Origin of the sequence: Acidovorax benzenivorans (assembly GCF_028680575.1) — a bacterium.
GTDB lineage: Bacteria > Pseudomonadota > Gammaproteobacteria > Burkholderiales > Burkholderiaceae_C > Acidovorax > Acidovorax benzenivorans.
The window spans coordinates 1-95,091 of record NZ_JAPCKI010000021.1; the positions used below are offsets into that span (position 1 = coordinate 1).

General features: G+C 65.0%; 86 protein-coding genes, 4 tRNA genes and 2 pseudogenes. 41 read left to right on the top strand and 51 right to left on the bottom strand.

What is annotated here, in order from left to right; translation table 11 throughout:
* Nucleotides 1-219: 219 nt before the first annotated feature.
* Complete coding sequence (locus tag OIN59_RS22815) at nucleotides 220-2,706, bottom strand: Lon protease family protein (RefSeq protein ID WP_274114195.1); 2,487 nt, start codon at nucleotides 2,704-2,706, stop codon at nucleotides 220-222.
* A 125-nt stretch (nucleotides 2,707-2,831) separates the two neighbouring features.
* Nucleotides 2,832-3,944: a ferrochelatase gene (hemH, locus tag OIN59_RS22820; RefSeq protein ID WP_274114197.1), complete on the bottom strand. Its 1,113-nt coding sequence runs from the start codon at nucleotides 3,942-3,944 to the stop codon at nucleotides 2,832-2,834.
* A gap of 149 nt (nucleotides 3,945-4,093) precedes the next feature.
* On the opposite strand from hemH, the gene OIN59_RS22825 reads away from it, so the two are divergent.
* The 12 genes from OIN59_RS22825 to OIN59_RS22880 all read left to right on the top strand — a co-directional run bounded on the left by OIN59_RS22825 (nucleotide 4,094) and on the right by OIN59_RS22880 (nucleotide 14,542).
* Nucleotides 4,094-4,765 (top strand): amino acid ABC transporter permease, encoded by a 672-nt coding sequence (locus tag OIN59_RS22825; protein WP_274114199.1) that lies wholly within the window; start codon nucleotides 4,094-4,096, stop codon nucleotides 4,763-4,765.
* A gap of 15 nt (nucleotides 4,766-4,780) precedes the next feature.
* The gene (locus OIN59_RS22830) at nucleotides 4,781-5,434 is read left to right on the top strand and encodes an amino acid ABC transporter permease (protein ID WP_274114201.1); all 654 of its coding nucleotides are present in this window, start codon (nucleotides 4,781-4,783) and stop codon (nucleotides 5,432-5,434) included.
* A 61-nt stretch (nucleotides 5,435-5,495) separates the two neighbouring features.
* Nucleotides 5,496-6,302, top strand: coding sequence for a transporter substrate-binding domain-containing protein (locus OIN59_RS22835; protein ID WP_274114203.1), 807 nt, complete (start codon nucleotides 5,496-5,498; stop codon nucleotides 6,300-6,302).
* A gap of 27 nt (nucleotides 6,303-6,329) precedes the next feature.
* Nucleotides 6,330-7,109 (top strand): amino acid ABC transporter ATP-binding protein, encoded by a 780-nt coding sequence (locus tag OIN59_RS22840; RefSeq protein ID WP_274114205.1) that lies wholly within the window; start codon nucleotides 6,330-6,332, stop codon nucleotides 7,107-7,109.
* 78 nt (nucleotides 7,110-7,187) lie between these two features.
* Nucleotides 7,188-7,943, top strand: coding sequence for a sugar phosphate isomerase/epimerase family protein (locus OIN59_RS22845; RefSeq protein ID WP_274114207.1), 756 nt, complete (start codon nucleotides 7,188-7,190; stop codon nucleotides 7,941-7,943).
* Nucleotides 7,940-8,890: a sugar kinase gene (locus OIN59_RS22850; RefSeq protein WP_274114209.1), complete on the top strand. Its 951-nt coding sequence runs from the start codon at nucleotides 7,940-7,942 to the stop codon at nucleotides 8,888-8,890. Before OIN59_RS22845 ends, OIN59_RS22850 begins: the two co-directional genes overlap by 4 nt.
* Nucleotides 8,887-9,906 carry a 2-hydroxyacid dehydrogenase gene (locus OIN59_RS22855; protein WP_274114211.1) on the top strand — a complete coding sequence of 340 codons (1,020 nt, stop codon included), beginning with the start codon at nucleotides 8,887-8,889 and terminating at the stop codon, nucleotides 9,904-9,906. The genes OIN59_RS22850 and OIN59_RS22855 overlap by 4 nt, the downstream gene beginning before the upstream one ends.
* Nucleotides 9,903-10,973 (top strand): LacI family DNA-binding transcriptional regulator, encoded by a 1,071-nt coding sequence (locus OIN59_RS22860; RefSeq protein ID WP_274114213.1) that lies wholly within the window; start codon nucleotides 9,903-9,905, stop codon nucleotides 10,971-10,973. Before OIN59_RS22855 ends, OIN59_RS22860 begins: the two co-directional genes overlap by 4 nt.
* Before the next feature lie 98 nt (nucleotides 10,974-11,071).
* Entirely contained in the window at nucleotides 11,072-11,779 is a 708-nt protein-coding gene (locus OIN59_RS22865; RefSeq protein WP_274114214.1) for an HAD-IA family hydrolase, read from the top strand.
* A 251-nt stretch (nucleotides 11,780-12,030) separates the two neighbouring features.
* Nucleotides 12,031-12,894, top strand: a complete 864-nt coding sequence (locus OIN59_RS22870; RefSeq protein WP_274114216.1) for a DUF2189 domain-containing protein — start codon at nucleotides 12,031-12,033, stop codon at nucleotides 12,892-12,894.
* The gene (locus OIN59_RS22875; RefSeq protein WP_110961089.1) at nucleotides 12,891-13,103 is read left to right on the top strand and encodes a DUF2788 domain-containing protein; all 213 of its coding nucleotides are present in this window, start codon (nucleotides 12,891-12,893) and stop codon (nucleotides 13,101-13,103) included. Before OIN59_RS22870 ends, OIN59_RS22875 begins: the two co-directional genes overlap by 4 nt.
* Nucleotides 13,104-13,246: 143 nt before the next feature.
* Nucleotides 13,247-14,542: a type IV pilus assembly protein FimV gene (locus tag OIN59_RS22880; RefSeq protein WP_274114221.1), complete on the top strand. Its 1,296-nt coding sequence runs from the start codon at nucleotides 13,247-13,249 to the stop codon at nucleotides 14,540-14,542.
* A gap of 57 nt (nucleotides 14,543-14,599) precedes the next feature.
* Here OIN59_RS22880 and OIN59_RS22885 read toward each other — a convergent pair whose 3' ends face one another.
* From OIN59_RS22885 to OIN59_RS22895, 3 genes are read right to left on the bottom strand one after another with little or no spacing between them, the layout of a single operon-like run.
* Complete coding sequence (locus OIN59_RS22885; RefSeq protein WP_407655135.1) at nucleotides 14,600-15,649, bottom strand: Bug family tripartite tricarboxylate transporter substrate binding protein; 1,050 nt, start codon at nucleotides 15,647-15,649, stop codon at nucleotides 14,600-14,602.
* A gap of 41 nt (nucleotides 15,650-15,690) precedes the next feature.
* Nucleotides 15,691-17,079, bottom strand: a complete 1,389-nt coding sequence (locus OIN59_RS22890; RefSeq protein ID WP_274114223.1) for a sensor histidine kinase — start codon at nucleotides 17,077-17,079, stop codon at nucleotides 15,691-15,693.
* A gap of 3 nt (nucleotides 17,080-17,082) precedes the next feature.
* Nucleotides 17,083-17,751 carry a response regulator gene (locus OIN59_RS22895; protein WP_274114225.1) on the bottom strand — a complete coding sequence of 223 codons (669 nt, stop codon included), beginning with the start codon at nucleotides 17,749-17,751 and terminating at the stop codon, nucleotides 17,083-17,085.
* A gap of 64 nt (nucleotides 17,752-17,815) precedes the next feature.
* Between OIN59_RS22895 and OIN59_RS22900 the strand changes: the two genes are divergently transcribed.
* Nucleotides 17,816-18,280: a hypothetical protein gene (locus OIN59_RS22900; RefSeq protein WP_274114226.1), complete on the top strand. Its 465-nt coding sequence runs from the start codon at nucleotides 17,816-17,818 to the stop codon at nucleotides 18,278-18,280.
* A gap of 20 nt (nucleotides 18,281-18,300) precedes the next feature.
* Here OIN59_RS22900 and OIN59_RS22905 read toward each other — a convergent pair whose 3' ends face one another.
* From OIN59_RS22905 to hpnC, 5 genes are all read right to left on the bottom strand, one after another.
* Nucleotides 18,301-19,311: a Bug family tripartite tricarboxylate transporter substrate binding protein gene (locus OIN59_RS22905; protein WP_274114227.1), complete on the bottom strand. Its 1,011-nt coding sequence runs from the start codon at nucleotides 19,309-19,311 to the stop codon at nucleotides 18,301-18,303.
* Between the two features lie 167 nt (nucleotides 19,312-19,478).
* Nucleotides 19,479-20,756 (bottom strand): hydroxysqualene dehydroxylase HpnE, encoded by a 1,278-nt coding sequence (hpnE, locus tag OIN59_RS22910; RefSeq protein ID WP_407655137.1) that lies wholly within the window; start codon nucleotides 20,754-20,756, stop codon nucleotides 19,479-19,481.
* 52 nt (nucleotides 20,757-20,808) lie between these two features.
* Nucleotides 20,809-21,648: a presqualene diphosphate synthase HpnD gene (gene hpnD, locus OIN59_RS22915; RefSeq protein ID WP_274114231.1), complete on the bottom strand. Its 840-nt coding sequence runs from the start codon at nucleotides 21,646-21,648 to the stop codon at nucleotides 20,809-20,811.
* A 128-nt stretch (nucleotides 21,649-21,776) separates the two neighbouring features.
* Nucleotides 21,777-23,186 carry an L-serine ammonia-lyase gene (locus OIN59_RS22920; RefSeq protein ID WP_274114233.1) on the bottom strand — a complete coding sequence of 470 codons (1,410 nt, stop codon included), beginning with the start codon at nucleotides 23,184-23,186 and terminating at the stop codon, nucleotides 21,777-21,779.
* Between the two features lie 301 nt (nucleotides 23,187-23,487).
* On the bottom strand, nucleotides 23,488-24,396 hold the full coding sequence (gene hpnC, locus OIN59_RS22925; RefSeq protein ID WP_407655136.1) for a squalene synthase HpnC: 909 nt from the start codon (nucleotides 24,394-24,396) through the stop codon (nucleotides 23,488-23,490).
* 243 nt (nucleotides 24,397-24,639) lie between these two features.
* Here hpnC and OIN59_RS22930 point away from each other — a divergent pair, with 243 nt between their 5' ends.
* From OIN59_RS22930 to OIN59_RS22975, 10 genes are all read left to right on the top strand, one after another.
* Entirely contained in the window at nucleotides 24,640-25,872 is a 1,233-nt protein-coding gene (locus OIN59_RS22930; RefSeq protein ID WP_274114235.1) for an efflux RND transporter periplasmic adaptor subunit, read from the top strand.
* A gap of 8 nt (nucleotides 25,873-25,880) precedes the next feature.
* Nucleotides 25,881-29,063: an efflux RND transporter permease subunit gene (locus OIN59_RS22935; protein ID WP_274114237.1), complete on the top strand. Its 3,183-nt coding sequence runs from the start codon at nucleotides 25,881-25,883 to the stop codon at nucleotides 29,061-29,063.
* 90 nt (nucleotides 29,064-29,153) lie between these two features.
* Nucleotides 29,154-29,240 (top strand) — tRNA-Leu (locus tag OIN59_RS22940).
* A gap of 75 nt (nucleotides 29,241-29,315) precedes the next feature.
* A complete protein-coding gene (gene tig, locus OIN59_RS22945; protein ID WP_274114239.1) occupies nucleotides 29,316-30,629 on the top strand; it encodes a trigger factor in 1,314 nt (437 codons plus the stop codon).
* 132 nt (nucleotides 30,630-30,761) lie between these two features.
* A complete protein-coding gene (gene clpP, locus OIN59_RS22950; protein ID WP_015014885.1) occupies nucleotides 30,762-31,370 on the top strand; it encodes an ATP-dependent Clp endopeptidase proteolytic subunit ClpP in 609 nt (202 codons plus the stop codon).
* Between the two features lie 102 nt (nucleotides 31,371-31,472).
* Nucleotides 31,473-32,738 carry an ATP-dependent Clp protease ATP-binding subunit ClpX gene (clpX, locus tag OIN59_RS22955; RefSeq protein WP_010460566.1) on the top strand — a complete coding sequence of 422 codons (1,266 nt, stop codon included), beginning with the start codon at nucleotides 31,473-31,475 and terminating at the stop codon, nucleotides 32,736-32,738.
* Between the two features lie 126 nt (nucleotides 32,739-32,864).
* The gene (lon, locus tag OIN59_RS22960) at nucleotides 32,865-35,306 is read left to right on the top strand and encodes an endopeptidase La (RefSeq protein ID WP_274114245.1); all 2,442 of its coding nucleotides are present in this window, start codon (nucleotides 32,865-32,867) and stop codon (nucleotides 35,304-35,306) included.
* Between the two features lie 87 nt (nucleotides 35,307-35,393).
* Nucleotides 35,394-35,469, top strand: a tRNA-Gly gene (locus OIN59_RS22965).
* A 59-nt stretch (nucleotides 35,470-35,528) separates the two neighbouring features.
* Nucleotides 35,529-35,602 (top strand) — tRNA-Cys (locus tag OIN59_RS22970).
* 173 nt (nucleotides 35,603-35,775) lie between these two features.
* A tRNA-Gly gene (locus OIN59_RS22975) sits at nucleotides 35,776-35,851 on the top strand.
* A gap of 746 nt (nucleotides 35,852-36,597) precedes the next feature.
* Here the strand turns inward: OIN59_RS22975 and OIN59_RS22980 are convergent.
* The 22 genes and pseudogenes from OIN59_RS22980 to OIN59_RS23085 all read right to left on the bottom strand — a co-directional run bounded on the left by OIN59_RS22980 (nucleotide 36,598) and on the right by OIN59_RS23085 (nucleotide 58,060).
* Entirely contained in the window at nucleotides 36,598-36,885 is a 288-nt protein-coding gene (locus OIN59_RS22980) for a DUF2274 domain-containing protein (protein WP_274114247.1), read from the bottom strand.
* Nucleotides 36,882-38,153, bottom strand: coding sequence for a TrbI/VirB10 family protein (locus OIN59_RS22985; RefSeq protein ID WP_274114249.1), 1,272 nt, complete (start codon nucleotides 38,151-38,153; stop codon nucleotides 36,882-36,884). Before OIN59_RS22985 ends, OIN59_RS22980 begins: the two co-directional genes overlap by 4 nt.
* A gap of 2 nt (nucleotides 38,154-38,155) precedes the next feature.
* On the bottom strand, nucleotides 38,156-39,145 hold the full coding sequence (trbG, locus tag OIN59_RS22990; protein WP_274114251.1) for a P-type conjugative transfer protein TrbG: 990 nt from the start codon (nucleotides 39,143-39,145) through the stop codon (nucleotides 38,156-38,158).
* On the bottom strand, nucleotides 39,142-39,846 hold the full coding sequence (gene trbF, locus OIN59_RS22995; protein WP_274114253.1) for a conjugal transfer protein TrbF: 705 nt from the start codon (nucleotides 39,844-39,846) through the stop codon (nucleotides 39,142-39,144). The genes trbG and trbF overlap by 4 nt, the downstream gene beginning before the upstream one ends.
* 24 nt (nucleotides 39,847-39,870) lie before the next feature.
* Nucleotides 39,871-41,256 (bottom strand): P-type conjugative transfer protein TrbL, encoded by a 1,386-nt coding sequence (gene trbL, locus OIN59_RS23000; RefSeq protein ID WP_274114255.1) that lies wholly within the window; start codon nucleotides 41,254-41,256, stop codon nucleotides 39,871-39,873.
* Complete coding sequence (locus tag OIN59_RS23005) at nucleotides 41,253-41,603, bottom strand: hypothetical protein (protein WP_274114257.1); 351 nt, start codon at nucleotides 41,601-41,603, stop codon at nucleotides 41,253-41,255. The genes trbL and OIN59_RS23005 overlap by 4 nt, the downstream gene beginning before the upstream one ends.
* An 11-nt stretch (nucleotides 41,604-41,614) precedes the next feature.
* Nucleotides 41,615-42,370 (bottom strand): P-type conjugative transfer protein TrbJ, encoded by a 756-nt coding sequence (gene trbJ / locus OIN59_RS23010; RefSeq protein WP_274114259.1) that lies wholly within the window; start codon nucleotides 42,368-42,370, stop codon nucleotides 41,615-41,617.
* Nucleotides 42,367-44,841, bottom strand: coding sequence for a conjugal transfer protein TrbE (trbE, locus tag OIN59_RS23015; protein ID WP_274114261.1), 2,475 nt, complete (start codon nucleotides 44,839-44,841; stop codon nucleotides 42,367-42,369). Before trbE ends, trbJ begins: the two co-directional genes overlap by 4 nt.
* Nucleotides 44,842-44,853: 12 nt before the next feature.
* Nucleotides 44,854-45,126, bottom strand: a complete 273-nt coding sequence (locus OIN59_RS23020) for a VirB3 family type IV secretion system protein (protein WP_063598505.1) — start codon at nucleotides 45,124-45,126, stop codon at nucleotides 44,854-44,856.
* A complete protein-coding gene (locus OIN59_RS23025) occupies nucleotides 45,123-45,500 on the bottom strand; it encodes a TrbC/VirB2 family protein (RefSeq protein WP_274114265.1) in 378 nt (125 codons plus the stop codon). The genes OIN59_RS23020 and OIN59_RS23025 overlap by 4 nt, the downstream gene beginning before the upstream one ends.
* On the bottom strand, nucleotides 45,497-46,561 hold the full coding sequence (gene trbB / locus OIN59_RS23030) for a P-type conjugative transfer ATPase TrbB (RefSeq protein WP_274114267.1): 1,065 nt from the start codon (nucleotides 46,559-46,561) through the stop codon (nucleotides 45,497-45,499). The genes OIN59_RS23025 and trbB overlap by 4 nt, the downstream gene beginning before the upstream one ends.
* Nucleotides 46,558-47,022: a CopG family transcriptional regulator gene (locus OIN59_RS23035; RefSeq protein ID WP_226466819.1), complete on the bottom strand. Its 465-nt coding sequence runs from the start codon at nucleotides 47,020-47,022 to the stop codon at nucleotides 46,558-46,560. The genes trbB and OIN59_RS23035 overlap by 4 nt, the downstream gene beginning before the upstream one ends.
* Entirely contained in the window at nucleotides 47,019-49,022 is a 2,004-nt protein-coding gene (locus OIN59_RS23040) for a conjugal transfer protein TraG (RefSeq protein ID WP_274114271.1), read from the bottom strand. Before OIN59_RS23040 ends, OIN59_RS23035 begins: the two co-directional genes overlap by 4 nt.
* Before the next feature lie 243 nt (nucleotides 49,023-49,265).
* The gene (locus OIN59_RS23045; protein WP_274114273.1) at nucleotides 49,266-49,493 is read right to left on the bottom strand and encodes an EexN family lipoprotein; all 228 of its coding nucleotides are present in this window, start codon (nucleotides 49,491-49,493) and stop codon (nucleotides 49,266-49,268) included.
* 13 nt (nucleotides 49,494-49,506) lie between these two features.
* A complete protein-coding gene (locus OIN59_RS23050; protein ID WP_274114275.1) occupies nucleotides 49,507-50,433 on the bottom strand; it encodes a LysR family transcriptional regulator in 927 nt (308 codons plus the stop codon).
* Nucleotides 50,434-50,627: 194 nt separating this feature from the next.
* Nucleotides 50,628-52,637 carry an esterase/lipase family protein gene (locus tag OIN59_RS23055; RefSeq protein WP_274114277.1) on the bottom strand — a complete coding sequence of 670 codons (2,010 nt, stop codon included), beginning with the start codon at nucleotides 52,635-52,637 and terminating at the stop codon, nucleotides 50,628-50,630.
* A gap of 56 nt (nucleotides 52,638-52,693) precedes the next feature.
* Nucleotides 52,694-53,446 (bottom strand): SDR family NAD(P)-dependent oxidoreductase, encoded by a 753-nt coding sequence (locus OIN59_RS23060; RefSeq protein ID WP_021249559.1) that lies wholly within the window; start codon nucleotides 53,444-53,446, stop codon nucleotides 52,694-52,696.
* Nucleotides 53,447-53,495: 49 nt separating this feature from the next.
* Nucleotides 53,496-54,497: pseudogene (locus OIN59_RS23065) on the bottom strand (bifunctional enoyl-CoA hydratase/phosphate acetyltransferase); the annotation flags it as partial.
* Nucleotides 54,449-54,913, bottom strand: a complete 465-nt coding sequence (locus OIN59_RS23070; protein ID WP_021249557.1) for a universal stress protein — start codon at nucleotides 54,911-54,913, stop codon at nucleotides 54,449-54,451. The pseudogene OIN59_RS23065 and the gene OIN59_RS23070, both read right to left, overlap by 49 nt.
* Before the next feature lie 80 nt (nucleotides 54,914-54,993).
* Nucleotides 54,994-55,740, bottom strand: coding sequence for an acetoacetyl-CoA reductase (phbB, locus tag OIN59_RS23075; RefSeq protein WP_031346930.1), 747 nt, complete (start codon nucleotides 55,738-55,740; stop codon nucleotides 54,994-54,996).
* Between the two features lie 10 nt (nucleotides 55,741-55,750).
* Nucleotides 55,751-56,194, bottom strand: coding sequence for a phasin family protein (locus tag OIN59_RS23080; RefSeq protein WP_021249555.1), 444 nt, complete (start codon nucleotides 56,192-56,194; stop codon nucleotides 55,751-55,753).
* A gap of 108 nt (nucleotides 56,195-56,302) precedes the next feature.
* A complete protein-coding gene (locus OIN59_RS23085) occupies nucleotides 56,303-58,060 on the bottom strand; it encodes a PHA/PHB synthase family protein (protein WP_021249554.1) in 1,758 nt (585 codons plus the stop codon).
* 337 nt (nucleotides 58,061-58,397) lie between these two features.
* Here OIN59_RS23085 and OIN59_RS23090 point away from each other — a divergent pair, with 337 nt between their 5' ends.
* From OIN59_RS23090 to OIN59_RS23155, 14 genes are all read left to right on the top strand, one after another.
* A complete protein-coding gene (locus tag OIN59_RS23090) occupies nucleotides 58,398-59,006 on the top strand; it encodes a TetR/AcrR family transcriptional regulator (protein WP_274114285.1) in 609 nt (202 codons plus the stop codon).
* A gap of 67 nt (nucleotides 59,007-59,073) precedes the next feature.
* The gene (locus tag OIN59_RS23095) at nucleotides 59,074-59,493 is read left to right on the top strand and encodes a hypothetical protein (protein WP_021249552.1); all 420 of its coding nucleotides are present in this window, start codon (nucleotides 59,074-59,076) and stop codon (nucleotides 59,491-59,493) included.
* A 27-nt stretch (nucleotides 59,494-59,520) separates the two neighbouring features.
* Nucleotides 59,521-60,561 carry a secretion protein HlyD gene (hlyD, locus tag OIN59_RS23100; protein ID WP_021249551.1) on the top strand — a complete coding sequence of 347 codons (1,041 nt, stop codon included), beginning with the start codon at nucleotides 59,521-59,523 and terminating at the stop codon, nucleotides 60,559-60,561.
* Nucleotides 60,562-60,580: 19 nt separating this feature from the next.
* On the top strand, nucleotides 60,581-62,338 hold the full coding sequence (locus OIN59_RS23105) for an ATP-binding cassette domain-containing protein (protein ID WP_274114289.1): 1,758 nt from the start codon (nucleotides 60,581-60,583) through the stop codon (nucleotides 62,336-62,338).
* Entirely contained in the window at nucleotides 62,335-63,504 is a 1,170-nt protein-coding gene (locus OIN59_RS23110; protein ID WP_274114291.1) for an ABC transporter permease, read from the top strand. Before OIN59_RS23105 ends, OIN59_RS23110 begins: the two co-directional genes overlap by 4 nt.
* Before the next feature lie 4 nt (nucleotides 63,505-63,508).
* Complete coding sequence (locus tag OIN59_RS23115) at nucleotides 63,509-64,627, top strand: ABC transporter permease (protein WP_028840145.1); 1,119 nt, start codon at nucleotides 63,509-63,511, stop codon at nucleotides 64,625-64,627.
* Nucleotides 64,624-66,162 (top strand): efflux transporter outer membrane subunit, encoded by a 1,539-nt coding sequence (locus tag OIN59_RS23120; protein WP_274114294.1) that lies wholly within the window; start codon nucleotides 64,624-64,626, stop codon nucleotides 66,160-66,162. The genes OIN59_RS23115 and OIN59_RS23120 overlap by 4 nt, the downstream gene beginning before the upstream one ends.
* A 20-nt stretch (nucleotides 66,163-66,182) precedes the next feature.
* Nucleotides 66,183-66,392, top strand: a complete 210-nt coding sequence (locus OIN59_RS23125; RefSeq protein WP_274114296.1) for a YgaP family membrane protein — start codon at nucleotides 66,183-66,185, stop codon at nucleotides 66,390-66,392.
* A gap of 7 nt (nucleotides 66,393-66,399) precedes the next feature.
* A complete protein-coding gene (locus tag OIN59_RS23130; RefSeq protein ID WP_028840143.1) occupies nucleotides 66,400-67,812 on the top strand; it encodes an MBL fold metallo-hydrolase RNA specificity domain-containing protein in 1,413 nt (470 codons plus the stop codon).
* Complete coding sequence (locus tag OIN59_RS23135) at nucleotides 67,809-68,675, top strand: LOG family protein (RefSeq protein WP_274114298.1); 867 nt, start codon at nucleotides 67,809-67,811, stop codon at nucleotides 68,673-68,675. Before OIN59_RS23130 ends, OIN59_RS23135 begins: the two co-directional genes overlap by 4 nt.
* 5 nt (nucleotides 68,676-68,680) lie before the next feature.
* Nucleotides 68,681-69,874, top strand: coding sequence for a lipid A deacylase LpxR family protein (locus tag OIN59_RS23140; RefSeq protein ID WP_226466839.1), 1,194 nt, complete (start codon nucleotides 68,681-68,683; stop codon nucleotides 69,872-69,874).
* 50 nt (nucleotides 69,875-69,924) lie between these two features.
* Entirely contained in the window at nucleotides 69,925-70,398 is a 474-nt protein-coding gene (locus OIN59_RS23145) for a cytochrome c (RefSeq protein ID WP_319005940.1), read from the top strand.
* A 54-nt stretch (nucleotides 70,399-70,452) separates the two neighbouring features.
* Complete coding sequence (locus OIN59_RS23150; RefSeq protein WP_274114303.1) at nucleotides 70,453-71,661, top strand: acetate/propionate family kinase; 1,209 nt, start codon at nucleotides 70,453-70,455, stop codon at nucleotides 71,659-71,661.
* 42 nt (nucleotides 71,662-71,703) lie between these two features.
* Nucleotides 71,704-74,076, top strand: coding sequence for a phosphoketolase family protein (locus OIN59_RS23155; protein ID WP_274114305.1), 2,373 nt, complete (start codon nucleotides 71,704-71,706; stop codon nucleotides 74,074-74,076).
* 100 nt (nucleotides 74,077-74,176) lie between these two features.
* Here the strand turns inward: OIN59_RS23155 and OIN59_RS23160 are convergent, their stop codons facing one another.
* The 9 genes from OIN59_RS23160 to OIN59_RS23200 form a co-directional block, all read right to left on the bottom strand.
* Nucleotides 74,177-76,183: a relaxase/mobilization nuclease domain-containing protein gene (locus OIN59_RS23160; protein ID WP_021249540.1), complete on the bottom strand. Its 2,007-nt coding sequence runs from the start codon at nucleotides 76,181-76,183 to the stop codon at nucleotides 74,177-74,179.
* Between the two features lie 460 nt (nucleotides 76,184-76,643).
* Nucleotides 76,644-77,240: a S26 family signal peptidase gene (locus tag OIN59_RS23165; RefSeq protein ID WP_274114307.1), complete on the bottom strand. Its 597-nt coding sequence runs from the start codon at nucleotides 77,238-77,240 to the stop codon at nucleotides 76,644-76,646.
* Nucleotides 77,237-77,794, bottom strand: coding sequence for a DUF2840 domain-containing protein (locus OIN59_RS23170; RefSeq protein WP_274114309.1), 558 nt, complete (start codon nucleotides 77,792-77,794; stop codon nucleotides 77,237-77,239). The genes OIN59_RS23165 and OIN59_RS23170 overlap by 4 nt, the downstream gene beginning before the upstream one ends.
* Nucleotides 77,791-78,075 carry a chromosome partitioning protein ParB gene (locus tag OIN59_RS23175; protein WP_274114311.1) on the bottom strand — a complete coding sequence of 95 codons (285 nt, stop codon included), beginning with the start codon at nucleotides 78,073-78,075 and terminating at the stop codon, nucleotides 77,791-77,793. The genes OIN59_RS23170 and OIN59_RS23175 overlap by 4 nt, the downstream gene beginning before the upstream one ends.
* The gene (gene parA, locus OIN59_RS23180; protein WP_274114313.1) at nucleotides 78,072-78,710 is read right to left on the bottom strand and encodes a ParA family partition ATPase; all 639 of its coding nucleotides are present in this window, start codon (nucleotides 78,708-78,710) and stop codon (nucleotides 78,072-78,074) included. Before parA ends, OIN59_RS23175 begins: the two co-directional genes overlap by 4 nt.
* A 289-nt stretch (nucleotides 78,711-78,999) precedes the next feature.
* On the bottom strand, nucleotides 79,000-79,857 hold the full coding sequence (locus OIN59_RS23185) for a replication initiator protein A (RefSeq protein ID WP_274114315.1): 858 nt from the start codon (nucleotides 79,855-79,857) through the stop codon (nucleotides 79,000-79,002).
* A gap of 26 nt (nucleotides 79,858-79,883) precedes the next feature.
* On the bottom strand, nucleotides 79,884-80,165 hold the full coding sequence (locus OIN59_RS23190) for a helix-turn-helix transcriptional regulator (RefSeq protein WP_274114318.1): 282 nt from the start codon (nucleotides 80,163-80,165) through the stop codon (nucleotides 79,884-79,886).
* 83 nt (nucleotides 80,166-80,248) lie between these two features.
* Nucleotides 80,249-81,031, bottom strand: coding sequence for a DUF7011 domain-containing protein (locus tag OIN59_RS23195; protein ID WP_274114320.1), 783 nt, complete (start codon nucleotides 81,029-81,031; stop codon nucleotides 80,249-80,251).
* A gap of 332 nt (nucleotides 81,032-81,363) precedes the next feature.
* Complete coding sequence (locus tag OIN59_RS23200) at nucleotides 81,364-81,711, bottom strand: DUF2958 domain-containing protein (protein WP_274114322.1); 348 nt, start codon at nucleotides 81,709-81,711, stop codon at nucleotides 81,364-81,366.
* Between the two features lie 214 nt (nucleotides 81,712-81,925).
* On the opposite strand from OIN59_RS23200, the gene OIN59_RS23205 reads away from it, so the two are divergent.
* Nucleotides 81,926-82,216, top strand: a complete 291-nt coding sequence (locus OIN59_RS23205) for a helix-turn-helix domain-containing protein (protein WP_274114324.1) — start codon at nucleotides 81,926-81,928, stop codon at nucleotides 82,214-82,216.
* A 367-nt stretch (nucleotides 82,217-82,583) separates the two neighbouring features.
* Here the strand turns inward: OIN59_RS23205 and OIN59_RS23210 are convergent, their stop codons facing one another.
* Together OIN59_RS23210 and OIN59_RS23215 are read right to left on the bottom strand one after the other, a co-directional pair.
* A complete protein-coding gene (locus tag OIN59_RS23210; RefSeq protein ID WP_274114326.1) occupies nucleotides 82,584-82,898 on the bottom strand; it encodes a DUF736 domain-containing protein in 315 nt (104 codons plus the stop codon).
* A 924-nt stretch (nucleotides 82,899-83,822) separates the two neighbouring features.
* Nucleotides 83,823-84,311: an Lrp/AsnC family transcriptional regulator gene (locus tag OIN59_RS23215; RefSeq protein ID WP_274114329.1), complete on the bottom strand. Its 489-nt coding sequence runs from the start codon at nucleotides 84,309-84,311 to the stop codon at nucleotides 83,823-83,825.
* A 137-nt stretch (nucleotides 84,312-84,448) separates the two neighbouring features.
* Here OIN59_RS23215 and OIN59_RS23220 point away from each other — a divergent pair, with 137 nt between their 5' ends.
* On the top strand, nucleotides 84,449-85,081 hold the full coding sequence (locus OIN59_RS23220) for a LysE family translocator (protein ID WP_274114331.1): 633 nt from the start codon (nucleotides 84,449-84,451) through the stop codon (nucleotides 85,079-85,081).
* Nucleotides 85,082-85,083: 2 nt separating this feature from the next.
* On the top strand, nucleotides 85,084-85,386 hold the full coding sequence (locus OIN59_RS23225; RefSeq protein ID WP_274114348.1) for a thioredoxin family protein: 303 nt from the start codon (nucleotides 85,084-85,086) through the stop codon (nucleotides 85,384-85,386).
* Between the two features lie 111 nt (nucleotides 85,387-85,497).
* Here the strand turns inward: OIN59_RS23225 and OIN59_RS23230 are convergent.
* From OIN59_RS23230 to OIN59_RS23245, 4 genes and pseudogenes are all read right to left on the bottom strand, one after another.
* A pseudogene (locus OIN59_RS23230) lies at nucleotides 85,498-85,722 on the bottom strand (DUF932 domain-containing protein); the annotation flags it as partial.
* 340 nt (nucleotides 85,723-86,062) lie between these two features.
* Nucleotides 86,063-86,680, bottom strand: coding sequence for a LysE family translocator (locus tag OIN59_RS23235; RefSeq protein WP_274114333.1), 618 nt, complete (start codon nucleotides 86,678-86,680; stop codon nucleotides 86,063-86,065).
* A 15-nt stretch (nucleotides 86,681-86,695) separates the two neighbouring features.
* Nucleotides 86,696-87,061 (bottom strand): antibiotic biosynthesis monooxygenase family protein, encoded by a 366-nt coding sequence (locus OIN59_RS23240; protein WP_274114350.1) that lies wholly within the window; start codon nucleotides 87,059-87,061, stop codon nucleotides 86,696-86,698.
* Between the two features lie 35 nt (nucleotides 87,062-87,096).
* Nucleotides 87,097-87,720, bottom strand: coding sequence for an FMN-binding negative transcriptional regulator (locus tag OIN59_RS23245; protein WP_274114335.1), 624 nt, complete (start codon nucleotides 87,718-87,720; stop codon nucleotides 87,097-87,099).
* Nucleotides 87,721-87,807: 87 nt separating this feature from the next.
* On the opposite strand from OIN59_RS23245, the gene pdxR reads away from it, so the two are divergent.
* Nucleotides 87,808-89,295 (top strand): MocR-like pyridoxine biosynthesis transcription factor PdxR, encoded by a 1,488-nt coding sequence (pdxR, locus tag OIN59_RS23250; protein WP_274114337.1) that lies wholly within the window; start codon nucleotides 87,808-87,810, stop codon nucleotides 89,293-89,295.
* Nucleotides 89,296-89,464: 169 nt separating this feature from the next.
* Here pdxR and OIN59_RS23255 read toward each other — a convergent pair whose 3' ends face one another.
* The 4 genes from OIN59_RS23255 to radC all read right to left on the bottom strand — a co-directional run bounded on the left by OIN59_RS23255 (nucleotide 89,465) and on the right by radC (nucleotide 94,836).
* Entirely contained in the window at nucleotides 89,465-89,674 is a 210-nt protein-coding gene (locus tag OIN59_RS23255; protein ID WP_274114339.1) for a hypothetical protein, read from the bottom strand.
* Between the two features lie 61 nt (nucleotides 89,675-89,735).
* A complete protein-coding gene (locus OIN59_RS23260) occupies nucleotides 89,736-91,814 on the bottom strand; it encodes a ParB/RepB/Spo0J family partition protein (protein ID WP_274114341.1) in 2,079 nt (692 codons plus the stop codon).
* 75 nt (nucleotides 91,815-91,889) lie between these two features.
* Nucleotides 91,890-92,717, bottom strand: coding sequence for a DUF932 domain-containing protein (locus OIN59_RS23265; protein ID WP_274114352.1), 828 nt, complete (start codon nucleotides 92,715-92,717; stop codon nucleotides 91,890-91,892).
* Nucleotides 92,718-94,329: 1,612 nt separating this feature from the next.
* Nucleotides 94,330-94,836: a RadC family protein gene (gene radC / locus OIN59_RS23270; protein ID WP_274114343.1), complete on the bottom strand. Its 507-nt coding sequence runs from the start codon at nucleotides 94,834-94,836 to the stop codon at nucleotides 94,330-94,332.
* Nucleotides 94,837-95,091: the final 255 nt, after the last annotated feature.

Consider the following 95,091-nt stretch of genomic DNA (forward strand, 5'->3'; position numbering starts at 1 on the left):
GTTCTGTACTCGTAGCTATGCGCAGATTCCCTTTAACAGGCCGCTGCATCCGACCGCCTGCGGCGTCGGCTGAGCGGCGGCGTTGAGCGTCCGCTTTCATTTGCGGTGACCGGCTGCTCTTGGCCGACAGTACGCGGTCGGTAGCATCGCTTGGTTTGGCGCAATCGTTACGAAAACGTCAGAACTCTGAGTAGTCGATTTCGCGGTCCACCAACCCGTCTACCGCCCCCGCACCCCTCGCCCCCTCCGCGCACCCCCCGCCACCTGACAAGCCCTCCGATACGCCCGCAGCGTCACTTCCGCACGTTGCATTACCGTGTCTTCCACCGTGGCCGCCCCTCCGGCCAGCTCATCAGCCTGCGCCTGCAGCAACTCCGCCGGGCTCATGCCCGAGGCCTCGCCCGTCAACAGCGCAATCCCCTCGCTCACGTGCCCCATGGTGTAGACGTGGAACAGCCCGCGCTGCACCGCGTCCAGCACGCTGCGGTCCAGCATCAGATGGCGCTGGTTGCGGGCGGGGATCAGCACGCCGTGGGTGCCGTCCAGTCCCGCCGTCGCGCAGGCGCGGAACCAGCCTTCGATCTTTTCATTGATGCCGCCCACGGGCAGCACCTCGCCGTGCTGGTTCAAAGCGCCCGTCACGGCAATGCCCTGGCGCAGGGGCAGGCCTGACAGGCTGGACAGCAGCGCGTACAGCTCGGCGCACGAGGCCGAGTCGCCTTCCACGCCGCTGTATTCCTGCTCGAATACGATGGAGGCGTTGAGTGCCAGCGGCGCCACGTGGCTGAACAGCGCGGTGAGGTAGCTGTGCAGGATGAGCACGCCCTTGTCATGGATGGGGCCGGACATATCGACCTCGCGCTCGATGTTGAGCAGGCCCTCTTGCCCGGCAAAGGTGCGCGCGGTGATGCGCACTGGAAAGCCAAACCGGTAGTCGCCCAGGTCGATCTGCGTCATGGCGTTGATCTGGCCGGTGATGGAGCCCTGCAGCGTGATCAGGCGCTCGCCCTCGGTGATGGACTCGTGCAGTTCTTCTTCGGGCTGGTTGTGGCGCAGGGTGCGGGCAGCCAGGGCGGCTTGCACGTCGGCGGCTTGCACCAGGGTGCCTGCGCGGGCCTGGCTCAGTGCGGCGCTTTCGATGGCGAGTGCTTCGGTGTGGGCAAAGCGCGCGCTTTGGCGGCCTTGGTCGTCGGCCTCGCGGTGTGATTGCTCCAGCAGCAGGGCCACGGCGTCGGCGGCAAAGTGGGGCAGGCCGCGCTTTTTGCAGCAATGCGCCACCAGGATGGCCGAGGACTGGTGGGTGCCGGGGGTGGCGATGAACCGGTCTGAAAAGTCCACCTTCACGCGAAAGCGGCGCGCGGCGTCGGGGTCGGCCTCTTGCAGGGCGTAGTACTCCTCCACCGAACCGATCAGCACGATCTTCACATCCACGTCCACCGGCTCGGGCTGCAGTGCCATGGCCCCGCCGGCCCCATGCGCTGGGCCACCGCCACTGCTGCCGTCTTCGATCTGCAGGCGCCCGCAGCGCAGAAAGCGGCGCAAGCGCGGCCACAGGCCCTCTTCGGCGGCCAGGTCGTGCAGGTGCAGCAGGATGAAGCCGCCATGCGCCTTGAGCAGGCTGCCCGCGTGGATGCTGGCGTGGTCGGCCTGCACGGTGTCTGCGTCGGCACCGTGTTCGATGCTGCCAAACAGGGTGCGTGCCGTGGGGTTGTCTTCGACCACCACGGGCGCACTGTTGCGGCCGTGGTTGTCCACCACCACGTTCACCTGGCAGCGCGCAAGCAGGTCGTCCAGTGCGTCCTTGCGGTCGTCTTCGGCGTCCGGACCTTGTTCGGTGTCGCCGGGCTCAAACAGGTCGATGTGGTCCAGCACGGTGCGCTCCACCTGGTCCAGCCATTGCGTGAGCTTGACGGCGTCCTTGATCTGCTTGCGCAGGCCTTGGCGGATGTCGTGCAGCGCGTGCTCCAGCAGTGGCTTGACGGTCTGGCGACGCAGGGCGGCCAGGGCATCGTCACGCAACCGCTCCAGCGGGCGGGTGGCTTCAAGGAACCGGGCGATTTCGGTGCGCAGTTCTTGCTCGGCTGTGTCGATCTCCGCGCGGCGCTCGCGGGGCAGGGCGCGGGCTTCGGCTTCGGTGAGTGGCTGCCCCTTGGGGCCGGTGAGGGTGAACACCATGTGCCCCGCCTCGCGGCTCAGGCGGAACTGGCGCGCCTCGGCAAATGCGTCCAGCACCGCAAAGGCTTCGCTCTCTTGCGTTTGCCAGGTTTTTTCGATGCGCTCGGCCTCGGCCTTGAAGTCGGGGCTGGCCAAGCGTTTGGGGATGTCGGCTTGCAGGCTGCGCGCCATGTCTGCCATGCCTTGGCGCAGCAGGCGGCCCTGGCCTGCGGGCAGGCGCAGCGCGCGGGGGCGGTCGGGCTGGTCAAAGTGGTGCAGGTAGCACAGGTCGGGCGGCACGGCACGCTGGGCCGCTGCCGCCTGCATGGCCTGGCGCAGCAGCGACGCGCGCCCGCTGCCCACTTCGCCCAGCACAAACAGGTGGTAGTCGGGCTGCTGCAGGCCCAAGCCAAACTGCGCAGCGGCTTGGGCGCGCTCCTGCCCGATCCAGGGCAGGGGCAGGTCTTGCAGCTCGGCTGTGCTGGCAAAGCCCAGCGATTCGGGGGCGATGGTCAGCCGCAGCTGGTGAGGGGCGAGGGCAAAGGCGGGCATCGGTGCAGGTGTTGGAGGAGGGCAGGTCACCACAGTGTGTCTGCTATCTCAAAATATGAGTCAAATTGGCCGCTAGCGCTTGATAGATAAGCGCAAGTAGCTATAAAAATAGTAGTTTCCAGCAGTCAGTGCGCTACGGGGCACACGCCTTTGGGCGCGCCGCCCGCCAGCGCATGGCTGCGTGCATCGGCCAGCGCTGCGGCAGTGGGCGCCTCGGTGGGCCAGCCCGCCAAGTGCTGCTGCGCCACGCGGCTCAGCGCGGTGATCCAGTGGTTGTTGTCGTTCAGGCACGGGATGTAGTGAAACTCCTTGCCGCCTGCGTGCAAGAAGGCCTCACGCACTTCCATGTTGATTTCTTCGAGCGTCTCCAGGCAGTCGCTCGTGAAGCCGGGGCACACCACGTCCACCCGCCGCGTGCCGGCCTTGCCCAGCGCCTCGATGGTGGGCTGGGTGTAGGGCTCCAGCCACTTGGCCTTGCCAAAACGCGACTGGAAGGTGATGCGGTAGCGGTCTTCGCGCAGGCCCAGGCGCTCGGCCAGCAGGCGGCCGGTCTTGCGGGCTTCGCAGTGGTAGGGGTCGCCCAGGTGGAGCGTGCGCTCGGGCACGCCATGAAAGCTCATCACCAGCTGGTCGGGCTGGCCGTGGTGCTTCCAGTGCGTCTCGATGGTGCGGGCCAGTGCGTCGATGTAGCCGGGCGCGTCGTGGTAGTGGTTCACAAACCGCAACTCGGGCACGTTGCGCGTGGCGGCAGCCCAGGTGTAGACGGCGTCAAACACGCTGGCGGTGGTGGTGGCCGAATACTGCGGGTACAGCGGCAGGATGAGGATGCGCGTGGCGCCCTCGGCCTTGAGCGCATCGAGCTGGCTGGCGATGGACGGGTTGCCGTAGCGCATGGCGTGGCGCACCAGCACCGCGTGGCCCGCCTCGCCCAGCCAGCCGCGCAGCAGCGTGGCCTGCTTGGCCGTCCAGTGGGCCAGGGGTGAGCCCTCGGGTGTCCACACGCTCGCGTATTTGGCTGCGGATTTGGCGGGGCGGGTGCGCAGGATGATGCCGTGCAGGATGGGCCACCACACCAGCTTGGGGATCTCCACCACGCGGTGGTCGCCCAGAAACTGCGCCAGATAACGGCGTACGGCCGGGGCCGTGGGTTCATCGGGCGTGCCCAGGTTGCACAGCAGCACGGCGGTGCGCTCGGCCTGGCCGTGGGTGAAAGGGGGTTCGCGGTGGAAGGAAGGCATGCGGCATTTTCTCCCACACGCCCGGCCCCTGCGACACGGGGTCTTTGGAGAGGAGGGAAGCGGTTTTTTGGGGGTATCGGGTATTCCCCGATGTGGTTATGAAACCGGTTTCATAAACTGGCGCCACTTCGGAATAACGACTGTTCACCGTGAATTACCAGTTCCAGTTCGATGCCGTGTTTGCCGCGTGGCCCCTGTTGCTCAAGGGCACCTGGATCACCGTGCAGCTATCGCTCACCGCCACCCTGCTGGGGCTGGTGGTGGCCATCTTTTGCGCCTGGGGCAAGACCGGTGGGCAGGGCTGGCTGCGGTTCCTGATCAATGCGTACATCGAGGTCATCCGCAACACGCCGTTTCTTGTGCAGCTGTTTTTCTTCTTCTTTGCGCTGCCGTCCATCGGACTGCGCTGGTCGCCCTACACAGCGGCGCTCACCGCCATGGTGGTCAACCTGGGGGCGTATGCGGCAGAGATCGTGCGGGCGGGCATCGAGTCCATTCCCAAGGGGCAGATCGAGGCGGGCAAGGCGCTCAACCTCAAGCCTTGGGAGATCTTCCGGTTTGTCATCCTCAAGCCCGCGCTCAAGGCGATCTACCCGGCGCTTACCAGCCAGTTCATCTTGCTGATGCTCAGCTCGGCCGTGGTGTCGGTGATCTCGGCAGACGACCTGACCTCGGTAGCGGCCAACCTGCAGTCGCAGACCTTCCGCAGCTTTGAGATCTACATCGTGGTGACAGCCATTTATTTGGCGCTGGCGCTGTCGTTCTCGGCGCTGTTCAAGCTGATCTATCAGCGCGCCCTGAACTACCCCGACCGCCGCTGAGCCAGGACTGCACCCATGCGTACTTTCGGACTCTCCGAGTTTCTTTTCATCGTGCAGGCCGCGCAGTGGACGCTGGCACTGTCGGCCATCGCCTTTGTAGGCGGTGCACTGCTGGGCCTGGTGGTGGCGCTGTTGCGCACATCCGAGAACGCCATGGCCCGCAATGCGGCGCGCGTGTTCATCCAGGTGTTCCAGGGCACGCCACTGCTGCTGCAGCTGTTCCTCATCTTCTTTGGTGCGCCGGTGCTGGGGTTTGACATCAACCCCTGGGTGGCGGCGGGTGTGGCGCTGGTGCTCAACAGCGCGGCCTTTCTGGCCGAGATCTGGCGCGGCTGCATCGAAGCGGTGCCACGTGGCCAGTGGGAGGCCGCCCAGGCCCTGAACCTCAAGTACGTGGCCCGCATGCGGTTTGTGGTGCTGCCCCAGGCTTTCAAGATTGCACTGCCGCCCACGGTGGGCTACATGGTGCAGATCATCAAGGGCACGTCGCTGGCGGCCATCATCGGCTTCACCGAGATCACGCGGGCAGGGCAGATCATCAACAACGCCACCTTCCAGCCGCTGCATGTGTTCACCACCGTGGCCGCGCTGTACTTCGTGATCTGCTGGCCGCTGTCGCTGCTGGCCGCACGCATGGAGCGCAAGCGCGCCCGTGCACTGGCGCGCTGACCTACGCGCAGCAACCCTCTTTTTTTGTTTCTCGTTCACACCAACCACCAGGAGACATTCGATGACTTTTTCTTTGCAACGCCGCACCGCTACCGCCGCTTTGGCCGCCTTGGGCCTGGGCGCCGCGCTCACGGCCTTTGCGCCGCTGGCCTCGGCCCAGTCCGTTGCCGACATCAAGAAAAAGGGCGAGATCACCATCGGCATGCTGGTGGACTTTCCGCCCTACGGCACTACCAACGCGCAAAACCAGCCCGACGGCTACGACGCCGATGTGGCCAAGCTGCTGGCCAAGGACCTGGGCGTGAAGGCCAACATCGTGCCCGTCACTGGCCCCAACCGCATTCCCTTCCTGCTGACCAACAAGGTCGATGTGCTGGTGGCCTCGCTGGCCATCACGCCCGAGCGTTCCAAGCAGGTGCAGTTCTCGCAGCCGTATGCGGCAGCCACCATCGTGTTGTATGGCAAGACGGGCGCCAACATCAAGAGCGCGGCAGACCTCAAGACCGTGCGCGTGGGCGTGGCCCGTGCTAGCACGCAGGACGTGGCCGTGACCAAGGCTGCCCCTGAAGGCACCGAGATCCGCCGCTTTGACGACGACGCATCGGCCATGCAGGCCCTGATCTCGGGCCAGGTCGATGCCATCGGCTGCTCGGTCACCGTGGCGGCGCAGATCGCCAAGCGCGTGCCCGCCAACACCTTTGAGAACAAGTTCAACCTGCTGCAGCAGGCCATGGGCATTGCCATGCGCCCCGGCCAGGACGAGCTGGTGAAGGCCGTGAACGACTTTGTGGCCCGCAACACCGCCAACGGCGAGCTGAACAAGCTGTACCAGAAGTGGCTGGGCGCCGACCTGCCCAAGCTGCAGTAAGCCTGCCTGAACGATAAGGAGCCATTGATGAGCGACGCAGTCACGACCGCCCCCGGCACCCCGCCGATCATCCGCATGGAGGGGGTCAACAAGTGGTACGACAGCTTCCAGGTGCTCACCGACATCAACCTGTCGGTGCGACCGGGCGAACGCATCGTGATCTGCGGGCCATCGGGCTCGGGCAAGTCCACGCTGATTCGCTGCATCAACCGGCTGGAGACGGTGCAGAAGGGACGCATTGAGGTTGATGGCATCGAGCTAACCGCAGGCGGCAAAAACGTGGACGCCGTGCGTGCCGAAGTGGGCATGGTGTTCCAGCAGTTCAACCTGTTCCCGCACCTGACCATTCTGGAAAACTGCACGTTGGCGCCCATGCGCTCACGCGGCATGACCAAGGCCCAGGCCGAAGAAGTGGCCATGAAGTACCTGACCCGCGTGCGCATCCCCGAGCAGGCGCACAAGCACCCCAGCCAGCTGTCGGGCGGGCAGCAGCAGCGCGTGGCCATTGCCCGCGCACTGTGCATGGCGCCCAAGGTGATGTTGTTTGACGAGCCCACCTCGGCGCTGGACCCCGAGATGGTCAAGGAAGTGCTGGACACCATGATCAGCCTGGCTGAAGACGGCATGACCATGCTGTGCGTGACGCATGAGATGGGCTTTGCCCGCAGCGTGGCCGACCGGGTGATCTTCATGGCCGACGGCAAGATCCTGGAGCAGGCGCCACCGCAGCAGTTCTTTGGCCAGCCCCAGCACGACAAGACGCGGCAGTTCCTGGGCCAGATCCTGAGTTCCCACCACGCACATTGAGACCCACGCACATCGAGACCTGGCAGGTCGTGCGGTTGATGGCCTTCGCCCCTTGGGGGCGCGGCCTGAAAGAAACACATGAAGGTATTGATTTCCCTGTCCTCCTTCGGCGCGGCCGAAACCGGTCGCCACGGCCAGCTGTGGTGCACCGACCTGGCCCAGCAAGCGGGCGCGGACGGTGTGGAGGTGCGTGGCGAGCTGCTGCGCGATGCGGCGACCGAGCTGCCCGCGTTGGCGGGCCGGGCGGCGGTGTACTCCAGCCCTGAAGGCCTGTGGACCGCACAGGGCCAGCTCGATGAAGCAGCCCTTGCGCGCGGCGTGCAGGCTGCCCAGGTGCTGCGCGCGCCGCGCCTGAAGATGTCGATTGGCGGCTTCGGCGCGGTCCTTCTGACATCACAGGCATCGCTGCAACGCCTCAAGGCTCTGCTGCAGGCAGCCCCACAGGTGGAGCTGGTGATCGAGAACGACCAGACCGCCACCGCAGGCACGCTGGCTGCCATGTTGGCCTTTTTTGCGGCCCAGGCGCAGGCGGGGCTCGACCTGGGCATGACCTTTGATATGGGCAACTGGCACTGGCAGGGCGAATGCCCGCTGCAGGCCGCGCAGGCCCTGGCGCAGTATGTGCGCTATGTGCATTGCAAAGGCGTGCAGCGCCTGCCCGCCAAGTGGGTGGCGGTGCCGCTGGCCGATTCGGTGGCGCCCTGGCGTGCCGTGTTGCGCGCGTTGCCTGCGGATGTGCCGCACGCCATCGAATATCCGCTGGTGGGTGATGACCTGGTGGCCGTCACGCGCGAGCAGGTGGCCTTTATCCGCGCTGCGCGGGAGGCAGCATGAGCAACCCGGCTTTCGATGTCGCGCTGTTTGGCGAGGCCATGCTGCTGCTGGTGGCCAATGAGCCCGGCCCGCTGGAGAACGCCACCGGCTTTCACAAGCGCACGGCGGGTGCAGAGACCAACGTGGCCATTGGCTTGGCGCGCCTGGGCCTGAAGGTGGGCTGGGCCAGCCGCCTGGGCACCGATTCGATGGGCCGCGCGCTGCTGGCCGCCATGCAGGGTGAGGGCATTGATTGTTCGCACGTGGTGTGTGATGCCACGCAGCGCACGGGCTTTCAGTTCAAGGAGCGCGTGACCGACGGGCGCGACCCCCAGGTCGAATACCACCGCAAGGGCTCTGCCGCAAGCCAGATGGGGCCTGCCGATGTGGACGAGCCCTGGCTGCGGTCCGCACGCCACTTGCACGCCACGGGCGTGTTTGCCGCCATCTCCGACACCAGCCTGCAGGCCGCCATCCGCACGCTGGAGGTGATGCGCGCCGCGGGCCGCACCATCTCGTTCGACCCCAACCTGCGCCCCACACTCTGGTCGTCGCCCGACACCATGCGCCACTGGATCAACACCCTGGCCACCTATGCCGACTGGGTGCTGCCGGGTATGGAAGAGGGCGTGTTTTTGACTGGCGAAACCACCCCCGAGGGGGTGGCACGCTTTTACCGTGAGCGGGGCGCCAAGCTGGTGGTGGTCAAGCTCGGCCCCGAGGGCGCCTACTACGACAGCGACGTGGCCGGCACGGGCCGCGTGCCCGGCGTGCCCGTGGCCCAGGTGGTGGACACCGTGGGCGCGGGCGACGGCTTTGCGGTGGGCGTGATCAGCGCGCTGCTCGAAGGCCTGCCCGTGCCCGCTGCTGTGCGCCGTGGCGCCTGGATCGGTGCGCGCGCCGTGCAGGTGCTGGGAGATACCGAGGGGCTACCCACCCGCGCACAACTGCAGGAGGCTGGCCTGTGAGCCTGGCACCACCTTCAACAGACGGCAGCGCGGTGCGCAAACAGGTGCTGGTGTTTCGCGAACTGCCGCCGGACCAGTTGGCACGGCTGACCGCCGTGCACGATGTGACGGTGGCCAACCCGCGCAAGCCCGACGAACGCGCGCTGTTTGATGCAGCGCTGGCGCAGGCTCATGGGCTCATTGGCTCCAGCTTCCCCATCGACGCCGCCGTGCTGGCGCGTGCGCCCCGGCTGCAGGTGGTGTCCAGCATTTCGGTGGGCGTGGACAACTACGCGCTGGATGCGCTGCAGGCGCGTGGCATTGTGTTGTGCCACACCCCGGGAGTGCTCGACGAAACGGTGGCAGACTCGGTGTTTGCCCTCCTCATGGCCACCAGCCGCAGGCTGGTGGAGCTGTCGCAGCTGGTGCGCGAGGGCCGGTGGACCCACAACATTGGAGAAGACCTGTTTGGCAGCGATGTGCATGGCAAGACGCTGGGCCTGCTCGGATTCGGCCGCATTGGTCAGGCCGTGGCACGCCGTGCGGCACTGGGGTTTGGCATGCCCGTGATGTACCACGCCCGTCGCCCGGTGGACCTGGCGACCCAGGCCCCTGAATTGCAGGGCAAGGCCATCCATGCGCCGTTGCCTGTGCTGCTGGCGCAGGCAGACTTTGTGGTGGCCATGCTGCCGTTGTCCGACAGCACGCGGGGCATGGTTAATGCCGATCTTTTTGCGGCGATGAAGCCGGGTGCCATCTTCATCAATGGTGGCCGGGGCGCCACCGTGGTGGAGCAAGACCTGCTGCATGCGCTGGACCATGGCCCGCTGCGCGCGGCGGGGCTCGATGTATTTGCGACCGAGCCGCTGCCGCTGGCGTCGCCCCTGCGTACCCACCCGCGCGTGACCCCGTTGCCACACATCGGATCGGCCACACACGACACGCGCCATGCGATGGCCGCGCTGGCCACCACCAACCTGCTGCAGGCGCTGGCGGGCGAGCGCCCGGCAGCGGTGTACCCCCCCGCACACGCATGAGTCCACCGCCTTCGTCCCCCGGTGCGCGTGGCCGCGCCACGATTGCCGATGTGGCGGCCGAGGCCGGTGTGTCCAAGGCCACGGTGTCGCGCTACTTCAACCACCGCGAACGCCTGCTCAGCCCCGACATCGCGGCGCGGGTGGAGGCGGCCATCAGCAAGCTGGCCTATGTGCCCAGCCCCATGGCCCAGGCGCTGAGCCATGGCCGGTCGCGCCTCATCGGCCTGGTGGTGGCTGACATCACCAACCCCTATTCAGTGGCCGTGCTGCGCGGCGCAGAGAAAGCCTGCCAGGACGCGGGCTACCTGGTCATGCTGTTCAACCTGGGCAATGACCGCGAGCGCGAGCGGGCAGCCATCGACGCGCTGGCCAGCTACCAGGTGGATGGCTTCATCCTCAACACCCTGGGGCAGGGCGAGGGGCAGGCCGATGTACACACCTTGCATGGCAAGCCCGCCGTGCTGGTGGACCGACGCCATGCCGGGCTGGCGGCAGACTTTGTCTCGCTCGACAACCGTGGCGCCATGCATGACGCCTGCACCCATCTGCGGCAGCAGGGCTGGCGGCGCTTGCTGTATATCACCCAGCCCCTGCTGGGCGTGAGCTCCCGCGTCGAGCGCACGGAGGCTTTTCGCGCGTTGGCGGCGGCCCAGGGCACCCAGGTGCACGGCGAGGTACTGGAGCTGGCTGCCGAGCAGGGCGACGAGGTGCTGGACCAGGCGCTGGCGGATTTGCTCCGCCAGGCCCCACCCGGCGAACGCTGCGCGGTGGTGGCGGGCAATTCGGTGGTCACGCTGCGTGTGGCGGCATCCGTCTCGCGCATGGGGTGGACGTTTGGGCAAGAGCTGGGTTTTGTGGGCTTTGACGACCCCGAATGGGCGTCGCTGATCCGACCCGGCCTGAGCGCCGTGGCGCAGCCCACCGACGCGATCGGGCAATGCGCGGCGCAGTGCCTGCTGGATCGGATCGGTGGCTTGCAAGGGCCTGCACGCGAGAGTCTGCTGCCCGGCTTGCTGGTAGTGCGCGGTTCTTCCCTCGGGCCGGGCGGGCGAGCGGCGCCCGGCTGAGGCCCCCCGCAGCGACAAGGCCTGCGGTATGCTTTGCGGCCATCACCCCGGTGCTTCGCGGGGCTCTCTCCCACCGCTTTCACATTCAAGTGCGCACTGTGCCAACCCCCTCTCTGGACACCTCTCGCATCCGCGCCATCTCCATCGACCTGGACGACACGCTCTGGCCCATCTGGCCCACCATCACGCGGGCTGAAAACGTGTTGCTGGACTGGCTCACGCACCATGCGCCTGCCACGGCGGCCTTGTTCTCCAGCGCCGAATCCCTGCGCGCCATCCGCAACCAGATGGTGGCGCTGCGGCCCGATCTCATTCATGACCTGAGCGCGTTGCGGCGCGAGTCGATCCGCTTGGCGCTGACGCAGGCCGGTGACGAGCCCGCGCTGGCCGATCCGGCGTTTGACCTGTTTTTTGCCGAGCGCATGCGCGTGGAGCTGTTTGACGACGCGCACGACACGCTCGCCTTTTTGTCGGCGCGTTACCCGGTGGTGGCGGTGTCCAACGGCAATGCTGATGTGCACCGCATCGGCATCGGCCACTACTTTCGCCGCAGCATAAGCGCGTCGGATTTCGGTGTGGCCAAGCCCGATGCGCGGATCTTCCACGCCGCCGCCAGTGCGGCGGATGTGTTGCCCCACGAGGTGCTGCATGTGGGCGACGACGCCACGCTGGATGCACAAGGCGCGCTCAACGCGGGCATGCAGGCCGTGTGGATCAACAGCGCCAACCACCCCTGGCCGCACAACGATGTGCAGCCGCATGCCACGGTCGACAGCCTCACCGCACTGTGTCGGCTGTTGGCCTGAATTGGATACCCCCTGTGTCGCCTTCGGCGCCTTCCCCCGAGGGACGACACCTTCGCTGCGGGGCGGCCCTTGCTCGGCGCCCCTCGCTGGGGCCGCGCCAGCATCAAGGGCGCTTGCAGCAGGCCACCATAGGTTGCGCATTGACAGGCTCCCGAGTTGTTTCTTGCCGCAGGTCAAGGTTTGGGCGCGCGGTGGTTGATGCCGCAGCCCGATGACGTCACACTCACCCGTCGCTGTGCGACCCCCACACCATGCCCCGTAATCCCCCACTGTTACCCGCTATCCGCACCATCGGTCTGATGCAGCCCATGACCTGGCTCGTGCTGGCCTGGCGCGACATGGCGCGGGCGGGCTGGATCAGCTTTGCGCATGGCCTGGCGCTCACGTTGTTTGGTGCCGCCATCTTTGCCGTGGGGCACCACCGCTTCTGGCTGCTGGCGGGGGCGCTGTCGGGTTTTCTGGTGGTGGCGCCGGTGCTGGCCACCAGCCTGTATGCGCTGAGCCGCGCGCTGGAGCGTGGTGAGGCCGCCAACCTGAGCGTGGTGCTCAAGACCTGGTTCAACTGGCAGAACAGCCATGTGAACAAATGGGGTAACGACTATTGGTGCATGGTGCAGTTTGGCTCCCTGCTGGCACTGGCGGCATCAGGCTGGGTCATGACGTCGGCAGCGCTCATCACGCTGCTGGCGCCGGTGCCGATCGAGACGCCGCTCGACTTTCTGCGCCACGTGGTCATGGCCCGCGACGGCTGGTTGTTTGAGATATGGCTGGCCCTGGGCAGCCTGATGGCCGCGCCGATTTTTGCGTCCAGCGTGGTAGCCATGCCGCTGCTGCTGGACCGCCGCGCCACGCTGCTGCAGGCGGTGCTGACGGGCTGGCAGGCGGTCATCACTAACCCGCTGCCAATGGCGTTCTGGGCGGCGATCATCCTGGGCTTCACCCTGCTGGGGCTGGGCTCGCTGCTGCTGGGCCTGATCGCCGTGATGCCCATGTTGGGGCATGCCAGTTGGCACGCCTACCGCGACCTGGTGGACGCATCTGGCCTGCCCGAGCGCGACCTAGGGGCCCCCGCTGTACCGGCTGCCCCTGTGCGTCGGCCTGGAGGGATATCGTGATTTTTGGATTTACCGAGGCGCAGATCTCGGGCTTCTTCCTCACCTACGGGGTGGGGGCGTTCATTGCCTACATGTTGTTCATCATTGGGCAGCTGGCGTGGGAATCCAAGGCCGGGCGCTTTGGCACCTTCGTGATCTTTCTGGGCCTGGGCGTGGGGTTTCTGGGGTTCCTGGCCAAGGTCGTGATCCAGTGGTGGCTGGAGCGATAGTGGGCGGCACTGCCCGTCATCTACCTCGCCACACACCAGCCCACAGCCCGTCTTGGCCTATGCATTGAAGTCTGCGCATTCATTTCTTCCCGTTGTGATTTGTTTCATGTAGAAACCAATTGCAATGGCAGGAGGTGGTTGTGATGCTTCGTAACTCGCTGATCGTCTTCATCCTGGGCCTGGTGGCCGAGGCGTCTGAAGCCCTGTCCCTGGGGGCGCCGCAAGGCAGGGTTTGGCTGGGGCAGCCTATCGACCTGGGCTTTGAAGTCCAGCTGGACCCTGGAATGTCGGTGGATGCCTTGTGCCCGCAAGCGCGGCTGGTGTCCGGCGATATGGCAGTGCCGGCAGGGCATGTCCAGGTGAGCGTGCGGCAGGGCGAGGTGGCGAGCAATCCCGTGTTGCGCGTGCAGTCCTCCCATCTGGCAGACGAGCCGGTGCTGACTGCCCAGGTCTCCGTCCATTGCACGGGCCGGGTAACGCGCGAATACACCTTTCTGGCCGACCTTCCCGCCACTGTTGCGGCTGGGGTCCGGCCGGTCGCGATTCCTTGGAGCGTGCCGATGGCGGAGGTGTCCCCCTCGCGGGCAAGGGGCGTCGCCACTGGCGAGGCGGTATCCGCACCCGAGATGGGGCCCTCGTGGCAGCGCAGGGTTTCGGCCACCGGGCGGGCATCGCGCAAGGTCACGCGACTTGCCGCGAAGCCCACGACAACGCCCGTTGCGCGCAGTCTCTCCAGTGATACGGCGGCCGTTGCACTCGCCGCCAGCGTTGCGCAGCCCAGGCCGCTGGAGCCATCCAGCGCAGCGCCCACCGCGAATGCCGAGGCCGCAGTAGCTTCCGCCGCGCAGGCATCGGCGTCGTCCACGTCCTCCGTGGCACCGGCAGCGGCACCAGCCGCGCCCGCCGCACCAGGCCCGGCCAAGCCCCGGCTGGTGATGGAGCCACTGACGGCGCTGGTCATGCCAGCCTCTGGCGAAGCGGCCCTGCTCGACAGTGCAGGCGCCATGCAGGCCGCACCTTCGGCCTCCGAGGGGCATACGCCAGACGGTGCAGGGTCCCACAGCGAGCGCTTGCAGGCCCTGCAGGCGGAAATCGACCGCATGCGCGCACAGGCCGAGCGGGACCATCAGGCCACGCTGGCACTGCTGGCGCGCATGGAACAGTTGAATGCAGGGCATTTTCCGGCGTCGCTGGTGTATGGGCTCTTGGCGTTGTTGGCCTTGACGGTGGGCGCTGCAGGCTGGGTGCTGATGCGCATGCGACGCGCTACGGACGCGTCGAACGAAGAATGGCGCAACACGTTGACGGCCTATGTGGCGCAGTCGTCTCCACCCGCAGCAGGGGATGGAGAGCCCGAACGCCGCATGGCGGCTTCACCCGCCGAGGGCCGACCCACCGGCTTGGCGGGATTGCATGGCACCGGTGCCATGCCGGCGTAGCGACTGCTGGCGTCGCCCCGAGAGAGCGATTGCAACCGGGCGGCTGCACAGCGGTGTTCAACGCGGCCAGGACCGCAGCCCCAGCCCCTGCGCCAAGCGGCGGTAGTCGGCCAGGCTGCGCTGCACATAGTCATCCAGCGCAGCGCCACTCAGCGCGAAGGGGTACAGGCCATGGCGGGCGCACAGTGCGGCGTAGCCCGGTGCCGCCTGGGCTTCCTCCAGGGCGGTCGTCCAGGCGTGGGCGTCGGCGTCAGGCACGCTGGCGGCCATGTAGAGGCCGCGCACGGTGGTCCACAGCAGGTCAATGCCCTGCTCGCGTGCTGTGGGCAGGGCGGCCAGTGCACCGGGCAGTCGCGTGGGGGCCAGCACCGCCAGGATGCGCACCGGCAGGCCGTCGGCAGCGGCCTTGGTAGCCTCGGCGGCGTCGCCGGTAAAGATGTCGATGTGCCTGCCACCCAGCGCCTTGAGCGCTTCGCCGCCGCCTTCAAGCGACACGAAGCGCATGCGCTTGTGGTCTTGCCCCGCCGCGCGCACCAGCAGGGCGGCCTTGACCCAGTCCTGGCTGCCCAGCGTGCCACCGGCGCCGAACACCACGCGGGCCGAGTCTTTTTGCAGCGCGGCCACCACGTCCTGCAGGCGCTGGTGCGGGGCGTCGCGGTGCACCGCCACCACGCCGTAGTCGTTGCCCAGCGTCGCAATCCAGCGCACCGCGTTCACAGGGTGCGGGCCAAACCGGCCCTGCGCCATGTTGAGCAGTGAGCCGCTGGAGAATGCCACCAGCGTGCCAGGCCCCCCCAGGCGGCCCGTGGCCACCTGGTCGAACGCCACTGCCCCAATGCCACCGGGCAGGTAGCGGGTGCGCAGCGGTGTGCGGCCGGGGCGCACGGCCTGCAAGGCCTGCCCAGCCAGGCCGCAGGTCAGGTCAAACCCGCCGCCGGGCCGTGACGGCGCAATACATTCAGCAGGTTCGCGGGATGCATCTGCCGCTGCCGTGAAGGGCGCCATGCCCGCGCTGACGCTGGCGCCGGCCGCCAGGGCCTGCAGCACCTGGCGGCGGCTGCAATGCGCAGTCAGCAGGCGATCTGTGGCGGGTGTGTGCAGCGGCATGTGACGTGGGCGTGGGGCGTGTCGTGGTTCAGCGGGCTGCGTCAGGCGCGGGGCCACCAGAGTATCGCCAGAAGCCCCGGCCCCTCGGCGCGCGCCTGCAGCCGCAGGCTGCCCCGGTGTCGCTCGGCAATCGACCGCGCAATCGCCAGCCCCAGCCCCGAGCCGCCCGCCGTGGCCTGCGAGCCGCGCCGGTAGCGCTGGCCCAGGGCGTCGCGCTCTTCGGCGGGCAGTCCCGGCCCGTTGTCTTCCACGCTGATGCTCCAGCCCAGGCTGTCACCGGCTGCCGATACGGTGACGGTGCCCTGCGCTGGGGTGTAGGCGATGGCGTTGGCCGCCAGGTTGGTCAGGGCCTCGCGCAGCAGGCCACTGTCGCCCACGGCCTCGATGCCAGCGGCGGGCGTATGGATGCCAAAGTCGATCTGCTTGGCGCGTGCCTGGGGCAGCAGCTCCAGCGCCACCGTGCGCAGCAGTGCGGCCAGGTCAAAGGGCGTCAGCTCTACCGCCGCTGTGTCGCTGCGGCCCAGCGCCAGCAGTTGCTGCGTGCTGCGGGTGGCACGGGCGATTTCGCCCCCAATGGCAGCCAGTGTGTGCTGCACCTGCGTGCTGTCGCCCTCGCGGCGCGCGTAGTCGATCTGCATCTGCAGCGTGGTGAGGTGGGTGCGCAGCTGGTGCGAGGCGTCGTCCAGAAACTGCCGTTGTTGGGCCACCAGGCCCTGCGTGCGCGCCATCTGTTGGTTGACGGCGTCCACCAGCGGGCGGATGTCGGCGGGCAGGTCTGTGGATGCCAGCGGGGTCATGTCGTCACTGCTGCGGGCCTGCACCTCGCGCGCCAGCCGCGCCAGCGGGCGCAGGGCCACGGCCAGCAGCGCTGCTGTGCCCAGCACCATCAGGGCCAGCACCAGCGCGTCGCGCTGCACCGCGCGGCGCACAAAGCGGTCGGTGAAGTCCTGCCGCGACCGCGTACTTTCTGCCACCTGCACCAGCACGGTGGATGCGGGCTCCGCGCGGTCCAGCGCGCGGCGGTAGGCCGCCAGCCGCACCGATTCGCCAAAGTAAGTGGCGTCATAAAAACGCGGCACGCCGGGCTCCAGCGGGCCTGGTGGCAGGGGCAGGTCGGCATTGCCCAGCTCCACCAGTCCGTCCGACGACGCGACGCGAAAGTACACGTTGCCGCTGGCCGTGAGTTCAAAAAATTCGAGCATGCTGTAGGGCAGCTCGGCCGACAGCCCGCCCGATGCGGTGGAGATGTTGGCATCGATGGACTTGAGCGCACCCAGCAGCGACCGGTCGTAGGCCGCGTTGGCGGCCTCCAGCGCATCGTGCCGGGTCATCCACAGCTCCACGCCGGTCACCATCGCCAGCAGCGGCAGCAGCAACACGGCCAGCAGCCGCCACAGGCTGGCACGGCGCAGGCGTGCAGTCAGGCCCATCGTTCAGTCGGCCTCTAGCGCATAGCCCAGGCCGCGCAGCGTGGTGATGCGCACACCGCTGCCATCCAGCCGCTTGCGCAGGCGGTGCACAAATACCTCCACGGCCTCGGGGTGCACATCGTCATCGTCGGTGAACACGCGGTCCAGGATCTGCTGCTTGGAAAACGGCTCGCCGCTGCGTTGCACCAGCACGCGCAGCACGGCGTGCTCGCGTGGCGACAGGGCCAGGGGCTCGCCGCGCAGCGTGAACTGCTTGCGGGCGTTGTCATACACCAGCGCACCACAGGCCTGGCGTTGGTGCTCGTTGCCGCGCGCCCGGCGCACCAGGGCGTGCAGGCGCGCCTCCAGCTCGGCCAGCTCAAAGGGCTTGGCCAGAAAGTCGTCGGCCCCCGCGTTGAGCGAGCGCACGCGCTCGTCCAGCGAGTCGCGCGCGGTCAGGATCAGCGCGGGCAGGCGCTGGTCGCGGTCGCGCAGGCGTTGCAGCACGGCCTGCCCGTCCAGCCCGGGCAGGCCCAGGTCCAGCACCAGTGCGTCGTAGTTGTCGTGCTGCTGCAGCGCGCGGTCGGCCAGGCGGCCATCGTTCACCCATTCGACCTGGATGCCCGCATGCTCCAGCGCTCGGCTGAGCCAGGTGCCCAGGTTGTGGTCGTCTTCGGCCAGGAGGATGCGCATGGGAGGATGCTACTGCGGTGCTTGTTTCGGTTTTTGCTGCGCTTGCTTGTGGCGTGCGACTACGATGCGCAAGACAAAAGAGGGAGAGCGCATGAACAAGCGTGATAAGCAGTCTTTGCGGGGGCTGTCCCGCAGATGGCGTGCTGAAGACAGGGCGCAAGACGCAGACGGCTGGTGGTCGTCCAGCTTGGTTTTCAGAATCTCCTGCGCGCTGTTGGGCGTTGCCACAGGGAGCCTGCTGGCGTTGTTGCTCGGCGTGGCGGGGGCTGCGCTGGGCGGATACTCTGACGCGATGGGGACCTTGCTGGCCGCTGGCGCAATGTCGGGCGCCGCTTGTGGCGCGCTGACGCCCAACATCCTGCTGCATGCCATCACAGGTCTGGCGTATTTCCTTGCAGGACTGCTCTCCGCTTTGGGCGGAGAGGACATCGCTGACACCATCTCCCATGAAGGCTGGTTGAAGGCCTGCGTCATCGTGGGAGCTTTCTATGTGCTGGGGCTGTCCATTGGATGGGGGGTGTTGCGCTGAAACGCAACTACCCCCCTGTCTCAATCTGGTTTCACCTGCGCGCGCTTGATCACCTTTTGCCAGCGCGCCTGCTCTGACGCAATGAACTGGGCAAATTGCGCTGGCGTGCCGCCAATGGCTTCGGCGGCGTCGCCGTTAAGGCGCTTGAGGGCGTCGGGCGCCTTCACGGCCTTGGCGGTTTCGATGGCCAGCTTGTCCAGGTGCTCCTTGGGCAGGGTGGCCGGGGCCAGCATGCCGTACCACTGCGTCATCTCAAAACCTGGGAAGCCCTGCTCGGCTACGGTGGGCACATCGGGCAGCTGCGGCAGGCGCTGGGTGGAGCCGGTAGCGATGCAGCGCACCTTGCCCGCCTTGATGAAGGGCAGCAGGGCTGCGGCGCCCACGGCAGCGGCGTCAAGGCGGCCCGAGAGCAGGTCCGTCATCATGGGGCCGGTGCCACGGTAGGGCACGTGCAGCATGAAGATCTCGGCGGTCATCTTGAGGTATTCAAACGCCAGGTGGCCTGCACTGCCGTTGCCTGCCGAGCCATAGCTGAGCTTGGCCGGGTTCTTCTTGGCATAGGCGATGAACTCCTTGAGGTTCTTGGCGGGCACGTCGGGGTGCACCACGTACAGGCTGGGCACCTTGGCCAGCAGGCTCACGGGCTTGAAGTCCTTGTTGGCGTCGTAGGGCAGCTTGTCGAAGATGAAGGGGTTGACGGCCAGCGTGCCGATGTGGCCCAGGATCAGCGTGTGCTGGTCGTCGGAGCGGGCCACTTCACCCATGGCGATGTTGCCGGCCGCACCAGGCTTGTTGTCCACGTACACGCTCTGGCCCAGCGTCTTGCCCAGCTCGGCGGCGGTGGAGCGGGCCACGATCTCCGAACTGCCGCCCGGTGCAAACGGCACCACAAAACGCACCGACTTGGAGGGCCAGGCGGCCTGGGCGGAGGCACCGGCGGGCAGCAGGCCTCCCAATGCAAGGGCGCCACTGGCTCCCAACAGGTGGCGGCGTGTGGGGGACCAGAGGGCGGGGTGTTCGTGTGAAAGCATGGGGGTGTCTCCGTCAAAACAGAAGGCCAAAAGACCAAAGGGCCAAAAGACCAAAAAGGCGCATGCGGTATGCGTGTGGCGCCATGGTGCCTGGACCGTGCTTTCGGAATGCTGTCAGCGGGGCTGGTAGTTACCCGAGGTAGCCCTCTGGCCCCGCCGGATTGGCCTCAACCCGCTGCCGCGCAGGCCGCTACGGCGGTGCCGCTGAGCACGGCGCCTTCGAGCGTGGCCGGGTAGGGGCCCTCCACATAGTCGCCGCAGGCCGTCAGCCCCGGCAGCACTTGCATGGCAGGCCGCTGCAGGCCGGGGGTGCACGCAAAAGTGGCGCGCTTTTCGACCACGGTTTGCACGGGGCGCAGGCCGGGCATGTCCAGCTGCACGGCAGCTTGCTGCAGCACCTGCTGTTCGATGAGCGCCCGGTCGCCGTCGCTGGCGCTCACCACAAAGGCCAGCAACCCGTGCTGGCCGTCGAGCTGCCCCCGGTCGAACACGAACTGCGCCGGGTGCGCAGCGGTGTTGCGCAGCGCCAGCATGGGCTGGGGCAGGCGCGCGCCGCTGGTGTGGGCATAGACGGTGGTGATGGCCTCAAACCGCAGGGCGCTGGCGGTGGCGCTCCAGCGGGCTGCGCTGGCCAGGCCTGCAGTGCCTGCCAGGCCTTCGACGAGGCGACTGGCCTCCCAGGACGGGCAGGCCAGGGTGATGTGATCAAAGGCTTCGGGTTCGTCCGCACCAAGGGCCGCGCCTGCCAATTGCCAGCGCCCACTGGGCAAGGGCAACAGCCGCTGGATGCGTTGGCCGGTGACGACCTGGCCTCCCTGCTGCAACAACCAGCGCACGGCGGCCTCAGGGAACAACGCGCCCAGGTCCGCACGCGGCAGCAGCAGGTTGGAGCCGCCGCGCCCGCTGAACAGGCTGTCCTGCAGCACCCGCAAAAACACCTGGCCGCTGGCCTCGTGTGCCGGGGTGTTGAGTGCCGACACGCACAGCGGATCGATGAACTCGGCCATGAGCCGGGGCGTGAGCGGTGCGCACAGTTCAGCCACCGAGGTGTGGGGCGCGCAGCGAAAGCCGCGCAACTGCCAGGCGGTGGCCGTGCGCAGCAGGGCCAGCTTGTCTGGCCAGCCCCAGCCTTTGGCACGCACGATGCCCAGCAGCGCATCCAGCGGCGGGGGTAGGTCGGGCAGTTGCAGGCCCTGGCCGTCCGGGAACTGTAGGGTGAGCGGCAGGCGCAGCAGCGCGGTGGCAGGGTCTACGCCCACCAGGCGCATCAGGCGCAGGCTCTCGGCATACGCGCCAATCAGGATGTGCTGGCCGTTGTCCAGCGTGGCCGTGGTGCCGTCGGGCAGCACACCCGCCACGGCGCGGGCGCGGCCGCCCACCGTGCGCGCAGCCTCGAACACGGTGACCTGGCGGCCTGCCTGCGCGTGGGCGATGGCGGCGGCCATGCCGGCCCAGCCCGCACCGATGACGGCAATTTTCTGGGGGGCCACGCTGCGGCTACATCCTGCCCAGGGCTTGCATCTTCCAGGCCAGCCAGAACTTGCGCAGCGGCGTGAGGCGGATGCGCTGGTGCAGCACCTGGAAGTTCTCGTGCTCGATCTCGCGCAGCAAGGTGCGGTAGATGCTGGCCATCATCAGGCCGGGTTTTTGGGCACGGCGGTCGACATCGGGCAACAGGGCAAAGGCCTCGTCGTACAGCTTGTGCGCGCGCTCGGCCTGAAAACGCATCAGCGCGGTGAAGCGGTCTGAATACTGGCGCTTGAGGATTTCGTGCGCCTTCACATCGAACTGCTGCAGCTCGCTGACTGGCAGGTAGATGCGGCCCAGCATGGCGTCTTCGCCCACGTCGCGGATGATGTTGGTGAGCTGGAACGCCAGGCCCAGCCGGTGGGCGTACTCGGTGGTGCGCGGGTCGGTCTGGCCAAAGATGCGCGCCGCCACCTCCCCCACGATGCCGGCCACCAGGTGGCAGTAGCCCTTGAGGCCTGCAAAGTCGAGGTAGCGGGTCTGCTCCAGGTCCATCTGGCAGCCGTCGATCACGGCCTGCAGGTGGCGTTGCTCGATGCCGTAGTCCGCTGCCAGCGGCATCAGCGCCAGCATCACGGGATGTGTGGGCTGGCCTGCGTAGGCCTTGGCCACTTCAGCCTGCCACCACGATAGCTTGGTGCGGGCCACGCCGGGGTCGCTCACTTCATCGACCACATCGTCCACCTCGCGGCAAAACGCATAAAACGCCGTGATGGCCGCGCGACGCGGTGCGGGCAAAAAGAGAAAGGCGTAATAGAAGCTGCTGCCCGAGGCCACGGCTTTTTGCTGTACGTACTGCTGCGGTGTCATGGGGCGGGATTGTCCCATGGCGCACCGAGGCTGGCGGGGTGCACGGATTTGAAGTGTTTTTGGCCTCTAGCGCTTGATGGATAAGCGCTAGTAGCTATGAAATTGGGAGTGAATGTTTGCCAAGCCCTTCAACACTCCACCACATTCACTGCCAGCCCGCCGCGCGACGTCTCTTTGTATTTGCTCTTCATGTCTGCGCCGGTCTGCATCATGGTCTTGATCACCTTGTCGAGGGAGACCACGTGCTGGCCGTCACCGCGCAGTGCCATGCGGGCGGCGTTGATGGCCTTGATGGCGCCCATGGCGTTGCGTTCGATGCAGGGGATCTGCACCAGCCCGCCCACGGGGTCGCAGGTCATGCCCAGGTTGTGCTCCATGCCGATCTCGGCAGCGTTCTCCACCTGCTCGGGCGTGCCGCCCATCACGGCGGCCAGCGCGCCAGCGGCCATGGAGCAGGCCACGCCCACCTCGCCCTGGCAGCCCACCTCGGCCCCGGAGAGCGATGCGTTCTCTTTGTAGATGATGCCGATGGCGCCTGCGGTGAGTAAAAAGGTGGCGATGCCGTCGTCGTTGGCCGGGATGGGGCCCTGCAGAAAGTTGACGTAGTAGTGCAGCACGGCCGGTATCACGCCCGCCGCGCCGTTGGTGGGCGCCGTCACCACGCGGCCGCCTGCGGCGTTTTCTTCGTTCACGGCCATGGCGTACAGGTTGACCCAGTCCAGCATCGACAGCGGGTCGCGCAGCGCGGCCTCGGGCGAGCGGCTCAGGTTTTTGTGCAGCTCGGCTGCGCGGCGGCGCACATGCAGGGGGCCGGGCAGGGTGCCGGTGCTGGCGCAGCCGCGCTGCACGGCGCCCGCCATGGTCTGCCAGATGGCCAGCAGCTGGCGCCGCACTTCGGCCGGGCTGCGCCAGTGTTGCTCGTTGGCGGCCATGAGCTGGGCCACGCTCAGGCCGGTGGCCCGGCACTGCGCCAGCAGCTCGGCCCCGGTGCGAAATGGGTGCGGCAGGCCCTGGCCGTGGCCTGCGGCGTCGGGCCCGGCACTGGCGGCGGTATTGAGCACGCGCTGGCCCGCTGCATCCACCACAAAGCCGCCGCCCACCGAGTAGTAGTCCCGCTGTGCAATGGCCTGACCCTGCGCATTGTGCGCGTGGAACGCCATGCCATTGGGATGCAGCGGCAGGCTTTTGCGGCGAAACAGCAGGTGGTCTTTTTCGACAAACGGCACGGGGTACTCGCCCAGCAGCGTTAGCGTGCCGCTCTGGCGGATTTGCGCGATGGTGGAGTCGATCTGGTCGGGGTCGATGTGGTCTGGCTCGTACCCGGCCAGGCCCAGCAGTACGGCGCGGTCGGTGCCGTGGCCCACGCCGGTGGCCGAGAGAGAGCCGAACAGCTCCACCGTCACCTGGTGCACCGCCGCCAGGCCGACGGTGTCGCGCACATGGCAGGCAAACTGCCGCGCCGCAATCATGGGCCCCACGGTGTGGGAGCTGGACGGCCCGATGCCGATCTTGAAGAGGTCGAAAACGCTGACAGACATGGTGGGTAGCACCCGTTGGTTCTGGAGAGTGCCGCAGCGCTTGTGGCGTGCGGGCACGGGCCGGCAGGGTGGGGCGCTGGCCGCCGCCCTGCCACGGTGGCCGCGAGGCTAACCGGGTGCGGTGGCCGGGGCATGCTCGCTATCCCTGCCCCCACGGACCAAGGGCAAGGGATATAGCAGTATTTTGCTATCAATTAAATAGCTTGTAGCGCAGGTAGGTATTGCGCTACAGGCATTTTTGGCAATATTTTTTCCCTTGCGCGCCAGAGTGCGAGCCCGCCTTGTGGCCCATGAATCTTTCTTACATCACCAGCGCGCGGCCCAGCATCACGCACCAGTCCCACCCACGGAGCTTGGGCCGGGTGTGCAGGCTGCCTCCCTGGAGGGCATCGACCTTGTCGAGGATGCGCAGGCCGCCTTGCACCACCAGTCGCAGCTCCCAGCCCGCCCGGCCGGGCAGGCGGTGCACCAGCGGGGCGCCGCTGCGCATGGTGGCGCGGGCCCAGTGGGCGCAGTCGGCAATCAGGCGGGCGTTTTCGCGGTTGCTTTGCAGGGCCAGCAGCTCGGCCTGGCTGGCACCGTGGGCCATGCAGTCGGCGCGCGGCAGGTAATGGCGGCTCCGGGGGATGTCCACGGACAGGTCCTGCCAGAAGTTGATGAGCTGCAGCGCGGTGCAGATGGCGTCGCTCTGGTGCAGCGCCTCGTTGTCGTGCACGCCATACAGGTGCAGCAGCAGCCGTCCCACGGGGTTGGCCGAGCGGCGGCAGTAGTCCAGCAGCTCGGCGCGGTCGGCATAACCTTCGCCGTCACGGGTTTTTTCGACGTCCTGAGCAAATGCGCTCAGCAGGTCCTCCAGCAACTGCACGGGCAACTGGTGGCTGCGCAACACGCCTTGCAGCGGCAGGAACACGCTGGCCCAGCGGGCCGAGGGGGCACCGCCCTGGGCGATGGCGTGCAGGTCGGTCCGGTAGGCTGCCAGGTCCGCCAGGCGGGCGGCGGCTGGTGCATCGCCCTCGTCGGCAATGTCGTCCGCCGTGCGCGCAAAACCGTAGATGGCGGCAATCGGCTGGCGCAGGTGGGGTGGGCACAGCAGCGACGCGACGGGGAAGTTTTCGTAATGGGTGACAGGGGGGGCCACCGCGTCAGTCGCAGTGGGCTGCGGCGTGGAGGCTGCGCCGGAATGGGGGGAGGGGCTAGGACGGTCGTTCACACCCTGGATTGTCGCTTGACAAGGTCAGGGGCTTCTCATAGATTACTAACCGGTCAGTCAGTAACCGTAAGAACCAATCTAATGGGGGACAAGGCGGCTGGCCCCTGCGTTTGTTCACAAGCTCCCTGCGCGACGGCGGGCAGTTTGTCAGCAGTCGCCTGGTGTACCGTCGCGGCGCAGGCGTTCCGGCCTGCGTTTTGCTTGTTGATCCTTGTGGCCCCCTCTTTATTCACCGGATTTCCCATGCGCACATCCTCCGCCTTGCGGCCCTCTTCACGGCATTCCAGGCTTTTGCTGGTGCTGGCCACCGCTACCGTGCTGGCCGCCTGTTCGCGTCCCGCACCGCCCGAGGAGCCTGTGCGCTCCGTCAAGCTGCTCACGGTGGGCGTGGGTGCCTTGCAGTCCAGCCTGGAGTATTCGGGCGAGGTGCGTGCGCGGGTGGAGTCGCGCCTGGGCTTTCGCGTAGCGGGCAAGATCGTGCAGCGCCAGGCCGAGCTGGGCCAGCGTGTGAAGGCGGGGCAGGTGCTGGCGCAACTGGACCCCAAGGACTACCAACTGGCGGCTGATGCGGCGCGTGCGCAACTGGCATCGGCCACCACGCAGCGTGACCTGGCGGCGGCAGACCTCAAGCGCTACCAGGCGCTCAAGGACCAGAACTTCATCAGCGGCGCCGAACTGGAGCGCCGCGAGGCCACGCTCAAGGCGGCGCAGGCCACGCTGGACCAGGCGCGCGCGCAGCTGTCGTCGCAGGGCAACCAGACGGCCTACACCACGCTGGTGGCCGATGTGTCGGGCGTGGTGACGGGCATTGACGCAGAGCCGGGCCAGGTGGTGTCGGCCGGTGCGCCGGTGGTGCGCATTGCGCAGAACGGCCCGCGTGACGTGGTGTTTGCCGTGCCCGAGGACAAGGTGGCGCAGATCACGACAGGCTCCGAGGTCGCCGTGCGCGGCTGGTCTGGCGGCGCGACCCTGACGGGCCGCGTGCGCGAAGTGGCTGCCAGCGCCGACCCTGCCACCCGCACCTTCCAGGTCAAGGTGGCCATTGACGCTGCCGACGCCCCTGCGCTGGGCGCTACCGTGTACGCTACGCCCAAGGCGTTGAGCCATGCGGGCATTGCCGCCATCAAGCTGCCCACCAGCGCGCTGCGGCAAGAGGGCCAGTCCACGGCCGTGTGGGTGTACGACCCCGCGACCAGCACCGTCAAGTCGCAAGTGGTGCAGATTGCCACGGCCGACGGCAACGACGCGGTGGTGGCTGGGGGCCTGACCCCAGGTATGCAGGTGGTGGCTACCGGCGTGCATGTGTTGTCGCCAGGTCAAAAAGTGGCGGTATACCAGCCAAAAGTGGCGCAAGAGCCCGTGAATAAAGCGCAAACAGCTCCTGAATCTGTAGCGTTGCCTGCGGTGCCATCCGCCCCGGCCGCCCCTGTGGCGCCCGCAGCACCCGCCACCGCCACGGCGTCCGCCGCCAACTGAGGCCCGCCATGACGCAAATCCAACCCAAAGAGGGGTTCAACCTCTCCAAATGGGCGCTCGACCATCCCGCGCTCACCCGCTACCTCATGGTGGTGTTGATGCTGCTGGGCTTTGCGGCCTACTTCCAGCTGGGGCAGGACGAAGACCCGCCGTTCACCTTCCGCGCCATGGTGGTGCGCACCTACTGGCCCGGCGCCACGGCGCAGCAGGTGGCCGAGCAGGTCACCGACAAGATCGAGCGCACGCTGCAAGAGGTGCCGTATGCCGACAAGATCCGCAGCTACTCCAAGCCCGGCGAGTCGCAGATCATTTTCCAGATCAAGGACTCGTCCAAACCCGGCGACGTGGCCAACGTCTGGTACAGCGTGCGCAAGAAGGTGGGCGACATGCGCTATACCTTGCCGCAGGGCATCCAGGGCCCGTTCTTCAACGACGACTTTGGCGATGTGTATGGCGTGATCTACGCGCTGGAGTCCGAGGGCTTCAGTTACGCAGAGCTCAAGCAGTTTGCCGATGACGCGCGCCAGCAGCTGCTGCGCGTGCCTGATGTGGCCAAGGTCGAGCTATTTGGCGTGCAGGACGAAAAACTCTTCATCGAGATCTCGCAAAAGCGGCTGTCGCAACTGGGCTTGGACATGAACCAGGTGCTGGCCCAGCTGGGCCAGCAAAACGCCGTGGAGAGCGCGGGCAGCATTCAGACCCCGCAAGACCAGGTGCAGGTGCGCGTGCAAGGCCAGTTCAACGCCATCGAGGACCTGCGCGCGATGCCGATCCGTGGCCCGTCGGGTGCGCAATTGCGCCTGGGAGATATCGCTGAAGTCAAGCGCGGATATGTGGACCCGGCCACCGTCAAGGTGCGCCACCAGGGGCGCGAGGTGATTGCGCTGGGTGTCTCCATGGCCAAGGGCGGCGACATCATTGCGTTGGGCAAGGCCCTGCACACCACCACCGACCGCATCGCTGGCACGCTGCCAGCGGGCGTGAAGCTGGTCAACGTGCAAGACCAGCCCAAGGCCGTATCCACCTCGGTGAATGAGTTCGTCAAGGTGCTGATCGAGGCCGTGGTGATCGTGCTGGCTGTGAGCTTCATTGCGCTGGGCCTGCACAAACGCCCCGGCAACCAGCCGCTGTGGAAGCGCTGGTACATCGACCCCCGCCCGGGGCTGGTGGTGGGCATCACCATCCCGCTGGTGCTGGCCGTGACCTTCCTGGCCATGTGGTACTGGGGCATCGGGCTGCACAAGATCTCGCTGGGCTCGCTCATCATTGCGCTGGGCCTGCTGGTGGACGACGCCATCATTGCGGTGGAGATGATGGTGCTCAAGCTCGAAGAGGGCTACGACAAGGTGCGCGCCGCCACGTTTGCCTACGAGATCACGGCCATGCCGATGCTCACCGGCACGCTGATCACGGCGGCGGGCTTTTTGCCCATCGGCTTGGCCAAGTCCACCACGGGCGAATACACGTTTGCGATTTTTGCCGTGACGGTGATTGCGCTGGTGCTCAGCTGGTTCGTGTCGGTCTACTTCGTTCCTTACCTCGGCACGCTGCTGCTCAAGGTGCCGCCTCACGTCTTGGCCGCTCAGGCCAACAAGGGCATCACGGACGACCCGCACGAGGTCTTTGACAGCCCGTTCTACCGCAGCTTCCGCCGCCTGGTGGACTGGTGCGTGCAGCACCGTTGGCTGACCATTGGTGCCACGGTGCTGACGTTTGCGCTGGGCATTGTCGGCATGGGCAAGGTGCAGCAGCAGTTCTTCCCGGATTCCAGCCGGCCCGAGATCATGGTGGACATCTGGTTCCCCGAAGGCACATCGTTCGCGGGCAACGAGGCCGTCACCAAGCGCGTGGAGCAGCGCCTGCTGTCCGAGCCAGGCGTGAACACGGTAAGCACGTGGGTGGGCTCTGGCGTGCCACGGTTTTATCTGCCGCTGGACCAGGTGTTCCCGCAGAGCAACGTGTCGCAGTTCATCGTGGTGCCGCAGGACCTGAAGGTGCGCGAATCGCTGCGTGTGAAGCTGCCCGCGCTGCTGGCGCAGGAGTTCCCGGAAGTGCGCGGGCGCGTCAAGCTGTTGCCCAACGGCCCGCCAGTGCCTTACCCCGTGCAGTTCCGCGTGGTGGGCCCCGACCCGCTGGTGCTGCGCGAGCGTGCGGACGAGGTCAAGGCCCAGCTGCGGCAGAACCCCAACATGCGTGGCGTGAACGACAACTGGAACGAGTCCGTGAAGGTGCTGCGCCTGGAAGTGGACCAGGCCAAGGCGCGCGCCCTGGGCGTGACCAGCCAGTCCATCGCGCAGGCGTCCAAAACCATTCTGTCGGGTACGCAGGTGGGGCAGTACCGCGAGGGTGACAAGCTCATCGACATCTTGCTGCGCCAGCCGCTGGATGAGCGCAACGCCATCACCGACATTGCCAACGCCTATCTGCCCACGGCCTCGGGCAAGTCGATCCCGCTCACGCAGATCGCCAAGCCCGTGTTCACCTGGGAGCCGGGCGTGATGTGGCGCGAAAACCGCGACTACGCTATCACCGTGCAGGGCGACGTGACCGAGGGCCTGCAGGGCGCGACCGTGACGGCGGCGCTGCAGCCTGCACTGAAGGAGATCGAGGGCAAATGGCACGCTGCAGGGCAGGGGGCCTATCGCATCGAAGTGGCCGGCGCGGTGGAGGAGAGTTCCAAGGGCACCAGCTCCATCGTGGCGGGGGTTCCCGTCATGCTGTTCCTGGTGTTCACGTTGTTGATGCTGCAATTGCACAGCTTCAGCCGTGCGTTCCTGGTGTACATCACCGGGTTCCTCGGAATTGCGGGGGTGTCGGCCGCACTGCTGCTGCTCAACCGTCCCTTCGGCTTTGTGGCGCTGCTGGGGGTGATTGCGCTCATGGGCATGATCCAGCGCAATTCGGTGATTCTGATCGACCAGATCGAGCAAGACCGCGCTCGGGGCGTGCCTGCCTGGGATGCCATCGTTGAGTCGGCCGTGCGCCGTCTGCGTCCCATTGTGCTCACGGCCGCTGCCGCCGTACTGGCCATGATCCCGCTGTCGCGCAGCGTGTTCTGGGGCCCGATGGCCGTGGCGATCATGGGCGGGCTGGTGGTGGCCACGGTGCTCACATTGCTGGCGCTGCCTGCGATGTACGCTGCCTGGTTCCGCGTCAAACGGCCTGCGCCAGACGTTCCTGGTGTTGCTTGACCGATGGGGCGTCCGCATCAGGTAAAATAGAAGGTTGACCGATTTCACGCAGGCGGCAGCTGAGGTTGCCGCCTGTTTGTTTGTAGAACCGCGCGGGTGGCGAAATTGGTAGACGCACCAGGTTTAGGTCCTGACGCCAGCAATGGTGTGGGGGTTCGAGTCCCCCCCCGCGCACCACCCATGTGAGACTTTGCGGAACACGGCGCTGCTGCGCTGCAGCCAGCACGATCCACATTCATAAGAGGAATAGCCATGGCCGTTACTGTTGAAACCCTTGAGAAGCTCGAGCGCAAGATCACTCTGAGCGTGCCCGTCACCCTGATCCAGTCCGAAGTGGACACGCGCCTCAAGCGCCTGGCCCGTACGGTCAAGATGGACGGTTTCCGTCCCGGCAAGGTGCCCATGAACGTGGTGGCCCAGCGCTATGGTTACTCGGTGCAGTACGAAGTGCTGAACGACAAGGTGGGTGAGGCGTTTGCCGTGGCTGCGAACGAAGCCAACCTGCGTGTAGCTGGCCAGCCCCGTATCACCGAAAAAGAAGGCGCACCCGAAGGTCAGGTGACTTTTGACGCCATCTTTGAAGTGTTCCCCGAAGTCAAGATTGCTGACCTGTCGGACGCCGAAGTCGAAAAACTGTCGTCCGAAGTGACGGACAGCGCCATCGACAAGACCATCGACATCCTGCGCAAGCAGCGCCGCAGCTTCGCCCAGCGCGCCATTGACGCCGCTGCCCAAGACGGCGATCGCGTGACCGTGGACTTCGAAGGCAAGATCGACGGCGAGCCATTTGACGGCGGCAAGGCTGAAGACTTCCAGTTCCTGGTCGGCGAAGGCCAGATGCTCAAGGAGTTCGAAGACGCCGTGCGTGGCATGAAGTCTGGCGAAAGCAAGACCTTCCCCCTGGCATTCCCCGCCGAATACCACGGCAAGGATGTCGCCGGCAAGACGGCCGACTTCCTCGTGACGATCAAGAAGATCGAAGCCGCCCACCTGCCTGAAGTGAACGACGCCCTGGCCAAGTCGCTGGGCATTGCCGACGGTTCCGTTGAAGGCTTGCGCGCCGACATCAAGAAGAACCTGGAGCGTGAAGTCAAGTTCCGCTTGCTGGCCCGCAACAAGGCTGCCGTGATGGACGCCCTGGTGTCAAAGGCTGAGCTGGATCTGCCCAACTCCAGCATCCAGGCCGAGATCGCCCGTCTGCTCGAAGGTGCCCGCGCGGAGCTCAAGCAACGCGGCATCAAAGACGCCGACAAGGCCGAAATCCCTGAAGACGTGTTCCGCCCCCAGGCTGAGCGCCGCGTGCGCCTGGGCCTGGTGCTGGCCGAGCTGGTGCGTGCCAACGAACTGCAGGCCAAGCCTGAGCAGCTCAAGGCCCACATCGACGAATTGGCTGCCAGCTACGAGAAGCCCGAAGACGTGGTGCGCTGGTACTTCGGTGATCGACAGCGCCTGGCCGAAGTCGAAGCCGTTGTCATCGAAAACAACGTGACCGACTTCGTGCTGTCCAAGGCCAAGGTGGTCGAGAAGGCCATCTCCTTCGACGACCTGATGGCGCAACAGGGCTGATAGGCCCTGGCTGGGCGGCTTGCCTTGTGCAATCGCCCAGTTTTGGTTGTCAAGACACACCAGGGGCTTGTGCTTTCGTGCACAAGCCCCAATTCATTTCTGGGTACAGTACCTGCTTGACTGGAGAAATACATGAGCGCATTGGAAACACAAGGCCTGGGCATGGTCCCCATGGTCATCGAGCAGTCGGGCCGTGGCGAACGGTCCTATGACATCTACTCGCGCCTGCTCAAGGAGCGCGTGATTTTTCTGGTGGGTCCGGTCAATGACCAGACCGCCAACCTCGTGGTGGCGCAACTGCTGTTTCTGGAGAGCGAAAACCCTGACAAGGACATTTCGTTCTACATCAATTCCCCGGGCGGTTCGGTGAGCGCAGGCATGGCGATTTTTGACACCATGAACTTCATCAAGCCCGATGTCTCGACCTTGTGCACCGGCATGGCGGCGAGCATGGGCGCGTTCCTGCTGGCAGCTGGGGCCAAGGGCAAGCGTTTTGCGCTGCCCAACTCCAAGGTCATGATCCACCAACCTTTGGGTGGCATGCAAGGCCAGGCGACCGAGATCGAGATCCACGCCCGTGAGATTCTCAAGACCCGCGAGCAGCTCAACAAGATCCTGGCCGAGCGTACCGGCCAGCCTCTGGAGAAGATCCAGCGTGATACCGAGCGTGACTATTTCCTGTCGGCCGACGAGGCCAAGGACTATGGTTTGGTCGATCAGGTGATCAGCCAACGCGCCTGATCGCCCGAGGGCGATGAAGCGGCGTTTTCCCGTGGGGAAGACGCCGTTTTTTATTTGGTTATCATCCCGACAACTTTCCGAAACAAGCAAGGCATTGCCCCCATGGCCGAGAAAAAAGGCTCTTCCAGCGAAAAAACCCTTTACTGCTCTTTCTGCGGCAAAAGCCAGCACGAAGTGAAGAAGCTGATCGCCGGTCCGTCGGTCTTTATCTGCGACGAGTGCATTGACCTGTGCAACGAGATCATCCGCGACGAACTGCCGGCCGGTGATCTGGCCCGCGAAGGTCGCAGCGACCTGCCCACGCCGGTCGAGATCAAGACCAACCTTGACAACTACGTGATTGGCCAGGACGTGGCCAAGCGCACGCTGGCGGTCGCGGTGTACAACCACTACAAGCGCCTGCGCCACAAGGACAAGGCCCACAAGGACGATGTGGAGCTGTCCAAGAGCAACATCCTGCTGATTGGCCCCACGGGCTCTGGCAAGACGTTGCTGGCCCAGACCCTGGCGCGCATGCTGGACGTACCGTTTGTGATGGCCGACGCCACCACGCTGACCGAGGCCGGCTATGTGGGCGAGGATGTGGAAAACATCGTCCAGAAGCTGCTGCAAAGCTGCAACTACGAGGTCGAGCGCGCTCAGCGTGGCATCGTCTACATCGACGAGATCGACAAGATCTCGCGCAAGTCGGATAACCCCAGCATCACGCGTGATGTGTCGGGTGAGGGCGTACAGCAGGCGCTGCTCAAGCTCATCGAAGGCACCATGGCCAGCGTGCCACCACAAGGTGGTCGCAAGCACCCCAACCAGGACTTTCTGCAGATCGACACGACCAACATCCTGTTCATCTGCGGTGGTGCGTTCGCAGGGTTGGAGAAGGTCATCGAGAACCGCACCGAGGCCTCGGGTATCGGGTTCGGCGCTTCGGTCAAGAGCAAGAAGCAGCGTTCGCTGACCGAGGTGTTCACCGAGATCGAGCCCGAAGACCTGATCAAGTTCGGCCTGATTCCTGAGCTGGTGGGACGTATGCCTGTGGTGACGGCCCTGGCTGAGCTGAGCGAAGACGCCTTGGTGCAGATACTGACCGAGCCCAAGAATGCGCTGGTCAAGCAGTACAGCAAACTCCTGGCGATGGAAGGTGTGGACCTCGAAATCCGCCCCGCAGCCCTGAAAGCCATTGCCCGCAAGGCGCTGGCACGCAAGACAGGCGCCCGGGGCCTGCGTTCCATCCTGGAGCAATCGCTGATCGGTACGATGTTCGACCTGCCCAATACGAGCAATGTCGAGAAGGTGGTGGTGGACGAATCCACCATCGAAGAAAACAAGCCGCCGCTGCTCGTATACCGCGAAGCGGCCAAGAAGGCCTGAGAAGACCGGAGCGGGCGCCTTGTTGTCGCCCTTTGAACCATCAACCCTTGCGCCAGTACGGCTGCGTGCAAGGGTTGAAAATCCCCACATGTGGACCCACTTCCACAGAGCACTTTGAGGATTTCCATGTCCGGACATACCCCCCTGCCAGCCACCCCCATCGACCTGCCCCTATTGCCTTTGCGCGATGTGGTGGTGTTCCCCCACATGGTGATCCCGCTTTTTGTGGGTCGCCCCAAGAGCATCAAGGCCCTGGAGATGGCCATGGAGGCCGACCGCCGCATCATGCTGGTGGCCCAAAAAGCCGCCGCCAAAGATGAGCCATCGGTGGAAGACATGTTTGATGTGGGATGTGTCTCCACCATCTTGCAGATGCTCAAGTTGCCCGACGGTACCGTGAAGGTGTTGGTGGAAGGCCAGCAACGTGCCCTCGTAACTTCCATTGAAGATGCCGAGACGCATTTCATGGCCACCGTGACGCCGGTGGAGGCGACACCTGAAGCCAACAAGCCCAGCGAAATCGAAGCCCTGCGCCGCGCGGTGATGCAGCAGTTTGACCAGTACGTCAAACTCAACAAGAAGATCCCGCCCGAGATCCTGACCTCCATCTCCAGCATTGACGACCCCGGCCGGTTGGCCGACACCATCGCCGCGCACCTGCCCCTCAAGCTTGAGAACAAGCAGGTGGTGCTGGACCTGTCGGACGTGAAGGCGCGCCTCGAAAACCTGTTCGAGCAGCTCGATCGCGAGGTGGACATCCTCAACGTGGACAAGAAAATCCGCGGCCGCGTGAAGCGCCAGATGGAGAAGAACCAGCGCGACTTCTACCTGAACGAGCAAGTCAAGGCCATCCAGAAAGAGCTGGGTGAGGGCGACGAAGGCGCCGACATCGAGGAGATCGAGAAAAAGATCAAGCTGGCCAAGATGCCTGCCGAGGCTCGCAAGAAGGCCGAGGCCGAGCTCAAGAAGCTCAAGCTGATGTCGCCCATGTCGGCCGAGGCGACGGTGGTACGCAACTACATCGATGTGCTCACCGCGCTGCCATGGAGCAAGAGGACCAAGATCAAGCACGACCTGGTGAATGCCGAGGGCGTGCTCAACGAAGACCATTTCGGCCTCGACAAGGTCAAGGACCGCATCCTTGAATACCTCGCGGTGCAGCAGCGCGTGGACAAGGTCAAGGCGCCTATCCTGTGCCTGGTGGGACCTCCTGGCGTGGGCAAAACCTCGTTGGGGCAGTCGATCGCCAAGGCCACGGGTCGCAAGTACGTGCGCATGGCGCTGGGTGGCATGCGCGATGAGGCCGAGATCCGTGGGCACCGCCGCACTTACATCGGCGCGCTGCCGGGCAAGGTGCTGCAGAGCCTTTCGAAGGTGGGCACGCGCAATCCGCTGTTCCTGCTGGATGAGATCGACAAACTGGGCACCGACTTCCGGGGCGACCCGTCGAGTGCCCTGCTGGAGGTGCTGGACCCCGAGCAAAACCATACCTTTGGCGATCACTACGTTGAGGTGGACTTCGACCTGAGCGATGTGATGTTCGTTGCCACATCAAACTCAATGAACATTCCGCCTGCGCTGCTCGACCGCATGGAAGTGATCCGCCTGTCGGGGTACACCGAGGATGAGAAGACCAGCATCGCCATGAAGTACCTGCTGCCCAAGCAGCTCAAGAACAACGGCGTAAAGGACGAAGAGCTGCTCATCACCGAGCCTGCGGTGCGCGACATGGTGCGCTACTACACGCGTGAGGCGGGCGTGCGCTCGCTGGAGCGCGAGCTGTCCAAAATTTGCCGCAAGGTGGTCAAGGGCCTGCAACTCAAGAAGCTGGAGCCACAGGTGATCGTCACGGCTGACAACCTGCCTGACTTTTTGGGCGTGCGCAAGTATTCCTACGGCCGTGCCGAGCTGCAAAACCAGATAGGGCAGGTGGTGGGACTGGCTTGGACCGAGGTGGGTGGCGACCTGTTGACCATCGAGGCGGCGATCATGCCTGGCAAGGGGGTGATCACACGCACGGGTTCGCTGGGGGATGTGATGAAGGAATCCGTGGAGGCCGCTCGCACCGTGGTGCGTAGCCGCGCGCGCATGCTGGGTATCAAGGACGAAATGTTCGAAAAGCGCGACATTCACATTCACGTGCCAGATGGTGCCACGCCCAAGGATGGCCCGAGTGCGGGAGCTGCGATGACCACGGCGTTTGTTTCGGCGCTCACAGGCATTCCGGTGCGCGGTGACGTGGCCATGACGGGCGAGATCACGCTGCGTGGCGAGGTCACGGCCATCGGTGGCCTCAAGGAAAAGCTGCTGGCCGCGTTGCGGGGTGGCATCAAGACCGTGCTGATCCCTGAAGAGAACGTGAAAGACCTGACCGAGATTCCGGACAACGTCAAGAGCGGCTTGGAGATCGTGCCCGTGCGGTGGATCGACAAAGTGCTGGAGGTAGCGCTGGAGAGCAAGCCTGTGCCGTTGACGGATGAAGAGGTTGCCGTGGCGGCCGCTGCGGTACCTGTGCCGACGGACAAGGCGACCGTGTCGTCCGCCGCTGCCGATGGATTGAAACATTGACGCAAAATTTTTTGGGGACCCCCAAAAAATGCGCTACAATTCATTCCATCGCAGCAAACGTTGTACAATGTGAGGCTTCGGTAAAATGCGGGAATAGCTCAGTTGGTAGAGCGCAACCTTGCCAAGGTTGAGGTCGAGAGTTCGAGACTCTTTTCCCGCTCCAATTTCCACAAAAAAGGGAAGCAGTTGCTTCCCTTTTTTGTCAAAGGAATGCGAATTCCTGGCGCGGTAGCAAAGCGGTTATGCCCCGGATTGCAAATCCGGTTAGTCCGGTTCGACTCCGGACCGCGCCTCCAGATACGATCTGCAGTGGTAGTGCGATAAAGCCCTCAGGGCTCAACGCAAACAAGGGTCGTATCGTTGGATGGTTAGATTTTTTTGGCTTGCAATCGAATACGGCCAAAAATAGCGATATAATTTGAGGCTTGCTGATAAGCGCTGACGGAAACGCTGGTGAACTCAAGCAAATGCGGGAATAGCTCAGTTGGTAGAGCGCAACCTTGCCAAGGTTGAGGTCGAGAGTTCGAGACTCTTTTCCCGCTCCATATTTGAAAAGGGAAGCTTAGGCTTCCCTTTTTTCTTGGTGGTGCAGGGCGTGCTGTTTTCAAGCAGCAGCCGTGGCCAGAGAGACAACAGGGCATTGCGCGCGTGCGCGGCCCGGGTTACGCTGCGACGCAGGTGTGCGCTCAGCAGCCGGCGCCCCGATGGTGAAATTGGTAGACACTGCGGACTTAAAACCTCCTTTGTCAAGTCTTCTTCTTTGCGAGGGAGTGGCCCGCAAAGCTAGGATTGGCGCGGGTTTCCAGGCATTCAGGTGCGCAGCCTGAGTTGGTCTGTTGGACGGCTAGGAGCCAGCTAGGAGCCAAGCGCGCGGTACAGTTAGAGCAAGCCCGGCGGTAGTCGGGCGAAAATGGATTGAGTAACGAGTCAAACCAGCCCGAGTGGTGAAACTGGTAGACACAAGGGACTTGAAGAAATTTGAGCCCTCCGGAGGAAACTCCGAAGGTGAAGCCCGTCAAATTCGGTGAATGCCCTGGACGCGCAAGCGTTCGAGCCAACGCCGAGCCAAGCCCTGAATCGAAAGGTTCGTGGGAAGGTGTAGAGAGCAGACGGCGGGCACCTACGGCCGCAAGGCTATGGTGAAGGCGTGCTCCAGACCACGAACAGCGCTTGCGCTGGCGGCGAAAGTCGAAGTGGTAAGAAAATCCCTCGACCTCACGGTCATGCCGGTTCGATTCCGGCCTCGGGCACCAATGCGGAAGCCGTTCTCGCATTTGCGGGGACGGCTTTTTTAGTCGGATGAACGATTTGCAATCGATTCTCTTTGGCTGACTCCGGAAGGTTTGTGCCTCGCCGGTTTAACAGCATCGGATCTTCTGAAGCCGCGATCTCGTGCCATGAACGCTTCCAGCATGTGCGGGATTAGCGTTGCCGCATCGACCGTCTCGCCATACGCCTGCGCGTGCAGTGCGGCGTAGCGGTCGAGGTCGCCTTTCAGGCTGGCCGGGCACGAGAAGGTCAGCTTGATGGCTTCATGGCGAGGCAGAGGGCCAAGCCGCAATTTCTTGGTTGTGCTCATCGTGAAGTTTCCTTGTTGAAAAAGAGCGGTTGGTAGGGACGCAATACCAGGTCGCGGTTGATGATGATCCGCACTGGCAGACCCGGCCGCTCGGTCAAGGTCGGCTGGATGTTCATGTTGCGGCGGGTCATCTCTTGACCCACCTGATTGATGCTGTCCTGGGCGCTGTCGCGCCCCGCGATGACGATGCGGTTGCCGTCCTGCCGGTTTTCCGGCGCGGCCAGCTCAGCGCCCACGCCCAGCATCGTCGTCAGCGCCGCGCCGGCGACGATGCGGCCCCAGTGGTAGTCCACGCTGTCTTCCAGGCCGGAATAGCCTGCCGGGTCGGTGCCCACGAGGTTGTCGATGGTCAGTGAAGACGTGTCTGGCAGGATGATCCGGTTCCACACCACCTGCACGCGGCTCTGCCCGTAGCTGACCTGGCTGTTGTATTTGCCCAGGATGCGCGATCCCTGCGGGATCAGCAGGAACTTGCCCGTGGCCGTGTCATAGACCGGCTCCGTCACCGTGGCGATCACGTCGCCTGGAAGATCGGACTTGATGCCCGTCACCAGCGCCCCCGCGATCACTGTCCCGGCCATCACCTGATAGGGCGAAGCCGGCATTTGCAGATTGCCGGAATTACGGGTCTCCGTAGCGCCGCCTTTCAGGAAAGCCTCTTTCTGGTCTTGCCGGTTCTGCGTGGCGATCGGGTCGGCAGGCTGGGCCGCCGTCGAGGCAGGCCCGGCCGCCAACGGATCGAAGCTCGCCAAGGTACTGCCGGGCGCAGCCGCCGCGACTTGGGCTGCGGCAGGCGCCGCGGCCTTGCCCTGCTGGCCCGAGCGAAAGAACACCGCCGAGGCTGCCGCCGCGTCCGCCTCCTTGCGCAAGGCATCCTCGGGGTCATGGCCCGGCGGCGCATAGGTGGGCGTCACGGGCTGCTGCGACTTCACGATGGCCGGCCCAAGATCGCCGGGCAGCGGCGGCCCCAGCTCGGGCACCTTCGGCGGCAGTTTGGAATAGTCCGAAGGCAAGCCGTCCAGCCCTTCGGACTTGGAGACGCGATCGACGTTGTAAAGCTCGGTCTGCTCGCCCGCGCCGCGCCGGTGCGGTTGCAGCGACCAGATCGTGGCCCCGAGCACGGCGACCGACAGGCCGCCCATCAGCATCGCCAGCGTGCGCCGGTTCAACCGCGTGACCGGGCGCGGCTGCGCGCGCAGCGCCACCGCCTCGGGCGCGACCTTGCCCGCTTGCGGCGCGGCACGGACGGGAGTGTCGTCCTGGCTCATGGTCAATTCCTCCGCGTGCCATCCGTGCGTTCGATCCGCACCACGTCGCCCTTGTCGCCGCCCAGGCGCAGTTCGGCAGCGCCGAACAGCCGATCCACGATGTAGTACGGTGGGCGGAAGCGGTAATTCACCAGTTGCCCGTCGCCCTGTGCTCCGATTACGAACAGCGGCGGCAGCTCGTCTTGCGCAATGCCGGCAGGGAACTGGATATAGACCTTCTCGCCGTCATCGAAGGCGCGCAGCGGCTTCCACGGCGGACTGCTGCCGCTGATGGCGTAGCGGAAGCGGATCTTCGCCAGTGACAGGCCGGTATCGACCGGCGCGGCCGTCTGCGCGGCCTGCGCCTGGCGCTGCAAGGCCAGCATCTTGTCCTTCGGGTATTCCCACGAGATGGACGCCATCCATGTCTTTTCGGTCGAGGTCAGCTCCAGCAAGTAGGTGCGCCGACTGGTGGTGATGACGAGATTCGTCTTGAGGCCGGATCGGACCGGCTTGACCATCACGTTGACGCGCAGCGCATCGCCGGCGCCGCTAGATGTGTCCCCCACGATCCAGCGCACCGTGTCGCCGGCGGCCACCGTCACCAGTTCCTCGCCCGGCTGCAGGGCAACCACCGTCACGCGGCTGACGGCCGCATAGACCTGATACAGCGCGCCATCGGTGAAAGGCCAGACCTGAATTGCGTTGACGTAGCCCTCGCGCGTGGGCGCGACACGCGCCTCGGAATTGGCGCGCGAGACGCGCACCTTTTCGTCTGCCGGCTCCGGCACAGGCTTGGCGTCCTCGGCTTCGGGCAACGGCTTCAACTGCGCTGGCAGCGCCAGCGGCTCGGGCACCTTGACCACTTCCACCGGCGCAGGCGGCTCCGGCAGCGGCTGGGCCTGCACCGGCTCATCGAGCGAGATCACGGGCGGCGGCTTGCCCTGCGTGGCGCAGCCCGCCAAGGCAGCGAGCATCAATGGCAAAGCGTAAAGGCGGAAAGACAAGTTCATGGTTTTGCTCCTTCGGAAGAATCCAGTTCGCGGCTCCACGACAGGCCGTTGACGTAGATGCCCAGGGGGTTCTTGCGCAGGCGCTGCTCGGTGCGCGGGGTCTGCTGCACGATGGAAATCACGGCGTTCCAGCGCTCAGTGCTGGCGGCTGCGCCATTGACGAAGCGCTGCTCCGTCCAGCGCACGTTGAATGACGTATCGCTGGCACGGGTCACGCTGCTGATCTGCACCGTCACCGACTCCTTGCCGATGCGCGCAAACGGGTCATTGATCCGCGCGTAGTCGTTAAGCACGACCGCACCCTTGTCGGTCGTGTAGTCGTAGGCGTCCAGCCAGTTCTGGCGGACGACGATCGGATCGATGGACAGCGAGCGCACCAGCGTCACGAAGCGCGCGATGTGGTGTGCCGTCTGCGCGTCGCTGGGCCGGTACGGCGTGGCGGCTTCACCCACGGCGCGCACCTGGCCCGCGTTGTCCACCTCCACGACGTAGGGCGTCACGATGGATTGCGCCGAGCGCCACACCAGGCCGCCCGCCATCAGCAGCGCCAGCGTGAGGCACCCGAAGGCCATGAAGCGCCAGTTCTTCGCCTGCACGCGGGATGAGCCGATGCGCTCGTCCCACACCTGACCGGCAGCTTGGTACGGTGTGGCAGGCTGCGGCGTGTCTGCATAGCGCACCTGCGGTCGTTTGAATCGCATGCTCAGTTCTCCTTGGAAATCGCTTTATTCGTCGGAGCCGCGCAGGCTTGGGCCTTGCCCGGAGCCACCACCGTCGCCACCGCGCAGCGTGTGGGCGGCGGTTGTCGCGGCATGGGTGAGTTGCTGACGGCGGTGCAGCCGCTTGGCCCAAGCGGGCTGTGCGTTGGCTGCGCCGGAAGTGGCTTCGCTTGCGGCGGCATGGCCGGATGCCCCAGCTCCACCGGCTGCCGCGCCTTCGTCAGCGGCTGGGCCGTTCCAGCCAGCGCGGAACGGCGCCGCCATGTGCTGCCCGGCAGCGACAGCGCGGGATGCAGCCGCGCGCCCGGTGGACTGTGCACCGGTTTTGGCGACGTTACCCAGGCCAGCCATCACCCCCTTCGCGCCACCACCTGCGGCGGCGGAACCGGCCTGGAACGCCGACTTGGCGCTGCTGGCCGCCGACGTGGCGGCACGCGCACCGCTGCCGGCCAGCTTGGTGGCGGCCGGCGCCATGCGCGCCCCGGCCATGACGGCACCACCTACGCCCGTCGCCGCAGCGCCGACGGCGACAGCCGTGCCGGCTGCACCGATTGCAGCGCCGGCCATCGCGCCCGCGCCAAGCTGTGGCGCACCTGACACAAGGCCCGTGGCGATGCCGGGACCGAAGATGCCCAGCGCCAGCAAGGTGAGCGAGGCCAGCATGATGACCAGCGCGTGGTCGATGGACGGCTCGGCGGGATGGATTTGGAACTGAGCGAACAGGCCCGATCCGATACCGACGATCACGGCCAGCACCAGCACCTTGATGCCGGCGGACACGACGTTGCCCAGCACCTTCTCGGCCAGGAATGCGGTCTTGTTCCACAGTGCGAATGGCACCAGCACGAAGCCAGCCAATGTCGTCAACTTGAACTCGATCAGCGTGATGAACAGCTGGATCGCCAGCACGAAGAAGCACAGCACCACGACCAGCCAGGCGAGGAACATCACCACGATGGGGTCGAGATTGGCGAACACCTCGGGGAACCCGGCCATGTCACCGATTTGCTTCAAGATCGGTGCTCCGGCGTCGATGCCGGTTTTTGCGAGCCGGCCCGGTTGCAAGAAATTCTCCATCGTGATGGCCGAGCCAGTGGCCATGATGCCGAGCCCGGCGAACGAGCGGAATACGATGCCGGCCAGCCAGTTGAAGTTGCCGATGATGTAGGCGAAGGCACCGACATAGAGCACCTTGCGGATCAGCTTGGCGATCACGTCCTCGCCTTGGCCGGTGGCGTGGCTCATGGCCCAATACAGCCCGGCGATCGTCATGTCGATGACGATCAGCGTGGCGGTCAAGAACGCCACTTCGCCCCGCAGCAGCCCGAAACCCGAGTCGATGTAGGTGGAGAAGGTGTTAAGGAACTGGTCGATGATGGTCACGTCATTCATGGCGAGTCCTCCTGCCCAGGCAGGGCCACGGCCACCATCTCGCTTTCTTTGGCGGGTTCATCGAAGCTGAGCGGAATCGGCGGCAGGTCGGCCAGCGTCCGGTATTCGTCCGGCCCGGCCTCACCGGAAAAGAAGCGCCGCCGGAAGGCTTCGGCGGCGGCGCGGCAAACGTCCTCGCCCGTGGCCTGCATGACTACCTGTGGATTGGCCGCGCATTGCGCGCGCAATGCCTTGAGCCGCACGGGGTCGGCGGCCAGGGCCTCGGCAAGGTTGGTGGCCGGCTGCTCGCCGCAGGCGGCCAGCAGCACGACCAGCAACGGAACAGACAGGGCGAGGACGCATCGCATGGAGCCTCCCGTCAGTCGCGGTAGAAGTTGATGGACTGCGGCGTGTACGGGGTGCCCTCACCCAGAAAGCGGCGCCGCACTTCGCGGGCGCGCTCCGTTGCAGCCGATTGCCGCGCTAGCTCCAGCGAGGCCGCACGGTCTTGCGTGATCTGGAGCCGCTGCGTCTGGATCGACTGCTTGGCCTGCAAGGCCAGCAGTTGGTTCGTGGCCTGGATGGCTTGCAGCGCGCCGACGGCGGATTGGCTCTTGCTCACCAGATTGGCCAGCACGCCTTCATCGTCATGGAGGTTCTGCGATGCCTGGGCCTGCATCTGCATCGTGGTCTGCAGGCCATTGAGCGTGTTCTTCCAACGCTCCTGTGCATCGCGGTACATCTGGTCGCCGCTCACAGTGGCGGCGTACTGCTCGGGATACAGGCGCGCGAACTCCCGATCCAGATTCGTCACGTCGTAGGCCAAGCCGCGAGCTTGGGCGATCAGCCGCTCAGTAGTCGCCAGATTGGCGCGCAACTGGCCCACCACGCTGGACGGCAGGCTGGCCAGGTTGCGCGCCTGGTTGATGAGCATCTGCGCTTCGTTCTGGAGCTGGCGGATCTGGTTGTTGATCTGCTCCAGCGTGCGAACGGCCGTGAGCGTGTTCTGCACCAGATTGGTCGGGTCGAGCACGATGTCGCCGACACCGAACAGCGCGTGGGCGGGCTGCACGGCGCCGAAGGCGAGCGTACAGGCCACGGCCAGCGCGGCGAGCTTGGGGGTATGCAGTTTCATGACAGGTTCTCCTGTGGGTGGTCAGCGGTACGGAGGGAACCCGGTGCGAGGCCGGGGAACGAGGGCAGCAGGTCAGCCGCCCAATCTAGGCCGCGATGGCGCAGCCAGGCGCCCGCGAAGCTGGGCACGCCGGCGTCCCGCAGCACGCGATCCATGTCGCGCTGGTCTTGCGGCGTGGAAGCGCCCGCAAAGGCCAGCGTCGCCGGCCCCAGGTCGAGGTCGAACAGGCGGTTGCCGAGGCGGGATTGGTAGTAGTAGTCGCGCTTCGGAACGGCCGTGGCGACGATCTCGATTTGCCTCCTGTTGAGTCCGAAACCCTCGTAGATCGTGCGAATCTGCGGCTCGGTGGCCTGCGGGTTCGGCAGAAAGAAGCGGCTCGCGCAGCTCTCGATGATCGCGGGCGCGATGCTTGAATCCTTGATGTCCGCGAGAGACTGCGTGGCGAAGATGACGCTGACGTTCTTCTTGCGCAGCGTCTTAAGCCACTGGCGGATGCGCGCGGCGAACACCGGGTCATCGAGGAACAGCCACGCCTCGTCGAGGATCAGCAGCGTGGGCGCACCGTCAAAGCGTTCATCAAAACGCGCAAAGAGGTAATGCAGCACGGCCATGACGGCGGCTCTGCTGTGCATCAACTCCTCCATCTCGAAGCACTGCACGTCGGCTGACCTCGCATCGGCGCTCTCCAGCCGGTCATGGTCGGCGTCCAGCAGCCTGCCGTGGGCACCGCCGAGCACATACGGCGACAGCGCCTGCCGCAGCGCGTTCGATTGCAGCAGCACCGACAGGCCCGTCATCGTGCGCTGCTCAACCGGCGCACCGGCGAGGCTTGCCAGCGCCGACCAAATGGCAGCCTTCTCGTCGGGGCCGACCGCCACGCCTTCGTGCAGCAAGCGGCCCTCGATCCATTCGGCGGCCCAGGTGCGGTAGCCCTCGCGGTCGATGCGTGCCAAGGGCTGGAAGGCGATTTCCCCGTCCATGCCCAGGTCGTAGTGCTCGCCGCCCAGGCCGAGGATCGTGGCGCGCATCGAGCGCCCCATGTCGAAGGCAAAGATGCGCGAGCCAGGGTAGCGGCGGAACTGCATCGCCAGCGTGGCGAGCAAGACCGACTTGCCCATGCCGGTCGGCCCCGCGACCAGCGCGTGGCCCACGTCGCCGATGTGCGTCACCAGGCGGAACGGCGTGGCGCCATCGGTGCGCGTGACGATCAGCGGCGGGCCGTCCAGGTGGTCGTTCTTTTCCGGCCCGGCCCACACCGCGGACACGGGCATCATGTGCGCCAGGTTCAGCGTCGAGACGATGGGCTGTCGGACATTGGCGTAGGCGTTTCCGGGGAGCGAGGAAAGCCACGCATCCACGGCATTCAGGGTCTCGGGAATGGTGACGAAGCCCCGTCCCTGAATGACGCGCTCCGCCATGCGCAGCTTTTCGTCGGCCACGGCCGGGTCGGTATCGAGCACAGTTACCGTGGCGGTGAGGTAGCCGAAGGCGACTTGATCGCTGCCCAGCTCCTGCAGAGCCGCGTCCGCATCGGCCGCCTTGTTGCTGGCGTCGGTATCGACGAGCGGGCTTTCCTGCTGGAAGATCGTCTCGCGCAGCAACGCGATGACGTTCTTGCGCTTGGCGAACCACTGGCGGCGCAGGCGTCCCAACTCCCGTTCCGCTTCGGCTTTGTCGAGGCAGAGAAAGCGTGTGCTCCAGCGGTAAGCAAAACCGAGGCGGTTGAGATCGTCCAGAATCCCCGGCCAGGTCGAGGTCGGGAAGCCCCGCACCGACGCCACGCGCAGGTGCTGGTCGCCCAGCATGGGCGCCAGGCCACCGACCAGCGCGGAGTCTGTCAACAGCGCGTCGATGTGGAAGGGCACCTCAGGCACCGCCAGCGAATAGCGCCGCGTCGAGACGGTGGCGTGCAGGTGGGTCAGCGTCTGGGCGTCATTCAGCCATGAAATCTCGGGCATCACGCCATCGAGCAGGTCAAACACGCGATCCGTCTCCGTGACAAAGGCTTGCAGCCGCTCGCGCCAGTCCACGCCTTCGGTCGGCCGGTTCTCGTACAGCATCCCCGCCGCGCGGGCGCGCGATTCCTCGGGTGGCAGATACACCAGCGTCAGGTGATAGCCGCTCTCGAAGTGATTTCCCGAATCCTCGAAGGTGGCCCGTCGTTCCTCGTCCACCAGCCACGACAGCGGCTCGGGAAACTCCGAGTGCGGATAGTTCGCCGCTGGCCGGCGCTCGGCCTCGATGAACAGCGCCCAACCCGAACCCAGCCGGCGCAGCGCGTTGTTCAAGCGCGCCGACGTGGCGATCAACTCGCCCTGCGTGGCACTGTCGAGGTCAGGCCCCCGAAAGCTCGCCGTGCGCTGGAAACTACCGTCCTTATTCAAGACGACACCCAGCGCGACCAGTCCGGCCCAAGGCAGCCAGTCGGCGAGAAAGGCCGGGCGCTGGCGATATTCGGCGAGGTTCAGCATGGCGGCGTCCCCCTACACGTCCAGCAGCGGGCGGTGCTTGATGTGCCGCGCGAATACGGCCATGAACTGCGGATCGACGCGCGCGCCCCACACCGCCAGCGAATGGCCGACGATCCAGAGCACCACGCCCGGAATCCACAGTTGCAGGCCCAGCCCGACGGCGGCGGCCAGCGTCCCGTTGGCAATCGCCACGGTGCGCGGTGCGCCACCCAGAAGGATTGGCTCGGTCAGCGAGCGATGCAGCGGCACCTCGAAGCCGACCGCGAAGCTATCCGGGGCACTCATACGACGGCCCCGCCGGAGAAGCTGAAGAACGACAGGAAGAAGCTCGAAGCCGCGAACGCGATGGACAGACCGAACACGATTTGGATCAGCTTGCGGAAGCCGCCCGACGTGTCGCCGAAGGCGAGCGCGAGGCCCGTGGCAATGATGATGATGACCGCGACGATGCGCGCCACCGGCCCCTGAATGGATTCGAGGATGGATTGCAGCGGGCCTTCCCAGGGCATCGAGGAGCCGGCGGCCTGTGCGGTTCCGGCCAGAAACAGCAGCAGCGCGGCCAGCAGCAGCCCTTGCCCCGCAGGGCGGGCCAGGCTGCGCAGCCGTGCAAGGCGCAAAGCCGGATTTACGGAAAAACGGAAGGCATAGGCATGCGTCATGGCAGTTCTCCAAGTGAGTCAGGAAACGGGGAAGTCGCCGCAGTGGGTCCGGCATCGGGAAGTGGCAGCAACTCGGGAAACGGCATGTCCTGCGCGTCCGTCTCCCAATCCGCCAATCGGTATCCCAGGCCGTCGAAGCCGACGACGCGGGCGATGCTCTCGATGCGGCGCTTGCGTCCACGCCCGGTGATGTGGATCACCACGTTGACCGCCTCGGCGATCAGCGCACGGGGCGGGTTCACGGCTACTTCGAGAATCAGTTGCTCCAGGCGCAGCAGCGCGCCGAGCGCGGAGCCGGCGTGGATCGTGGCGATGCCGCCGGGGTGGCCCGTGCCCCAGACCTTGATGAGATCCAGCGCCTCGGCGCCGCGCACCTCGCCGACGACGACGCGATCCGGTCGCAGGCGCATGGACGAACGCACCAACTCGGTCATCGACACTACGCCTTGCCGCGTGCGCAGCGGCACGTGGTCGCGGGCCGCGCATTGCAGTTCCACCGTGTCTTCGAGTACGAGCACGCGGTCGCCCGTGGCGGCGATCTCGGCCAGCAACGCATTGGCGAGCGTGGTCTTGCCGCTGCTGGTGGCGCCGGCGATCAAGACGTTCTGGCGTTCGCGCACAGCGTGCACCAGAAAGCCCGCCTGGGCGCTGGTCATCATCCCGTCGATGACGTACCGCTCCAGCGGGATCACGCCGATGGCGCGCTTGCGCAGCGCGAAGGCCGGCCCCGGTGCGGCCGGCGGCAAGATGCCCTCGAAGCGTTCTCCTGTTTCCGGCAACTCGGCCGACAGCAGAGGTTGGCCGCGATGCACCTCCGCACCGACGTGGGCCGCGACAAGGCGAATGATGCGTTCACCATCGGCCTCGGGTAGCTCCACACCCATCGGTGCGCGGCCTGACGAAAGCCGGTCGATCCACAAGGTGCGATCAGGGTTCAGCATCACTTCCACCACGTCCGGGTCTTCCAGCGCGGCAGCGATCAACGGCCCCATGGCCGTGCGCAGCATCTGGATGCGACGGTCGAGCGACGTGGCGCTCATGGACTGCCGAGCGGCGCTCATGACGCACGCTCTTGCGCTTGCGCGGTTGCCGCCGCGTCTTCCATCCGCATTGGGTCGGGATGCAGCTCCTCCACCACGTCGCGCACTAAGCTCCGGCCCCGCAGCAGGTGGCGGCCGAGTTGTTCGATGAACTGCTCGAAGCGCGCTTTGCCCTGGGCGCGAGCCGCGTCTTGGTGCGCCTCGGGAACCGGCGTGCTCACGGTCAGGTAGTAGCGGATGAACAGCGCCAGTGTCTCGATGGCGATGTTCTGGTCGCGCTCCATGCGCTCGGCCTGCCGCGAGAGGCGATCAAGCCGCTTGGCGATGGCCGCCTCGCGCTGGTCGGCCGCATCGGGCGACAGCCACGATGCGAGCGCCGCCGCGACGATGGATGACTTGGACACGCCTTTCTTGGCGGCCAGCTCATCGAGCCGCTTGGCGTGCTCTGGCTGGATGAACAGGTTGAGGCGGTAGTGGCTCATAGCTCGATTCCGTCGTTGGGATTCAGCGATGCCAGCCGGGCCGTGCGCTGCATGGCTGGATCAAGCTGGCGAGGAAGGGGAAGCGGCAGGTCGTCGTCGTCATCGAGTAGCGCGAGGTCGGCCGCGGGAGCGGCCAGCTCGGGGTCGTAGGCGACGGTCTCAGTTAGTTCGGGTTGACGGCGCGGGCCGCCGTCGTCGGCAGATGCGCCGAAGCCTTCGGCGGTATCGATCACAGACGCCGCAGGCACGGCAGGAATCGCCAGCCCGCTCCAGTCGTCCGGGCGAGTCGGCGGCGCATCGGCGTATTGCCCGTCCGCCAGCGCCGGCGGCGGCAGCACGCGCTGCTTGAAATTGGCGTCCGCGTAGTAGCGCAGCTTTTTGGCCTTGATCGGCGCCACGCTGGACACCATCACAACCGCCTCGTCGGGCGGAAGCTGCATCACTTCACCTGGCGTCAGCAGCGGTCGCGCCGTCTCCTGCCGCGACACCATCAGGTGCCCCAGCCATGGCGCCAGCCGGTGGCCCGCGTAGTTGCGCTGTGCGCGCAGCTCAGTCGCGGTGCCGAGTGTTTCGGAGATACGCTTGGCGGTGCGTTCGTCGTTCGTGGCAAACGTCACGCGCACATGGCAGTTGTCCAGGATCGAATGGTTCTGACCGTAGGCTTTGTCGATCTGGTTGAGCGACTGCGCGATGAGGAAGCTGCGGATGCCGTAGCCCGCCATGAAAGCCAGCGCCGTCTCGAAGAAGTCCAGACGCCCCAGTGCCGGAAACTCGTCGAGCATCAGCAGCAGCTTGTGGCGGCGCTCGATGCCGTCGGAGCCATCGAGCGATTCGGTAAGGCGTCGCCCGATTTGGTTGAGGATCAGGCGGATGAGCGGCTTCGTGCGCGAAATGTCCGAAGGCGGCACCACCAGATACAGCGACACCGGATGCTCGGCTGCGATCAGGTCGGCGATACGCCAGTCGCAGCGCGAGGTGACTTCGGCCACCGTGGGATCGCGGTACAGGCCGAGGAACGACATGGCGGTGCTCAACACGCCGGAACGCTCGTTGTCCGACTTGTTGAGCACTTCGCGCGCAGCGGAGGCCACCACCGGATGCGGGCTATCGCCGAGGTGCGGCGTGGTCATCATCCGGTGCAAGGTCATCTCGAAGGGGCTGGCCGGATCGGACAGGAAGTTGGCGACGCCGCGCAGTGTCTTGTCCTCGCCTGCGTAAAGCACATGCAGGATGGCCCCGACCAACAGCGCGTGGCTGGTCTTTTCCCAATGGTTGCGTTTCTCCAGCGCGCCTTCGGGATCGACCAGAATGTCAGCGATGTTCTGCACGTCGCGCACTTCATGCGCGCCGCGCCGGACTTCCAGCAGCGGGTTATAGGCCGCCGATTTCGCATCGGTGGGGTTGAACAGCAAGCAATGCGAGAAGCGCGAACGCCAGCCTGCCGTGATCTGCCAGTTCTCGCCCTTGATGTCGTGGATGACGGCCGAGGCTGACCAGGACAGCAACGTCGGCACCACCAGGCCCACGCCCTTGCCCGAGCGCGTGGGCGCGAAGGTCAGGACGTGTTCCGGGCCTTCATGGCGCAGGTATTGGCGGTCGTGCTGGCCAAGGAACACGCCGGACGGTTGTGTGAGACCCGCCTTGCGAATGTCCTGCGCGTTGGCCCATCGCGCAGAGCCGTAGGTCGTGACTAGGCGCGACTGCCGCGAGCGCCAGACCGACATGCCGATGGCGACCGCCACCGCCAGCAGGCCGCTGCCGCCCGCGATGGCACCGCCGGCATCGAACACGCGCGGCGCGTAAGCGTCGAAAAAGAACCACCACTCAAACAGCTTCCACGGGTGGTAGACCGGCGTCCCAAGAACATCAAACCAAGGCAAGCCAAGGCGTAGTTGATAACCAAGGGTAGCGGCTGTCCATTGTGTGGCGCCCCACACGCCAACGATCACGATGCCGAATACCACGGCGATCTGACCGAACAGCACGTTCGTTCCTTGCATGACCGGGCCTCCGATTTCTCCTGCGCTGCTTCCCCATGGAAAGAGCGGCACAAGGACGTGCCGCAGGCGTCAGGATCGGTGCCGGATCAGTGTCGGTCAAAGGCCGTTATGGCAGGAATTGAGGCTAAAAAAGCAGGAGTTCCTGCTGTAGCGACGGGAAGAAAGGCGTTGCAACCACGAGCGCATTTCAGCGTGGCGAGGTAACGGAAGGATTTTTCCAAAGCGAAGCGACTGCGCGGGTGACTACCTGGGTTTCTGCTCCGGCCGATCACCGTAGAAACGCCGCTTGGCGGCTTCTGCGGCGCGTCGGCAAAGTTCATCATCGACCTTCGCGCGATCTTCCTTGCACAGCCGTTGAATCTCCTTGATGCGTTCGGGATTGGCTGTAAGCGCGTCTACCGTTTCTGAAAGTTGAGAGGGTCCACATGCAGTCAGTGTGGCAGCCAGCATCAGCAGCATCACCTTATTCATGGTTCCAATCCTTTCATCGGGTGGGTCGGGAATTTTTGGCATTGCTCAGATTACCTGCCGAGTCAATGAAGGCCACTCGTTCAATGAACCGGGTCAACATCTCAGGAGTCTCCGCATCACGACGCAGCAGATAGGTTGTCAGCATCGGCGGTTTACCCGCCAAGGGTCGAGCCACAACACCAAGCTCGCGACTGGAGCTGATGTGCGCCGCGCCAGCCAGGCCCAAGGCCAACCCGGCGGAAACCAGAGTCATCATGAGGTCAAAGGTGGAAACGTGCTGGACTATCAGCGGCTCCTGCTCGTGCCTGCGCAGGATGCGCTCGACCTGACGCGCATGGCCTTCGCAGATTGCCGGATCGCCCAACACCAGCGGATAGTGCAGCACTTCCTCCAGCGGAACCTGCCTGAAGGAGAGCACGGGATGGCGAGCAGGTACTGCGACCATCAATTCGTCCTCCCAGGCAGATGTGGCCACGATGCCATCGCCCACATCATCGGCCATCGAAAAGCCGACATCGTATAGGTCATCGTGCAAGCCTTTGATCTGCTGGGCAAGCGGAACCTCGAATAATCGAACCTCGACCTCGGGGTCTTCTTCGCGGCACTGCGCAAGCAGCGCCGGCAAGCGTGATGGCGTGATGCCATCGGACAAGGCAATGCGCAATTGCCCGTGATAGCCATTGGAGGCAGACCTGACGCTATCGCGGGCTTGTTCCAGCGCAGTAAAGATGCGCGGTACGTGTTCCAAGAGCAATCGACCTGCACGGGTCAGTTGCGTGCTGCGGGTAGTGCGAACGAACAGGCGCGCACCAAGTTCTTCCTCCAGTTCCTTGATGGTGCGAGACAGCGGCGATTGGTCGATGTGTAGCCGTTCAGCGGCACGAGCGAAATGAAGCTCCTCCGCGACAGCGATGAAACATCGAAGTTGGCGCAATTCCACTTATGCCCTTCCTAGCGTTTCAGATCGTCCATGTTCTATGGGGTGCGGTCTGATGCTTCATTCATATGAGCACACCAGGGACGCTGTCCTCCGAACCGAAAGTGTCCCGGTTGCGATGCAAGCAGTCCAATCCGAATTGCAAAAGCTAGTGGTATGTTACTCACTAAATTATCAAAAGACAATGACTGAATCGATCAATAGGCGAGGCAAGTCCCCCTCCTTTCGGCGGGAGGGAGGTCTGCGGTTGTCAGCTGATGCCTTGCAATGTCTTCACGCAGGATTCGCGTGATCTCCGCGATTGAAGCAGCGGTCTCCTGCACGCTGTGCCCGGACACGATGATTCTTTCCGAGGCGGCCCCCTCCAAATGGGCACTTCTGTACGGAACCAGGCCGTCGTCGGAGTCCGCAAGAGAACCATCGGTGTTCTGCCTGGCGATAATCGAGTGATATAACACCCGACCCGAGATAGGAAGCTCCGCTGCGGCTTTGACAAAAGGATCCTTTTCGTCGAGTTGATCAATGCTGTTGGGAATGCGCTCCAGGAGCGTTTCCTGGGTTGTTCCCATGGTGTAGGCGCGAGCCGGAATGGCGCCAGCGAGCGCTTCCAGCAGCGTCAGCGGCAAGCGGACCAATCCGGCTACCCAGCGCCCAAACCCTTGGCCGGCAACCACGGTTCCACGGTGGGGCGTGGCGATGAATATCACCCGCTCAACACCTCGAAATGGCTGAAATTGCAGGAGAGGGTCAATTTTGGCGCGGCTCTTGCCAAGACGATTCAGATCGATCCTCGGATCCGATTCGGCCCATTTCAACAATTGCTGATCCGACGTGGAGACCATCAACCGCGCGAGCACTCCGCCCATGCTGTGCCCAACCAACACCAGCCCGTGTGAAGCTGCGGTTTTATCCTCCGGGTCGAAGTGATGCAAAGCGGCCAGCAGAACTTGTCGGATTGCCGCATGATTGGCTGGCAGCGGCATGTTCGTGGGGTAATAGACCTGCCAGACTTGGAAGGCGCACCGCAGTTCTTCGTCGGCCAGAAGTTCATTGGCCAGGTTGACCCAAGCCTCGGGGCTGCTCGCCAGTCCATGCAGCATCACGATGATGCGCCGCTGTGGATCGAATGGCTGCATCAGATACAGGCGCGGCTGATCGATTCCACGGTCACGCCCAAGCAGACCCAACAACGATTGCCGATTGAACTCCGAGCGTGCCAGCCACAGACCATAGCCAGCTGTGAAATTGCCAGCCAGCGGAACGCGTTGCCCATGGAGCGACAAATAGTCTTGCACCAGCGGGTCATATACCGCAACGACGAGTTCGTGCGAGGCCAGCAGCTCCTCCATAGAGCGCACGTCGAAGCGGAGCACTACCGTCACGTTGGGGGTGGGCATTTCGTTCCAGGCGTTGGATTTCGTCGAAAAATCATCTCCGGTGGGTAACCCGTTTTGATTGATCAACGACTGGGCATCGGTTACGGCCACCAGTTCAGCGCCCAGGCCATCCCTACGGTAGATGCCGCGCAGACCTTGGAATCTCAGCGCGCTGGCAGGCAACAACTCGCGCGGCATTGCCGCGCCGTTCGGCAGGCGAGCATTCAGGTCAACTCGCAAAGTCCAATCACCCAAACGCAGCACACCTTTGGCCTTGACAGCCTTCGCATCCGGTTTCCCTTGGCGTACGCCAAACAGCTGTGCGACCGTTTTTTGTACTGCGTAGTTGTACCAGTCGCGCACCTGCGTCTGCCGCTCCTCAAACGCGCGTTCGCCGGGTGCGCGCCTGGTAAAGAAGAGATAGGCATACGCATACCGTGCCGTCTCGATCCAAGCTGAAGTGGAGGAGGATTCGGTGTAAGGAGCCGAAATTGAAATGGACACGGCATGCTGCAACCAAAGCTCAGCCAGAGCCGATGTCCTAGTCTCTTCGTCCATGTCCTTGACCGCGGCTATCGCCGCAATACAAGCAAGTGAGGTGCTCTTTGCGCAGGCCCGTTCATCAATTTCGGCGACGCGGAGGGCCTGCACAGTCAACGCACTTAGTTTTCCCGTGCCGAGGACATCGCCCCGCCGTAGCGCAACGTATTCATCCGGTGCCATTGCGCGTACAGTCACAGAGGGCTTGAACTCGCTGACAATCGCGCAGCCGCCAAGTGCGAACACGGCAACGATCACGATCGACCACCGCAAAGAGAATGCAAAGGCCACCTGTCTCACACCTTGATGCTGCACCGGCGTTGCCGACCTCAGCCGCGACCGTAATTTCAAGCGGCGGTATAGCCGCCATCGACCACCAGCGCGCTGCCGCACATGTAGTTGGCGCCCTCGGAGAGCAGGAAGCAGGCAGCGTGGGCGATCTCTTCGGACTGGCCCAGGCGCCCGATTGCGTGCATGCCCTTGAGCGCCGCCAACGTCGCCTCGTCCAACACTTTGAGCAGCGGCGTATCGATATAGCCCGGGTGGATGGAGTTGATGCGGATGCCCTGCGCCGCGTAGGCCAGCGCCGCTGAACGCGTGAGGCCGGTGACACCGTGCTTGGCGGCGACGTAGGCTGGGGCGGTGGCGCTGCCAACCAGGCCGAGGATGGACGACATGTTGACGATGGCACCACCACCGGCGGCCAGCATGGCCGGAATCTGCGCCCGCAGGGCATATTGAACACCAGAGAGATTGACGTCGATGACGTGCTGCCACTCGTCCGCCGCCAGTTCTCCCGCAGGTTTGAGCGTACCGCTGATACCGGCATTGTTGAATGCCAGATCCAGGGCGCCGAAATGTTCGAGTGCGCACTGCACCGCTGCTTGTGCGTCGTCGGGACGGGCGGTGTTGCCGGCGTGCGCCACGGCGCGGCCGCCGGCGGCGTCGATGGCCTCCACCACGCGCCGTGCGGCCTCAAGGTCGATGTCGGAGACAACAACCTGCACGCCGTTGGCGGCCAGCAGACGGGCCGTCGCCTCGCCGATGCCGGAGCCACCGCCGCTGACGATGGCGCTGTTGCCCTTGAAGCTGTATTTCATGGTGAAGACTCCATTTTGAAATGCGGGTTGAATCGGTGGCGCAAGCGCCTCACGGCGGCGCGGCGCGCCTGCGTTCGGCCAGCATGAGTGCAATGGCGCAGGATGCCAGGCGCGTGGTGCGCGAGTCGGAGCGGCTGGTGAGCACGATGGGCACACGCGCGCCCATGACGATGCCGGCGCTTTCGGCACCGCCCAGGAACTCAAGCTGCTTGGCCAGCATGTTGCCGCTTTCCAGATCAGGCACAACAAGCACGTCAGCCTGCCCTGCCACGGCCGACCGGATGCCCTTGACTTGCGCGGCCTCGGGCGAGACTGCGTTGTCGAAGGCCAGCGGCCCGTCGACTAGGCCGCCTGTGATCTGGCCGCGATCGGCCATCTTGCACAGGGCTGCCGCATCCAGCGTCGAGCGCATGCGAGGGTTCACCGTTTCCACCGCCGCCAGGATGGCGACTTTGGGTTCGGGCACACCGATGACGTGTGCCAGATCGATGGCGTTGCGCACGATATCGGCCTTGTCCTCAAGCGACGGAGCGATGTTGATGGCGGCGTCGGTGAGGATGAAGGGCCGGGGGTAGCTGGCCGTCTGCATGATGTAGCAGTGCGTCAAGCGGCGCTCGGTGCGCAGGCCAGCCTCGGGGGCCAGAATGGCGCCCAGGTACTCGTCGCTGTGCAAGCTGCCTTTCATCAGTGCCTGCACCTCGCCCTTGCCAGCCAGCCGGGCGGCGGTGGCCGCGGCAGCGTGGCTGTGCGGCACATCAACGATCTCACTGTCCCCCAGATCCAGCCCGAAATCGGCTGCAACGGCGCGCAGCTTGGCAAGCGGCGCCACCAGCACTGGCGTGATGATGCCGGCATCGCGTGCGTCCAGTGCACCGCCCAGGCTGAGCGCGTCGCAGGGGTGCACGACGGCAGTGCGCACCGGGGCCACGGCTTTGACATGGGCGATGAGACGCGCGACACCACTGGGAGCAACGGCACTAACGTGTTCAGAAGTTTGTTCGTTCATGTGATTCCTTTGCGGTGCGGTTGGCGTACCAGCATCACGGGAACCGGCGCGATGCGCGCGATCTGCTCCGCGTCGCTGCCGAGCAGCAGCCGATCCACGCCGCGACGCCCGTGGGTGCCCAGGATGACCAGATCACACGCACTTGCCTCGGCCTGCTTGGCGATTTGTTCCGACACGCGCTCGGCACCGCTTTCAAGAAGCACCGTCTCCACGGCAAGTCCGTCCTGACGCAATCCGTTGGCGGCCTCATCCAGCAAGGCCTGTCCAGCCGCCATGAAGCGCGGACGGACATCCTCGATGTAGACCTTCGGACGTTCGAAACCCGTGCTGTGTCGGGTCGGCTCGACGACATGCAGCAGGATCACCGTGCCGCCACTCAGATGGGCCAAAGCGCGGGCATGATCGAGGGCCAGAAGCGATGTGGGACTGCCGTCCAGCGGCACCAGGAGTCGTGAATACATGGCATTCCGTCCGAAGTCGATTGGTCTTGGGGATTGCAGCGTCAGAAATTGATTGCTTGTGGCGCGGATTCCATGGCCGCTCAATACATGTGCTGGCCACCATTCATGGCGACGTTGCTACCAGTCATGAAGGCGGCGGCTTCGCTGGCGATGAAGGCGACAAGCTCCGCAATCTCGGCTGGCTGACCGAGGCGCCCGACCGGAATCGCATCGATGATCTTCTGGCGCACATCCTCACGCACCGCCATCACCATCTCGGTGGCCAGATAACCCGGCGAGACGGTATTGACCGTCACGCCCTTGCGCGCCACTTCCAGCGCCAGCGCCTTGGTAAAGCCATGGACCCCGGCCTTGGCCGCCGAATAGTTGGTCTGCCCGAACTGGCCCTTGCTGCCATTGATCGACGAGACGTTGATGATGCGACCCCAGCCACGCTCGACCATCGGATCGATGAACGGCTTGGTGACGTTGAACATGGAATCCAGGTTGGTACGCAGTACGGCATCCCAGCCGACCTTGTCCATCTTGCGCAAGGTCGCGTCGCGGGTGATACCGGCGTTGTTCACCAGGATGTCAATACGATGTCCATCGACATGAATGCGCCGCGCCAGCTCCTGCGCCGACTCGTAGTCGGACACATCCACCCCGTAGGCCGCAAATCCGTAGCCCTGCGCCGCCTGCGTGTGCTGCCACTGGTCAATCGTGGGGTTGCCTGGCGTATGCGTGACGATCACGCGGTGGCCGGCATCGTGCAGGGAACGGGCGATCGCAGCGCCCAGTCCCCGGTTGCCTCCGGTCACCAAGGCCGTTCGTTGAGGGATGCTCATGGCAACCTCTTCACTTCTTGGCTTTGCCCTGGGGCGCAGTGGATGGCGCGGTCCAGGGCTGGGCCCATTGCTGGCAAAGCTGGGCAAAAGAGGCTGTGTCACCACTGGCGCCGAATGCCTCGGAGACGGATGCCTGCCAGGCCGAGAGCGATTGGCGCAAGCCATCGGCAAAGACTGCCTGGCTTTTCGCGGCGGCCTGGCCGACCGCTTGGGTATCGCCCATGCGGCCCTGGGACAGGCGCCAGAACACCTCGGTCGGCAAGGTTGCAAGCGCCTGCCAGTCGGCCGCCTGTTGGAGGTTCTGGATGCGCGAGGTGGTCTCTAGCATGCTGCCAGCGCTGAGCTGTTGCATGGCTTCCAGCCAGTGATGGCCGCTTTCTTGCAGCAAACGGGTGATCTGAAGCTGCAGTTCGGCATTGGCCTTGTAAAGTTGGATGGGCAGTTCACTGTTCATTTCATTGCTCCACGGTCATGAGATGCCCCAATAGGGCGGGTATGGTCCATCCCGCAGGAGTGTCCCGGTCGAAGTCGGGTGGCTGAATTGAGGCCTCGGGGCGTCATGTCATCGCATTGCCACATAGGTTCCCGGCGCATCACCAAGCGGTGTTTGCGTGCCGCTCATCGCAGGCGGCGTCACACGCCCGGTCGAGCGCCGCGCCAGCCATTGCTGCCAGGCCGGCCACCAGGAGCCCTCGTTCAGTGGGGTTTCGGCGCGCCATGTTTGTGGATCAACGTAGCGGGCGCCGGTGCTGCGAGTCGCCATCTGGTAGCTGCGCCGCGGGTGCCCCGGCTCGCTGACCACGCCGGCGTTGTGCCCGCCACTGGTGAGGACGAAGGTCAGCTCCGCATCACTGAGCAGGTGCATCTTGTAGACGGATGGCCAAGGGGCGACGTGATCGCGCACCGTGCCGACGATGAGCATCGGCGCTTCGATGTCGGCGATCGCCACCGGCCGTCCGCCGACCTGGTAGCGCCCCTCGGCCAGATCGTTGTTCAGATACAGGCGCCGCAGGTACTCGCTGTGCATGCGATATGGCATGCGCGTCACGTCGGCGTTCCAGGCCATCAGGTCATTGAACTGCTGGCGTTCGCCCAGCAGGTACTCGCGCACGCGGCGGGACCAGATCAGGTCGCGCGAGTTGAGCATCTGGAAAGATGCGGCCATCTGCTTGCCGTCGAGATAGCCTTTGTCCCACATCCCGGCTTCTAGCCAAGCCAACTGGCTGTCGTCGATGAACAGTGCGATTTCGCCCGACTCGCGGAAATCGGTCTCCGACGCCAGCAACGTCAAGCTGTGCAGCCGATCATCGCCGTCGCGCGCCATCGCAGCAGCGGCGATCGTCAGCAAGGTGCCGCCCAGGCAATAGCCAACCGCCTGCACCTTGCGCTCGGGCACGATGGCCGTGACCGTGTCCAGCGCATCCATGACCCCCAGCCACCGGTAATCCTCCAGGCCAAGGTCACGATCGACCACGGTCGGGTTCTTCCATGAAATGATGAACACCGTGTGCCCTTGGTCGACCAGGTACTTCACCATCGAGTTGTGTGGCGACAGGTCTAGGATGTAGTACTTCATGATCCACGAGGGCACGATCAGCACCGGCTCGGCATACACATCGGGCGTCGTGGGTGTGTACTGGATCAGCTCGATGAGGTGGTTGCGGAACACCACCTTTCCCGGCGTGACCGCCACGTCCTTGCCAACCTCGAAGCCTTCGACCCCGGCCGGCGCATCCTCAAGCGCGAGACGCTGCGCATCGTCGAAGAAGTTCATGGCGCCGCGCCACAGGTTGGCGCCGCCGCTGGCTCTGATGGCTTCCAGCACTTCCGGATTGGTCCAGACGAAATTCGAAGGCGACCACATGTCCAGCCACTGCCGCCCCGCGAAAGTGACCATGTTCTCGTGATGGCGCGACACGCCACGCACGCCGGTGGTGGCGTTGTGCCACCACTGCTGCTGCAGCAAGAACCCTTGGTGAATGACGTTGAACGGCCACTGCTGCCAGGCCGGAGCCGCGAAGCGCCGATCCTGCTCCAGCGGTTCGATGCACGTTGGGCAGCCCTGAGCGCTTGCAGCGTGCGCGGCGTAGCGCGCCAGGCGTTGCTGCTTGTGCAGCCCTTTTTCGATCAGGCTGCGCTGCTTGCCCGGTGAAAGGCTCAGGTGCAGCGCCCAGTCGTACCAAGCCAGCAAACCCGCAGCCGGCGACAGCCCGCCAGTGGCGCGCGCCCGCCAGGCGTTCGCCAGCGTATCCAGGACATCGGGGTGAAAGATTTCGGATGGTGCCGGCACGGACTTGTCAGACGTGGCAAGGGGGTTCATGTTTGATCATCTCATTTAGCAAGTGACTTATTACTATCTTATCGCTTGCAGGAAAAGATGCAAGCCTTGCTGGCCATGTGGGATGAATTTCCACTGGCGCCCCGGCGAATCAACTTCCCGCACCCTCAACGAACTAGCCGACTTGTCAGTCGAATGCCTCGTCAACCGCTTGAATGGCGCGCTCGCTTCTTGAGATTCATCAAAGTCGGTCGTTGAGCGCACCGGATGGAAAAGAGCTGGCCCTTACCGCCACAGCCTGTCTGCTTTCTGATCTTGCGTCATGGTTAATTTGCGTGTTAGGATAGTAATAGGTCACTTACTTTATGGAGTCTGAGCGATGAGCGAACGTCCTCAATATCTGTCCGCCGAAGAGCGGCGTGCAGCCACGGTGCAAGCCGTGGTCGACTTGGCAGCGGAGCAAAACCCGGCCGATATCACGACCACGGCCATCGCCGATCGAATGGGTTTGACGCAGGGCGCGTTGTTTCGTCACTTCCCTAACAAGGACGCGATCCTGGAGGCAACGTTGACCTGGGTCGGCGAGCGTCTGCTGGTACGCGTGGACAAGGCGGCCGAAGGCGCTAAGTCACCTGCCGCGGCGCTCGAAGCCATGTTCATGGCGCACATCGACTTCGTGGCCAAGCATCCCGGCGTGCCGCGCATGCTGTTCGGAGAGCTGCAGCGCTCCGGCGAGACACTCGCCAAGCGGATGGTGCAGACCTTGATTCGTCAATACGAACAGCGCCTGCGCCGTTTGATGGAAGTCGGCAAGGTGCAGGGCGAGTTGGATGCGGATCTGAATGTGGATGCCGCCGCCGTGTTGTTCATCGGCACGATCCAGGGACTCGTCATGCAGTCGCTGCTGGCCGGCAAGGTCAGTCGCATTCGGCGAGACGCGCCGGGCGTGTTTGCCATCTATCGGCGTGGCATCGAAAGCACCAAATGAAGGATCCGTCTGCTCCGCAAGCGCGACTGCGACCTCCAAACCCTTCGATAAATCGGGAGCAACAAACATGACGGCACACAGCGGACGCGCGATCTGGATGCGTGTGATTTCCTTGATTGCCATCGGATTTGGCCTGCTGACCCTCCAGGAAGGTGGCGCAGTGCTGTTTGTCGACGGTGCGGCGCGCCAGGCAGCCGGCCACTATGTGCCGTTCGTGCTCTGGTTCAATTTTCTGGCCGGTTTCGCCTACATCGTCGCGGGCGTTGGCTTGTGGATGCGCCGGCGCTGGGCTATGTGGTTGGCGGTTGCCATCGCGGTGGCGAGTGCGCTCGTGTTCCTGGCTTTCGGAGTGCATGTGGTTCTGGGTGGCGCCTGGGAGCGGCGGACGGCGGCGGCCATGACGCTGCGCACGCTGGTGTGGGCGGGCATAGCGGCCATGGCTTGGCGCCGGTCAGCGGCGAATGTGCCGACCGCGCGCGAGCACTGAACATATTTATCTAGCGGAAACCCTTCAATGACCACTCCAAACCTCTCCATCAAAAAAATTCGTTGGGCCGTGATCGCTGTCGTCGTGATCGCTCTTGGCGGCGCACTGGCGTTCTGGCTATCGCGCGACCGTAACAAGGAAGATGCGTTGCGCCTCTACGGCAACGTAGACATCCGCGAGGTGCAACTGGCCTTCCGCCAGCCCGGGCGCGTGATGCAGATGGCTTTCGATGAGGGTGATGCCGTCCGCGCCGGCGCGCGCCTGGCCGCGCTCGACGCGCAACCGTATCGGGACGCCCTTGTGGCGGCACAGGCCCAGGTGCAGGTGGCGCAGGCGGAACTGGCCAAGCTGCGCCGTGGCCTGCGGCCGCAGGAGATCACCCAGGCGCGCGAGGCGCTTAAGAAAGCTCAGGCGCTCGTCACCGAGGCCGAGCGCAATCTTCAGCGCCAGAGCGGCCTGCTGGCATCAGGCGCCAGCAGCCAGCGTACGGTCGATGCCGCCCGCACCGCAAGGGATCAGGCCGCCGCGGGCGCCGAAGCAGCCAAGGCCGCCTTGTCGCAAGCAATCGAAGGTTTTCGCAAAGAGGACATCGCCGCGGCAGAGGCTCGTCTGGCGGCCGCGCAGGCAGCAGCAGCGCAAGCCACTACGTCCCTGGCGGACACCGAATTGACGTCGCCCAGCGACGGAACCGTCATCGCGCGGGTGCGCGAACCCGGCAGCATGGTCGCGAGCCAGAGCACGGTCTACAGCCTGAGTCTGGATAAGCCTGTGTATGTGCGCGCCTACGTGGGTGAGCCGGATCTGGGGCGCATCGCGCCCGGCACGGCGGTGCGCGTCAAGAGCGATTCTTCGGAGAAGGTCTATCGCGGCCAGATCGGCTTCATCTCGCCGCGCGCCGAGTTCACGCCCAAGACGGTGGAGACGACGGACTTGCGCACGGATCTGGTCTATCGCCTGCGCATCGTCATCGACGAAGCCGATGCCGACGCCGCCTTGCGCCAGGGCATGCCGGTGACGATAGCGGTCGATGCCAAACCAGTCTCTGGCGCGCGCGTGGGGGAGCGTTGAGATGCAGGCGAACACGGCCATGGCCACCACGCCTACAAGCGCCAGCGCCGATAACGCCGCCGTCGTCATCGAAGGCCTGAACAAGCATTTTGGCGACGTAAAGGCCCTGCGGAGCTTGAGCGCACGCATCCACTATGGGCGGCTGACGGGACTGGTCGGCCCCGATGGCGCCGGTAAGACGACGCTGATGCGGATTCTGACCGGGCTCCTGGTGCCCAATGCTGGCCGTGTCACTCTGGCCGGCTTCGACGTGGTCAAGGACAACGACGCGATCCACGTCGCCAGCGGCTACATGCCGCAGCGCTTCGGCCTGTACGAAGACCTGTCGGTGATGGAGAACATGCGGCTGTATGCGCAGTTGCGCGGCATGGATGCGGATCGCAACGCCGCGCTGTTCGCCGAATTGCTGGATTTCACGCGCCTCGCGCCCTTCACCAAGCGCCTGGCCGGCAAGCTCTCCGGCGGCATGAAACAAAAGCTCGGCCTTGCCTGTGCGCTCATGGCGCGACCCAAGGTGCTGCTGCTGGACGAGCCTGGAGTCGGGGTGGACCCGGTCAGCCGCCAGGATTTGTGGCGCATGGTGCAGGCCCTGACCGATGAGGGCATGGCGGTGGTCTGGTCCACCGCCTATCTGGACGAGGCCGAGCGTTGCGAAAGCGTGCTTCTGCTCAACGAAGGCCAGTTGCTCTTCGACGGCCCACCGCAAGAGCTGACCGCGCAGCTCAAAGGCCGGAGCTTCCGTCTCGAAGATGTCGGCACCGAACGCCGAGCAGTCCTGACGAAAGTCCTGGATTTGCCCAGCGTCAGCGATGGTGTGATTCAGGGCGCTGGTGTCCGCGTGGTGCTGCGCGAGGGCGCGACCGTGCAGGACGTACAACAGCTGGCGGATCAGGCCCAAGTGCGCCTGGCCCAAGTGCCGGCCCGCTTCGAAGACGCCTTCATCGATCTTCTCGGCGGCGGCCCCGGCGGTACATCGCAGCTCGCCGAGCGCCTGTCGCCGGTCGAGCTGGGTTCCGACATTGCGGTGTCTTGCCGCAATCTCACCAAGCGCTTCGGCGAATTCACGGCCACCGACAACGTCAGCTTCGAAGTGCAAAAGGGTGAAATCTTCGGCCTGCTTGGGCCCAATGGCGCCGGCAAATCCACTACCTTCAAGATGCTGTGCGGCCTGCTCAAGCCCACTGCGGGCGAGGCGCAAGTGGTGGGGCACGATCTGCGCCGCGCCACCGGCGCAGCCAAGAGCCGACTCGGCTACATGGCGCAGAAGTTCTCACTCTACGGCCTGCTCTCGGTGCGGCAGAACCTGGAATTTTCGGCCGGCGTCTACGGGCTGGAAGGTGAAACCCGGCGCGAACGCATCGAGGAAATGATCGCCACCTTTGATCTGGGCGGCTGGCTGTCCTCGACACCCGATTCCCTGCCGCTGGGGCACAAGCAACGCTTGGCATTGGCCTGCTCGCTGATGCACAGGCCCCCGGTGCTGTTTCTGGACGAACCCACTTCAGGGGTAGATCCCATCACCCGGCGCGAATTCTGGACCCACATCAACGGCCTGGCGCGAAAGGGCGTGACCATCATGGTCACCACCCACTTCATGGACGAGGCCGAGTATTGCGACCGCGTGGCCATGCTGTCGCGCGCGCGCCTGATTGCGCTGGACACGCCCGACGCACTCAAGCGGATCGCCATCAGTTCGGAACGTCCTGATCCGACCATGGAGGATGCCTTCATTCATCTGGTGGAGTCCGCCGAACGTGAAATGGAGGTCGCCAAATGAGCGTCGCTGCACCTCACAAAAATGCGGATAGCACCGCGCAGGCTGATTTGCGCCGTTTCGACCTGCGGCGCCTCATCGCTCTGGTCACCAAGGAAAGCTACCAGGCGCTGCGCGATCCCTCGACGCTGCTGATTGCGTTCGTGCTGCCTGTGGTGTTGCTGCTGCTGTTCGCGTATGCGGTGTCGCTGGATGCGAAGAATGTCCGTGTCGGCGTGGTGCTGGAGTCGCCCGGCGCTGCGGCGCAAGAGCTTGCGGCGGCCTTTGCCGGTACGCGCTTCCTGGATACCTATTTCGCCCATGACCGGCGCGAAGTGGCCGATCAACTGATCTCCGGCGACCTGCGCGGCTACGTGGTGATCCCGCAGGACTTCGAGCAGCGCCTGGCGCAGCGTGGCAGCGAACCGCTGGTGCAGATCATCACCGACGGCTCCTACCCCAACACCGCGAACTACGTCGAGAACTATGCGCGCGGCGTGGTCCAGACCTGGCGCGCCGGGCTCGATGTCGCGGCGCCGCCGCAGGCCGTAGTGCTGGAGCCGCGCTACTGGTTCAACCCTGAGCTGGAAAGCCGTCAAGCGCTGATTCCCGGAGCCATCGCCATCGTCATGACCATCATCGGCACCATGCTAACGGCGCTGGTGGTGGCGCGCGAATGGGAGCGCGGAACCATGGAGGCGGTGCTGTCCACACCGGCCTCGGTGGCCGAAATCCTGATCGGCAAGCTGCTGCCGTACTTCGTGCTCGGCATGCTGTCCACGCTTGGCGCCGCGGCGCTGGCGGTGTTCGTGTTCGGCGTGCCGATGCGGGGCTCGCTGGCAGCGCTGCTGCTGCTGTCGGCGGTGTTCATGGTGCCGGCGCTGGGCCAGGGTCTGCTGATCTCGTCACTGGCGCGCAACCAGTTCCTGGCGGCGCAGATCGCGCTGTTCTCGGGCTTCCTGCCGGCTTTCATGCTGTCGGGCTTCCTGTACGAGATCGACGCGATGCCCGCACCGATCCGGGCCATCACCCGGGCGGTTCCGGCGCGCTACTTCGTCGATTCGCTCAAGACAGTGTTCCTGGCCGGCGACATCTGGGCCGTCTTCCTGCCCAACCTGGCGGCCATGGCGGCGATCGGTGCGCTGTTCTTCGTGATCGCCAAGCGCGCCACGCGCAAAAACCTGGAGTGAACCGATGTTCTTCGCTGCATTCTCGTTCACCCGCCTGCGCGCCCAGTTCATCAAGGAAGTGCTCAGCGTGCTGCGCGACCCGCGCAGCCGCATGGTGGTGTTCGCGCCGCCCATCCTGCAACTGCTGGTCTTCGCCTTTGCCGCGACGCTGGAGGTGCGCAACGTCGACATTGCCGTCTACAACCAGGACGCCGGGCGTTGGTCACACGAACTGGTGCAGCGCCTCGACAGTGCCCGCTTCATCACCCACGTCCGGCATGTCGACAGCCAGCTGCAGCTGCACGAACTGATCGACCGCGGCGAGGTGATCGCCGCGCTCGCTATTCCCGTCGATTTCTCGCGCGCCATCGCCGCCGGTGACAGCGGCCGCGCGCAGGTGCTGGTCGATGGCCGGCGCAGCAACTCGGGCCAAATCACTGTGGCCTATCTGTCCACCATCGCTGCTGAGGTCGGCGCTGAGGTCGTGCCCGACGCGCAAGCGCCGACGCCGGTCGTCGTGCGCCACTGGTTCAATCCGAACCTGGTCTATCGCTGGTACATCGTGCCCGGCCTCACGGGCATCCTGGCGCTGTTCAGTTCGTTGATGATCACCTCGTTATCGATAGCGCGCGAACGCGAGCTCGGCACCTTCGACCAGTTGCTGGTGTCGCCCACCTCGACGCCGGAAATCATCATTTCCAAGTCCCTGCCGGCGCTGGCCATCGGCACGCTACTGGGCCTGTTCATGATCAGCGCGGGCGTCTTCCTGTTCGGCATCCCGTTCACGGGCTCGTTCGCGCTGCTGCTTGCCAGCCTGGTGCTGTTCATCGCCTCAGTGGTTGGCATCGGCCTGATGATTTCCGCCGTCAGCATGACCCAGCAGCAGGCCATCCTGGGCGCGTTTGCCGTCGGTATTCCGGCGGTGCTGATGTCCGGCTTTGCCACGCCTGTGGAAAACATGCCCGTCGTCCTGCAATGGCTGGCTCAGGCCATTCCGCTGACCCACTTCCTGATCATCGTCGAAGGCAGCTTTCTCAAGGCCATGCCGACCGGTGACATTCTCGCCAGCCTGTGGCCGCTGGCGGTCATCTCCCTCGCCACGTTGACCATGGCCACCGTATTCGTCCGAGGACGCCTGCAATGAAATCCAAGACCCGCACACCCTTTCTTCGCGCAACCGCCACCGGCCTGACCCCTGGGCGCGTACGTCCCCTCGCGCTGGCACTGTCCTGCGTGCTGCTGACTGCCTGCGCAACCGTGGGCCCCGACTACCGCGAGCCACCGCCGGTCGACATCGGCAGCGGCTGGACTCTGCCGTTGGCAAGCGCATCCCAATCCGCAGACTTAAGCCAATGGTGGTCTGCACTGGATGATCCCGTCCTCGATCGCCTGATGGTCACGGCGCTGGCACAGAACCTGGATCTGCGCCAGGCTGCGGCACGCATCGATGAGGCGCGCGCCCTGCGCGATCGTGTGGCCGGCGAAGCATTGCCCACCGCCGCCGCTGGCGCGAGCGTCAACCGGCGCCGTCAAAGCGAGAACGGCCCTTTGCCCGTAGGCTCCATCCCCGGTCTTGACGCCACGCAGACCATCTACGACGCGGGCTTCGACGCGGCCTGGGAGGCCGACTTGTTCGGGGCCAAGCGGCGCGCCCTGGAAGGCGCCAGCGCCCGCCTGCAGGCGACCGAAGCCGAGGCACAGGGCGTACGCATGCGCATCGTGGCCGAGGTCGCGCGCACCTGGTTCAACGCCGTCGGCGCCCGCTATGAGTTGCACGCACAACAGGCCACGCTGGACACGCTGCAGCAGACTTGGGAGTTGGTGCGCCTGCGGCATGCGCTGGGCGACGCGTCGGCCGCCGATGTAGAGACAGCGTACGCCCAATGGACGGCAGTCAACGCGCTCATCCCGGATATCGAGGCGCGCCAGCGCGCCGCGGTGCTCAGCCTGGGCGTGCTGCTGGGCGCACCGCCGGAGCGGGAGTTGGCACTGCTTGATGGCCCCTTGGCGCCGAGCACGCTGCGGGCGCTGCCGGTGGGCGAGCGCGCCGACATGCTGCGCCGACGCCCCGACGTGCTGGCCGCAGAACGACGCCTGGCGGCAAGTTCCGCCGACATCGGCGTGGCCACGGCCGAGCTGTTTCCCAAACTCTCCATCGGTGTGGGTGGCGGGTTCCAAGCGCTCAGTACGGGCGATTGGTTCGATGCCTCCAGTGCGCGCTTCTCCATCCTGCCGCTGATTTCCTGGCGCCTGTTCGACGGCGGCCGCGTGCGAGCCGAAATTCGGGCACGCGAGGCCGCCGAGCGCCAGGCCGCGCTGGCCTATGAGCAGGCCGTGTTAGCGGCGCTGGGCGACGCCGAACGCGCGCTGGTCGACTACCACGGCGGGCTGGATACTTTGGCGCGCCGCGGCATGTCACTGGATGCGGCGCGCACCAGCTACGGCCACGCCAGGACGCGCTACGCGGCAGGCGACATCGCGCTGGTCGAACTGCTGGCCGCCCAGCGCAGCCTGCACGAGGCCGAAACCGCAGCCGCGCGGGCACATACCAACGCCGCCGTGCAATTGGTGGCGCTGCACAAGGCCCTTGGTGGTGGCTGGGACGTATCCACGGCGGCACCGACCGCAACCCATTCGCTTCGTGGCGCTACCGCCCCCCTCGCGTTTTCAAGCCGTTGACTCAACACAAGGAGACCGTCATGCAAATCAACGTTGGAAGTCTCGACCGCATTGTCCGCATCGTCGTCGGACTGGTTCTGCTCAGCCTCCCGCTGTGGCTGGATTCATCCTGGCGTTGGCTGGGACTCATCGGAATCATGCCCCTCATCACCGGCCTGGCTGGCCGCTGTCCGGGCTACCGTCTGCGTGGCCTGAGCACTTGCCCGATACAAAAGAAAAAACCGGAGTGAGCATCCCATGAAACTGCATTTTCTGGGCGCTGCGCGCGAAGTCACCGGGTCGTGTTTCTTGGTGGAAGGGCTCAACGTACGCTTCCTGGTGGATTGCGGCATGGTTCAGGGCGGCCGCACGGCGGCGGCCCGCAACCATGAGCCATTCCCGTTCGACCCGGCGTCGATTGATTTCGTGCTCCTGACCCATGCCCATATCGACCATAGTGGGCTATTGCCAAAACTCACGCGCGCCGGGTTCAAGGGGGCCATCTACGCCACTCCCGCCACGGTTGATCTGCTGGGCGTGATGCTGCCCGACAGTGCCCACATCCAGGAGAGCGATGCAAAACGCAATGCGCAGCGACTCCGCGGAAAGGACGCACTGCCGCCTCTGTATACGCTGCAGGATGCCAGCGACTGCTTGCAGCAGGTGCGAGGCATCGAATACGACCGGGAGTTCGCGCCCCGCGTCGGGGTGCGCGCCCGTTTCCGCGATGCCGGGCACATTCTTGGGTCGGCCATCATCGAGGTCTGGGTCACCGAATATGGCTACCCGACAAAGCTCGTTTTCAGTGGCGACCTCGGCCAACCGGCGCGCCCGATACTGCGCGACCCGACAACCATCGAGGACGCCGACATCCTCGTCATCGAGTCCACCTACGGCAACCGCCAGCACAAGGATTTCTCGGCGACCGAAGAGGAAATGATCGGCATCGTCGAAAAGACATTGTTCGAACGCGGCGGCAATGTCATCGTGCCGGCCTTCGCGGTCGGCCGAACCCAGGAAATCCTTTATCACCTGCACCGACTCACCTGCGAGGGGCGGCTGCGGCAACCGAAGGTATTCGTCGATTCGCCAATGGCCACGCAGGCCACGCGCATCACGCGAGAACATCTCGAATTGTTCGACGAACAGGCGAAACGGTTGGCAGGATGGCACGCGCGCGGCGAGAACCTCCCATACCTGAGTTTCACAGCGAGCGCTGAGGAGTCCATGGCGCTGAACCGGATCCGCTCCGGGGCCATCATCATTTCTGCCAGCGGCATGTGCGATGCGGGGCGTATCCGGCACCACCTGCGCCACAACTTGCCGCGCCGGGAATGCAGCATCTTGTTTCCCGGTTTTCAGGCGCAGGGGACGCTTGGTCGGCGCCTGATCGAGGGTGCCGAACGTGTACGCATCTTCGGTGAGGACATCCCGGTACGTGCGGCGATCCACAGCGTGGACGGCCTCTCCGCGCATGCCGACCAGAAGGCGTTGCTGGATTGGGCTCGGGGTTTTGTTCAACCCCCGGCGCAAACCTTCGTGGTGCATGGGGAACTGTCCGCCGCGCAGGCCTTCGCCGAACTCTTGCAACAGCAACTCGGCTGGCAGGTTACGGTGCCCGAATATGGTCATGTGCTGCGCTGGCCGGATTTTCTGGCGGTCGAGCGATGACCCCGTCGGCAAATCCTGACGAGCGCCTGCGCGCCATCCTCGATTCACCCACTTACCGCCTCGCATACGAGGACATCGACTTGCTTGGCCAGGAAGAACTGCGGCCATTGCGGCTGCAGCTCGAACTGCTCAAGCCCGAACGCATCCTGCACGAACAAGGGATCCATTCGACGGTGGTGGTCTTCGGCAGTGCCCGCGTAAGCGACGCCGAAACCGCGGCTGCGCGCCGCGACACGCTGGAGCGACAGACACGCGCCGCGCCGTCCGATGCCAAGCTGGCGCGGGAACTCGCCCAGGCCCGACGCCGGGTGGATCAAGCGCGCCACTATGAGCAGGCGCGACGCTTCGCAAGCCTGATCTCGGCACGATTTCAGCAGCAGAACTGCCGTGACTTCGTCGTCGTCACTGGCGGCGGGCCGGGCATCATGGAGGCGGCCAACCGTGGTGCCTTCGAGGCTGGCGCACGCTCGATCGGCCTCAACATCACGCTGCCGCACGAACAAGCGCCGAACCCTTATATGTGTCCGGAGCTGGCGTTCCGGTTTCACTATTTCGCGGTGCGCAAGATGCATTTCCTGCTGCACGCAAAAGGTTTGGTGGCCTTCCCCGGCGGCTATGGAACGCTTGATGAGCTGTTCGAGGTGCTGACCTTGATCCAGTCCGGCAAGATGAAGCGGATTCCGGTGATTCTTGCGGGGCGCGCATTCTGGCGCCGCGCCGTCGATTTTGATCTTCTGCTCGACGAAGGCTATGTATCACCATCGGATCTCGACTTGTTCACCTGCGTGGACGAAGCCGAGGAAATCATCGACGCCCTCGAACGTTTTTACGTCGATCGGGCAGTGGATGGCGGGCCAGCGTGATGCGGATGGGCAAGCAGAATGCGCGCCTGCGCGGCACCAAGACGCCGCGGCCGATATGGGCCGCCACCGCGTTGCTGCTTGTCGGCGCGGCGCTCGGTTCCAACGCTGCCCGCAGCGCGGAACTCCCGCTCTCGATTGATCTTTCCCACTGTCCGCCCGAGCAATCCCTGCGCTGGAGGGGCGGGACCTTGCGCCTGGAGAACGATTTGTTCACCGGCACCGACCGCAACTACACCAATGGGGTGGCGTTGACCTTGGTGTCGCGCGATCTGCAAGGTGCGCTCCGCCCGGAGTGCCTGCCCCGGCCGATCGGTTGGTACGCCCGTTTCATCGGTTGGGCTGATCCCGAGTTCTGGCGAGACTCCGGCGCCCAGGCATCGTCGCAAAACCTTGTCGTTCGCTTTGGTCAGTCTATGTACACACCCGAGGACAAGACGCGTACCGATCTGATTGCCGACGATCGGCCGTACGCTGGCCTGCTCTACCTGGGCCTGGCGTGGAATCGCCGAATCCACCCACAGGCTGCCAGCTATGAAATGCTGGACGTACGCGAACTAACCCTGGGCGTGATCGGCCCCTGGTCGCTGGCAGAGAAGTCGCAGGATCTGGTGCATCGGGTGCGTGGCATCGAGCGATTTCGCGGCTGGGACAACCAGTTGCGCAACGAGCCTGCGTTCCAGATGGCCATGGAGCGCAAGTTCAAGTCGTACACGGAGGGTGCCGTCCAGCCAGGATGGGACAGCGACGTGATCGGCAGCTATGCCCTGCGGATCGGAAACATTGAAACCGCGGCCAGCACCGGCTTGGAATGGCGGGCCGGCTGGAACATTCCGAACGACTTCGGCAGCTATCCAATCCGCCCTGGCGCGGAAAACCGGCCACCTTCAGCGGTTGCCGATTTGCGCACGACAACACCGCAATCAGCCTTGGCGCCCAAACCTGGCGCGCATGTCTTCCTGAACCTCGAGGCCAAGGCGGTCGCCTGGGACTTCTCGCTCGACGGAAACCTGTTTCGCCACAGTCACCACGTCAGCCGTCGGCCCTGGGTCGTTCAGGCGGCCATCGGCATCAGCAGCCAATGGATTGTTGCCGGGCACGGCGTGCGGCTTGCAGTCATGCGCGTCTGGAGAACCCGCGAGTTCGACCAGCAGATCGGCCGCCACGCCTTCGGATCGATTGCCCTGAGCATCGAATTTTGAGCATGCCAGCCACCATCAGCCCGTTTGCAAAACATTCATCAACGACCCCCATGGAGAATCCCGTGAGCCACCCCTTGAACACCCGCTCGCTTTTCACAGTCGCCTTGTCCGTGGCCTTGGCCATTACCGCAACAGGACTTGGCGCACAGTCCGTAGAGGCCACGAAACCAATGGCACTGCGCACCGTCATGGAGAAGCTTGGCCGTGACATGCAAGCCGTCACTGGCGCGATTTCCAAGGAAGAATGGGCGCTGGTCGCCGAGTTGGCGCCAAAAATCGCCAAGCACGCCGAACCGCCCCTTTCGGAAAAGATGCGCATCCTCGGCTGGCTTGGCACTGACGCTGGAAAGTTTCGAGACTTCGATGGCCACGTCCACGACGCCGCGACCGCCATGGGGGATGCCGCGAAGCGGGGCGATGGCCAGGCCGTGATTACAGCGTTTTCCAAAACGCAGCAAAACTGCCTGGCCTGCCACCAAAGCTTCCGGCAATCGTTCGTGGAGCAGTTCTATGGGAAACGCTGATAGATATTGGTCCGAGGCCAGTTCGCATATGCCATCACGATCAAAATCATCACGATGAGCACCCCGCAGCCGAGCCTCATCCTGGTTCTCAACTGCGGCTCATCGAGCATCAAGTTCGCCTTGTTCGATGCGCAGGCAGACCCGTTGCCGCGCAAGCCACTGTGGCAGGGCAAAGTGCAAGGAATAGCCGGTCCTGCACCTGAGTACAGCGACAGCGTGACTGCGACGCAGCTCATCAACCTGGATCACGAACATCCTCACACTGCCGCCCTCGCGTTGATTCAAGCACGCGTCGCGGCCCGACTTGACGGCTGCCACATCGTGGCTATTGCACACCGTGTCGTCCATGGTGGCTGCAGGTACTTCGAACCCACCGTGGTGACCGCCGACACCATCGCGAACCTGCGAGCCTTGATCCCTCTGGCGCCGCTGCACCAACCCTTTCCTCTGAAGGCCATGAGCCTGTTGTTCCAGCAGTGGCCTGGAGTTCTTCAAGTGGCGTGCTTTGATACGGCGTTTCACCGGACGATGCCGAAGGTGGAGCAGATCCTGCCGCTACCGTATTCGGCCTGGGAACGTGGTCTGCGCCGCTACGGTTTCCACGGGCTTTCGTACGACTACATGAGCCACACTCTGCCCGAGCGCCATGGTGAGCTGGCACGAGGCCGCACCATTGTTGCGCACCTCGGCAGCGGGGCCAGCTTGTGCGCTATGCAGAACCTGGAAAGCGTCGCCACCACGATGGGCTTTTCCGCGCTCGACGGCCTGATGATGGGCACCCGCACGGGCTCGCTCGATCCCGGCGCTTTGCTCTACTTGATGGAGGTCGAAAGACTTTCGCTGGAAGAAGTGGGCAGCACGCTCTACAACCAGTCCGGCCTGCTCGGTGTTTCCGGGATTTCGGCCGAACCGCGCGTGGTGGTGAAGCACGAGAATGATCCCGGTGAGGCTGGCGAACGCGCCCGCATCGCGCTGGCGCTCTACGTGCGCCGTATCGTGCGCGAGATCGGCGCGCTGACCGCAGTCCTGGGCGGCCTGGATCTGCTCGTGTTCACTGCCGGTGTCGGTGAGCACAACGCCTTCGTGCGCGAGCGCGTCTGCCGCGACCTGGCCTTCCTCGGCATCAAGCTCGATGCCGATGCCAACACCATTAATGCCCCCGTCATCTCCACCACTGGCAGCCGCGTGCGTGTCGCGTTGGAGCCCACCAACGAGGAATGGATCGCAGCACGCTGTACGCAGAAACTCATGATCGCCGGGTGATGTCCCACGCAGGGTTCATCGGCACCAAAGAAGGACAATCGTATGACCACCGGTTCCATCATTCGCCAGCGCTGGTTTGCCGGCCACGGCCCCATCGTCCATCACGAGGAGACCGTCGCACGTGTAGATGCATTGGTAGCCGGTTTGATCGCCGATGGCCGCGTTGCCGATGAGGCGACGGCCTACACCTTCCTTGCTGCCGCCGACCGCTTGGGTTGCGTGGCAATGAACGTGGTCGCGCACATGACCTATGCGAAGCGCATTGACCTGTCCGGCGCGCTGCTGGCTGAGGAGGACTTCAAGCTGACGCCAGAAGGCCACACCGGTGGCTCGCTGAACATGGTGCAGGCCTTCGTCGGCTACCTGCTCGCCAACGCGCTCACCGGCAGCAGGCGCGGCTGGATCATGGGCCAAGGCCACTGCGTCGCCGCCATCGAAGCCGTCAATGCGCTCACCGGCGACATCTCGCCCGCGCAGCGGGGCCGTTACGACCGCAGTGAGGAAGGCCTGTCGCGCCTGTGCGCTGATTTCTATTCCTATGCCATCAATGCGCAGGGCCTCCCGGCTGTGCCGCTGGGCAGCCATGCCGGCCCCAACACTGCCGGCGCCGTGTCCGAAGGCGGCTACCTCGGCTTTGCCGAACTGCAGTACATCCACATGCCGCTGCCTGGCGAATCGCTGGTTGCCTTTCTCAGCGACGGTGCCTTCGAGGAACAGCGCGGCCCGGACTGGGCACCACGCTGGTGGCGCGCGCAGGACAGCGGCTTCGCCGTGCCGGTGATGATTCTCAATGGCCGCCGCATCGAGCAGCGTACTCAGATCATGCAAGAAGGCGGTGCGCAATGGCTGGCTGAAGACGTGCGCCACAATGGCTTTGATCCAGTGATCGTCGATGGTCGCGACCCGTCCGCGATCGCCTGGGCGATCATCAAAGCCGAGGACACGCTGCATGCCTTCGCCGCCGATCCGGATCGGCGCTATCCGGCGCCTCTGCCTTACGTGATCGCCGAGACCGAGAAGGGCTTCGGCTTTCCCGGTGCAGGCAGCAATGCCGCGCACAACCTGCCGCTGGGCGGCAACCCCCACACCGATGCTTCGATGCGTGAACTGTTCAACAAAAGTGCGGCTGCGCTGTTCGTTGCGCCGGCTGAACTCGACGCCGCGCTCGCCGCCTTCGCGACCCACGCCGCCCAGCAGCGTCCACTGGAAAGCGCGCATCCGATGGCACACCGCCATCCCGCTGCGCCCAAGCTGCCCGAACCGTGCTGGGAAACGCCGGGCAGCGAAGGCAGTGCGATGACGGCACTGGACCAGTGGTTCGTCGAATTTTCCAAGGCCAATCCTGAGATGCGGATGCGCATCGGCAACCCTGACGAATTGGCCAGCAACAAGATGGGTGGCACCTTGGCGCTGCTCAAGCACCGCGTCAACGAGCCCGAACCGGGCGTGCCCGAGGATCTGCACGGCGCCGTCATCACCGCGCTCAATGAAGAAGCCGTGGCCGCCGCCGCACTCGGCAACAAGGGCGGACTGAACCTGATCGTCAGCTACGAAGCTTTCGCAGTGAAGATGCTCGGCCTGATGCGGCAGGAAATCATCTTCGCTCGCCACCAGCGCCAGGCCGGCCAGCCCGCCGGTTGGCTGTCGGTGCCGCTCATCGTCACCTCGCACACCTGGGAAAACGCCAAGAACGAACAGTCGCACCAAGACCCGACCATCGGTGAAGCCCTGCTCGGCGAAATGTCAGACACCTCGCGCGTGCTGTTCCCGGTGGATGGCAATACCGCCGTCGCCGCACTGCGTGACGTCTATGCTGGACGCGGCCAGCTTGCTTGCCTGATCGTCTCCAAGCGCGACGTGGAGAATCGCTTCGACGCCGAATCGGCGCAACGTCTGATCAGTGACGGCGCAGCCCATCTGATAGGCAATCCCGCCAATGCCGAGGTGCAACTCATCGCGCTGGGCGCCTACCAGTTGGACGAGGCAATCAAGGCACAGCAGCACCTTGCTGAGCTGGGCAAGTGCGCCTGTGTCACCGTCGTCCTGGAACCCGGCCGCCTGCGTATTCCACGCGATGCCATCGAAGCTGAATTCGTCGATGACGACGTAACCGTTAGCACACTGTTCCCATCGGGCCTGCCGCGCGTGATTGTCACGCACACTCGCCCGGAACCCATGCTTGGCATTCTGCGCCGCATTGACAGTGGCCCCGCCAAGACTCGCGCCCTTGGCTACATCAGCCGCGGCGGTACCTTCGATGTCCCTGGCATGCTGTTCGCCAACCGCTGCACCTGGGCACATGTGGTGGATGCAGCAGCGACCGTGGCCGCTTGGAGTCGCGAGGTGCTGCTCGACCGCGCACAGCGCGCAGCCATTGATGGCACCGGCGATCCAGGTGATTTGCTGAACCCGTGAGTCGGGCGCGCGAACGCTGTACCGGTCACGAAGTGCGCCGACAGCGTTATCCGGCAATATGTCTCCGAGATGTCGCGGTGATCTTTCTCTTGGGGTAGATTCAGCCGATCGACATCCCCCGTCCACGCCGCCCTACATCCCACGACACACCGGCACCCCGGATCGTCGCGGCGATCTGCTGTCCCAGTCGTTGCTCGATCACTGGCTTCCACGGCACCAACCTGAACCCCATGCCGTCATCGAGCATGGCGTAGCGCCCGCTGGCGAGCATGACGGAGCGCCGGTAGATACCGGCCACGCGCTGCCCATCGGCCACCGGGCGATGCTCTAGGCCGGTGTCGGCGGCAATGTCCTTCGCGGCCTGCGCCAGCTCTCGGCTGCGCAGCGTGCCTAACAGGTTGCGTGCAAGGATCACGCGCTGGCCGCGCCGCTCGGCCAGACCCTGTTCGGCCAGGAAGTCGGCCCGCTTTTGCAGCGCATCCTTGACCTCGCTGCCAAAGCCCAGGTCACCCAGGCCCGAGCCGCCGCCGATCAACTGCTGGTCGAGCCAGGTGGCCCCGATCACGTGGGCCTGCCGTTCGATGGGTAGGTGCGATTTCAGCTCCACCGCCACGCCGCCCAGGCGCTGCGCGTCGTAGCGGCGGCCTTGCTCGGGTAGGTCGTCCGGCACCTTCCACAGCCCCTCGGCCACGCGCTCCACGATGCCGGCCCGGCGCAGGGCTTCCAGCCTGCGGACGTGGGCCGCGACGACTTCCCGCGGATCGCGGTCGGGCACGGCCCGACCTTGCTCAATCGCCAGGTGATGGTCGGTGCGGTACAGGCCATCGCTCGCCAGCGCAGCGATGTTGCTGTCGGCCGCGCGCACGTCGGCCGAGCCCTTCACCTCCACCACGGCGCCGGTCGGGTAGTTCGCCAGCTCGTCATGGGCGTTGAGCGCGACGTAGTGGGCCTTGCCGTCCACCCCGTCGATGACCAGATAGCCCCGGTCGCGCAGCTCGTCGGCCAGCCCCTTCGCGGCCACGCGGCCGAGAATGGTGTGGCCGCTTCCGTGGGCATTCGGGCCAGGCTCGAACACCGCCAGCTCGCGCGGCTCGCCGCGCATGGCCCGCTGCATGGTACGGATGATGTCGCCACGCTCGCCCAGGGCGCGCAGGGTTTTTTCCGCATCGGCATGGACAGCCCAGGTACCGGGCTGCATTTCGTCGGCCAGGCCCAGGCGCTGCAAGCGTTGCAGGCGGCCGATCAGCAACAGGCGCTGGCGTTGCAGCCGCGGTTCGTTGAAGCGTTCGATCTGCACTCGGCCGTCCTCGCCGGCCTCGCGTTGCAGGGTGCGATCCAGGCTCGTCCACCGCTCTTGTTCCACCTCGCGCTGCAAGGTCTGCTGGATTTCGAGCTCCGTGCGCGGCCCCAGCCATTCGGTCGCCAGCTCAGCAGCGCGATGGCGGAAGCCATCGGCGATGTAGTCGCCCGCGATGATGAGGTCTTTGCCGGTGTCGTCGCGCCCACGCACGACGATGTGCGTGTGCGGGTTGTCGGTGTTCCAGTGGTTGACGGCTACCCAATCGAGGCCCGTGCCCAGGTCGGCCTCCATGCGACCCATGAGGTGCCGCGTATAGGTGCGCAGGTCTTCCAGCTCCGCGCCATCCTCAGGCGAGAGGACGAAGCGGAAGTGGTGCCGGTCGTCGGCGCAGCCCTCCGTGAAGGCGTCGAGGTCGGCAGCATCGGTCTGTGGCCCGTAGGCTTGGCCAGGCTCGCCATCGCGGCCTACGCCATCGCGCTCGATGTAGCGAAGGTGCTTGGCGAGCGACTGCGGGCTGGCCTGGCGCTGATTGACCAGCAGCGTCTTGATGGTTACGCGCCGCGACATGGGAGTGAGCTTCGCGCCCGCGAAGCGCGCCGCCGTGTGGCCGCGCCCGAGGCGCGAGCCGGGCCGCTGGCCGGAGTGCTGTCCGTTGCCGCCAGTGCGAGGACGGCGCATCGCCGATTTGCCGCCGCTGGCCTTGCCCGCCTGCTTGAGCACCTTCGAGACGAAGCCCTGGCCCCGGTTCTTCGGGGCCTTTGGAGGGTTCGGGCGGATACGGAAATCGTCGTCTCGGCGGTCACTCATGGCTGTGCTCCCTGCAAGCTCTGGCGTGTCCGGTCGTGCAAAGCACGCGGACACACCCGCATTGGCGCGGGCCTCGCGCCACAAGCGGCACGGCGGCGAAGCCGCTGTGTGCCGCGCCACCACCATGTGCAGACTGGCTTTCGACGCGGCCCGGTGCCGCGTCCTTTTGTCTTGCCTTCCGCCGTTGCCCCTCGCTGGCGCTCCGGGCAACGGCGGTCCGGTGGCGCTGCGCTGTTGGCAGCCAGCCCGCCGGCAAACGTGGCCAGGGCTGCAGGCCGGGCGCGTTCGAGGCAAGACGCCTGCACGTGGGACGGCTGCGCCGGAGGCAGCGCGAAGTGCGGTGCCCAATGCGCAGGATTGGCACCCGCACTGCTCGCGCGACGACATGGCGGCGGACAGCAGAACGACACGCCCGATGGCACGATGAGATGCACGCTTGCGTGCAGCGAGTCGGCGGCCATCATGGGCGTGTCTCCAGCCAGACCGGGTGCGCCATACCGATCAGGGCGGATGCACTGACCGGCCCGAAATACCGGCTGTCGAACGACGCCGGATTGGTCGTGCTCAACAGGAACACTTCGCCAGGACGAAGCTGTCGGCACTGCGGCCAGGATGGCAGCGGGCGGCCCAGCCGGTCGGCAGGCAGCAAGGCGGCCACCGGCACGCCATCCATCCAGACCAGCGCATCGAAGATGCAAACGTGTTGCGGCGCAACCGCACCCACACGTTTGAGAAGCGGCACGCGTGTCGGCAGGTAGCCACGCTGCGCGGCCAGCGCGGCGGCGTCTGGCGGCAGCATGGCCAGCACGATGCTGCCCACGGACAACGGACGTGGCAGCGAGCCGGCGCGATGGTCGAGCGGATCAATGCGATACCAACCGGCCGCCACGCTGTCAGACGGGTTGTAGATCAGGCGCGGCAGCGGCTGCACAAAGGACGCCCAGGCCAGCGCAGCGAGGCCGCAGGCGGATAGGCCCGCCAGCACGAAGCGAGCGGGCAAACGTGCGCGGGGCGAGCGAGGATGCGACGCGGTGCCGGCAGTGGAAACGGCGGTCATGGCAGCACCCTCCCAGCCAGCCAGGCGGCATGCCGTTCAGCGGTGTACTCGGGCAGCGGCAAGCGCGCAGCGAGCCGGTTGCCCAGCGTGCGCCAGTACGCGGGCGAGACGCCGGCAGCCGCGATGCCCAGCGCCTCGATGGCGTCGATGCGCTCCAGCACGGCGCGGACCTGGTTGTCGCCTTCGGCGTGCAGCAGCAGGCGCGCGCCCGGCTGCACGCCGGGGATGCGCTGCACGTCATCCAAAGGCGTGCAAGCCTGCATCGCCATGAGCTGCCAGCGGATCGTGCCGTAGTCGTTGGCCTGCCAGCGGATGCGACAGAACACCGCGTTCGGTAGGAACACCGCCACGCTGCGCCAGCGGTCGAGCCGCAGCGTGCGCGTAGGTTCGCCAAAGCGCAGATAGAGCTTGATCCGGTGCTCCACGTACGCCAGAGAAACGCGCGTCAGCGGTGTGGAGGCCGGCCGGCCAGCGAGCGATGCGAAGGACGGCGGCGGTGCAGCTGTGGCCGCGATGGCAACAGGTGGGATGGCATGCAAAGCGGATGCGTTCATGGCGTGTTCTCCCTGCGGTGTTCTGGAAACTCCCGCTCCAGCAAGCCGCGCAGCAGGTCGGCCACGGTCACGCCCTGCGTGAAGGCCGACACCTTGATGCGCGAGCGCATGGCGGGCGTGATGTCGAGGGTCAGGCGAGCGGTGTAGAGGTCGCCCTTGCCCAGTGCATCGGCGTCACCCTGGCGAATCCACGCTTCGGCGTGCGGATTTGCTGGCGGGCGCATGCCGATGCCGACGCGATTGGCTGTGCGTTTGCTGCTCGGTGGCGGCTTCGCTGTCATGTCGGCCACCGCAACAGTTCGTCCACCAGCGCCGTGATTTCGCGCGCGGCGGCGCTGTCCGGCGCCGTCTCGCGGGCGAGCCGGCCAGCGGCCACGCTGTCGGCGAAGACGATGCGCTGGCGCACTTCGGCGCGCAGCGCAGGAAGCGGCTGTTCGGCCAACGATTGCCGCGCTTCGCGGCCGATGATGGTGGTACTGACGCGCCGATTGATGATGAAGGCCGCGCGGAGCAGCGGCCGGAAAACCTGCGCCTCGCGGATCAGCGCCACCATCTCGGCGCTGGCCCACAGGTCGTAGGCGCTGGGCTGCACCGGGATCAGCACCCGCTCGGCCGCCAGCAGCGCGGAGCGCGCCAGCGCCGCGATGCGAGGCGGCCCGTCGATGACGACGTGATCGGCCCGCCTGGCGAGTTCTGGCGCCTCCTGATGCAGTGTTTCGCGTGCAAGTCCTACGGCGCTGAACAGCCTTGGCAAGCCTTGCTGGCTTCTGCGCTGCGTCCAGTCCAGCGATGAACCCTGCGGATCGGCATCCAGCAGAATGACGTGCTGGCCGCGCAGCGCGAGTTCTCCCGCGATGTGCGTGGCGAGTGTTGTCTTGCCGACGCCGCCTTTCTGGTTGAGCAGAGCGACGATCATGGCGTGGCCCTCCTTGCTGGAAAGCCTTGCGTCGATTCGCCTGCGAAACCTGTGTGCTGGTGGCTGGTTTTGCCTGCCGTTTCTGGCCGCAGGGTGGTTGTCCACCGCAGCGGCGCTTCTCTACTAAAAGTTAGAGAAATTAAGTTAGGGAAGTTAGATGGCGCGCAAACCCAATGCTGGCGCAGGTTTGCGGCCGATTGGCACGCCTGATAGCACGATAGTCCCACGCCTGATAGCACGATACCCCGCACGCCTGATAGCACGACACCATTCACAGGTTGTCCAAGAGTTATCCCCGTGCCGTTTGCGGCACTGGCCGGAACGTCAGCAATTCCATGCCGTTGTCCGGCATCCGCTCGATGCCCAGGACATAGCCGGGCAGCGACTGACGCGCGACGAGCGCGCGCAGGTCGCAGGCGAAGTCGTAGGGCTTGGCGGTGCTGCCGGATTTCTGGTGCAGGTAGCGGAAGTCGAACTGCCAGCCGTGTGCCTGCCTGCCGCCGTGCTTGCGCACCAGCCGGTACAGCCATCGCTCGATCCCGCCCGTGAGCCGGAAATACGCTGGGTCGATGGTCAGCACCAGCGCGGCATCCATGACGCCCGCGTAAAACCAGTCCGGCAGGATCAGCTCCAGCCCCAAGGGCGTGCCCTTGGCATCGGCCAGTTCCTTCCATTCGTTGATCCATGAGAAGCGGTGCAACCGCCTTCCCGTGGTTTCGCGGATGGACGTGGCCACCGTGGTCGATTGCAGCCGGTCGAGCGCGGCCTTGAGGCGCTGGTAGTCGCGCAGCGACGTACCGCGCCCGATGAAGCGCAGGATCTCGTAGGGTGTGGCCTGCATCAGCCGCGACGGGCGCAAGCCCGCGTCGCGCGCTTCCACGATCTGACTGGCCGCCCAGATCAGCACGTCCGCATCCCAAATCGTGGCGATGCCGTGCTCCTGCGTGCCCTCCACTCGGATCGTTATGCCGCTGGCGCGGAAGTCGATCGGCGCGATGCGCCGCGACTTCGCCAGCGAGAAGAATGGAAAGGCCATCAAGTCCTGGCTGTCGCGCGGCGCCATGTCGCCCGGCAGGGCGCGGAACAGGTCGAGCTGTTCGCGCTCTGGCACGGGCCGCTGCCGGGACGGCAGCGCAGGGCTGGACATGGCGAAGGCCACCCGCGCGCAAGCGATCAGCGCGCACGGCTGTCCGCCGAATGCTGCTCGGCGTACTCGGGATCGGATGTGCTCTCGAAGCTGCGCTCGGCGGCCCAGGCATCGAGGTCGGCCACGGCGTACATGACGCGGCGGCCGAACTTGCGGAACTTGGGGCCCCCACCCAGCACGCGCTGCTTTTCCAGCGTGCGCGGCGACAGCCGCAAGTAGTCGGCGGCTTCGTCGTTGGTCAGATAGCGCTGGGGCTGCGCGGCAGCGGTCGAGACAGTGGCGGCGGGCCGCAAGGGAGCAGGACGCATGGTGTGAACCTCCATCGGTGTCAAAGCTCCGGCCGCACAGCGCAACCGGATGGAGGTAGTCTCAGAAAACGCGGCTGTTCTGCTCAGGGTCGATCTGCGCTGGATGCAGAACGACCCTTCTCAAGCGGCAGAAGTTGTGCTAAGCGGCGATAGCCGCCGCGCATCAACGCATCGCCGCGCTGCACCAGGCGGCGTACCTTGGAGCGCAGGCCGCCGTCGCTGTACCAGTCGGCGGCCGCGTCCTCGCCGAACAGTCCTTCGGCGATCTCGCGCAAAGAGGCGCCCGCCTGGGCCGCATCGAGCGCCTGCAAGGTGTGCAGTTCCTGCAATGCCGACAGCGATGGCCGCACCGATGCCGCAGCCGCAGGCGAGGCATCAGCGGCGGTCGCGAGCTGTTGCAGCATGGCGGCCAGCCCCTGCAACTGCGCGCAGGCGCGGATGGCATAGGCGAAGGCCATGCCATCGGCCAGGCCAGGCGCGATGGCCAGCCGCAGGCTGTAGCCCGGCCAGCGCAGCACCAGCATCAGTCGCTTGCCGTCATGGATCAGGCACTTGCTGCCGGGCAGACTCCAGAACGCGAAGACGATGGCGTCCATTGGCGGATCAGCGTCCAGGTAGAGCTGGAGCACGCCATCGTGGTCGGGAAACCAGGCTGGATGCGCGTCACGCGCATCCAGTTCCGGGTCTTCCAGCAGGCGCAAGCCCCAGCGATGCGCCGTATCGGATCGGCGACGACGGCGCAGCCAGTCGAGCCGGTAATCGGGATTGCGGCGCAGGTACTCCCAGGCCAGCGCCGGGCCATCGAGGTGCAGTGTGTATAGATACGCGGCTGTCGGATACCAGGGTTCGGTGCGATGCTCGGCCATGGCGAAGGCTCCTGTCGAAGATCAGGAACGTCGCCATAACGAAAAAATCCGGGAGCTACCGTATCAAAGCATCATCGGAGTCGGGGTAAGCTGTAACCATTGGTAGTCAAGGCCGATGGGCTCCGGGGTGTTGAATCCGTTCGAATGCGACGGCCTCATGACCTAAAAATGTCATGCGGCACAAGCACCGTGCCCCAGCCCGCATGAAAGATCGTGACTGTTTTAGCCACAGATACACAGGTTTGAAGCAAGAGTACGGATTCAGACTGGTCAGGTCTGGAACAAGACGGAAATAGTCTCAATGCGCCCGGCTTGGCCGGGGCGCGAACGGTTCAATCCACGATGGAACCGTTCTCCTGTGCCAGAAGCAGGTATTCTGACAGGGGCCGTGCCGCCTGGAAATACCGATCTTGCATCACGGGCTGCTGGCGCGGCCCGACGATGGAGGCCAGATCGGACAGCTTCACGTGGCCCAGCTCGGGCATGCTGATCCCCAGGTCGATCAGGCCGTAGGCCGTGTCCCCATCGGCGGGATCGAGCGCGGCCAGCAGCCAGGTGGCGTGCGCGTCCGGCGTGAACAGCCGCACCACGGGCAACGGGTCAATGACCTGGCCAGCGGCGCGGGCCTGACCGTGAACCAGCAACTGCCTGCGCTCGTCCTCGGTGATGAGTCGGTTCATGGATGGCCCCTTCATTGATAAAAATCCGCCAAAGCGTGAAAGCGTAAAGCCGTATCGATGGATTTGAGGAAAAGCACGGATGCGATTTTGCGGTTCTATCGGAATCTACAAACGCGGATTTCCGTAATAACGCAGAAAAACGAAAAAGATCATATCCACGAATGAGTTAAAGATAACGTGGTTTTAATTGTGCTGCGACTTGACGCTTCTGTCCATGCAGAAGCGAACTGTCCAGCGCGGCCGACCGGCCGGCGCCACCACCTTCGACGCCGAGCTGGCCCAGGCCTTCGGCGCGGCGGTGCGTGCGCTGCGGTTGGAGCGCAGCATTGCGCAGGAATCGCTGGCGCACCAGTCCGGCATCGAGCGTTCCCACATGGGAAAGATCGAGCGCGGCGAACACATGCCCACGCTGGCGATCATCTTCAAGATCGCCGACGCGCTCGAATGCAGCACGGCAGTGCTGATGAGCACGACCGAAGGCCAGCTTGCTGCGGCCCGGTCGTAGCGATAGGAAGCCCGCCCTTGTGACAAGGCGCTGACCTGGCCGATCCGGCGCAGCCGGTTCGGGGCATTCAGGGGTGCCAAGCTCTGCGCGGCGGGGATAGCCCCTTGGGCTTTCCCCTGGAGGCAAGCGCCAGCGCGCAGCGCCGCAGGCGCGAAGGCGTGAGGGATTGATGCCGAATGGCCGTGACGACAAAGGCGGCACGGGGCGCAGCCCGAAAGCCTGACGGCGCATCGCGCCGACACGCCATGCCGTCCTCGCAGCCACAGATTCAAGCCATGCAGATAGAGGCTGCCGATATAGCCCTGCCTCTTGCAGTGGCGCGAAAGCAGCACAGCGCCCCGCCGCAACGGGCGGGGCGCCGCGGCCGTCAGGCCGCCTGCGGCTTGCTGCGCGACCAGATCAGATTGTGCGTGCCGTCCTCTTCCTCGATCAGGCGGGCGTAGACCGTCGCCGGGAACGAAGGATCATCGAGGGACACGGACACGTAGGGCCGCTCGGCCTTGCTGACTTTCTTCCACGCCGCGCCGATGTCAAAGCCTGCCGCCTGCACGCGGTAGTCGGGGGCGTGTTCGTTGTCCCCCTTGTCGTTGGGAGCCAGCTTGGCCTTGACGTTGAGCGTCAGGGTACGCAGCGTGCCGGTAAAGCCATCTTTGTCTGCGGTGAAGGTGCCGATGGTTGCCATGATGAATCTCCTTACGGTTGAACAAGGTTCGCGCCCATCGCGTCCTTGTTGTGATCCGACCGGCGGGGGACGGGCTGGCTGCACCGCTTGCGGGCGCAACGCAGTGGAGAGCCGGGAGGCGAAAAGAATTTGCTGCGCGAGGAAGCCGCGTAGCGGCGGGGAAATTGTTTTCGCTGGACGGTTGCTGCCATGAAGCCTGAGGCGCAGCCGCGCCCCCGCCAGGATTCACAACAACACAAGGACGCCTTGGGCCGAACCGCTCCGAAAGGAGATGGGGCCGACTCGGCATCCCTGCCCTAAGGCTTCTCCGGCTCGCCCATTGACGCAGGCCAAGTCAACCCCCCGACGACAAGCGAGAACGCCCCCGCTGCACCTGGCGGCGCCGCTCTTGAGGCGTGGCGTGGAAGCTCCATAGCAATGCCGGGCGGGTTGTCCGTGAACCGTCCTTCGTGACGTGATGGGCAGGAACCACCAGCGTTGAGGACGGCACGCACCTGCACAACCTGCCGCAGCGAGCGCCAGCGTGTTCGCCAGCGCGCCGCCTATCGCGGTGGGGCGCTGGCCCTGCCGATCCGGCGCAACCGGTTCGGCGGCATCGAGGGGCGCCAAGCACCGCGCGGCGGGGATAGCCCGCAGGGCTTTCCCCTGGAGGCAAGCGAAGCCCGATCACGCCAATGCCACGCCGCCTGAGCTTCCGTGATGGCGGCGGCGTTCCGATTCGGCTGTTGGCCTTGAACACCGGGCGCTGCTACTGCCGCGCCCAGATTTGCATTTCACCACGCCCAGGACGGAACGGCCTGGGCGTGGTGCTGATCGCGGTTATTCCTTCGTCTCGATGAGCCACCACACGGCACGCGGCAAGCCGAAGGCAGCCTGACCGCCGCCACCGCCCCCCGCCCATTGCGGTGGGGCGCATTTCTGGTGCTACGTCGCTTGCGGCAAATGCCCAAGCGGCAGGGCCGTCTGCGGTTTGACCGTTGCAATGGCGAAATTGCTGCGGATGTCGCTAACCCCCGGCAGCTTTAGCAGCGAGCCGAGCAGGAGATTCTCGTAAGCCGCCAAATCTGGCACGACGACCTGCAACAGGAAATCCGATTCGCCAGAAACCAGGTGACAGGACACAACCTCGGGCAACAGAACCACCGCCTTGCGAAAAGCGGTCGATGTCTCGTCTTGGTGACGTTCGACCTTCACTCCGACAAACACAGTCAATCCCAGGCCAATGCCTGCCTTGTCCACATCCGCGTGATAGCCGCGGATGATGCCGGCCTCTTCGAGCAGGCGTACGCGACGCAGACACGGAGATGGCGACAGACCCACTTCTTCCGCGAGTTGCACATTGCTCAGTCGGGCATCACGCTGGAGCGAGGCCAGGATTCGACGGTCAAGATTGTCTGGTTTAAAAATTGGCATGAAATAAATTTTGCCCCATGAGTATTAGCGTAATGTGCCAACATTCTATCCTTATAAAGCGAAAATCGCAATGCGTCCCGCCACTGTAAAAGCTAAACTTTTGGCTCTTGAGTTTGATGGCAGGAAGGCTTGCGGGCATGGCGAATCTCGGAATGTTCATTGGCGCATTGATCGCCGTATATCTGCTGCCTGGCCCAGACATGGTGCTGGTGCTCCAGACCTCCAGCACACAAGGGCGCGGATACGCATTGGCTACTGCGATCGGTCTGGGCGTGGCGCGAGCAGCGCACGTTACGTTGGCGGCAGTCGGCCTGGCCACGCTCCTCAAGACGATACCGTGGGCCTTCGAGGCAGTGAGGATGACCGGGGTGGCGTATCTGGTTTGGCTTGGAATCAAGATCGCGCGAGCCTCATCCCTTGCGCCGGAAGTCTCCACGGCAACGCAAGCCATCTCGGCACACGCCTATCGCGGGGCGGCATGGCGTGGCTTGTTGACCAACATCACCAACCCCAAGGCGCTGCTGTTCTGTTCGGTGCTGCTACCGCAGTTCATACATGCCGAAGCTGGCAACGTGGCCGGTCAGTTCCTGCTGCTGGGTACGGTGCTGGTGGCGATGGGGCTGCTGTTCGACGCCTTGTACGCCATCGCCGGCGTCGCCATGGGCTATTGGATAGCTAGGAATCCAGTGGTGCAGACAGTGCAGCGCTGGACATTTGCGGCATTGCTGATCGGATTTGGCGCGCGGCTAGCCTTCGCCGAAAGGCCGTAGTAATTGCCCGATGTCAGCTTCCGCAATCTAGGCGTGTCTTTTCACTTTGGGGTTCACCCCCGTGGTGCCCGCCCTGCCGGGCTATTGCCCCCTCCCTGGAGGAAATCTCCGACGAGCTCGAAGGAAGACTCCAGGTGATCAAGGTCGATATTGATCAGAACCCCGAGTTGGCTCAGCGCTTTGGGGTGCGGTCCATCCCGACGTTAAAGGTCTTCGTGGACGGTAAAGTCGCCGGGGAAATCGTTGGTGCGATGCCCAAACAAGCGCTGCAGGCCCACGTCGCTCCATTCGTAAAGGGCGTGTAGTCACGGCGATTGGTGCCCGCTTGCGCGGACAGGGTTTCGAGAGCGCCACGCCGCAATGGGCGGGACTTGTGGGGCTACGCCCCGCCTTGCTGCGGCAAGAGGCATTCTCGTTTCGCGCCCGTTGATCTGGCTGGCGTGGCGCAGCCGGATCATGTGCTTGGTGTAGTCGCGGCGGTCGTCGTGGCGCACGCGGGTTTGCGTCATCATGAAAGGCTCGAAGCCTTCCCCGCGCAGTTCTTGCAGCACGGTCGCGGTGGGGATGTAGCTGTACCGCTCGGAGCGGCTTTCGTGCGGTGCTTCCGCGAAGATGAACGGGGCCACGGTACGGATTTGGTCATAACAAGATCAATACAGCACACGCAAGCAAGGCATCGTGAGCCTGATGCGGCTGCTGTCTGGCCGATCCGGCGCACGCCGGTTCGGCTCTCCCCAGGGGCGCCAAGCCTGCGCGGCGGGGATAGTCCGCAGGGCTTTCCCCTGGAGGCAAGCGAAGCGCGCAGCGCCGCAGGCGCGAAGGCGTGAGGGATTGGAGCCGAATGGCCGTGACGGCAAAGACGACACGGGGCGCAGCCCGAAAGCCCGGCGGCGCATGGCGTCGGCACGCCGAGGTCAATATGGATCTAATTGCTTGCGAGTAGCGTGTCAGCTGCATGGTTCACTGTCAGTCTCTCCGACCCTAGGCCTCGCGCCGTGTCAGCGCCAGAAAGGCCCCCAGCCCCATCATCGTGGCCCCCGACATGCGGGTCATCATGCGGGCGCGGGCAACACGGGCCGCACCCGAGCTGAGCAGGCGGTGGGCGGCAAAGACCGCTACCACATCGACGGACGTATTGAGCGCAACGCAGAGGCTGCCCAGCAGCACCAGTTGCGGCACCAAGGCCGCGCCCGGATCGACGAACTGCGGCAGAAAGGCCAGAAAGAACAGCGCGGTTTTGACGTTCAATGCCTCGACCACGATGCCTTCGACCAGTGCGCGGCGCGCGCCTTGGGGCGTCACCGCCTCCACCGCGGCTGCCGGCTCCCGGCGCAGCCATAAGCGGATACCCAGATACACCAGATAGGCAGCGCCCAGGTATTTGAGCAGGGTGAACGCCACCGCCGATTGGGCAATGAGCACGGACAGGCCGAATGCGGCAGCGAGCACATGCAGCATTCCCCCCAAGCCGGTACCCAGACATGAGGCCAGCCCTTCGGATCGGCCGCCCGCCGCCGTGCGGGCGACGACATAGGCGATGCCGGGGCCGGGAGTGACGGCCAGAAGAACTGCCGCCAGAAGGAAAGCAAGGAATGACATAGGCGCGTGGAGATTTCAGGGGTTCAGAGCAGCATTGGCATCCCTGCTGTGCAAGGGCTGCCGGAAGTTCGCGAGAGGATGGGCAATGCCGCCATCACCATAGGAGCCCACCACCTGTGCGATCACCACGTGATAGCCCTTGAGCCATTCGGCCTGCCGCCGCTTGGCTTCAAGGTGGGAGGGATGGGTCATCAGCGCCTGCAGGGCCTCCAGGCTGTCCCAGTAATAGACGTTGGAGATCAATCCCAATGAGGGGTTTTCCCAAGTCTCTTCGCCAAGGTAGCCAGGAATGGATTTCGCGGCATCGGCAATGGTTTTGTCCAGGGCATGAAATTCTTCGTCCACTTCGCGCATGGCGAAGGTGAACGTGGAGGCATAGATCGTTCGCATGGGTCGATACTATCCTTGCAGCTTGCTCATTCGGCCTCGCGCATGCGTTGCGCCAGTTCGGTATTTCCAGCCGCCTGCAACGCGTCGGCGGCTCCCAGCCGATCGCGCTCATCCTTGTTCTGGCTGAGCTTGCGTTTGCACACCAGCGAGGTGACGGCGATCTCGATACCTACGATGCTCCGCAGCATGCCGTCGATGAATTCGGGCGTGGAATCCGACATCTTCCAGGGCCGTGGTTCGCCGGCCTCGTGCCGGCGCGTCAGCCGCCCGACCATACCGCGCACGAAGCGCTCGTCGTCGCGCACCGTCAGCAGGCCGTGCGCGTGCACCACTTCATAGTTCCAGGTTGGCACCTGTCGGTGCGCCTCGTGCTTACTGGGATACCAATTGGGTGAGACATAGCCCTCGACCCCGCGAAATACGACCATCACCGGGCTGCCCGAAGCACAGCGCTGCCACACCGGATTGGCGCGGGCCACATGCGCCGTGAGCATCCCATGCGTTCCCGCACCGGGATCAAACTCGAAGGGAAGGTGATTCGCGTCCAACCCCTCGGCATCGTGCGTGACCAGCACGCCCAGCGAGTGCTCGCGGATGATGCGGGCCAGTTCTTCAGGTCGGGTTTCATCGAAGTGTGGAGGGGTGTACATCGTAGGTAGGCGAATGAGACGGTATGAATGATCTTTACTTTCGTGGCAAACCGGCATAATTAGAAGATCCAGTTTTCAGGATTTTCAATGGGCCAGTTTCATAAGGGAAGCGGCCACCATCCGGGCGCTACTGGCTCGGGACGCCGCATCTACGACTTGCTGCGCGGCCAGATCGCCGACGGCACACTACTGCCGGGCGTACGAGTGATGTCGACGCGGGAGCTGGCTGCCGAGCTGGGTGTCTCGCGAACCACCGTCACCGCCGTTTATGAGCAGTTGGCGGCCGAGGGTTTTCTGGTGACGTCCATCGGGCGGACTGCCCGGGTCGCCAGCCCATTGGCGGCAGGCGTGTCCAGCGGCGAGGCGCCCAGGCGACAGGCCCAAGCTGCGCCTTCCTTGTCCGGGTTTGGGCGCCGGGTGGCGGACATCGGCGCCCCGGCCTTGCCCCATGCCGAGCGGGCCCGCTTTGATTTCCTATACGGTGCCGTCGCCTCCCGGGATTTTCCGAGCCTGGCCTGGCGGCGGGCCTACCAGGCCGCACTGCTGCACCAGCAGCACAGCTTGTATTACATGCAGTCCGAAGGCGATCCTGCGCTACGGCGTGCCCTGCAAGGCTATCTGCGCCGTGCCCGAGGCATCGCCTGCGATACCGAACAAATCCTGGTGGTGCATGGGTCACAGCAGGCCATCGACCTGTGCGCGCGGCTGCTGCTGGATGCGGGGGATGCCTTTGTCTTCGAGAACCCGGGCTACGTGATGGCGCGGTACTGCTTCGAGGCCACGGGCGCATACCTGCTGGCGACCCCGGTCGATGGACATGGCCTTGACACGGACCGCTTGCCCGAGGCTGAGCGTGCCCGTCTGGCCTATGTGACGCCTTCACACCAATTCCCGCTTGGGGGCGTGCTGCCGATTGGCCGCCGCCAAGCACTGCTGCAGTGGGCAGCGCGTCATGACGCCTGGATCATTGAGGACGACTACGACGGTGAATTCCGCTATGGCCAGCGGCCGATCGACGCGCTGCAGTCCATCGACACGGAGGGCCGCGTGATCTATGTCGGCACTTTCTCCAAGGTGTTGTCCCCTCAGCTTCGACTGGGCTACATGGTGCTGCCGCAGGCATTGGTGCCGGTGTTCCGGCAGGCCAAGCGCCTGGCCGACCGGCATGCCCCCCTGCTGGAGCAGCAGGTGTTGGCGTCGTTGATCGAGAGCGGTACCTACGAGCGCCATGTGCGGCGGATGCGCCGCGAAAACGAACGGCGCCGCGCAGCCCTGCTGCAGGCGATCGCGCAGCATCTTCCCAAGGATGTGCGGATCGACGGCACAGCGGCTGGCCTGCATGTGGTGCTGTGGCTCCCCTTCCTCAACATACAGCAGGAGCCTGCGCTGGTGGCCGCAGCCCGCCGCGAGGGTGTGGGCGTCTATCCGGTGGGGCCGCTGTTTGCGCCGTCAGCGTTGGATGAACAGCCCCGGTCGGCCGGGCTGATCCTGGGATACGCCAGCCTGACGATCGAGCAGATCCAGCAAGGCATATTGATCCTGGCTGCGGTGATCGCGGGAATGAGCATACGCTGACGAGCGTGGGAGTTGGATGTTCCTGGGCGCTGGCCTTGCGAGCCAGTGCGAAGGCGGCGGCGTTCTGATGGGGCTGCTGGGCCTGAAGACCGGGCGCGGCCACTGCCGCGCCCGGATTTTTGAATCCACCGGCCCCAGCGCGAAACGCTGGGGCCGGTGCGGATCGCGGTTATTCCTTCGTCTCGATGAGCCACCATACGGCACGCAGCAAGGTGCGGCCTGTGATGGGATGAATGTCGGTGAGGTCAGCGCGGGCCGTCCTGCCTGAAGGCGGTCGGTAGCCGCGCACGTCACCTTCACCGTGCCAGCGGCGGGCGCGCACCGTGCCGGGGGCATAGATCGCCACCATGCGCGGGTGGTTGGTCGTGGTGTGGTTCATGGGGCTTCTCCTTCCTGCGAAGCGCCCCGGTTGAGGCCGGGGCGCTTGCCTTCGGCGTGGGTCAAGCGGCCAGGGCCACGGCGGGTTCATCCGCCATTGCCTCGGCACCCTGCGAGGCGTCTTGCTCCGGGCCTTCTTTCTGCGCGCTTTCCTGCGCTGCCCGCTGCGGGCCTTCGGCCTTGAAGACGGCGGGCATCCAGCCCGTACCATCGGCCAGCCGTTCGGCCTCGCTGGCAATGTCGGCCTTCTTCAACTTCGCCAGCCGGGTGACGTGCTCGGGCGCGTACTCGCTCACGGCTTGCAGAATCGCTGCCTTCGGAACGTGCTTGAAGAAACCTTCAGCGGTCGGCTGCCACCATGCAGCCATGTCGAGGCCCACGGCCTGCGCTAGTTCCTCGCCGGGCTGGCGCCGGGTGGTGCGAAGCGTCACCACGTCCACCGTGGATGCCACGCATACCGCCAGCAGCCGCACCAGTTCATCTTGCGGCTTCGCCAGCAGCGCGACGAACAGTTCGGCGCTGTCCTCCGGCAAGGCAACACCTGCCACCTGTTGCAGTTCGCGCAGCGCCACGGCAGCGGGCGATTCCGGCCAGTCCGGGGCCATGCCCTCCAGCCGGTCTTGCACCGTGAGGCGAACACCTAACGGCAGGTCGTGCCCATAGTGGCGTTCCTGCAGGACGGTTTGCACCATGCCATGCACCAGCGCGGCCAGCGCCACCTGCGGATGCCGGGCGACTTCGATTTGCAGCGCGGCGGTGCGGTGGGCGCTCAGGCGCTGGGCCAGCCGGTCGGAAATGGTTGCGGCCGTGGGTACTTCGTCGGCGTCCTTGTCTTCTTCATCGTTCGTTCCATCCTCGCCGTTGAAGCCTTGGCGCAGCCGTTCCAGCGTGCGAAGGGCTTTCGCTTCCGCTTCGCGCATCAACCCGCGATGAATCACGGCCTCGCCATTGCGGTCGATGGTGATGATGGCGCCGGCTGCGGTCTTCACGCTCGGGGCGTACCCCTGCAAACCATCCTCCAATGCCTGCAACTGCTCGCCCAGGGCTTCGCCTTCCTCCTGCAAGGCTTCGGCCTTGTCCTCGTCCTCGGCATCCATCGCGGCATCCAAGGCTTCGGCTACATCCCGCATCTTGGCTTGCAGCTTCTCGATGCGCAGGGCTTCGCGCTTGCCCGGCGTGCGCCGCTCCCTCGGGGCGCGCTGGAACGCTTGCCGATCGGCATAGGTGGCGGCGAGTGCAGCATCCACCCAGGCCCATCCTTCGGCCTTCACCTCGGCGGCGATGCCCGCCAGCTTGTCTTGCGCCAGCCGTTCCAGCAAGGCCGCATCGTTGAGGTACACACCCGCATCGCCTTCCGCGAACAGATCCCGGCGAATCCCGCCGCCTGCGGCTTCGTAGGCTTCCAGCCCGACGAATCGCACCAGCGGATGCCGGTAAGCATCAATCTCGCGCTCGGTGAGGCGTTCGCGCAGCGCGGACGGACCGCGCTGCCACTGCGGCGCATCGTAGAACGCGGCGTCTTGCGAAGCATGATCGTCAGTGACGGCCAGTGCCATGAGTTGATCGAGCGTGACGGCATCGGCCCGGTAGTCCGCCATCAGGCGCGGCGAAACATTCGCCAGCTTCAAGCGGCGCTGCACCACCAGCGGCGTGACGCTGAAATCCGCTGCAATGTCTTCAATCGGTCGGCCTTCGGCCACCAGCGCAGCGAACGCTTCAAACTGGTCTGCCGGGTGCATGGCTTCGCGCTGCACGTTCTCAGTGAGGCTGGCCGTGCGGGCCGTGCCATCGGCCACCCGCAGGCAAGGCACCTCCCAATCCTTGGCGATGCGGTGTTTCTTTGCCAACAGCTTGAGGGCGACCAGCCTGCGGCCACCGGCCACGACTTCGTAATGCTCGCCATCGGCGGCAGGAATCACGATCAGGTTTTGCAACAGGCCCACGCGCTGAATGCTCGCGGCCAGTTCAGGGATGGACATGCGCGGGGTCTTGCGCACGTTGCGGCCCGTGGGGCGCAGCACCAGCCGCGACAGCGGAACCAGAATCATGTGTTTGCTCGGGTCGGCGGCTTGCAGCACATTGGGGGCGGTGCTGGCTGCGGTATTGACGGCGCGGGCTTCGGTGGTGGTAACGGCGTTCATGGTGAATCTCCAATCAAAGTGAAACAAGGAAATGGAGGGGAACCGCCCCTCCGGCGGGGAAATGTCGGAAAGGGTTCAGGCCTTGAGCTGGCGCATGCCATCGGCCAGCAGCCACAGGGCGCGGTTCAGGCGAATGTCGGAATCAATGCCCTGCACGGGGCGGGTCTGCTGCCTGCGGCCATTGGCGGCGCGGCCATGCAATCCGCCTTTGGTGAGGTTTTCTTGAGTGCGGTTGAATACGCTCCACAGGTCGGGGCGGCGATCCTCGAAGCGGCGCGGCATCAGGATTTGCGATTCCGTGATGGGGGCTGGCTTGTCGGGGTCGTCGTACTTCAACGCCAGCGCGGCGCGCGCGAACACTTCGGATTCGCCATCGTCCAAGGTAATGCCGCGCATCAGGTCGCGGGATTCCTTGACCCGCTCGAAGCCGCTCAACACCTCGTAAGCGCCCTCGATGACGTGCCCGGCCACATTGCCTTTGTGGGGCACGCGCACGTCGGCCACGGTGTCACCGCACACCAGCCCATTGCTGCACACGAAACGGAACATTCCGGCCAGCATCTGATAGCTGCTCGTGCCGTCATGCGAATTCAACAGCACGATTTCGTTGGCTTCCGCGCCGTTGATCTGGCTGGCGTGGCGCAGGCGCAGCATGTGTTTGGTGTGCTCGCGCTTGCCTTCATCGCGCACGCGGGTCTGCGTCACCATGAAGGGCTGGAACCCTTCTTTGCGTAGCTCGGTCAGTACGGCGGAAGTGGGGATATAGGCGTACCGCTGCGAACGGCTTTGGTGCGGCGCGTCCGCGAAGATGGACGGAGCCACCCTGCGAATCTGGTCATCGGACAGCGGGTAATCGCTGCGCAGTGCGGGGGAGTGGTTTGCGAAACGGGATGCGAGTTCCATGGTCTTTCTCCTGAAAAAGTTGGCTGTTGAAGAAGCCGCACACCGGATTCCTAGATTCGAAGCCCAGCCTTTCGGCTGTTCGGTGCGGTCGGCACGAAGAACCCGGTTGGCCTCGTTGCCACCGTCTTTCCTGAGTTCATCGCCCGCGACGAAAAGGAGCCCGTGGACGGTGGCCGTCAAGGAGACAAGCGCAGGGTGGGTGCGGCCCGCAGGCGCAGCCGAGGACACGGCCCTGCGCGCCTTGACGGCACACGGCCGCGGGCTACAGTCGCGAGCAAGGTGATGGAGTCAAGGAAGACGGCTGAACAAGGCAACGGCCATCCCTTTGTGCCGACCGCACGCAAGCGAAGCGCGCAGGCCCGAAGCTGGAAGCCGGGACGGAGGCGTCAGCCGAGCGGAGCGAGGGAACGATGGAAGCCCGAAGGGGGCGAGACTCGCGCAGCGAGGCTCGATGCGCAGCACGACAGCGCGACCGGCCGTGTCTCTTGGCCGGAGACGCCCAGACCCGAATCGGCATTCGGGTACCTGAGCACCTGTTCGATGGCGGGCTCCGGGGTACCGACAGAACGGGCTTGGTCAAATCCGCTACCAGGCATCTTCACCATCAAAGAAAGGCCATGAGCGCACCCCCATCCGATAGCCCGAAGCAGATCTGCGAAAACATCCTCGTCGACGGGAAGCGCTACAACATCGAGCACCGAATTCTGCCCAGCGAAAACGCTATTGCCGATCGGCTTCTCGCTCGGGGCATTGAGCTAACCGAGGCCTACGATGAACTGCATGGCAAGCTCCACGCGCACCCGCGCGCGCTGCAGAACTTCCTAGGGCTGGTGCTGAGCACCGCCGCATTCTGGAACCCGGAGAAGATTGCGGTGGCGCGTGCCGCACGCGGCGATCTCGGCAACGTCAACCAGCAGATTGCGAGGAAGGCGGCAGAACTGGCCGGTCTGCTGCAGCAGCGCTCCGATCTGCACAACACCTCCGGCTTCAGCACCGACACCCACTACCACGTGTGCGATGTGATTGAGGCGGCAGCCAAGAGCAATTACCTTTTCACGTCGTACGTCCAGGAGCGTCTCGATGACCTTCACGGTCAGTTCGATTTGAAGTATTGGCCGTCGCTGAGCGACTTCCTGCAAGAGCTGGCCTCCGATGCCGAGGACGCAGTCATGGAAGCCACAGACCCCTTGACCGCTGCCGCTACCATGGCCTCGCGTCCGTCCCGGGCCGATTTCATCAAGGCGCTGCTCGCAGCCATCGAAGAGAGCAGTGGGCGCAACCACGGCCAACTGCCCAACGACTTCAAAGCCGCCGACAACACGCTCGCTTGCCTCGCGAGCTGCGTGTTGGACCTGAGTGCCGAAGACCTGGTCGATGGCCCGTACGTGAAGCGGCTCCGTCAGCGTGAGCGCGACGGATTCAAGTACCTACCGACGGGCCTTCCGGCGACGTCGGTTTGGGGCCGATCAGGCGCAGCCTGTTCGGCGGCCTTGCAGGGGCGCCAAGCAACGCGCGGCGGGGATGGGCTTCCAGCCGATCCCCTGGAGGCACGCCAAGGACCGGAGGTCGATGCACAAGGCGCAGCAAAAAAGGGGGCCGAAGCCCCCATGGATCAGATCAAGCCCCGCTCAGCAAACGACGCCGTGTCGTTGCCCGCCACAATAATGTGGTCCAGAACGCGCACGTCCACCAGCGCCAGCGCATCCTGGAGGCGCTTGGTCAGCATCTCGTCGACCCGTGAAGGGTCGGGATTCCCGCTCGGATGGTTGTGGCTGATGATCATGGCGGCCGCATTGTGCTGCATGGCCAGCTTGACCACTTCGCGCGGATAGACAGCCGCTTGGTCGATGGTGCCCTGGAACAGCTCAACGTACTCGATCAGGCAATGCTTGGAATCCATCAGCATCACGGCAAACACTTCGCGCTCGTAGCCCGACAGCTTGGCCTTTAGATAGTCCTTGACCTCGCTCGGCGACGTGAACGAGGCACCGCGCCGGATCTTCTGGTCGATGACCTGGCGTGCGGCTTCCAGAATCTGGTCGGCCGTCGCCATGAGGTAGCGCCCCTGGTCGTCACGCACCAGCAGAGAGGAATCCAGTGACAGGGAAAGTTGCGACATGATCGTGCTCCGGTTGCTCGGGCGGAATTGCCCGGAACCGGCTGCAGCACGGCGCAGCGCAAGCAGTCAGGGGTCGCAGACGGCCATGGCCGCAAGAGCCGAAGGCGCGCCGCCCTTGACGGCGAGAACGTGCGACCTGCAAGTCGCTTGAATTTCTGTTTCACGGAGGTAGATATGACCTGATGAAACCGGCTGTTCCATCAGCCGTTCCCTACCCGGACATGCGGAGCTGGCAACGGCTCGGTGTGAAGCTCC

Excerpts from the sequence above, each read along its gene's own strand:
- OIN59_RS22985 (WP_274114249.1), bottom strand. The coding sequence starts at position 38,153 with ATGAGCCAGGACGACACTCCCGTCCGTGCCGCGCCGCAAGCGGGCAAG.
- tig (WP_274114239.1), top strand. The coding sequence starts at position 29,316 with ATGGCCGTTACTGTTGAAACCCTTGAGAAGCTCGAGCGCAAGATCACT.
- OIN59_RS23235 (WP_274114333.1), bottom strand. The coding sequence starts at position 86,680 with ATGTCATTCCTTGCTTTCCTTCTGGCGGCAGTTCTTCTGGCCGTCACT.
- clpX (WP_010460566.1), top strand. The coding sequence starts at position 31,473 with ATGGCCGAGAAAAAAGGCTCTTCCAGCGAAAAAACCCTTTACTGCTCT.
- OIN59_RS22890 (WP_274114223.1), bottom strand. The coding sequence starts at position 17,079 with ATGGGCCTGACTGCACGCCTGCGCCGTGCCAGCCTGTGGCGGCTGCTG.
- OIN59_RS23095 (WP_021249552.1), top strand. The coding sequence starts at position 59,074 with ATGACGGCACACAGCGGACGCGCGATCTGGATGCGTGTGATTTCCTTG.
- OIN59_RS23140 (WP_226466839.1), top strand. The coding sequence starts at position 68,681 with ATGGGCAAGCAGAATGCGCGCCTGCGCGGCACCAAGACGCCGCGGCCG.
- OIN59_RS23245 (WP_274114335.1), bottom strand. The coding sequence starts at position 87,720 with ATGTACACCCCTCCACACTTCGATGAAACCCGACCTGAAGAACTGGCC.
- OIN59_RS22920 (WP_274114233.1), bottom strand. The coding sequence starts at position 23,186 with ATGTCTGTCAGCGTTTTCGACCTCTTCAAGATCGGCATCGGGCCGTCC.
- OIN59_RS22980 (WP_274114247.1), bottom strand. The coding sequence starts at position 36,885 with ATGAGCACAACCAAGAAATTGCGGCTTGGCCCTCTGCCTCGCCATGAA.
- OIN59_RS23130 (WP_028840143.1), top strand. The coding sequence starts at position 66,400 with ATGAAACTGCATTTTCTGGGCGCTGCGCGCGAAGTCACCGGGTCGTGT.
- trbE (WP_274114261.1), bottom strand. The coding sequence starts at position 44,841 with ATGCTGAACCTCGCCGAATATCGCCAGCGCCCGGCCTTTCTCGCCGAC.
- OIN59_RS22815 (WP_274114195.1), bottom strand. The coding sequence starts at position 2,706 with ATGCCCGCCTTTGCCCTCGCCCCTCACCAGCTGCGGCTGACCATCGCC.
- hlyD (WP_021249551.1), top strand. The coding sequence starts at position 59,521 with ATGACCACTCCAAACCTCTCCATCAAAAAAATTCGTTGGGCCGTGATC.
- radC (WP_274114343.1), bottom strand. The coding sequence starts at position 94,836 with ATGTCGCAACTTTCCCTGTCACTGGATTCCTCTCTGCTGGTGCGTGAC.
- OIN59_RS23085 (WP_021249554.1), bottom strand. The coding sequence starts at position 58,060 with ATGAACCCCCTTGCCACGTCTGACAAGTCCGTGCCGGCACCATCCGAA.
- OIN59_RS23120 (WP_274114294.1), top strand. The coding sequence starts at position 64,624 with ATGAAATCCAAGACCCGCACACCCTTTCTTCGCGCAACCGCCACCGGC.
- lon (WP_274114245.1), top strand. The coding sequence starts at position 32,865 with ATGTCCGGACATACCCCCCTGCCAGCCACCCCCATCGACCTGCCCCTA.
- OIN59_RS23070 (WP_021249557.1), bottom strand. The coding sequence starts at position 54,913 with ATGTATTCACGACTCCTGGTGCCGCTGGACGGCAGTCCCACATCGCTT.
- OIN59_RS22880 (WP_274114221.1), top strand. The coding sequence starts at position 13,247 with ATGCTTCGTAACTCGCTGATCGTCTTCATCCTGGGCCTGGTGGCCGAG.
- OIN59_RS23260 (WP_274114341.1), bottom strand. The coding sequence starts at position 91,814 with ATGAACGCCGTTACCACCACCGAAGCCCGCGCCGTCAATACCGCAGCC.
- OIN59_RS22935 (WP_274114237.1), top strand. The coding sequence starts at position 25,881 with ATGACGCAAATCCAACCCAAAGAGGGGTTCAACCTCTCCAAATGGGCG.
- OIN59_RS23160 (WP_021249540.1), bottom strand. The coding sequence starts at position 76,183 with ATGAGTGACCGCCGAGACGACGATTTCCGTATCCGCCCGAACCCTCCA.
- OIN59_RS23205 (WP_274114324.1), top strand. The coding sequence starts at position 81,926 with ATGCAGAAGCGAACTGTCCAGCGCGGCCGACCGGCCGGCGCCACCACC.
- OIN59_RS23190 (WP_274114318.1), bottom strand. The coding sequence starts at position 80,165 with ATGCGTCCTGCTCCCTTGCGGCCCGCCGCCACTGTCTCGACCGCTGCC.
- OIN59_RS23185 (WP_274114315.1), bottom strand. The coding sequence starts at position 79,857 with ATGTCCAGCCCTGCGCTGCCGTCCCGGCAGCGGCCCGTGCCAGAGCGC.
- OIN59_RS23195 (WP_274114320.1), bottom strand. The coding sequence starts at position 81,031 with ATGGCCGAGCATCGCACCGAACCCTGGTATCCGACAGCCGCGTATCTA.
- hpnD (WP_274114231.1), bottom strand. The coding sequence starts at position 21,648 with ATGACACCGCAGCAGTACGTACAGCAAAAAGCCGTGGCCTCGGGCAGC.
- OIN59_RS23215 (WP_274114329.1), bottom strand. The coding sequence starts at position 84,311 with ATGCCAATTTTTAAACCAGACAATCTTGACCGTCGAATCCTGGCCTCG.
- OIN59_RS23110 (WP_274114291.1), top strand. The coding sequence starts at position 62,335 with ATGAGCGTCGCTGCACCTCACAAAAATGCGGATAGCACCGCGCAGGCT.
- OIN59_RS22895 (WP_274114225.1), bottom strand. The coding sequence starts at position 17,751 with ATGCGCATCCTCCTGGCCGAAGACGACCACAACCTGGGCACCTGGCTC.
- OIN59_RS23080 (WP_021249555.1), bottom strand. The coding sequence starts at position 56,194 with ATGAACAGTGAACTGCCCATCCAACTTTACAAGGCCAATGCCGAACTG.
- parA (WP_274114313.1), bottom strand. The coding sequence starts at position 78,710 with ATGATCGTCGCTCTGCTCAACCAGAAAGGCGGCGTCGGCAAGACAACA.
- OIN59_RS23170 (WP_274114309.1), bottom strand. The coding sequence starts at position 77,794 with ATGAACGCATCCGCTTTGCATGCCATCCCACCTGTTGCCATCGCGGCC.
- OIN59_RS22905 (WP_274114227.1), bottom strand. The coding sequence starts at position 19,311 with ATGCTTTCACACGAACACCCCGCCCTCTGGTCCCCCACACGCCGCCAC.
- OIN59_RS23020 (WP_063598505.1), bottom strand. The coding sequence starts at position 45,126 with ATGAGTGCCCCGGATAGCTTCGCGGTCGGCTTCGAGGTGCCGCTGCAT.
- phbB (WP_031346930.1), bottom strand. The coding sequence starts at position 55,740 with ATGAGCATCCCTCAACGAACGGCCTTGGTGACCGGAGGCAACCGGGGA.
- trbL (WP_274114255.1), bottom strand. The coding sequence starts at position 41,256 with ATGAATGACGTGACCATCATCGACCAGTTCCTTAACACCTTCTCCACC.
- trbG (WP_274114251.1), bottom strand. The coding sequence starts at position 39,145 with ATGAACTTGTCTTTCCGCCTTTACGCTTTGCCATTGATGCTCGCTGCC.
- OIN59_RS23220 (WP_274114331.1), top strand. The coding sequence starts at position 84,449 with ATGGCGAATCTCGGAATGTTCATTGGCGCATTGATCGCCGTATATCTG.
- OIN59_RS23265 (WP_274114352.1), bottom strand. The coding sequence starts at position 92,717 with ATGGAACTCGCATCCCGTTTCGCAAACCACTCCCCCGCACTGCGCAGC.
- OIN59_RS23210 (WP_274114326.1), bottom strand. The coding sequence starts at position 82,898 with ATGGCAACCATCGGCACCTTCACCGCAGACAAAGATGGCTTTACCGGC.
- hpnE (WP_407655137.1), bottom strand. The coding sequence starts at position 20,756 with ATGGCCGCCGCCATCGCCCACGCGCAGGCAGGCCGCCAGGTCACCGTG.
- OIN59_RS23060 (WP_021249559.1), bottom strand. The coding sequence starts at position 53,446 with ATGAAATACAGCTTCAAGGGCAACAGCGCCATCGTCAGCGGCGGTGGC.
- OIN59_RS23115 (WP_028840145.1), top strand. The coding sequence starts at position 63,509 with ATGTTCTTCGCTGCATTCTCGTTCACCCGCCTGCGCGCCCAGTTCATC.
- OIN59_RS23200 (WP_274114322.1), bottom strand. The coding sequence starts at position 81,711 with ATGAACCGACTCATCACCGAGGACGAGCGCAGGCAGTTGCTGGTTCAC.
- OIN59_RS22845 (WP_274114207.1), top strand. The coding sequence starts at position 7,188 with ATGAAGGTATTGATTTCCCTGTCCTCCTTCGGCGCGGCCGAAACCGGT.
- OIN59_RS22900 (WP_274114226.1), top strand. The coding sequence starts at position 17,816 with ATGCGCAAGACAAAAGAGGGAGAGCGCATGAACAAGCGTGATAAGCAG.
- OIN59_RS23255 (WP_274114339.1), bottom strand. The coding sequence starts at position 89,674 with ATGAACCACACCACGACCAACCACCCGCGCATGGTGGCGATCTATGCC.
- OIN59_RS22870 (WP_274114216.1), top strand. The coding sequence starts at position 12,031 with ATGCCCCGTAATCCCCCACTGTTACCCGCTATCCGCACCATCGGTCTG.
- OIN59_RS23150 (WP_274114303.1), top strand. The coding sequence starts at position 70,453 with ATGAGCACCCCGCAGCCGAGCCTCATCCTGGTTCTCAACTGCGGCTCA.
- OIN59_RS23125 (WP_274114296.1), top strand. The coding sequence starts at position 66,183 with ATGCAAATCAACGTTGGAAGTCTCGACCGCATTGTCCGCATCGTCGTC.
- hemH (WP_274114197.1), bottom strand. The coding sequence starts at position 3,944 with ATGCCTTCCTTCCACCGCGAACCCCCTTTCACCCACGGCCAGGCCGAG.
- OIN59_RS23105 (WP_274114289.1), top strand. The coding sequence starts at position 60,581 with ATGGCCACCACGCCTACAAGCGCCAGCGCCGATAACGCCGCCGTCGTC.
- trbF (WP_274114253.1), bottom strand. The coding sequence starts at position 39,846 with ATGCGATTCAAACGACCGCAGGTGCGCTATGCAGACACGCCGCAGCCT.
- OIN59_RS23005 (WP_274114257.1), bottom strand. The coding sequence starts at position 41,603 with ATGCGATGCGTCCTCGCCCTGTCTGTTCCGTTGCTGGTCGTGCTGCTG.
- OIN59_RS22930 (WP_274114235.1), top strand. The coding sequence starts at position 24,640 with ATGCGCACATCCTCCGCCTTGCGGCCCTCTTCACGGCATTCCAGGCTT.
- OIN59_RS22850 (WP_274114209.1), top strand. The coding sequence starts at position 7,940 with ATGAGCAACCCGGCTTTCGATGTCGCGCTGTTTGGCGAGGCCATGCTG.
- pdxR (WP_274114337.1), top strand. The coding sequence starts at position 87,808 with ATGGGCCAGTTTCATAAGGGAAGCGGCCACCATCCGGGCGCTACTGGC.
- OIN59_RS23175 (WP_274114311.1), bottom strand. The coding sequence starts at position 78,075 with ATGACAGCGAAGCCGCCACCGAGCAGCAAACGCACAGCCAATCGCGTC.
- OIN59_RS22830 (WP_274114201.1), top strand. The coding sequence starts at position 4,781 with ATGCGTACTTTCGGACTCTCCGAGTTTCTTTTCATCGTGCAGGCCGCG.
- OIN59_RS23040 (WP_274114271.1), bottom strand. The coding sequence starts at position 49,022 with ATGCAAGGAACGAACGTGCTGTTCGGTCAGATCGCCGTGGTATTCGGC.
- OIN59_RS23035 (WP_226466819.1), bottom strand. The coding sequence starts at position 47,022 with ATGAGCCACTACCGCCTCAACCTGTTCATCCAGCCAGAGCACGCCAAG.
- trbJ (WP_274114259.1), bottom strand. The coding sequence starts at position 42,370 with ATGAAACTGCATACCCCCAAGCTCGCCGCGCTGGCCGTGGCCTGTACG.
- OIN59_RS23155 (WP_274114305.1), top strand. The coding sequence starts at position 71,704 with ATGACCACCGGTTCCATCATTCGCCAGCGCTGGTTTGCCGGCCACGGC.
- OIN59_RS23135 (WP_274114298.1), top strand. The coding sequence starts at position 67,809 with ATGACCCCGTCGGCAAATCCTGACGAGCGCCTGCGCGCCATCCTCGAT.
- OIN59_RS22840 (WP_274114205.1), top strand. The coding sequence starts at position 6,330 with ATGAGCGACGCAGTCACGACCGCCCCCGGCACCCCGCCGATCATCCGC.
- OIN59_RS22885 (WP_407655135.1), bottom strand. The coding sequence starts at position 15,649 with ATGCCGCTGCACACACCCGCCACAGATCGCCTGCTGACTGCGCATTGC.
- clpP (WP_015014885.1), top strand. The coding sequence starts at position 30,762 with ATGAGCGCATTGGAAACACAAGGCCTGGGCATGGTCCCCATGGTCATC.
- OIN59_RS23145 (WP_319005940.1), top strand. The coding sequence starts at position 69,925 with ATGGAGAATCCCGTGAGCCACCCCTTGAACACCCGCTCGCTTTTCACA.
- OIN59_RS22835 (WP_274114203.1), top strand. The coding sequence starts at position 5,496 with ATGACTTTTTCTTTGCAACGCCGCACCGCTACCGCCGCTTTGGCCGCC.
- OIN59_RS22860 (WP_274114213.1), top strand. The coding sequence starts at position 9,903 with ATGAGTCCACCGCCTTCGTCCCCCGGTGCGCGTGGCCGCGCCACGATT.
- OIN59_RS23165 (WP_274114307.1), bottom strand. The coding sequence starts at position 77,240 with ATGACCGCCGTTTCCACTGCCGGCACCGCGTCGCATCCTCGCTCGCCC.
- OIN59_RS23090 (WP_274114285.1), top strand. The coding sequence starts at position 58,398 with ATGAGCGAACGTCCTCAATATCTGTCCGCCGAAGAGCGGCGTGCAGCC.
- trbB (WP_274114267.1), bottom strand. The coding sequence starts at position 46,561 with ATGAGCGCCGCTCGGCAGTCCATGAGCGCCACGTCGCTCGACCGTCGC.
- OIN59_RS23025 (WP_274114265.1), bottom strand. The coding sequence starts at position 45,500 with ATGACGCATGCCTATGCCTTCCGTTTTTCCGTAAATCCGGCTTTGCGC.
- OIN59_RS23045 (WP_274114273.1), bottom strand. The coding sequence starts at position 49,493 with ATGAATAAGGTGATGCTGCTGATGCTGGCTGCCACACTGACTGCATGT.